Genomic DNA, 112,166 nt, shown 5'->3' on the forward strand with positions numbered 1-112,166 from the left:
AAACAGGGCATGAAGATCCTGCTCGAGGCCAAGGTCGCCAAGGTCGAGAAGGGCGCCAATTCGATCACGGCCCATGTCGAGCTGAAGGATGGCAAGGTCGAGAAGATCGCCGCCGACCGGATGATATCCGCCGTCGGCGTGCAGGGCAACATCGAAAATCTGGGCCTGGAGGCGCTCGGCGTGAAAACCGACCGTGGCGTCGTCGTCACCGATGGTTACGGCCGCACGAACGTACCCGGCATCTATGCGATCGGCGACGTGGCCGGCCCGCCGATGCTCGCCCACAAGGCCGAGCACGAGGGAGTCATCTGCGTCGAGAAGATCGCCAATGTGCCGGGCGTCCATGCGCTCGACAAGTCGCGCATCCCCGGCTGCACCTATTGCAACCCTCAGGTTGCTTCCGTCGGGTTGACCGAACAGAAGGCAAAAGCGGAAGGGCGGGATATCCGGGTCGGCCGCTTCCAGTTCGGCGCCAATGGCAAGGCAATCGCGCTCGGCGAGGATCAAGGTTTCGTCAAGACGATCTTCGACAAGAAAACGGGCGAGCTGCTCGGAGCTCATATGATAGGCGCCGAGGTCACTGAACTGATCCAGGGTTTCGTCGTGGCCATGAATCTCGAAACCACCGAGGAAGAGCTCATGCACACGGTCTTCCCGCACCCGACCTTGTCGGAAATGATGAAGGAGAGCGTGCTCGATGCCTATGGACGCGTGCTGAATGCATGACAGAGGCGCGTTTGCAGGCCTGTTTCGCCAGCGAGTTCTGAACTATATGCGAGTGGGACGCGGCACAGGAGGCTCGCGATGGAACAAAGTTATGGCATCCTCGCCATGCCGGGCGTCGGTTTCTTCGGCATGCTCGTGATCGGTTTCCTGGCGGGCTGGGTCGCCGAACGCACGATGAACCGCGACCATGGGATATTCACCAACATCCTGGTGGGCATTGCCGGCTCGTTCGTCGGCGGCACGCTGGCCGGGCTCGTGGGAGTCCAGTTCTATGGATTTCTCGGCAGCCTCATCGTGGCGATCGTCGGCGCGATCATCATTCTCTGGATTTTCGGGCGCTCGCAGGCAGGGCGCCCGCAATAGGAACGACATGGTTACGCTTCTCGACACGCTGAATCGACCGCGACCGCGGCACCCGGAAAAGGCGCACCGGCCGGACCAGGAGGTGTTGCGCAAGCCGGAATGGATCCGGGTTAAGGCACCGGTCTCCCGCGGCTACCTGGAAACGCGCGACATCGTGAAATCGCACGGCCTCGTCACCGTCTGCGAAGAAGCGGGTTGTCCCAATATCGGCGAGTGCTGGGATAAAAAGCACGCGACCTTCATGATCATGGGCGAGATCTGCACGCGCGCCTGCGCCTTCTGCAATGTCGCAACCGGCATTCCGACCGCGCTCGATCCGAACGAGCCGGAAAGCGTCGCCAAGGCGGTGGCGAAGATGGGCCTTTCCCATGTTGTCGTCACCTCGGTCGACCGTGACGATCTGGCGGACGGCGGCGCACAGCACTTCGCCGACGTGATCCATGCCATTCGCAAGGAAGCGCCAGGCACGACGATCGAGATCCTGACCCCCGACTTCCTGCGCAAGGAGGGGGCGCTCGAAATCGTCGTCGCGGCCAAGCCTGACGTCTTCAACCATAATCTGGAAACCGTGCCGTCGAACTATCTGACGGTGCGGCCGGGGGCCCGCTATTTCCACTCCATCCGGCTGCTGCAGCGCGTGAAGGAACTCGACCCCTCGATCTTCACCAAGTCTGGCATCATGGTGGGCCTGGGCGAGGAGCGCAACGAGGTGCTGCAGCTCATGGACGATCTGCGTACCGCGAACGTCGATTTCATGACCATCGGCCAGTATCTGCAGCCGACGAAGAAGCACCATCCGGTCAAGAAGTTCGTCACGCCCGAAGAATTCAAGTCCTATGAGACGATCGCTTATACCAAGGGCTTTCTTGTCGTGGCGTCCAGCCCCCTGACGCGTTCTTCCCATCACGCTGGCGAGGATTTCGCCAAGCTGAAAGCAGCGCGCGAGTCGCAGTTGAAGAAGGCCGTGTAAGGTTTTCTTTTCATGCCGCAATTCGAAACTGTTCGGCGTACAGCACACAACGCGGACGAGATGTTCGCGCTGGTCGCGGACATCGAAAAATACCCGGAATTCGTCCCGTTATGCGAGGCGTTGGCCGTGCGCTCACGCCGCGAGCGGGATGGGCGAACCATGCTGGTGGCCGACATGACGGTGGGCTACAAGGCGATCCGCGAGACCTTCTCGACACAGGTGTTGCTGAAGCCCGACGAGAAGGCGATCGACGTGAGATATCTGGAAGGTCCGTTCAAATACCTGACCAACAGATGGGCCTTCACGCCGGCCGAGCCAAACGGCTGCGACGTGCACTTCTACATAGAATACGAGTTCAAGAGCCGTGTCCTCGGCGCCGTGATGGGGACGATGTTCGACCGCGCGTTCCGAATGTTCACCGATGCTTTCGAGAAACGCGCAAACGCGATCTACGGTCCAGCGGCCTGATCGTCCAACATCGCAAGGGCTAGAGCGAGCGCTGTCTCTACCGCTTCGCGCCGGATGGAATCGCGGCCCTTGTCATCGAATTGACGGAATTCCGCTCGGACAGGCCGACCGGCCATGGCAAGGCCGAACCATACGAGGCCGACCGGCTTTTGCGGCGAGCCGCCCCCAGGACCGGCAATCCCGGTCACCGAAAGGGCAATGCTCGCTTTGGAGTGCGAAAGAGCACCAGCCACCATCTCCAGCGCCGTCTCGCGTGACACCGCTCCATAAGCCTCGAGCGTGGCCGGCAAGACACCGAGCATCTCCATCTTGGCTTCATTCGAATAGGTCACGAAGCCTCTGTCGACGACATCGGAAGAACCGGCAATGTCGGTAAGCGCGCCGACGATGAGGCCTCCCGTGCAGGATTCGGCTGTTGCAAGTAAGATGCCGCGGGCTCGGCAGGCCGCCAGCAACTTTTGTGCCAATGTACGCCGCCCGCTCATGCCGGCAAGCTGCCCGGATAGACGACGCTTGCCGTCGCGATCGCCGCTATGCCTTCCTCGCGCCCGACAAAGCCCAGTCTCTCGTTGGTCGTCGCCTTCACGGAGACGCGCTCTGGGGCGATGCCGAGCATATCGGCGAGGGCCGCTGTCATGGCCGATCTGTGCTGACCGATTTTAGGTGCCTCGCAGATTAGAGTTATGTCCGCATTGGCGATGCGGCCCCCGCGCTCGCGCACGATCCTGGCCGCATGTTCCACGAAGAGGCGCGATGCTACGCCGCGCCAGCGCGGATCGGAGGGCGGGAAATGGGTGCCTATGTCGCCAGCGCCGCACGTGGCGAGAAGCGCGTCCGTGAGCGCGTGCAGCCCCACGTCGGCGTCGGAATGGCCGGAGAGGCGCTTGCCGTGGGGGATCGCGACGCCGCAAAGCATGACGTGGTCGCCCGGCTCGAAAGAATGGACGTCATAGCCGTTGCCCGTCCGAACGTCGGGAAAAAGGAGTTGCGAAGCAAGAAACCGTTGGTCTGCCAAGGCGATATCCTCTGCCCAGGTAAGTTTGACGTTGTCGGGGGAGCCGGGAACCAGCTTCACCGGAATGCCCGCCCATTCGGCGATAGCGGCGTCGTCGGTGAAATCGGCCTTGCCGGACCGACAGGCCCTTTCGTGGGCAGCCAAGATCGGCGCGAAGGGGAATCCTTGCGGAGTCTGAGCAGCGTGAAGGCCGGCGCGGGCCACGGTTTCCGACACGGTTCCGTCGACAGCCTCGCGCTTCAGCGTGTCCGCGACAGGCAGCGCGGGCAGCGCGCCTCGATTGTCGTCGATTGCGTCGATCGTCCGGTCGATCAGCCCGGCATCGATGAAAGGGCGCACTCCATCATGGACAAGCACCACCCGCGGTGGGGCCCCGGCAAGGGCAAGAAGGGCAAGACGCGTGGATTCCTGCCGCGTCGCGCCCCCAGGGACGACGGTCACCCTGTCGGCGAGCGGGCCGACCGCATCGGCGAAAAGCTTCCCGTCATCGGCATGGATCGCAACGACAATCCTGCCGATCGCCGGATGCCCGGCAAAAGCCTCGACCGTGCGGGCGATGACCGGCTTCCCGCCGATCCGGCGATATTGTTTGGGCCCTTCGATGGACTGTCCTGCACGCTCGCCGCGCCCGGCGGCGACGATCACCACCGCGACTTCATCCATGTCGGGAACTGTCGTCTTGCTCATGGCAGACGCATAGTCGCGACGCACGGCAAAGGCCAGCGAGAAAAACCTGGCCCATCGGCGATCGGCCGTCGAAATGCCGGGAGATGACGCTCTTCGCGGTTGCACAAATCGGCAAATCTGTCTAGGAAATGAGCAGGAACCATCATTGCTTTGTTTTTGTGCATGTATGAGACTTTCTGAACTGGCTGCTCCCCTCGATGTCGGCGGGGTCGCGATACGCAACCGGGTCTTCCTCGCGCCAATGTCGGGCGTGACGGATGCCCCGTTCCGTTCGCGCGCCCACGCCCATGGCGCGGGCCTCGTCGTGTCGGAAATGATTGCCAGCGGCGAACTCGCCAAGGGCAGGGCGGGTGCGGCTCAGCGCCTGCGTCACTCGGGTCTGCCGGTTCACATGGTCCAGCTCGCCGGCCGAGAAGCGGGTCACATGGGCGAGGCAGCCCGCATAGCCGTCTCCGAAGGTGCCGACATCATAGACATCAATATGGGTTGCCCCGCGAAGAAGGTGACCGGCGGATATGCAGGCTCGGCCCTGATGCGGGATCTCGACCATGCACTTGCGTTGATCGAGTCCGTCATCGCGGCCGTCGACGTTCCCGTGACCGTCAAGATGCGCCTGGGCTGGGACGAGACCGCCCTTAACGCTCCTCTATTGGCAAGACGAGCCGAGGAAGCCGGCGTGCGCATGATCACGGTCCATGGGCGCACCCGTTGCCAATTCTATCAGGGAAAGGCCGACTGGCGAGCGATCGCCAGGGTCAAGGAGGCGATATCGATCCCCGTCGTCGCCAATGGCGACGTGGCCACGCCGGAAGACGCGGTGGCCGTGCTGGAGCAGTCGGGCGCTGATGCCGTCATGGTGGGGCGCGCCCATTATGGCGCCCCATGGATAGCCGGCCTGATCGCCGGGGCGGCGGCTGGATCCCACACGCCGAACGTGCCTGAACCCCATGACATGGCTGCCTACATCATCGCCCATTACGAGGACATGCTGTCGCTTTACGGGCTCGAAAGCGGGCTGCGCCAGGCTCGCAAGCATCTTGGCTGGTATCTCGGCCGTCACCTCGAGCAGGTTTCCGACGAATTGCGCAGGGTCATCATGACCGGTACGACGCCGGCAGTGGTCATCGGAGCATTACGGGATGTCTTTGACCGTGCCCCCGACCAGAACGGGATCAGACAAGTCGCATGAACCTCTCAGCCCAACACCCTCGGACGGACGATCCGGCGCAGATCGTGCTCAACACCATTCGACACCCGGTGATCATGGTCGGGCCGGATGACGCGATCACCTACGCCAATGCCGAGGCCGAGGACTTCTTCAGACTGAGCGCCGCGATGCTGGCGCGCAACACGCTGGCCCGCTTCGTGCCTTTCGGCAGCCCGCTGCTCACATTGGTCGAGCAGGTGCGGGAGCGGCACGCGCCCGTCAATGAATACCGGGTCGACATCTCGTCGCCGAGACTGGGGATGGACAAGGTCGTCGACATCTACGTCGCGCCGGTTCCGGAGCTGCCGGGCTCGGTCGTGGTGATGTTCCAGGAACGCTCGATGGCCGACAAGATCGACCGGCAGATGACGCACCGCGGCGCAGCGCGCTCCGTCACCGGACTTGCGGCCATGTTGGCGCATGAGATCAAGAATCCGCTGTCCGGGATACGGGGTGCGGCGCAGCTTCTGGAGAGCGTCGTCTCCGACGACGATCGTGCCCTGACACGCCTCATCACCGACGAGACCGACCGCATCGTCTCCCTGGTCGACCGCATGGAAGTCTTTTCGGACGAGCGTCCGATAGATCGCCATCCCGTCAATATTCACGTCGTTCTCGATCACGTGAAGGCAGTCGCCAAGAACGGTTTCGCCCGCAACGTCCGCTTCATCGAAGACTACGACCCATCGCTGCCCCCCGTGCATGCCAACCGGGACCAGCTCATCCAGGTGTTCCTCAATCTCGTGAAGAATGCCGCCGAGGCCACCGGAGGCGCTGGCGAGATCTCGCTCTCGACCGCTTTTCGTCCTGGAATCCGCGTTTCCGTACCGGGCACGACAGATCGGGTATCGCTGCCGCTGGAATTCTGCGTGCATGACAACGGGCCGGGGGTCCCGGACGACCTTCTGCCGATCCTTTTCGATCCCTTCATCACCACGAAACCGAACGGCTCCGGTCTGGGATTGGCGCTGGTGGCGAAAATCGTCGGCGAACATGGCGGCGTCATCGAATGCGATTCCTCGCCGCGCGGCACGACCTTCCGGATTCTCATGCCGGCCTGGAAAGAAGCAGCGACTCAGAACGAGAGCGATGAGGTTAGTGCATGATGAGCGCCCGAGGGAACATCCTTGTCGCCGATGACGACGCCGCTATCCGTACCGTGCTCAACCAGGCATTGTCGCGAGTCGGCCATGATGTCCGGGTGACGTCGAACGCCGCGACCTTGTGGCGATGGGTGGCGGCCGGCGAGGGCGATCTCGTCATCACCGATGTCGTCATGCCGGACGAGAACGCCTTCGACATGCTGCCGCGCATCAAGAAAGCCCGGCCCGAACTGCCGGTGATCGTGATGAGCGCCCAGAATACGTTCATGACGGCGATCCGCGCGTCCGAGACTGGCGCCTACGAATATCTGCCGAAGCCGTTCGACCTGACTGAGCTCATCAACATCGTCAATCGGGCTCTGTCGGAACCGCGCCGGCCGCTGGCCGAACAACGGAGCGAAGAGCAGCTCGAAGCGATGCCGCTGGTGGGCCGCAGTGCCGCCATGCAGGACATCTACCGCATGCTGGCCCGCATGATGCAGACCGACCTCACGGTCATGATCACGGGGGAATCAGGTACCGGCAAGGAACTTGTGGCGCGCGCGCTCCACGAATACGGCCGCCGTCGCAACGGGCCTTTCGTTGCCATCAACATGGCTGCCATTCCGCGCGACTTGATCGAATCCGAGCTTTTCGGCCATGAGAAGGGCGCCTTCACCGGCGCGCAGAACCGCTCCACCGGACGCTTCGAACAGGCGGATGGTGGCACCCTCTTCCTCGACGAGATCGGCGACATGCCCATGGAAGCGCAGACCCGGCTGCTGCGCGTCCTTCAGCAGGGCGAATATACCACGGTCGGCGGCCGCACGCCGATCAAGACCGACGTACGAATCGTGGCGGCCACCAACAAGGATCTCCGCACGCTGATCAACCAGGGCCTGTTCCGGGAAGACCTGTTCTATCGCCTGAACGTCGTGCCGCTGCGGCTGCCGGCTTTGCGCGAGCGTTCCGAAGACATTCCCGACCTTGTTCGCCATTTCTTCAAGCAGGCCGAAGAGGAGGGCTTGCAGAAGAAACGCATCTCTCCGGGCGGCATCGAGCTGATGAAGCGCTATCCCTGGCCGGGCAATGTGCGCGAGCTGGAAAACCTCACGCGCAGGCTTGCCGCTCTCTACCCGCAGGATGAGATATCGGCGGAGATCATCGAGTCGGAACTCAAGACGGTCAATGCCCCCGCGGTGCCCGGAGGCAACCTGCTGCCGGAAGACCTTTCGATCGGGCAGGCGGCAGAGCATTATCTCCAGCGTTATTTCGCCATGTTTGCCGGCGACCTGCCGCCCCCGGGCCTTTATCATCGGATCCTGGCGGAAGTCGAATATCCGCTTGTGCTCGCCGCGATGACGGCGACGCGAGGAAACCAGATCAAGGCAGCCGAACTGCTTGGCCTCAACCGTAATACACTGCGCAAGAAGATTCGCGAGCTGGGCGTAAACGTCTATCGAGCCTCGAAGTCCATCTGAGCAGTCGGGCTCCCGGCTGGACCAATAATCGTGAAGTTATTGGCCGTATGGCACCTTTCAGGGTCTACGCGTCAGGATCTCGCCTGAGGCGCGTCCGAGCGGCTCGGCTTCTCGGCCGCAAGCAAAAGATGGGCGAGCGACCAGGAATGTTGCATAATCGCCACAATGCGTTGCATAGATCGATGCAATGAGGGCGTGATCGGCAGAATGAAGACTGAACGGACGATTCCCGGACCGGGCTTCCCGGGATCTGTTGCGACGGAGGGGCGCCGCCTGCTTGCATTGCCGGGCGTCGTGACCGTTGTCGCCGCCCTGCTGACGGCAGCATTGTCGTTTGCGATCCTCGTCGGCGCTACACCCATCACACCGAACGAAACCACGACCCTCGCCCTGATCGGCATCAACGCGATCTTCATTCTCCTTCTGGTCGCGCTGATCGTCAGGGAAGTTCATCGCATCGTGATGGCGCGCAGGCGCGGCAAGGCCGCCTCTCGTCTTCATGTTCGAATCGTCGCGATGTTTTCGCTGGTGGCAGCAATCCCCGCCCTCATGGTGGCGATCGTTGCCTCGATAACCCTGGATATCGGTCTCGATCGTTGGTTCGAGCTCCGCACAAAGGCCATCATCACCTCGTCGCTGTCGATCGCCGAGGCGTATGTGCAGGAGAACGCGCGCAACCTCCAGGGCACGACCCTGTCGATGGCGAACGATCTCGACCGCGCGCGGACCCTGTTCAATCTCGACCGGACCGGATTTCGAGAGGTGCTGACCCAGCAGGCCATGGGCAGGGCTCTCGCCCATGCCGCGCTGGTGAAGGATGACGGCTCCCTGGTCATGGCTGCGCAGACCAACGCCGAATTTCCCTTGCCGGAGCCCCCACCGGGCGCGGTGCAGCAGGCGCGCGACGGCCAGACCGTGCTGATCGAGCCGCGCACTCGCAACATTGTCGGGGCGATCGTCAAGCTGCGCGAAATCCCCGACATTTATCTCTTCACCATCCGGCTCGTCGACCCGGAGGTCATCCGGGCGCGCCAGATCGTGCGCGCGAACACCGATGAATATCGCGGCCTGGAAGCCAACCGCCGGACAACGCAAGTCGCTTTCGCCCTGCTTTATCTCGGCCTTACGCTGATCGTCGTGCTTTCGGCGATCTGGACCGGCATCGCCGTGGCCGATCGGCTGGTCCGGCCCATACGACAGTTGATCAGCGCGGCGGACGAAGTGGCAACCGGCAATCTCGACGTTTCCGTGCCTGTGCGGGCAAGTGACGGGGACGTCGCCTCGCTGGGCGATACGTTCAACAAGATGCTGCTCCAGCTCAAAACCCAACGCAACGAGCTTCTTGATGCAAAGGATCTTGTCGATGAAAGGCGCCGTTTTTCCGAAGCCGTGCTGGCGGGCGTGACGGCCGGAGTGATCGGCGTCGACCCGGAAGGTATCGTCACCATCGTCAACCGTTCCGCCGAGAACATGCTTGCCATCTCGGCCGAAGCGTCGGTCGGCAAGAATCTGTCGGTGATCTTGCCCCATGTCGGCCGCGTACTCGAAGTCGGTCGCAAATCCGGCAAGCCGGTCTATCGCGAGCAGGTGACTTTCTACAGGGCTGGAGCCGAGCGCACCTTCAACGTGCAGGTCACCATCGAGGAAAGCGAAACCGATCCGGAGGAGAGGTCGCATGTCGTGACGATCGACGACATCACGGATCTGCTGCAGGCGCAGCGCACCTCGGCCTGGGCGGATGTCGCACGCCGGATTGCCCACGAGATCAAGAACCCATTGACCCCTATCCAGCTCTCGGCGGAGCGCATCCGGCGGCGCTACGGCAAGGTCATCACCGAGGATCGAGAGGTGTTCGACCAATGCACCGATACGATTATCCGCCAGGTCGAGGATATCGGCCGCATGGTCGACGAGTTCTCGGCCTTCGCCCGCATGCCCAAGCCGGACATGAAGGTTCTGGATTTGCGCGAGCCTTTGCGCGAAGCGTCCTTCCTCGTCGAGGTAAGCCGATCCGACATCGCTTTCGAGCGCGCCTTTGGCTCGGAGCCGCTGATGGGCACCTTCGACAACCGGCTGATGAGCCAGGCTTTCGGCAACATCATCAAGAACGCCGCCGAGGCGATCGAAGGTGCGGAGTTCCAGGATGGCGAAAAAGGCGTGATCCGCATCCAGGCTTCCCGCGAAGGGAACATGATTCGTGTCGATGTCGTCGACAATGGCAAAGGCCTGCCGCGCGAGAACAGGCAGCGGCTGCTCGAGCCCTATATGACGACGCGCGAAAAAGGCACTGGGCTCGGCCTCGCTATCGTCAAGAAGATCGTCGAGGACCATGGTGGGCGACTTGAACTGCATGATGCGCCCCAGGATTTCCATCAGGGGCGGGGGGCCATGATCACCATGGTCTTGCCGGCGGCCAATGCGCCCGAGACCGGCCCCGTCAGCCAGAAAGAAACTGAAAAGGTCGGCAATGGCGTCTGACATTCTTATCGTCGATGATGAAGAAGACATCCGCGAACTCGTCGCCGGTATCCTGAGTGACGAAGGGCATGAAACCCGCACCGCCCACGACAGCGACAGCGCGCTTGCCGCGATCGCCGACCGCGTCCCACGGCTGGTCTTCCTCGACATCTGGCTGCAGGGATCCAAGCTCGATGGCCTTGCGTTGCTCGACCAGATCAAGGCAATCCATCCCGGCCTGCCGGTCGTGATGATTTCCGGCCATGGCACGATCGAGACGGCGGTCTCGGCGATCCGGCGCGGTGCCTATGATTTCATCGAAAAGCCGTTCAAGGCGGATCGGCTGATCTTGATCGCCGAGCGTGCGCTGGAGACCTCCAAGCTGAAACGCGAGGTATCCGATCTCAAGCAGCGCAGCGGCGAGAGTTTCGATCTTATCGGCACGTCCGTGGCGATGAGCCAATTGCGTCAGGCGATCGAGCGCGTGGCGCCGACGAACAGCCGTATCATGATCATCGGGCCGTCGGGCTCCGGCAAGGAAATGGTGGCCCGCGCAATCCATGCGGCGTCTGTGCGGCGGGGCGGCCCGTTCGTCATGGTCAACGCCGCGACGATCACGCCCGAACGGATGGAGATCGAACTGTTCGGCACGGAATCCAATGGCGGCGAACGCAAGGTGGGCGCGCTCGAAGAGGCACATGGCGGCATTCTCTACATAGACGAAGTCGCCGACATGCCCCGCGAGACCCAGAGCAAGATCCTTCGCGTCCTGGTCGACCAGCAGTTCGAGCGCGTCGGCGGCACAAAGCGCGTCAAGGTGGACGTCCGCATCATCTCTTCCACCGCGCAAAATCTGGAAGCCATGATCGCGGAAGGTCGCTTCCGCGAGGATCTCTATCATCGCCTCGCCGTCGTGCCTGTAATCGTGCCGGGCCTGTCCGAGCGGCGCGAGGATATTCCATTCCTCGTCGACCACTTCATTCGGCAGATCGCGCGCCAGGCAGGTATCAAGCCCCGCCGCATCGGCGACGATGCCCTTGCCGTCCTGCAGGCCCACAATTGGCCAGGCAACATCCGCCAGCTCCGCAACAACATCGAACGCCTGCTGATCCTTGTCCGCGGCAACGATGCCGATACCCCCATCACGGCCGACTTGCTGCCGTCGGAGATCGGCGACGTGATGCCCCGCGCGCCGAGCCAGTCCGATCAGCACATCATGGCGCTGCCGCTGCGCGAGGCGCGCGAATTGTTCGAGAAGGAATACCTGATCGCGCAGATCAACCGTTTCGGCGGCAACATCTCCCGGACCGCGGAATTCATCGGCATGGAGCGCTCGGCCTTACACCGTAAACTGAAGTCGCTCGGGGTTTGAGACGTGAAAGTCATCATTTGCGGTGCTGGCCAAGTGGGCTACGGCATCGCCGAACGTCTGGCGGCGGAAAAGAACGACGTATCGGTCATCGATACGTCGCCCGACCTCATCCGCGCGATCCGTGATTCGCTCGACGTGCGCGGTTTCGTGGGACACGGCGCGCACCCCGATGTGCTTGAGCTCGCGGGTGCCCAGCAGGCGGACATGCTGATCGCGGTGACGCTCTTCGACGAGGTCAACATCGTTGCCTGCGAAGTGGCGCACGCTTTGTTCAACGTGCCGACCAAGATCGCTCGTATCCGGGCCCAATCGTATCTGAGGCCTCACTACCGCGACCTCTTCTCGCGTGAACACCTGCCCATCGACGTCATCATTTCGCCGGAGCTGGAAGTGGGCGAGATGGTGCTTCGGCGGATCGCCCTGCCAGGGGCGACGGATGTCGTGGGCTTCGCGGAAAACAAGATCGCGATGGTGGCAATCGAATGCCAGGAGGATTGTCCGGTCATAAACACGCCGCTGGCCCAATTGAGCCAGCTCTTCCCGGACCTTCCGTCGACAGTTGTGGGTATAACGCGTCAGGGCAAGCTTTTCATTCCGCATTCGTCGGATCAGCTAGTCGCTGGAGATCTGGCTTACGTGGTGACGACCAAGGACCAGGTTCGCCGCACGCTCGGTCTGTTCGGCCACGAGGAGCAGGAGGCCACGCGCATCGTCGTGGCCGGCGGCGGCAATATCGGCCTTCATGTCGCCCGCACTCTGGAACAGCGCCAGAGCCGCGCACGCCTGAAAATCATCGAGAGCGGGAAAGAGCGGGCCGTGGCGATCGCCGACGAATTGCGCCGAACGGTCGTGCTTCAGGGCAGCGCCCTCGATCAGAAACTCCTTCTCGAAGCCGACATACAGGACGCCGACCTGATGGTGGCGCTTACCAACAACGACCAAATCAACATCCTCGCAAGCGCCATGGCGAAGCGGCTGGGGTGCAAGTCGAACCTTGCCCTGCTCAACAATCCCGCTTTCCACGATCTCACTGGCACGATGGGAATCGATGCCTATGTCAATCCGCGCGCCGTCACCATTTCGCGCGTGCTGCAACATGTGAGGCGCGGCAGGATCCGCGCGGTTCATACCATTCAGCAGGGGGCGGCGGAAATCATCGAAGCTGAGGCGCTGGAGACCTCTCCGCTGGTCGGAGCGGAATTGCGGGAGATCGATCTACCGCACGACATGCGCATCGGGGCGATCTACCGGAACGGCGAAGTCATCAAGCCAGGCGGCGCGGTGCGGATAAAGCCGAGGGATCGTGTCGTGATCTTCGCGCTGGCCGGGGCTGTCAAGCAAGTCGAGCAGATGTTCCGGGTCAGCCTCGAGTTTTTCTGAGAGCCGCTGCTCGAATCACGCTAGCAAAGCTGGCGACAAGCCGATTCACTGCAAGGGAAGCCAACATGCCGCGCGTTGCCTATGTCAATGGCCGCTATCTCCGCCATGCGGACGCAGCGATCCATATCGAAGACCGAGGCTATCAGTTCGCCGATGGCGTCTACGAAGTCTGCGAGGTCGCGCGCGGCTATATCATGGACATGACGCGCCACCTCGATCGCTTGGACCGTTCGCTGCGGGAGCTTGAGATCGCATGGCCGATGGCGCGGCCGGCGCTGACTGCCGTGATGCGCGAGGTGATCCGGCGCAACCGCGTTGTCAACGGGATGGTGTATCTCCAGGTGACGCGCGGCGTTGCGCCGCGTGATCACGTTTTTCCAGCTCCAGGCGTAAAACCGGCCCTGGTGATCACGGCTAAGCGGACAGACCCCGCGGCGGCCGCAAAGAAGGCCGAGACAGGCTTGAAGGTCATCACCGTCCCCGAGAACCGCTGGGATCGCGTCGACATCAAGAGCGTCGGCCTGCTTCCCAATGTCCTGGCCCGCCAGAAGGCGAAGGCGGCCGGCGCCCAAGAGGCCTGGTTCATCGATCCGGATGGCACGGTGAAGGAAGGCGCCGCCACCAATGCCTGGATCGTCACGAAGGACGGCCGCCTGGTCACGCGGCCCGCCGATCATGGCATCTTGCGCGGTATCACGCGCGCCACCGTCATCGACGTAGCCGCCAAGCTCGGGTTGAAGGTCGAAGAACGCGGCTTTACCGTGGAAGAGGCCAAGCAGGCACGCGAGGCCTTCCTGACGGCGGCTACGACCGTGGTCATGCCAGTCGTCGAGATCGACGGTGCGACCGTCGCCAATGGTCATCCGGGCTCGGTTGCACTTTCCCTACGTCAATCGTTTTTTGACGTTGCGGAAAAAATCAAGGCCTGATAACGGCTTAAACTGCAGGGACACATATCCATCACGTTTTGCTCGTCACGCCCCCATGGCACGCAAGACATGCGTGTCTTGACATGGGCGGACCAATGGGGCGCTACTAGCCACAAGACGTTTGGGGACGGTGAAAGAAAAGAACAATGGCGGAAAGATCGCAAAATCTACAAGACCTCTTCCTCAACTCGGTTCGCAAAAGCAAGAACCCGCTTACAATATTTCTTATCAACGGCGTAAAATTGACGGGCGTTGTAACCTCGTTCGATAATTTCTGTGTGCTTCTGCGCCGCGACGGGCATTCTCAACTCGTCTACAAACACGCCATTTCTACCATCATGCCGAGCCAGCCGGTTCAGATGTTCGATGGTGAGGAAAACGGCCGGGAAGCTTGATTGACGAATGAGCAAGACGCGAGTCGGCGCAATCGCGCCGGCGACGCGATGCAGGTTTTCGAAGCCCAGACGACGGCACGGGCCGTCATCATAGTGCCTGTGCTGACCAGGCCGGGACGTTTCGACGACGGCCCGGCCCAGAACAGGCCGCGTTTGTCACGCTCACCAGAGGCTCGCCACGACGAAGCAGTCGGCCTAGCGCGCGCGATAGATCTCGATCCCGTTCATACGGCAATCGTCCCGATCGCCGATCCACGCCCTTCCACCCTGCTGGGAAGCGGCAAGGTCGACGAGTTTGCCGCCCTCGTGAAGGACACCGAAGCCGAGCTGGTCATCGTCGATCATCCGCTGACCCCGGTGCAGCAGCGTAATCTCGAAAAAGCGCTGAATGCCAAGGTCCTCGACCGGACTGGACTCATCCTCGAGATCTTTGGGCGCAGGGCCCGCACCAGGGAAGGCACCCTGCAGGTGGATCTGGCCCACCTCAATTACCAGAAGGGCCGGCTCGTCCGGAGCTGGACCCACCTGGAAAGGCAGCGCGGCGGCGCCGGCTTCCTGGGCGGCCCCGGCGAAACCCAAATCGAGGCGGATCGTCGGATCCTGCAAGAGAAAATCCTGCGACTGAAGCGCGAACTCGAAACGGTCCGCCGCACGCGCGACCTGCACCGCGCCAAGCGCAAGAAGGTCCCATTCCCGGTCGTCGCCATTGTCGGGTACACGAATGCCGGCAAGTCGACCTTGTTCAATCGGCTGACCGGCGCCGGCGTTCTGGCCGAGGACATGCTTTTCGCCACGCTCGACCCAACGCTTCGACGCCTGCGCCTCCCGCACGGTACGACGGTAATCCTGTCCGATACGGTGGGCTTCATTTCGGACCTGCCGACCCATCTGGTCGCGGCATTTCGTGCAACGCTGGAAGAGGTGGTGGAAGCCGACCTCGTCGTGCACTTGCGCGATATTTCCGATCCCGACGCGGCGGCCCAGGCCGAGGATGTCGAGCAGATCCTCGGCGATCTCGGTGTCGACGCCTCGGACAGCAGGCGTGTCATCGAGGTCTGGAACAAGATCGACCGTTTGGACGAAGGCAGCCGCGCGCGCCTTCTGGCGGAGACAGCGGTCGGCCGTCAGGGGCCGCCGATCGCCGTCTCGGCGGCGACAGGCGAGGGGATCGATGCTCTCGTCGCAGCGATCGAGGAACGTGTCGCGGGAGCGCTGGAGCCGCTGACGATAACGCTGGCGCCCGATCAGCTCGGCCTGGTCGATTGGCTCTATCGGAACGGTGACGTGGTGGCCCGCAAGGACAGAAACGATGGCAGTGTAACTTTGTCGATCAACGCCACGGCTTCGGCAAAAAACGAGATCGAGAACCGTTTGCGTAACAAAAACAAGAAGTAAAAGGCACTACTTCGAGTCTTTGGCCTCCTGCCACAACTCTTCCATCTCTTCGAGAGTCGCGTCTTCCAGGCTGCTCCCTCGCTTCTCGAGAGCCTGCTCCACGTAATGGAGGCGCGTGCGGAATTTCTCGTTGGTGCCCCGCAGAGCAGTCTCCGCGTCGATGCTGAGGTGTCTGCCGAAATTGACCAGGGCGAACAGCACGTCGCCGAACTCGTCGGCAACAGCAGCGGCTTTTCCCTGCTCCATCGCTTCGCGCAACTCTCTTATCTCTTCCTCGATCTTTTCGAGGATCGGCTTGGCTTCCTTCCAGTCGAATCCAACGCGGGCCGCTTTCTCCTGAAGCTTCAAAGCGCGGGTGAGGGCGGGAAGCGCGACCGGCACGCCGTCCAGGTAACCCTTGCCATGGTCTTCCGGATCGAGCCCCCGGGCGAGGCGTGCGCTGCGTTTTTCCGCCTTCTCCTCGGCCTTGATCCGATCCCACATGCCCTTGGCAGAACCGGCGGCACGGGCTTCCGCATCCCCGAAGACATGCGGGTGGCGGCGGATCATCTTCTTCGTGATCGCCTCGACGACGTCGCCGAAGCTGAACTCGCCGGCTTCTTCGGCCATGCGCGAATGAAAGACGACCTGCAGCAGGAGGTCGCCGAGTTCCTCGCGCAGATCCTGGAGATCCCCACGCGCGATCGCATCAGCGACCTCGTAAGCTTCTTCGAGCGTGTAGGGCACTATGGTCTCGAAGGTCTGCTCGACATCCCAGGGGCAACCGGTCACCGGTGTCCTGAGCGCGGCCATGATCTCGATGAGCCGGTCGATATCCTTGGATGGTTGCATGGCAGGAATGCACTCTCGCGTTTCAGTCGACCGAACTGGCCTTGGTTCGGGCATCAACATCGTCCACAATCTGGCAGGGACGCCTTCGCGATCCTATGACAAGAGTAGGCGCTTGGAGCAACCATGTCGGCAACGATCCATGTCTGTCCAATGACCCAGGTCGAGGCGACGGTCTCGCTTGCGGGCGCGCGGCATCTCGTCTCCTTGCTCTCGGCCGGCATCGAATTCGCTCGTCCCACGACAATCACTCAGGAAAATCACCTCCTTTTGACAATGAATGACATATTGGCGGCACAAGACGGTATGACACCGCCCGGACGGGAACATGTCGAGAGATTGCTGGCCTACGCGGCGTGTTGGGACCGAACGACGCCGCTTGTGATCAATTGTTTCGCCGGCATAAGCCGATCGACGGCGGCTGCCTATATCGTGGCGGCGGCGCTGATGCCCGGGCGAAGCGAAGAGGAACTGGCCCGGACGCTTCGCGGGCTTTCGCCTTCGGCAACACCCAATCTCCTGCTCGTCGGCATTGCCGACGGGATGCTCGGCCGGGAAGGGCGGATGGTGGCGGCGATCACTGGCATCGGCCGGGGTGCTGAAGCCTACGAGGGCGCGCCCTTTGCTTTGGCCATCGAGTGAATGTTGGAATCTCCGTCGAACAAAATGGCGCCATCCGAAAAGGTATCTTGAATTGGTCGGGCGAAGATGGGATGCGGATCTCCTCGCGATCCAAGTGGCATCATGAATCTTCGCACAGCATTTTCCCGCCAGGGCAGCAACCTCGTGCTCGCCGGTATCCTACTCATGTTGTTGGGAGATTTCCTGTTCGCGCTCAACGACGCGATGGGCAAATGGCTGGTCGCCAGCTTTTCGGTCGGACAGGTGTTGCTGATCCGCTCGATTGGCGCCTTCGCCATTCTGGGGCCTATGATCGCGCGGCAGGGCACCGGGTCGCTGTTCCGGCTCGAGCGTCCCGGCCTCCAGGGGCTTCGCGTCCTGATGGCGACGGCCGATACGGCCCTTTTCTACGCAGCGGTTGCCTACCTTCCGCTTGCCGATGTGATGACCTTCTACATGGCTGGCCCCATCTATGTGGCCGCCCTGTCTCATCTGTTCCTCGGCGAGAAGGTCGGCTGGCGCCGCTGGATGGCAATTGTCCTCGGCTTCGGCGGCGTTGTCATAGCGCTGCGCCCGTCGTCGGCTTCGCTGTCGCTGCCATCTCTCTTCGCGCTTGTCGGAAGCATCTCCTTCGCGCTGAATCTCATTCTGAACCGCGTCTTGCGAACGACCAGCGACACCTCATTGGTGACTTGGCAAACCTTGGGTGCGCTGGTTGTCGGAGGGTTGCTCAGTCTGCAAGGCTGGACCACACCCACCACGCTCGACCTTTTCGCGATGTTGCTGCTCGGCATCGTTTCCTGCGCGGCGCATCTTATGATCACACGCGCCCTCAAACTCGCTCCGGCATCGACCCTTGCGCCTCTGCAATATAGTCTGCTTCTGTGGGCAGTCGTCTTCGGTCTGGTTTTCTTCGGCGACGTACCGGACGCGCAGATCCTGCTCGGTTCAGCAGTGATCGTCTTTGCCGGCCTCTTCATCTTCCATCGGCAGAAGGTGGTCGATAACGCCGTGCCGGTCGAAACCGTGGCCCGCGACGGTCATTAACGTCCGAGCACGGCGGACCCGTGCTAGGGTTGAACCCGCAATCCGGGACTGTTGAAAGGGCGAATGGTGCATCGTTCCGTGAACAATTCTGCCCGCGTTTTGATCGCTGCGTTGTTTTCGACATGCCTGATTCCGGCATTCGCCACGGCGAAGGACGACGGCACGTCGCCAGTCGGAACCTATCTCTGGTATCCCGAACCCGGCGGGCCGAAATCCGATCAGGATTGCCGTGACCTCGTCGCGCGTATCCGGCCCACCAAGGAAAAGGCGGAAATGTCGCTTTGGGGGAGTATTCCCCAAAGTGATCCGGCTGCCGGCTCCTTTTACCTTCTGCTCTCGAAGACACGCATGGAGCCGACTTATGCGGCGGAGGGAGACTATGATTTCGGCAATGTCCGACTAGGTGCCACGCAAAATGGGGAGACCCCTTTCGAACTGATCCCGGACGACCACCCCGACGTCACGATCAAAGGGATAGTGAGCGCACCACAAGGCGGCGATATCGTCACGGTCATCCTGCGAGGCATACCGCTCGATGGGACAACGACCGACCGGACGGTTTACTACTGCCGTTTCGACGATCTCGGCACCGAGACGTGATTGGGACGATGTGGGGCCATAACCGGATCAGTGTCTCAACGAGCGCTCGTGGGACCGGACTGGCTGTCCAGCGCCGTCAGTATCTGATGGGCGGCCTTCACGCGTGCCGGTATGGGATAGTTTTTGTTCGCCAGAATCACGATGCCGATGCCCTTGGCGGGAACGAAGGCGGCATAGGCGCCGAAACCGTTGGTGGAACCAGTTTTATTGATCAGCACATCCGCCCCAGCCGGTAGCGGCGGGACGAGCCTGCTTGCTTTCTGCGCCTCGAGAGCCATCTCGGAGGAGTTCCCCGTAAGCAGTCGATCGAGCTCCACGGGATAGGCATACATCTCCCATCCCAGACCCTGCGTCATGGGCCCGACCTTGTAATATCCGGTATGCGTTGCGATGACCGCACTTCGGAGCGCCTCGTCGTCGATCTTGGAGGGATCCATGTTCGCCTCGACGAACCGGATGAGATCGGCGGCGGTCGTCTTCACACCATAGGCTTCCGAGTCCAGAACGCCGGGCGACACTCGAATTGGTTTGCCGTCCTTCGACGTGCCGTAGGCATATTCGCTCATCTGGTCCTCGGGAACCCTGATATAGGTACGGGCCAGGCCAAGCGCCGGGAAGAGCTTCTGCTCCATCAACTCGTCGAAGGATTTGCCCATGCTTGCAGCGGCGAGATGGCCGAACAGCCCGATGCTCGGATTCGAATATCGGCGATGAGTGCCGGAGGCATAGGTCGGACGCCAGCTTCTATAGAAGGCGAGCATCTTTTCCCGGTCGGTCACGTCGTTGGGAAACTGCAGGGGCAGGCCGCCCGCCGTGTAGGTGCCGAGATCGAGAAGGCTGATCTTGTCGAAGCTGCTGCCAGCCAGCGCTGGCAAGTATTTGCTCGCATTGTCGGACAGCGACAGGTTTGCGCGGACTTGCGCGTAGGAGGCGAGGGTTGCCGTAAAGGTCTTGCTGATCGATCCGATCTCGAAAATCGTGTCCTCGGTAACCTTTTGCCCGCTCTCCTTGGAAGCGGTGCCGTAGTTGAAGAAATACTGCTTGCCCTGGACTGTGACCGCGACGGCTATGCCGGGAATGTTGTTCGCCTTCATGACCGGCTTGATCGCCTCGCCGACAACACGGTCCAACTGGCCCCGACTGTCGGCAGCATAGGTGGAGGTGCCGAAGGACAAGGAGGCGGCTGCGAGAATTCCAAGCGTGGGAACTGAAATGCGTCTCATGACAGATATGACGTCCTCGTCTGCGCGCGACTGGTCAGGCCGAGGCAGACCGCGGTCCATGGCCAATCCGGATATATGTCGAAACTTCGCTACCGGCGCTCCTTTGATCCATGCAGCGGAAAGCGCCTCAAGCGGGTGAAGCGGATATACGTGGTTCGAACACGTTGAACAAACGACGATATCTTGCGCCAGCCATTAGAAAAACTTAGGTGTCTCTTGCTTGCGCCGAGCGGAAGGGCAGGGACCGCCGGTCGCGGCGGCCCATGATTGCCAGAACCTTGGATGATCGAACGGTCCCGCCGCATGTGGCCTTATCCGAAGATCAACGACCGATGGACGCCGGCGCCGGCAAGCGCACCATCCCCCACCGCCAGAGACACCGTTCCTGTCGCTCTCGCCACGTCGCCACAGGCGAAGACACCGGGAATCGTCGTCTCCTTCATCGCGTCCGTACGGAGAAACGGTCCGAGGGGTCCGTCATCCAGAGCGCAGCCCAGATCTTCCCCCAGCGAAGTGGAGGGTCGGGTACGGCTGGCGGTGAACAGCCCGGCGAGCGTGACCACCCGTCCGTCGGCGAGTTCCACGTCGGCTTCGCCCGCAATTCGAGATACCGCCGTGTGCTCCACCGTCACGGCGCGAGCTTCGAGTTGTGCGAGTTGCTCCGGATCCGGCACAAAGGTCTGGTTGATAAAAAACGTCGTCGGTCCCCACTCCGGAAGGAGCATGGCCTGATGCATCGAAGCGGCTCCCACCGCCAGCACGCCAACCGGGCCGCCGCCCAGCTCATATCCGTGGCAGTAGGGACAATGGAAAACGGTCTTGCCCCAGCGATCCTGCACTCCCGGCACCTCTGGCAAGGTGTCTGTGACGCCGAGAGCCAGCACCAGACGAGCGGCGCGATGTTCGCTACCGTCACTCATCGAGACGGTGAAACCGTTATCATCCTTCGCGGCCCGATCGGCTCGCCCCTCCGTCCAGACGAGATTCGGATAGGCACATAGCTGCTCCCGGGCCACAGCGGCGATTTGCGCCGGATCGACGCCATCTTGCACGAGAAAGCCATGAGACCGCGCAGCAAAACGGTTACGGCGGATGCCGGCGTCGATCACCATAACCTTGCGCCGGGCGCGTGCTATCTGCAGCGCGGCCGCCATACCGGCATAGCTGCCGCCAATCACGACGACGTCAAACACCATTGCGAACTTCCTTCCTGGTTCGATGCACTGCAAGCCTGCGCGTGAAGTCCTCGGCCAGGGCGGCAAGCGTCACACATCCGAAACGCTGCATCAGCAACTCTTCCGCTGCGTTGAAAGCACTATCCAGCACGGCGTTGACCGACTGCTCGACAAGGCATTCCGGTGTCTCGTTTCGATTGCCGATAGCGAAGATCGCTGGTTCGCCGAGCGCCACATGGACATCGCGCAGCGTGACCTCCCGGAGATCGCAGGCGATCGACCAGCCACCATTGTGTCCCTTCTCGGACTTCACGAAGCCGGCCTCTCGAAGTCCGGCCATGGTGCGGCGAACGACGACCGGGTTCGTGCCCAGGCACGTAGCGAGCGCCTCGGAGGTCATGGGGCCTTCATTGGCGGCCATGTGGAGGAGGGTGTGCAGGACCGAGGAAAGACGGCTGTCTCTTTTCATGTAACTTCGTTTATTACAAAACCGGACAACGGACAAGTCCCAATGCTCACGCAACTAGACAGCCGAGCGCATGGGGTTTCAACTTGGATGAAGCAGATCGGGCCGCGTGCCTGGCCTGGCGCGGCTCGCAAGCGCTAAAGCTGGTTGCTCACTTCGACGAGATTACCGTCCGGATCCTTGAAGTAGATGGACAGGATCTTGCCCACCGCCCCGGCCCGCTTGCCTGGCCCGTCGACGATCTCTATGCCCTGGCGCTTGAGGTGCTCGATGACCGCATCGAGCGGCGTGTCCGTAAGCAGGCAGAAATTACCGCTGCCCGGAACCGTCTCACGAGCGATGCTCGGCGATGCAACGGCATCCTGAAGACTGATCTTGTTAGCGCCGAAATGCAGCGACCATTTGCCGGGCCGTTCCTCTCGCGGCTCCATATTCAGCACACGCTCGTAAAAACGGCGAGTGGCTGTGACGTCGGTGACACAAAGCACGATGTGGTCGAGCGCACGCATCTTCATGCCGCAATTCTACGCTTCTCCGAAGCTGGTCGCGAGCTTAGCGCGAGGTTGGCATGCCTTTTTGAGTACTTGACCACGCGGGGAGGGAAGTTCTGCTGCCCAGGCAATTGCCACCCGTTGACGGGCGGTATTGCCACTCTAGTTCCGACCGGGAGTTCCCAACCCGGAGGAGCAGTTCATAGCCCCCGAACTTTGGATAGCATTTGTCGGAACGGTTGTCGTTCTGCAGATGCCCCCGGGACCAGACAGCGTGCTTGTGATGGCGCGTGGAATTGGGCAGGGGCGCGGAGTCGCGCTGTTCACCGTGTTGGGAATGACGGTCGGCGCGGGGTTGGTCCAACTTCCTTTGATCGCACTTGGCGTCTCCTCTCTCGTACGAGCTTCCCCGCTCGCATTCTCGATGCTCCAATGGACCGGAGCGGCCTATCTCGTTTGGCTGGGTCTAAAGCTGATCTTCAAGTCGCCAGATGTTCCGGCCCTGGCGAAAACAAACCCGGTCAAGCCGCTTGCGGCAGCGCGCGAAGGCATGATCGCCAATCTGCTCAATCCGTGGCCAATAACCTTCATGGTTGCGTTCCTGCCTCAGTTTGTTGATCCGAGTGGCAGCTCCGTCACGTTGCAAATGTTACTGCTCGGCGCAACTCAGAAAATGACGGGCGTTCTTGTGTTGGGAACCTATGCCTTGGCATCGGGCAGCATCGGTGCCTGGATGAAGACGCGCCCCCGCGTCCAGCTTTGGCAGCAGCGGGTGGCTGGTTGTTTCATTGTCTGCCTTGGCATCCAACTGGCCTTTGGCAATAGGATCAGCCGCTAACGAAACGCGCCGCATGTTTGGTAAAGTAGAAATTGGACAGGTGCTGGAAACAGGCACGGCCTTTCGAATTGTGAAATCTTCGACAATCATACGGGCTCCATTTTGGTGGCACCCGGCATGACGTCGACGTGGCACGAGGCAAGTGCCGCGGTCAGACCCGCCGGCGCTCCGCCATCAGAAACACCGCCAGTGCACAGCACAGCAGGCCAAGGGACAATGGCAATCCCTGATGTCCGATCAGTTGCATCGCCAAGCCTGTCGCGGGCGAGCCCACGATGCCGCCGATCCCCCATGCGAACGCGAAAGCCGCGTTACCGGCAATCAAGGCTTGACCGGTGAAACGCTCGCCGAGTTGGATCAGCGACATGGTGTAGATCCCGAACGAGACCCCGCCCCAGGCGAAAAGCAGTGGCCAGATGAGCCATGAGTTGAACGCCAACGGCAGCAGCAGGCAGCCGGCCAATGAGGCCAGGACACAGAACAACATGGTCTGGGCCGAGCCAAGCCGTTCGGCCAAGCGCCCGAGCCAAATCTGCAACACGGCATCGCCCGCGATGAAACAGCCGATGAGCGAAGCGATGCGCCCTTCAGCGCTGTCGAACGCGGCTCCATAGACCGCGAACAAGGAAATCAGTGTCTGTTCGAAGGCGGCTGCGGCGAAAACCGCGAACATCAGCAGCGGCGCCAGTGCGAAGAAGCCGCCAACCGATACTGCCTTGCCTTCATGGGCCCTTTTCGGCAGGCGCGGCACGACCGCAAGCACGAACAGGGCGCAGAGAAGGAAGGCCACGATGCCTATCATGAAGGGCGCCCAACCTTGCGTGCCGACCAGGCCGAGCGACAGCGGGCCGATGGCGAAGCCACCCGAAACGATCGATGAATAGAGACCCATGATGCGGCCCCGGCGCGATGGCGGCGTGATCGAGATCAGCCAGGTTTCGCAGATCACGTAAGGCGGCTTCGAGAAGAAGCCGAGCAGGAACCGCAGCGGCATCCACGCCCAGACGTCCTGCGTCCAGGCAATAGCGGCGAGGGTAAGCGCGGTCAGGATCGAACATAGGATCGCAAGCCTGGCCCCACCCACCCGCCGCGCCAGTGCCGGCGTGAACGCTGCGGATACAATGAAACCCAGCGGCGTCATCGCCGCCGACAAGCCGATCAGGCCCGGCGACGTCCCCTGCCGCTCCAGGATGAAGCTTAGCAGGGGATAGAGCACCCCTTGTGCCAAGGCGCCCATCGTGACGGTCGCAATGATGCCCGCCATTGCGGCCCATGGGATCCGATCCTCTCGCGGTGATGTGGTGCTTTCTTGCCAGAAGGGCTTGGCGATCTCTGCCTCGACCTGCTGTCTCGTCAGGCCGATATCGTCGATCAAATGGGGATTGGCCTTCGACATTTGCTCAAGGTCCCAGCGAAAGCGTATCCGTTCGTTCCAGGTCGCTACAACGCTTCGCAGGGTCGGACTGCAGCTCCGACGCGACACTTCCGCCGGCTTGACGCGGGACGTATCGTTCATCGCAGCCTCCATACGGGTTTGAGGGCTCTGGCCCTCGACCTGAAAGAGGATGACTACTGCAGGATGCGAACAGCGCCGTAATTAAGCTCTCCCAAATAGTTCCAAAAACTTCCAAACGGGCTATAGATGCGCCCCATGCAGGCATCGCGCTTTGCCTTTGGTCCGTTCGTGCTCGATCCGGGTGCGGGAACGCTCCTTCGGAACGATGTTCCCGTCGCCGTTAGCTACCGCGGGCTAAAGTTGCTTGCGGCGCTGGTCGGACGGCCCGGCGAAATCCTGGGCAAGGCCGAGTTGATGGACACGGCGTGGCCGGGCATGGCAGTCGAGGAAGGCAACCTCACCGTCCAGATCGCGCAACTGCGGAAGCTGCTCGGCCCCGCCGCCAACGGCGGTGAATGGATCATCACGGTTCCGCGCGTCGGCTACCGCTTCACCGGGGCCGTTGAACAAGCCGGTGGCGCAATGCGAGAACCTTTGCCGCCGCCCGACAAACCGTCGATAGCCATTCTGCCTTTCGTCAATGTCAGCAACGAGCCCGAGCAGGAATTCTTCGCGGATGGATTAACCGAAGATCTGATCACCGATTTGTCCAGGCACTCCGGCCTATTCGTCATCGCGCGCAACTCGGCCTTTGCCTACAAGGGAAAGGCGATGGACGTGCGCGGGATCGCCGAGGACCTTGGCGTGCGCTACCTGCTGGAGGGGAGCGCACGGCGCGCCGGCGGGCGGGTGCGCATCAACGCACAGCTCGTCGACGCGACAAGTGGCGATCATCTATGGGCGGAACGCTTCGATCGCAGCCTGGACGATATCTTTGCCGTCCAGGACGAAATCACAGGCAAGATCGTGGAAGCGTTGCTCGGGCGGCTGCGCGCCCAGCCGCCGCGGCGCAATCGGCCCAGAAATATCGAGGCCCACGATCTTTGTGTGCGGGCGCGCAAGCTCATGGATGATTCACCGCAGGCGGCGCGGGAAGCGCATCTGATGCTCACGCGCGCGGTTTCGCTCGATCCGCATTACGCCGAGGCTTATCGCTGGCTTGCCGTAAACCACTGGATGGGATGGATACATAGCGGCGGGCCAGCCGAACCTATCCGTAGTGCGGCTTTGGAACTGGCGCGCAAGGCTGTAGCGATCGATCCCAACGACGCTGGCTGTCGCTGGATCCTGGCGTACCTGCTTGCATACGAGCGTAGCTTCGCCGAGGCGGATGCGGAATTCGCCAAGGCGATCGAGCTCGATCCCAACGAGGCCGATACCTGGGCGGCGCTATCCGACATCGCGGTTCTTGCCGGGCGGGTCGAGGAAGGCCTCGAGCACATCCGCAAGGCATTCCGATTGAACCCGTTTCCGGCAAGTTGGTACTACCTGACTCTCGGCCAGGCGCAATATGCAGCCGGTGACTACGAAGCCGCTGTCGAGACGCTGAGCAGAGAGGAGACCTATCGTACAAGCTCACGCCGTTTCCTGGCGGCAAGCCTTGCCCAGTTGCGCCGGCTCGACGAGGCGCGCGCGGAGGTCGAGCTGTTCCTCGTCGGCAACCCGAATTTCTCAATCCGTCATTGGGCCGCGACGGAGCCATTCCGCGACGATGCGACGCTCGAGCATTTCGTCGACGGCTATCGCAAGGCCGGTCTTCCGGATTGACGCGCCGGCGTGACCTCCCAAACGGCCAGTCACCTGCGTGTGACAAAACCTGGCGAGAACCTCACCGGGGTTTTGCACAGCGCCTGGGAAACACCGACCTCTTTGTGGCATGGAACGCCGCGCAGGTCCTCATGGTGGTTGCAGAACCCGGTCGGGACGATCCAGCCTGGTTCCCCTGGATTAGCTTTAACAACCTGATCACGACAGGCTGGGCAAGGGCAGGGCGCGCCCTTGCAGTCGCCGTGGACAACACGACGAACGGCTCGGTTGAGGCGGTTGCGGACATTGCCAGCCAACGTTTGGCGCCTAAAGCCGGGCATTCGTTCCGATGGGGCCTCATCGGCCGGTCGATGCTGCAGCGGTGAAAGCCGCCAATTGAGCATCGAAAGCACGCTTGAAGGCCGGCCGTGCTTCGCCGCGAGCGACATAGGCGGAGAGATTCGGATATTCCGCAAGTATCCCCGATCCGTTCAACCTCCGCAGCACCGCCACCATCAGAAGATCACCGGCGCTGAACGCACCGTCGAGCCAGTCGGCATCGCCCAGGCGGCGGGAAAGTTCGCCCAGCCGGCCACGGATGCGATCTTCGACGACAGGCAGGCGCTGCTCGTACCAGGTCTCGCCGCGCTCCAGGAGCGTAGCGATTTCCCGATCAACGATCGGCGGCTCCAGCGTGCTAAGCGCAGCAAACATCCATGTGATGGCGCGCGCCCGGGCGTTCGCGTTGTCCGGCAGCAAGCCGCGATGCCGCTCCGCGATATGGAACACGATTGCTCCCGACTCGAATAGGGCGAGATCGCCTTCTTCATAGGTCGGAATCTGCCCGAAAGGATGGAGCGCACGATGCGCGGGTTCCTTCATCGCGCTGAACGAAACAAGACGCACGTCGTAAGGTTGGCCCACTTCTTCAAGCGCCCAACGGACACGCATGTCACGTGCCTGTCCCTTGCCGCGGTCGGGCGATCGTTCAAAGGCTGTGATGGTTGGGGTCATTGGATGGCTCTGGATCATTGCCTGGCACTGCCGAGAATGATGTACGAAGTGAAACGATCTTTCTCATGGTTGGCTACCCGGTTCTTACGTTTTGCATCCAGAGGACGAACAAGCGGCGCGGCTCCCCTTCAGGGCTTTATGAAAGAGAACTGATTTCGAACACTCTCCGCCAGGTACTTCAATCTTGGCGCAACCTCTTCCTCGATCTGGTTGCCGCTGAGCCGGAAGATCGGGACGCGGCAGTTCATCGCGAAGCATTCGCCGTTCTTGTCTCGCAGGAGAGGCACTCCTGCGGAATGCGTACCGGGAATCCAGGTTCCCCGCACCACCGAAAAACCGCGGGTGCGACAGGATTCGACGCCCTCGGCAAAGGCATCACCATACTTCGCCCAGAGTTCGGGCGATGACACCCGCATTTCTTCGAGCTTCGCCGCGTACTCGGCCTCCGTCAGCTGCGCGCACAGCGCGTGGCCGATAGTGGCCGGCAGCAGCGGGCCGATCGTGCCCAGGTCTTGCGAAGTCCATACGTTCTCGTTGACGCGCGACGTCTCGATGTAGACGAAGTTGGCGCGATCGATGACCCCGATGGAAACTGTGCCGCCCAGGTCCTGGGCCAGCTTCTGCATTGACGGGCGGGCTATCTGCAGGATTTTTGCGTCCGCGAGAAGCGGGTTGACCAACATGAGCGCTCCCCAGCTCAGCCGAAATTTTGACCTGTCCTGCTTGAGGTATCCGAGCTTCACAAGGGTGTAGGTCAGCCGCGCAACAGTGGCCCTATTGATCCCGGTCTGCGCCGCGATTTCCATGTTGCTCATCGAGATGCGGTTCGGGCGAAAAGCCCTCAGGACCTCAAGCCCCTTGGCAAGCGTGGTAGCAAATCCTGTGTCGCGCCCGATCTCGCCCCCGACCTCGTCGTCCACCAATGCGCCTCCCGAACCTTCCGCAACGGAGCGTGTGTTGCGCCGCATCATCCATACAAGTGCTGGCTTTTCAACCACATACGCCAGCATCAATGCCGTGTTGCACAATATATTTGTATAGCAATGCCAGAAATGTCAACATAATGAACATATTTGATTGGCTTTGACAAACATATTGACACAACGCTTTGAGTGCAGGAACCTACATCCATCCAGCTGGAGGCATTTCAGTGGTGGGAATATGGGAGGAAGGCCAAATGACACGTGTGATCGATATGGAGATTGGGCTTCCACGCTCGGAGGCAAACCCCGAGCTAGACCGGATCGCCCATGGCCGACCGGGCACGCCATTTGCGCAGCCGCTACCACGCCCCCAGGGCTATGGGTTCGACAATTACGCCCGGGTTTTTCGCGCAAGAGAGCGCGGTGATGCGGAGGCAGCGCCCGAGCCCGATGGCGGAATCAAGCAACTGGTAGAAGACATGGATCGCGCCAACATCCAGTGCGGTCTGCTCGTGGGCGCCGAGAACAGCGCAACCGGCAAGATCCACGCTCAGTATCCCGGGCGCTTCTTCACTTTCGTGACTTTCGATCCCACCGACGGAATGCGTGCGGTGAGGGAGTTCGAGAGGCTCGTCAAGGACGAGGGCGCCAACGGCCTGCGTCTGTCGGCGCTCTATAATGGTGTCACAGCAAACGACCGCCGCTACTATCCGCTCTACGCCAAGGCTGCGGAGCTCGACGTTCCGGTACGTATCTACACGGCGATGAACTACGCCAACGATCGGCCCTATGATCTCGGACACCCGCGCTATCTGGACGACGTTGCAGTCGATTTCCCCGAGCTGCGGATCGTGGCCGGTCTCGCCGGGTGGCCCTGGGTCAACGAGATGGTAGCGCTGCTGCGTCGGCATCCGAACCTCTACGTCGACACAGCAGCCCATCACCCGCGCTACTTCGCCCAACCCGGCTCAGGCTGGGAGCAGTTCATGCAGTTCGGCAACACGCTGCTTCAGGACAAGGTCATGGTCGGCCTTTCTCGATACCTCTTCGGCGCGTCCTTCGAGTCTCTCATCGAGGACTACAAGAACCTGCCATTGAAGGAGAAGGTCATCGAGAAGTGGCTGTACGGAAACGCCGCCAACTTCCACCGCCTCTGAGCCCCGGGAGGCGAAGATGCTTCGCTTCATGCTCCAGCGTGCCCTCTATGCGCTGCCGCTGATCCCAGTGGTTATCATCGTAATGTTCGTATTGCTGCACCTGATCCCTGGCGATCCGGTGCAGTCCCTGGTGGGTGACTACCCGGTCCCGCCTGCGTTCAGGGAGGCGATCGAGGAGAAATACAGGCTTAACGAGCCGCTTACAGTGCAGGTCGGCAGTTATCTGATCTCGGTCCTGCAAGGAGATTTCGGCTTCTCCTACCAGCATCAGCGGCCCGTGCTCGATCTCGTCCTCGAGCGGGCACCGCGGACCATCCTGCTTGCGTCGGTCGGTTTCGCAGTGGCGATCCCGCTCGGCATGCTGGTAGGCGTGCTCAGCGGAACATCGCGGAACCCGCGCACCGATAACGTGCTGACCACGACAGCTCTCGTCGCCTACGCAATTCCGACCTTCTGGTTGGGACAGTTGCTCATCATGTTCTTCGCACTGCGGCTCGGCTGGCTGCCTACCCAGGGAATCGGGCCGCTCGTCTCGCGCGCCCACGGCTTCGATTGGATCATGGAACGTGCACGCTATCTCGCGCTTCCCGCTCTCGCTTTCGCCATTCACGAGGGCATGCGCTTCGCCCGGATCATGCGTGCCAGCGTCATCGACACGCTCGCGCAGGGCTATGTCATCACAGCGCGCGCCAAGGGCCTCAGCCGCAACCAGATCGTCAGGCGACATGTGCTGCGTAATTCCAGCCTGCCGCTGGTCACGATCGCCGGCTACGCTTTCGGCTCGGCACTCGGCGGCGCGGTGCTACTCGAAACGGTCTTTACCTGGCCGGGGCTCGGCCTGCTGCTGGTCGATTCCATCCGCCTTCGCGACAACCTCACGGTCGTCGGCGTGGTCATCTTCTCGGCGATTGCCGTGATTGTGATGAACCTCGTGGTCGACATTCTCTACGCGCTGCTCGATCCGCGCATCCGGACGGCGAGGTGACGGTGTCATGAGCGCATCCTTCCAAGCACCCGCAGCCCCCGTTAAACATACGGCCCGCTGGCGCCAGATGACCGGCAATCTGATGGGCACGCGCCACGGCGCAATTGGCGCGGTCATTCTTGGAACGTTGGCGCTGATCGCGATCCTGGCACCTGTCCTGGCACCGTTCACGCCGCTCCAGCAGACTTCCGGGAGTCTCGCTCCGCCATCTGCCCAGTTTCTGTTCGGCACCGACAACATCGGGCGCGATCTGTTCTCGCTGATCCTGTATGGCGCACGCTCGTCGCTGCTGGTGGGCATCGGTGCGGCGCTCGCCGCGCTGCTGGTAGGCGGCACGATAGGCATCCTCGCCGGCTACTTCCGAGGACCGGTGGAAGCCGTGATGATGCGCGTCATCGAGCTGTTCCAGACGCTTCCGGTCATCATGCTGGTGCTGTGTGCCGTGGCATTGTTCGGTTCCAACTTCTGGCTTCTGATCACAGCAGTCGCTCTGGCCATCTGGCCGTTGGAGGCGCGCCTTATCTACGGCCAGTTCATCAAACTGCGCGAGCGCGATTTCGTTGCGGCTGCGCGCGTCGCGGGCCTGTCTACCCGCCACATCATCTTTCGCGAGATCCTACCCAATGCTGCGCAGCCGGTGATCGTGCAGATCGCGTTGGATGCCAGCGTGGCGATCCTCATCGAGGCTGGTCTCGGGTTCCTCGGCCTTTCCGATCCTTCGATGGTAAGCTGGGGCCAACTGCTCTTCGTGGCGCAGGACTACATGGACAGCGCCTGGTGGATGAGCGTTTTCCCCGGTGCTGCAATCTGCATCACCGTGGTTGGGCTCAACTTGTTCGCCGACGGGCTCAATGAGGTGTTCGATCCGCGCAGCACGCGTGGTGTGGGAGGACTTCAATGAAGGTTTCCCTTAGCCCTGCCGTGCCGCCGCCGTTGCTCCAGGTGCGCAATCTCAAAGTGCATTTCCGCGTCGGGGATCGGCTTGTCCGTGCCGTCGACGATGTCGACTTTGACGTGAATGCGGGTGAATGCGTTGGCGTGGTGGGCGAATCGGGGTCGGGCAAGAGCACCCTGATCCGCGCGATCTCCCGCTTGATGCTGAACCTGCGCGTCGATCAGATCGCGGGCGATGTACGTTTCGAAGGTCGCGACTTGCTCGCCATGCCGGATCGCGAGCTGCGCCTTCTGCGGCGTTCCCGCGGCTTCTCGATGATCTTCCAGGATCCACTCGGCTATTTGAACCCAACGCAACGCGTGGGGCGACAGATCGCCGAAGCGCTTTCTCCAGATGCTCGCAGTCGCTCGGAGAGCAGTCGCGTCAACGACCTGCTCGATGAAGTCGGGTTCCCGGATCCAAAGTCGGTCGCGCGGCGGTATCCGCACGAACTATCAGGAGGCATGCGCCAGCGGGTCATGATCGCCATGGCGCTTGCCAGCGACCCAAAGCTTCTGTTCGCCGACGAACCCACGACCGCTCTGGACGCGACGGTCCAGTTGCAGGTGCTCCAGATGCTCTACCGGCTGCACAAGAACCGGAACATGGCCGTTGCGATCATCACCCATGACCTCGGCGTGGTCGCCGAGATGTGCGATCGCGTCTACGTGATGCAGACCGGCAAGGTGCTGGAATCGGCTTCCACGGTCGATCTGTTCGAGCGTCCTCAGCATCCCTATTCGGCTCGGCTGGTCGACCTCAGCGCCCATCGCACTGACGAGACGAGGGCTCGCGCATGACTCAGCCCATCCTCAGTCTCTGTGGCATCGCCCGCAGCTACAGGAGCCGCAAGACCAGCGGGTGGGGCTGGACAACTGTTCATGCGGCGGTGGACGTGAACCTGGAGGTGCGCGAAGGCGAGACGCTGGCAATCGTCGGAGAATCCGGCTCTGGCAAGAGCACGCTGGCCAAGCTGTTGCTGATGCTGCAGCCGCCGTCAGGCGGGGACGTCAAGTTCCACGGCGTTTCACTGGCTCGCCTCGACAAGCGACAGCGCGAGGAATACCGGCGGCAGGTCCAGGCGGTATTCCAGGATCCGGCATCCTCGCTCAACCCCATGATGACGGTCGAACGGACCCTCGGCTACATCGTCCGCCGCTACGAACTGGCAAGCCGGGCAAACGAACGAACTTTCATCCAGAAGCAACTCGCCTCCGTCGGCCTGACCCCGGCCGAGCAGTACCTCGACCGGTTTCCGCATCAGCTTTCGGGGGGCCAGCAACAGCGTATCGCAATTGCACGGGCCATGATGCTGGAGCCGAAGGTGATCATTGCAGACGAGCCCCTGTCGAGCCTCGACATGTCGATCCAGGCCCAAGTCCTGCGGCTTATGATGGACCTGCGGAAGCGCACGAATGTGGGTTTCGTGGTGATCAGCCACGACCTCGGCGCGATGCAGTCGATCGCCGACCGCACGGCGGTGATGTATCGCGGCCGCATCGTGGAGATCGGCGCGGATGTCTACACGCGTCCCGTCCATCCCTATACGAGGCTTCTGCTCGACGCGCGGCTGGCGCCCGACCCGCGGGCAGGGCGCATCAGATCGCTCGCGGCCGAGCGCCCGGTTCCACCCCGCGCTCTTAAGGGTGCCGGAGGCTGCCGCTTCAGGAATCGCTGCCCTTCCGCCATCGAAAGATGCGCAGCCGAGGAACCTGCCCTGCGCCCCGTCGCTGGCGGGGCGACGCAGGTTGCCTGCCATCGCGCCGAAGAACTCATGGGATTGGTTGCGGCGTCCGCATCCAAAAAGCCGTCCCCGTCGAGGGAAGGAACAGTGCCTACACTGGTCAACAAGGGAGAGAGACAGTGAAGCAGTGGTATCCAGGGAAGACCGCAATCCGAGTGTCTGCAGCGGTGCTCGCTGCCGGCATCAGCGTATTTGCGATGACGGCTCGTGCGGAGGAGGGGACGCCCGAAAAGGGGGGCACCGTCATTGCGGCGTTGAACTCGACGACCATTCCGACCCTCAACACCCAGCTCACCTCTTCGGTGCCGGCACTGTTCGCGGCCGACGTGTGGGCCGATGGCCTGATGACCTACGACCGGGAAGGTAACCGACTGCCGCGCCTGGCGACATCGTGGGAGGCTTCGGAGGACGGCAAGACCTATACGTTCAAGCTACGCGAAGGCGTAAAGTGGTCGGATGGCCAGCCTTTCACGGCCGAAGACGTCGTGTTCACCCTGAAGGCATTCGGCAAGTACAATACCTATCTCACGAAGCTCATCCCGCTTGTCGAGGATGCCTCCGCACCCGACGCCACGACTTTCGTTCTCAAGCTTAAGCAGCCGCTGACGGCGACGCTCGATCTCTTCGACAAGGAGGTCTTCCCGCTGATGCCGAAGCACATTTATGACGGCCAGGACGTGGCCACCCATCCGGCCAACCTGGCACCCGTCGGGCTCGGACCCTTCAAGTTCGACAGCTGGCAAAGCGGACAGTCGATCACCTTCGTGCGTAACGAGAACTATTGGGATCAGGGCAAGCCCTATCTCGACTCGGTCATCTTCGCGCTGATTCCGAATCCGCAGCAGCGGCTGAACGCCATCATCAATGGGGAAGTGAACTGGTTCCGGCCGGAGGTGTCGCAGGTGAAGGCTACGCAGGAGGCTGCCGAGAACGGCAAGTTCAAGGTCGTCCAGATCGTCAACAACGCACCCGAGACGGCCGTCGTCGACCTCAACTTGACGCGAGAGCCTCTCACGAACGCCAAGGTGCGTCAGGCGCTCTTCCATGCCATCGACCGCGAGCGTATCGCGCAGGACGTCTATCAGGGGCTTGCCAGCCCGGCGAAGAACGCCATTCCGACCCAGTTCAAGGAGCTCCACGATCCGTCCGTCGATTACGACAAGCTATATCCCTTCGACCCGGAGAAGGCCGGCAAGCTGCTCGATGAGGCAGGGTACCCGCTGAAGGACGGCAAGCGCTTCAGCCTCGAGCTCGCCGTCATCTCGGTCCAGCCTTACAATTCCGTCGCCCAGGTGGTGCAGTCGCAATGGTCGGCGATCGGCATCGACGTGAAGCTGGCCGCGCTCGACCAGCAGATCTGGACCAACAAGGTCTATAAGAAACGCGACTTCGACGCATCGGTTATCTCGCTCACCGGGCGTACCAATCCCGTCCTCGGCGTAGACCGCAGCTTCGTGTGCAACGAGGGCAGCGTGCCCTATGCCAACCCGACCGGCTATTGCAACCCTGAGTTCGATGCCGCTGCACTGGCCGCCTCGGCCGCGCCTCTCGGCAAGCAACGCGAACCCTACCGCAAATACGCCGAGATCGTCGCCCGCGACCTGAACCAACTGCAGCTCACCAACGCGCAGGTCTACGAGGCGGTGACGACGAACCTGAAGGGGCTCGATGCCCAGTTCAACTTCTCGTTCAACACCCATCCCAACTGGGCGGAAGCGTGGCTTCCGGCCAGCGAGCAGTAACCACCACCACTTTCCCCAGATGGGCGAGCCATGCAGCCATTCCGGCTGCATGCGGCCTCCTTGCGACCAAAGGACACGACATTGCATATAGACGTCTCTTCCATGGTGCGGCCTCGTTCGGTCGCAATTATCGGCGCGTCCGCGAAGCGGATGACGCAAGGCAATGTGGTCATCAGCAATCTCAAGGACTGGGGTTACAAGGGCGCGGTACTCCCGGTCCATCCGCAGGCGAAGGAGATCGACGGTCTGTCTGCAGTGAACAGCGTGGCCGAACTGCCGTCCGAGACCGATCTAGCCATCGTCGCCATTCCGGCGGCACAGGTGAAGCCGATCCTGGACGAGCTCGAGGATAGTCCCGTCCGCTCCGCAATCGTCTTCACCAACGGCTTCTCCGGCGAGGAAGAGCGCTCCATCCGCGAGATGAGCGGCAGGAGCCGCCTCATCGTCCACGGCCCCAACTGCATGGGCCTGGTGAACTTTACCGATTCCATCCCGCTTTACCCGTCGCGACCTTCCTTGCGACTGCGTCCCGGCAAGGTCGCGCTGGTGGCTCAGTCGGGCTCGGCCGCGATCTCTGTCATGAACTCCACCGTGGCTGGATTGTCCAAGGTCGTGACCATGGGCAGCGAGTTTCATGTCGGTGCCGCAGACTACATCCGTTGGCTGGCCGACGACGATTCCACGACCACGATCGGCGTCGTCGCCGAGTCGATCAAGGACCCAGTCGCACTTGCCCTCGCAGCGGAGGCGGTCCACGCGGCCGGCAAGTCGTTAGTCGTACTGAAGGTGGGGCGCACGGCTTCCGGCTTGGCAGCAACGCAGGCTCACACCGGAGCGCTCGTCAGCGACAGCGACGCCTACAACGACTTCTTCCACTCCACCAATATCGCCACTGTGGCCGATTATGACGAACTGATCGCGTCCCTGGAATGCGCGGCCATTGCCCGGAAAATGGTCGGCGGTACGGATCTCGGCATCATCGGCATCTCCGGCGGACAGACCGCGCTTGCGTGCGACGTTGCCGAACTGAACGGCATTGGCGTAGCAACCTTCGGCGAGGCAACGAAGCAGCGGCTGCTGAAAGCGTTGCCCGGCGGTTCCGGCAGCAATCCGATCGATTTCGGCGCAACCGTCAATGTCGACGACCGCGATACACCAGAGGCTATCGCCGCCGTGTTCGATGACCGGAATGTCGGAGCGGTCGTTGCCTTTCAAGACACCCAGGAGAGCCTGAACCCGGCAACGCTGGCGAACTACATGGGCATCCTGAACGTCTATGCCGAAACTGGCAGCGCCGCTCCGAAACCAATGGTCGTCGTGTCGCCGACGTCGGAGAATGTAGATCCGGGTGTGCGCGACCTGCTTGCAAGGCACAACGTGCCGCTGATCCGTGGCTTGACGCCCGGCCTTCGGGCTGTTGGTAATCTGCGGCTTGGCCGCAAGGACATAGCTGGCGCCTGGGCGAAGGAGCGAAGCCCAGGCCGCGAGCCATTTCATCCTCGGGCCAGTGAGATCCGCGCCGAGCTATCACGTCTTTCAGGTCCGCTTAGCCCGAAGCGCAGTTTCCGTATTTTGCATGAGTACGGGCTGCCGGTCGTGAGGTCGATTATTGTCGGCGAGGCGGATGAGGCCGCAGAACGCTGTGGCGAGATCGGTTTTCCGATGGTGGTGAAGGTCGCGGCGCGGGACATCCAGCATCGCTCGGATGTCGGCGGCGTGGTCGTGGGAGTTGGGGATGTGGAGAGCCTGCGCGAAGCGATCGCTCGGATCGGTAGGAACGTCGCGAAGGCCAGACCTGGCGTCGTGATCGACGGCTACGAATTACAGGAGCAAATCGTCGGCGGTGTCGAGGCCATGGCCGGATTTACCGCCGCCGAGCCGTTCGGCCCGTTGGTGGTGGTCGGGAGCGGTGGGACTCTGGTCGAGGTGATGGCCGACCGTGCCGTCAAGCTCGCGCCGTTCGACGAGGCCACCGCGACGGAGATGCTGGCAAAAACAAAACTGGCCAAGGTGCTTAGCGGACATCGAAACCTGATCCCCGTGACCGACCTCTCCCATCTGGCGGATGCTGCGGTGAAGCTGTCGCAACTCGCCAGCGACCTGCGTGGCATCATGATTGCCTGTGACATCAACCCGATTGTGGTTCGCAAGGGGACCGGTGACGTACGCATCGTCGACGCGCTTTGCATCTGCGCTTGAGGCTTGGATACTCCCTCTGATTATGCCCCGAAGCGGCCAGTAACTGGAGAAGTGTAATGAGAGCCGTCATCTGCAAGGAATTCGGCTCGTTCGAGTCGCTGGCCGTCGAACACTTCGACCTGCCTCCACCCCAATCAGGTCAGGCCCGCATCCGGGTTGAGGCGGCCGGGGTCAACTTTCCCGACACGCTGATGGTGCAGGGGAAGTACCAGGTGCGGCCGGATCGGCCCTTCGTGCCGGGAGCCGAGCTTGCTGGCGTCGTCGAAGTGGTCGGGGAGGGGGCCGGTGATTTCAGGCCTGGCATGAAGGTCATTGGCATGGTCGGCCTGGGCGCTTTCGCCGAAGCTGCAAATGTACGAACGTCGCGCCTGCTGAGACGGCCCGAGGGCATGGACGCCGTGACAGCCGCCGGCTTCTCCATGACCTACGGCACCAGTATGCATGCACTGAAGCAACGTGCCCGCTTGAAATCTGGCGAGACGCTTCTTGTGCTTGGCGCGAGCGGCGGTGTCGGTCTTGCTGCGGTCGAAATCGGCAAGGCAATGGGCGCAACCGTTATCGCTGCCGCGAGCAGCCAGGAGAAGCTGAAGGTCGCCGCTGACGCCGGCGCCGACCACCTGATCGATTATCAGAGCGAATCCGTGAAGGACCGTGTCAAGGAAATCACCGGCGGTAAAGGAGCCGATGTCGCATATGATCCCGTCGGTGGAGACTTCCTCGAGGAAGCTGTGCGAGCCAGCGCGTGGGAGGGACGCGTGCTCGTTGTCGGCTTCGCTTCCGGAACGATCCCGCGCGTGCCCGCCAATCTGCTGCTGCTCAAGGGCTGCGCTCTTGTCGGGGTGTTCTTCGGTACGTTCCGCGACAAGGATCCGGAGGCAAACCGGCAGAACTTCGAGGAGTTGTTCGAGTGGTTCGAACAGGGCAAGCTGAAACCGCTGGTGAGCCGCACAATGGACATTTCCGAAGTCGTGAGCGCCTTCGAAGTGCTGGTGAGCCGACAGGCCATCGGCAAGATCGTCCTGACGACATGAGCGAGCATCTTTCAGCCAGCTATAGCGGGATTGGGATCTTCGCCCATATCGGCTTGCGTCTCACCCACTCCGAAGAAGGCAGAGTCGTAGGCGGACTCGATGTGGGACCGGAGCATCGCAATCGCGCCGGTTACGTGCATGGCGGCGTGTTGTGCACGATGCTTGACTTCGCAGCCTGCGCGGCCGGGCTGCATTCCGAGGCCGGTGAGCGCCGCCGTCTCGCTGTGACACTGTCCCTGTCGACGCAGTTCACAAAGGCCGTGGACGGGGGACACCTTCGCGTCGAAGGTCAGCTTCTCTCCGCCGGGCGCAAGACCTATACCGCCGATGCTCGGGTCTACGATGACAGCGGCGACCTGGTCGCTCACGCGATCGGCACCTTTCAGTGGCGGCCGGGCAGCGAGCCAGCTGCCGCTGCCTTCTAAATGGAAGGCAAAACCAGGAAAAGGAGACCCGACATGTGGCAGAGACAGGGCAGGGGGTTTCCCATCCCTGCAAAGTAGAAATGTCGTCTCAAGCCGTGGCCTGTTCCTCCAGGCACGACGAGAGCGTCCGATCGGGGGCTAGCCGGTCGCCGTCCGGGCAATTGGGTTGTCAGCTTCACCGCCGTTAGGCTATCCGGTGGAAATGGGGCCTGACGCTCGCATATACATCACAGGAGCCTCTTGCGCAGGCGTAACGACTTTGGGCGAAAGGCTGGCACATCAGCTCAATGTCCAACATTTGGACGTCGACGATTTCTATTGGATATCTACGAGCCCTCCTTTCACCACGAAGCGCCCGCCTGAAGAGCGCGTCAGCCTTATCCGACAAGAACAAGAAAATGGTGGCGGCTGGGTGCTGACGGGTTCCTTTGATGGTTGGGGAGACACGCTCATCAATGATGTAGATCTGATCGTGTTTATTTACACGCCGACGTCTGTTCGGCTGAAGCGTCTGCTGGCGCGCGAAAAGGAGCGTTACGGCGACCGGATCATGCCTGGTGGCGACATGCACGACATTCATGTTGCATTCCGGCAGTGGGCATCACGGTATGATGATCCAGAATTCTCGGGCCGCAATCACGTGCGGCATGAGGCTTGGCTTTCGGACCAAACTGTCCCGGTCATTAGACTTGATGGGACGCATGACGTCGAGGATCTGGCTAAAACAGTAATTGCCGCTCTGAGCAAAGAGAGAGATGTCCCTTGAACAAGCGAATTAGGGAGCGTGGGCTATCCAGCTCTCTAAGATCTGCGAGTAGGTGCATCTCGCACTTCAAGATAGAACGCACCCGCCTACAGCCATTGTTGCAACCGTTCTGAAATGTGCCGGCTCTGCAAAATAGAAATGTCGTATCGGAACGCTCAGAGGGCAGGGCGCAGCAAGTTTGAAACGCGACAGCGATGCGCGAGAAGGGCACGACGGGAGCGCCCGATCGGGCGTCAGCTGGTCGGGGTTGCGCAGCCCGATCGGGCGCGTTCCAGTTGAACTCCTCGGCTTTAGCTTTTTCAGTTCAATATCGCGACCCTGGAGAATGATTCCCGGCGGCTTTATGCTCCAGCGTCGGAAACCAGGATGACGTCATGCTTCCAAAAATCGAACTGCTTGCTGACATTGACGTCGCCGCGATGTCGCCGCTGCTTCGCGGCATGATCATGACGGTATCCTATGCCGACACCAAAGGTGGCATCGGGTTGACCGCGACGGGCGCGATGAACCGCAAGTTCGTGCACTGGGCCGCTGTTCACTTCAAGTGGCCCGACTACACCTGCGAGGAGCTGTACAGTGTCAGCAAAGTTCTCAATGAATCTGACATGCCGCCGCTTTGGGCGGTCCGTGACATGCTCAACCACCTAAGGCTTCTCCGGCGAAAGAAAGACACTCTGCTTCCTACCAAACGGGGCAGGGACTTTTTGGCGAGACCGCAGGCCTTCTTCGATCTGATCGCGACGGATTATCTTTATGCTTATATCCACGACGGACAGACGCAGGAGTCTGTCCGGGAACGGATGCACTGGTGGCACGTCTTTCTCAACCTAATCAATATCAAGGCAGGAGCGGGCTGTTCGCTGAACGACCTAGTGCATGAGTTATATCCGCCCGAGTCATATCCGGCTGCGGAAGCACAAATGACGGTCGAAGCCTGGAGGGAAAAATCTGAGTTCCGCAACAACATCCTTCGCCCGCTGTGCTGGCTGGGATTGCTGCATGAAGATCGCGAGGGACTAACTATTCTGCAGGACGGGACGTACCACAAGACACCGTTGTGGGCTGCCTGCTTAAAGCTGGAATCCGACGCGCAATCCGCAATCACCCTTCATTGAACTGTGCCGAGCGAGATTGCTCCTGTTCCGCCGCACCGTGCCGGGAAAGCGCCTGCCGACGTCGGGCAACAACTGCCGGATCGTTCATGAAATCGGTTCGGCGGCCCGGCTTCGTCCCGCGCTTCTTATACCCAGTCTGCTCACTGTTGGTCTTGATCTTCGGCACCGGCCGCACCTCGTCCTGCTGGGCCTTGATCCAGGATAGCACCTCGCCCAACCGCTTGTTCTCGGTGATTGCAGCATGCGAACGCGAACCTCTTCAGCAGCCGCTGAACCTGTCGAGGCGTCAGGCCAAGAACATGCGCCGCCGTCACGGTTCGCAGTCGACCCTCCATGACCTTCGACAACACCTCGATACGCTGCAGTTCGCGCTCGCTCATCAAAACCAGTCCCAACTCGCAATCTCCCACGTCATTCAAGACGGGGAGACTGGCACTACGTCCGCAGAAACGACATTCCTGCTTTGCAGAATCGCGACATTTTAGCTTTGCGCCTACAGCCATAAGTCGGATAAGAAAGATTATGGAACCTAAAGCGGGGCACTATTGCCTGTTCAGGTTCAACCGCCGCCTACGCCGAGGCGCATATCGACCGTCAGAAGGTTCTTGCGCTGTGGTGCGATCCTGTGATCGGCGCGCACTTGAGCGTGAGTCAATGCTTTCCAACTTATGGGTTATGCGTGAAAGTCACGCGGCTTCACTATCTGATTGTTGTTCAGAAAGCGGAAGATGAGAGGAAAACCTTACTCGTCGCGCCAGAGGGCAAAATGGAGCATGTCGCGCTAAAGGGACCTCGGCCGCTTTTTGGGCGGGCCTCTCCCGCGCGGCTTCTAAATCAGGTGTGGGGCGCGGCTTTGATGTAACCCAGACACCTACGCTCGCGTCGGGACGCTCCAAATGCCTTTGGCTTCAATGGCGGTTTCCGGCCCGACCCATGATTGAGCCATGGCTCCCGCCCCCTCCCCGTCCTAAGACAGCATAAGCTCAAGCAGATGCCCGCACGGCTGCTCGGGTCCCGCCCATCCAGCGCTCGATGCGGGCTGATGCAAGCTGCAGCAGGATCACTAGCACCACATACAGGAGTGCTGCAAGCACATAAGCCTCGAGGTTTCGGAATGTCGCGGATGCCACCATCTGGGCGTTGCGCATCAATTCTGTGACGCCGATCACCGACGCCAGTGACGTGCCCTTCAGGATGATGATGAATTCGTTGCAAAGCGTGGGAAACGCTGTCCGGAACGCCTGCGGCAAGATAATCCGGCGCATGGCTTTCGGGTAGGTCATACCAATCGAACGGGCCGCCTCCATCTGTTCTTCGGGGATCGACAGGATAGAAGCACGCACGATCTCCGCTACGTAGGCACCAGCGTTGACAGAAAAGGCCAGAGTGGCGGCCAGCAACCGATTATCGAGCGGTGAAAAAATCGCGATCAGCACGTCGCTGTTCGTTGCCATAGCCCATGCAGGCAAGCCGAAATAGACGATGTAGAGCAGAACCAATGGCGGGACGGCCCTGAAAACTGCGACGTAGCTGATCGTCAAGTACCTAAGGAGCGGGATCTGCGACAACCGTCCCATAGCCACGGCCACGCCGATGATCAGCGCCCCAGTCATGGCGGCCGCCGTCAGCGCAAGTCCCACTAGCGCGCCTTTAAGATACAAGGGCAGATATGCAATGGCAAAATCGATCATTTTCCCAGGCTCGCCGCGATGAATGCCGCGATCCTTGGAGTAGGCGGCTCTTCGAAGAAAACGGATGTCGGAAGATCGGCGACAATCCTGCCGGCTTCCATAAACACGATGCGATCAGCTGCCTCGCGCGCAAACCTCAACTCATGCGTGACCACCAGCATCGTCCTCTTTTCATCCGACAGCCGCCGCATCACAGCCAGCACTTCGCCGACCAGTTCGGGGTCCAGCGCCGAGGTCGCCTCATCAAACAGCAACAGCAGCGGTTCCATGCAGAGTGCCCGCGCAATGCCCACCCGTTGTTGCTGCCCTCCTGAAAGCTCGGCCGGATAGGCGTCCGCCTTGTCGCTCATGCCGACGGAAGCGAGAATCGCCATGGCGCGCTCGGCCGCGGCCTGCCGCGGCTGGCGTAGCACCTGCACGGGACCCTCGATCAGATTTTCCAGCACAGACTTGTGCGGAAACAAGGCAAAGCGTTGAAAGACCATTCCGATCTTCTGACGCTTGAGACTGATTTCCGCATCGCTTTGCAGCTTCAGTCCCGCCGCCGTTCTGCGATAGCCAATGACATCATCGTCGACGACGACCTCGCCCCGGTCATACGGAACGAGGAAGTTGACACAGCGTAGCAGCGTGGTCTTTCCCGAACCACTGGGACCGATGATGGCGAGGGTCTGCCCGCGATCCACATCGAGATCGATGTCCCTCAGCACCTCCACATTGCCGTAGGACTTGCCCAGCCCTTGAATGCGCAGCACCGGACGGTTTTCACGGGTGTCGTGCAATGGGAAGACCTTTCTTCACCTGAAAGAGCCTTGCAGGCTATACGCGTTATTGCGGTATGCTCGAGGCGTTTCCGAACCATTTGACGGCAATGGCTTGCAAGGAGCCGTCCGCCTTCATGTCGGCAATCGCATCATTGATCTGGCGCAGCCCCTCCACATCATCCTTTCGCAATGCGATACCATTCAGCTTCACGTCGTCGCTCAGTGGCTTTTCAACGATATGAAGCTTGTCCTTGAACTGGTGCGAAGCGATGAAGGAGCCGTTGACACTCTCAACCACCACTACGTCCAGCCTACCAAGCATCAGGTCGTTATAGGCATCGACTACCGTGTTGTAGGTAACCGGCTCGACGCTTTCAGCCTTCGCCAGAAGTGCGGCCGCAGCTGTGCTGACCATCACGCCGGTACGCAGGTTTTTGAGATCATTGAGAGTAACCGGCTTTTTGTCGGACTCGGATTTCACCACAGCGATGATGGATTGCTGCATGATGGGATCGGAAAAGTTGACGATCTGCTGCCGCTCCTCGGTGATCACCATGTTGGTAATGGCATCAATCTTCCTGGCTTGGAGCGCCGGGATAATGCCATCCCAGGCCATGCCCTCATATTTGACAGGAATGCCCAGGTGCTTTCCAAGAGCATTGGCGAAGTCGACATCGAAACCGACGATGTCGCCGCTTTCGTTGACGAACGAGATCGGTCGGAAATGGGGATCTGCCCCTACGGTCAGTGACGTGAACTTTTCCTGCGCCTGTGCAGGAGCAAACGAGAGGGCGGCGAGCAGGCACGCGCCTGCAATTCCCGCAAGATTACGAAGTCGAAAGCTCATTTTCCTTCATCCCCTTGGTTGTCGTTGTTTTCCTGTTTTCGAAGGCGACCGAAACCATCATGGCCATTGAACCTGGCAACACCTCGATCCTGTCGCCGCGACCGATCACGGTTGCGGAATCGAACTGTTCGATGACCAGAGGCCCCACGCCTTGCCATCCCGAAGGAAGGTCCTGGCGGCGGTAGACCGGGCACTCGACCTCTTCGTTCTCGTCCAGCCAAATCGTCCGAAATCCGATCGGCCCTATTTCGACCCCAACCGAAACCTGATCATTGCTCTCGAAAGAAGCTCGCGGCCTGCTGATCTTCAGGCGCAGATTGACGAGCTCCACAGGCGCGCTATCGGAAGCGTGGCCATAACGTTTCAAATGTTCCGCAATGAAAAGCTTGCGGCTGGCTTCGAGCCCCGAAAGGTCGGGGCTGGACATGGATACAGGCAGGGCATGAGATTGCCCCACATAGCGAAGATCGACCAGCCAGCGTGTATCCAGATCGTCATCTTCAAAGCCGTCCTCGGCAACACGTGACATCAGTTGGCCGCTAAGCCTATGGGTTATGTCTGCCAGGTCGTCCGCATTGACCTGGTCCAGCGGCTTCAGCCAAGTACGCTGCGCATCATAGGCGATATCGACCGTGGCAATGCCATGAGCGGAAAATACGCCGCAATAATAGGGGATCAGGACCCTGGGTATCTCCAGCGAGCGAGCCACCTCGATCGCGTGCAGCGGGCCCGCTCCGCCGAACGCCACGAGCAGCATCTTGCGCGGATCATCCCCTCTTTCCGTGGAAATGGCTCGTACCGCCCTGACGATATTGGCTGTAGTAACCCTCAAGATGCCATGCGCAGCGCGTTGCCAGCTGATCGCAAGCGACTTTGCGATTTCCTTCTCAATCGCGTTGATGGCTGCAGCACGGTCCAGCCGGAACTCACCGCCCAGCATGCTGCGCTCGCCCAAACGGTTAAGCGCGACGTGAGCATCTGTGACGGTGGGCTGCGTACCGCCCTGGCCATAAGATACCGGGCCGGGATCGGAGCTTGCGCTGCGAGGGCCAACCTTTAGCAATCCAGTTGCATCTATATGCGCGATCGAGCCGCCCCCGGCGCCGATCGTCTCGATCTCCGCCGAAGCAATCGCCACCGGATAGCCGCCGATCACCCGCTCATCGGTGACGGTGATTTCGCCGTCATGCAGCACCGCGAGATCCGAGCTGGTACCACCAACATCAAGGGTCAGGACGGATTCGAACCCGTGCTGCCGCGCCAGATCGCGCGTGCCGACGACACCACCTGCAGGGCCGGACATGGCGCATTTGATAGGGAAGCGGGCGGCCTCGGAAAATGTAAGACACCCCCCTGCCGATCCCATAATGTAGGTCTTGGCTATGCCGCCGCCATTGACCTTGCCCAAACCATCGAGAAAGCGGGACATCACGGGAATGGAAGCGGCATTGAGCACCGTTGCCGCGGTGCGCTCATATTCACGGAAGACAGGCAACACCTCGGATGAGATAGAGACCGGAACATCGAGTTCCGCCAACCGCTCGCGTGCTGCAGCCTCATGTTGGGAATCGACATAGGAATAGAGGAAGCTGACAGCAATCGCCTCCACTCCGGCTCCTCGTACCTTCTCTAGGCAGCGTTCCAGTTGCTCCATATCGAGAGGCTTGAGCACCGCTCCAGTATGATCCAGCCGTTCAGGGATGTCGAAGCGCAGATCGCGCGGCGCAACGACAGGGGCCCTGCGCTTGTGAAGGTCGTAGGATGAGGGGCGGGTCATGCGTGCGATTTCGATCACGTCACGAAAACCCTCGGTGGTGAAAAGGGCGGTCTTCGCCAGTTGTCCCTCAAGCAGGGCATTGGTGACGACCGTCGTTCCGATTACCAGCGAAGCGATGTCGGAAAGCTGCCGATCCATCTCCTGCACGAGTTGCCGCAGAGCCGCGAAAATATCTTCGCCCTGCATACCTTTTCTGTGCAGAACCTTGCCGATCCGCGTCCGGCCCGTTTCAGGATCGGCAAGCACGACATCGATGAACGTTCCGCCCACATCCGCGGCTGCCAGAAGATGCGGCATACTCAGCTCCGTTCTTCCATGACCGTGGAAAGACGTTCGGTCGCCGCCTTCATGCGGTAACCCAAGACTTCATCCAGCGCCCTTTCGTTGTCCGGGCGCGACGCCGGTTTGCCATATCCGCCGCCACCGGCTGTCTCGATGACGATGAGCGTTTCTGCTGGAACCGAAGCTTCCATGAAGCGCGAAACCGTCTGACGCTGTCCATCCGCATAGCTGATCGTTGCCACCGTCGGTTTTCCACTGCGTCCGCCATAAAGGCCGTTCGGACCATTCGCCGGCATGCTGATCTGGAAAGAGCAACGCACCGGTGAAAGCATCCGGAAGGCACGGCGCAAACCGAAACCACCCCGGTAACGGCCTTCGCCCGCCGAGCCCTCGACCAGTTCGTAGCGTTCGATGCGAACGGGAAGGCTCGTTTCCAGCACCTCGACCGGTGTATCGTGCAGATTGGCGACGGGCGGGATCATACCGCTTTCGCCATCAGCAACCGAACTAGCACCCGAGCCACCACCGAGAGCTTCGCCATAGGCGAACAGTCTGTGAGTTGCCGGATGGATACCGCCGAAAGAAAACACGCCGCCGCCGCCCGTCCCAGCGAGAACCTTTTCCGGCACGATGTCGGCCAACGCGGACATGAGCGCATCGAAGGTATGGTAGGAGACCTGCGTTGCGGCAGAAATGGCGCAAGGAAAGCGCGGATTCAGGATGCTGCCTTCGGGCATGACGACATCGATGCCACGATACATGCCCGCATTTGCTGCAATGCCCTCGGCGATCGTAATGCGCACCGCCATGTAGACACAGGCAAGAGTGTTGGAGAGGCATGAGTTGAACGGACTGAGGGTTTGCCCTCCGGTACCCGTAAAATCTACCACCAGCCTGCCGTCGCGCTTGCCAACAGTCACGCGGATCGGAACACCTTCGTCGCCGAAATCCGCGAGCGCCTCACCTTTCCACAAACGTTCGGGAAGAGCCTCGACACGCTTTCTAAAGGCAATTTCCGAAAGCTCGACGATCTGGGAAATCGCAAAGTTCAGGTCGCCCGCGCTGTATTTCCCGGAAAGCTCGTCGAATCGATTCTGGGCGACGACGACGGACGCTATCTGCGCGCCGAGGTCTGCTTGTCTCTCCTCTGGAAGTCGAGAGTTCGCACGGATGATCCGCTCGACGCCAGATTGCAGGACACCAAAATCCACCAACTTGACCGGGGGGATGCGCAACCCTTCATGGAATATCTCGGTTGCGCCTGCCGGCATGCTGCGCGGTGACATGCCCCCGACATCTGTGTGATGAGCCATGCTGGCTGCGAATCCGACAAGCTCGTCACCGACGAAAAGCGGCCCGGCCACAATAAAATCCGGAAGATGGTTGGCGCCATGATAGGGGTCATTGACCAGAAAGACGTCTCCGGGACGCGCATCTCGCGCCGGGAAGTCGCGCAGTATATGAGCGAGCGCATTCGCCATGACCCCGAGGTGAATGGGAATATGCTCCGCCTGAACGGCGATTTCTCCTTCACGGCTGTAAAGGCAACACGAACAGTCCCGCCGCTCCTTGATGTTGGGCGAGTGGCTCGAACGCACCAGCGCCTCGGCCATTTCCTCGCAGATCGACTGCAGGCTGCTGCGGATCAGCTCGATTTCGATCCCGTCCAGCAGGCTGGACGCTGGATGTGCGTGATGGCTGTGTTCTGAAGCTGGAATTTGCATGGACTTGAATTTGTCTCGAACGCGTTGCCGAGCATTATGAGCGATGCTACAGGTCCATCAACATGAAACTGGTTCACATACATGGACGCTCAAGTCAAAAGCGCAGCCAGGGTTCTGGAACTGCTTGAACTGTTGGGGCGGGCGACCAAACCCGTTTCGCTCAAGAACGTCATCGACGAGCTTGGCTATCCCAAGAGCAGTGCCCATCTGCTTATGGGAACGCTCGTGGCGCGCGGTTATGCGATACGCGACGAGAACGACAGGTTCCAGCTCAATCCGGCTCACCGGAACGGTCCCGGCTGGGTGACGGGACCGCATGCACACCTTATCGAGGTGGCAACCCCAGTCCTCGGCATGCTCCGCGACCGCAGCGGCGAGACGGTCATGCTTGGCGTGCTCAATCGCGATCTTCGGCTGCGCACAATAGCGACCTGCGTCGGCACGCAAGCCGTCCGATATGACTCTCCTCTTTCCGGCAGCGTGCCTTCCTATTGCACCGCCATGGGAAGGGTGATGCTGGCCACGCGACCGCCAAGGGAGGTCGATCGCTATCTAGCGGGCGAACGTATTATCGCCCATACCCCTTACACTGTGATCGACAGGGGAATCCTAAAACAGATGATCGTGCAAGCAGGCCGTGACGGCTATGCCGTGTCGGATCAGGAAATGGACATTGGCGGCTCTGGCGTCGCGGCACCGGTTTCCGATGCCTCGGGCAAGATCATCGCCGCTCTCGACGTCGCCGCTGTCTCCAGTCGGTTTCACATCGACCGCGACAGGATCATTGCCGAGGTCTGCAAGCACGCGCGCATCCTGAGCAAAAATCTCGGTTTCCACGGATGAATGGAAGAAACGGCCACTCTCCTGTCCTCGGAAAATCAAAGTCTTGGCGATCTGACCTACAGTACAGCCGCAGTGACTGCGGTCTCTTCCGCTATCCGCGTCGATGCCCCATCCGTCGGATTTCCACGGCGAGCCCCGCCTGCTCCGCGGCCTGGATCACCCGCTGGATGCTCCCGTTCGGCTGCTTTTGTTCAGTTGTAGGGAATCTCCAGGACCATCCCGTCAAAGGCCGGTTCGACGTGATCGGGCGTTTCGGCGCGAACCGTCTCGTAATCGAGCGGTATGTGCATATGGGTCAGCACCGCTCTTTCCGGAGCCAGTCGCTCGATCCACGCAAGGGTCTCGGAGAGCGAGAGATGGCTGGGATGTGGCCTGTATTGGAGGGCATCGATGACCAGGAGATCCAGCCCTTTCAGACGGTCGGCCGTCGTCGGGGGGAAGTTGCTCACGTCCGAACAATAGGCAAGCCCGCCGATCCGGAACCCTAGCGATATGATGTCGCCATGGATTTGCGGAAGAGGCTCGAAGGAAACGGGTCCGCCTTCGCCGTCGATGACCACCGGTTCATCATGGTCGATCGCATTGGCTCGTACGATGGGCGGATAGGAGCTGCCGGCGGGCGTCTCGAAACAATAGCCGAAGGCTTCATGAAGGCGTTGCAGCGTTGGCCCGTCGGCATAGATGTCGATCAGGCGACGTTGCTCCAGCACGTAGCCGCGCAGATCGTCGATTCCGTGGATGTGATCGGCATGCGCGTGCGTGTAGATCGCGGCATCGAGCCGCCTCACGCCTGCTATCAACATCTGCTCGCGGAAATCCGGCCCGGTGTCTATGACGATGCGCGTGACGCCGCCGGAAGCCGACATGCGCTCCACCAGCGCAGCGGTGCGCCTGCGCCTGTTTCTGGGATTCGATGGATCACAGCGCCCCCAATCCCCGGTGATTCGCGGCACGCCTGGCGAGGAGCCGCAACCGAGGATCGTAAGACGCAGGCGGTCGCTCACGCCGCCGCGCTCCCGCCTGTCGGACGAGGCATCTTACTGAACAGGCGGAAGAAGTTGCCGGACGTGATGTCGGCCACTTCCTCGGCGCTCAGTCCGATCGTCTCGGCAAGAACGCTGGCCGTGTGAGCTACATAGGCCGGCTCGTTCCTCTTCCCCCGGAAAGGCATGGGCGCGAGATAAGGCGCATCCGTTTCGACCAGCAATCGGTCACGGGGCACGTTTCCGGCGATCGCCCGCAATTCCTCGGACTTGCGGAAGGTCAGGATACCCGAGAAGGAAATGTAGCCACCAAGTCGCACGCCGGCATCGGCGAGTTTCTGGCTGGACGAAAAACAATGGAGGATGAAGGGGAAAGCCCCCTTCCCCATTTCGTCCTCCAAGATCGCGATCATGTCGTCATCCGCGTCGCGAGAGTGGATCACCAGCGGCAGGTCTGTCTCACGCGCGGCCGCGATGTGCGTACGGAAGCTCCTGGCCTGGGCGTCGCGGGGCGCGTGGTCGTAGAAATAATCGAGACCGGCCTCGCCGATGGCCACGACCTTTGGATGTCGCGACAGCTGGGCAAGTTCCTCCGTCGTCACATCCGATTCTTCTGCGGCATTGTGGGGGTGCGTCCCGACGGAGCAATAAACTTCATGATACCGCTCCGCGATCGCAAGAAGCGACGGGAAGCGGCGGACCCGGGTAGAGATCGTTACCATTCGCCCGACCCCGGCCGCGACGGCGCGCGCGACGATGGCGTCACGCTCGCTGTCGAAGTCCGGGAAATCCAGGTGGCAATGACTGTCGACGAGCATTTGCTTTGTCAGGCCTGTTCGGGCTGTTCCACGTAACGCGGGAAGACCCCGGTCGGTGCGGGCAACGGCGTGCCGGGAACCAGCGCATGCGCTTCCACGATGTGTGCGAAGTCGCGTTCTGTCGCCGGAACGGCAAGCAGATCCAGGAGTTTGCCGGCGGAACCCGGAATGAAGGGCTGGCACAGGATCGCGATCCGGCGGACGAGTTCGGCCGTGGTATAGAGCACCGCCTCCATGCGCGCGGGGTCGGTCTTGCGCAAGGCCCAGGGTTCCTGGCTTGCGAAATACCGGTCCCCCTCGGCGACGACCGAGAAGATCGCGGCGAGGGCCAGGTGGATGCCCTGCTCACCCATGGCCTTGCGGGCCGAAACCAGCGCCGCTTCGGCTTGCGCGAGGATCGCGCCGTCGACTTCGGAAATCGCCCCGCTCTGCGGCACGCCCCCCCCGCAATTCTTGGCGATCATCGACAACGAACGCTGCGCCAGATTGCCGAGCCCGTTGGCCAGATCGGCATTGGTCCGGTTGACGATCGCCTCATGACTGTAATTGCCGTCCTGTCCGAAGGGCACTTCCCGGAGCAGGAAGTAGCGAACCTGGTCCAGCCCGTAATGGTCGACAAGCGCGAAGGGGTCGATCACGTTGCCGACCGACTTCGACATCTTTTCCCCGCGATTGAAGACGAAGCCATGGCCGAAGACGCGCTTCGGGAGCTCGATGCCAGACGACATCAGGAATGCCGGCCAGTAGATCGCGTGGAACCGGACAATATCCTTGCCGATCACATGAAGATCGGCCGGCCAATAGCGCCAGCGCTCATCCCGCTCATCGGGATAGCCGACCCCGGTGATGTAGTTGGTCAGGGCGTCAACCCATACATACATCACGTGATTCTCGTCGCCGGGCACCGGCACGCCCCAATCGAAGGTCGTGCGGGAAATGGACAAGTCCTTCAGCCCGGATTTGACGAAGCTCACGACCTCGTTGCGTCGTTCCGCCGGCCGGATGAAGCCTGGATTTTTCTCGTAGAAATCGAGCAGACGATCGCCATAGGCCGAAAGCCGGAAGAAATAGCTTTCCTCCTCCACCCATTCCACCGGCGTGCACTGCGGGCCGTAACGCACCCCGTCGTCGCGTAGCTCGGTTTCCTCCTCGCCGTAATAGGCCTCGTCGCGCACCGAATACCAGCCGGCGTAGCCACCCTTGTAGATGTCTCCATTGGCAGCCATCGCTGTCCAGATCGCCTGGCTGGCGGCGTAGTGACGTTCTTCGGTTGTACGGATGAAGTCGTCGTTCGAAATGTTGAGCACGTCGGCCATGCGGCGAAACTCGGCGGCGTTGCGGTCCGCCAGCTCGCGCGCCGATATGCCTTCCTTCCGCGCGGTCTGCAGCATCTTGATGCCGTGCTCGTCCGTGCCTGTCAGGAAGAAGACATCCTTCCCGTCATGGCGCTGGAAACGCGCCAGCGCGTCGGTGGCGATCACCTCGTAGGCGTGCCCGATATGGGGCTTGCCGTTCGGGTATGAGATTGCGGTGGTGATGTAGAATTTTTCGCGTGCCATGTGTGTAGCCGTTCGCAAGGCTGAAATGTCGGGTGGGGAAATAGCGCATCAGGACGGCCGTAACCATCCCGCGCCGGGAACGGCGTCACATTCGAAGCGTGTCGTGCAGACGAAAGATCATGTTCAGCGCGTGTTGTTTGCGGTCCAGATTGTAAGTGTCCGCCTCGCTTATCGCAATGCGCAAATCCTGCCAGGCCTGCGAAAATCTCTCCGCCCGCTCGATGTCCCCGCGATAAGCGGCGTCATTGGCAGCAGTGGCAAGCGTTTCCAGCGCATGATCGTTGAACAGGCCGAACGCTATCGCTTGGTCGCGCCCTGCCACCACATCGGCCAATCGGTGAGCGTCCGAGATAGGGATCCTGGCCTCCCGCAGTAATTGATCGAGCGCACCGGCGATCTCCAGTCCGCCATACTGGGTCAGCAAAATCGCGGTGCGCGGGCTCCCCGCCGCATTCGCGACAAGCGCCGCGCGTTCGACTTCGCTCGCAGGCAGGCCCGTATCGAAGCCATTGAGGACGGTCAGCACGTCGTCGTCGCTAAGCGGGCCGAAACGCACGATCTGGCAGCGCGATCGGATGGTCGGCAAGAGCCGGCCCAGGGAATGGGCGATCAGAACGAAAAGTGTGCGGGCCGGCGGCTCCTCGAGATTCTTCAGCAATGCGTTGGCGGCGTTGACATTCATGTCGTCGGCCGGATCGACGATAACGACGCGGTAGCCGCCGTCATGCGAGGTCAACGACAGGAAGCGACTTACTTTGCGGATCTCGTCGACCGTGACCGCACCCTTGTAGCTCTTCGTCCTGTCGTTCATCGGTCGCGTCAGGTGCAACACGGAAGGATGCGCGCCGTTGGCGATCTGCCGGAACAGGGCGGAGGTGGGATTGGGTGTCGCGAGGTAGTCCGGCGCTTGTTCGTGGTCGACGTGGCAGAGCAGGTGATTGACGAGGTGGAAGGCAAGTGTCGCCTTGCCTATTCCCTGGGGACCGACGAAGAGCAAGGCGTGCGGCAGCTTGCCGGCGCGGTAAGCCGCGACGAGCGCGTCGCCTGCTTCGCGATGCCCGACAAGAACGGGGTTCTCAGCCGGCTCGGGGATGCCGTCCAGCGTGTCATGCTGTTCCGGCGCGATACGCTCGAACATCATGCCTCCGCTCTTGTCGCGGCACGTTCAAGTCCGGCAAAAACCGCCTCGGCTATGCTGGCCTCGACCTCTTCCTCTCTTCTTCCAGAATCGATCACGACACACCGGTCTGGCTCCTTCCGGGCGATCGCAAGATATGCCTCGCGCCGCCGGCGGTGAATCTCCAGCGTCTCCTTTTCATAGCGGTCGGCGACCTGCTCTTCGCCCCTGCGCGCCGTGGCGCGCCTCAACCCTTCCTCGGGATCGATGTCGAGGATCAATGTCAGGTCCGGCATCATGCCGTTGATCGCCACTTCTTCCAGTCGCGCCATGAAAGACGCGTCCAGCCCGCTGCCCACCCCTTGATAAACCCGAGAGGAATCGAGGAACCGGTCGCAAAGAACAATCGCGCCTCGTTCGACTGCGGGACGGATGACCTGCTCCACATGGTCCGAACGCGCCGCGGCAAAAAGGATGGCTTCCATCACGGGGCCATAAGGTTCCGCGGCGCCCGACAGCAGCACGTGCCGCACGGCTTCCGCACCTGGCGAGCCGCCGGGTTCTCGGGTGACGACGACCGAACGGCCCCGCTCGCGCAGCTTTTCGGCCAGCCGCGTGATCTGGGTGGATTTGCCCGCCCCTTCGCCGCCCTCGAAAGTGATGAAGAAACCTCGCGCCAATATGGCCTTCCGTTCCAGCTTTTGTTCGGTCCGCCAACCGGACAACCGCCGCTGTATTAGTTTGACAGGACGAAAAGGTCCACGGTGTTCGACCAGTCTCTATCGCATCCAGCCGACCAGCAACTCGCCTATGGCGTCAAGAGCCCGGCTGTGCAGCGGCCCGACACCGACTGCTTCGGCGGTGTAGAGCGGCGTTTCCTGGCTCAGCGAATCCCCCATCCAGACCTTCAGGGATCCAACCTTTGTGCCCGGCGCGACAGGGGCAACGAGGGGCCCTTCGTAGACGATTCGGGCGATCACCTTGTCACGATTGGCGCTTGGAACCAGCAGCGCGACAGGCCCTTCAGCCTTCAAAGCCACACTCGGCTTTTCACCGCCATAGACCTGCGCGTGGCCGACGATCTCGTCCTTGGCGAAAATCTCGCTGCGCTGGAATCCGGTGATGCCCCAGTCGAGCAACTTGCGCGCTTCCTCAGCCCGCTCGCGTTCACTTGCCATGCCGCTCAAGGTGGCGAAGACGCGCCGCCCGTTGCGGTTGACTGCTCCGACGATCGCATAGCCGGATTCTTCAGTGAAACCGGTCTTCATCCCGTCCGCACCGATGTCCAGGGCGAGCAAGGGATTGCGGTTCCGCTGGGTGATCTTGTTCCAGGTGAATTCGCGCTGCGAGTAGTATTTGTAGAACTCGGGATATTCGCGCCAGATATGGACCGCAAGCTGTGTAAGCTCCCGCGCGGTCATCACCTGGCCCTCCGCGGGCAAGCCGGTCGCATTCTTGAGAACCGACGTCTTGAGGCCGAGCGCGCGCGCGCGCTCGGTCATCTGGGCGGCGAAATTCTCCTCCGATCCCGCCATTCCCTCGGCGATAACGATACAGCCGTCGTTGGCGGACTGAACGACGACGCCTTGGATCAGGTCTTCGAGCCTGATCGTGGATTTGACGGCAGCGAACATCGTCGACCCTCGTGAAGGCGCGCCGCCCTTGCGCCAAGCGTTTTCGCTGACCACGAATGTGTCGTCCATCGTGTAGCGGCCCGACTTGATGGCTTGGAAGGTGAGTTCCATGGTCATCAGCTTGGCGAGCGACGCCGGCGGGAACGGTTTGTCCGCGTCCTTGGAGAACAGGATCGTCCCGGTTTCCGCGTCGACCATGAAGGCCTGCGGCGCGCGCGTCTCGAAAATCTCGGCGCCGGCCGGGATGACGGTCGAGAAAGCCAGGAAGATCGCGGCCGCGACGCGCGTGGCCATCCCGGGAAATATCATGCGAATGTTGCCCTATGATCCGAACCGGCTCATGCCCCGATCGTCAGGGTACCAGCGCTGGGAGAAGGATCAAGTGCGCTCTATCTATTTGATCTGGCTACAATCGCGCTAAACCAGACGACCGGCTCGGCAACTGGTCAGTCGCGGACGGTGATAGCGTCCGCCGCCCCATTCCGCCAGGCGGCTTCCAGCAGCCCATCGAGAGACGTTCGGCCGTCGTCATAGAGATTCACGGTGTACCAATCCCGACCTTGCAGCTCTGACGTCTCCAATGAGGTACGGCCGAAACTGGATAAAGCCTCGACGAGCCGTTCCGCTTTCTCGCGCGAATCGAAGGTACCCGCCGCGATATAGGCTGCATCCCTGCCCTCCCCGGCCGCGGAACCGCCTTGCGCTTTCCAGGATGCGATGATCCGATCCTGCGACAGGCTGCCATCCAGAGCGGCAAAGGGATTGGCGGCGCGCTTCACCCGTCCGTCGGCATAGGACATGATCGCGAATGCGATCTGCGTCCCTCCCGTAGCACCACCCTGGGCGGGGCGTTCCGGTGCGATCGGGCCGAGTTCCGGCAGCGGCACGACGCCATAGGCTGCTGGCTCGGCCATGCCAGGCTGCAGCGCGGCGATCGTGGGCGAGGCGTCGGTAAGCGTTCCAGGGAACGCCGCCGCTTGACCGCCGCCGCCCGGCGTCGAGCCATTCATCGCTACCATCACGCCCGTGGGCAAGCCGTCCGAAGGATCGGGAGCACGATTACCGGGTCGATAGGAGGCGAGCAGGTACTGCTCATCCTGTCCGTCCAACGGTGCGCGGCCGACATATTCGACCTTCACCTCGGCAACACCGGCATGGGTATAGTCGAGCATTTCGGCGGCGCGTCGGGACAAATCGATGATGCGTCCCGGCGCATATGGGCCGCGGTCGTTAACGCGCACGACGACCGAACTCCCGTTCTTGACGTTGGTTACGCGCGCGTAGCTCGGCAGCGGCATGGTCGGATGCGCTGCGGTCAGGTGTGTCTGATCATAAATCTCGCCATTGGCAGTCAGGCGCCCATGGAAGGCGTCGCCATACCAGGATGCGGCACCGACCTTGCGGTAGCCCTTGTCCTCCTTGGGATAATACCAGACGCCGCGCACCTTGTAGGGTTTGCCGGTCTGGTCACGACCGCCGCCGCGAGGCAGTCGCGAGCGCTTGTCGGTGACGCGCGGGCTGGCCTTCACGCCATACTCCGATTCGGAGAAATACTCCTTGGAACGCTTCTTGGGCGCCATGTTCTTGGTCGAGCTTGCGCAACCCGCGAGTACGGCTGCCGATACGGCAAAGGTTATAAAAACCGATGTGCGCAAGAGACGCGTGCGCGCCGAAACAAGCATGCTGTCTGTGTCCCCGGGCATTCCTGAAAAAAGACGCCGCTTCCCAAATACCAATGCGGGCCCTCGAGCATGCGCTCCTGCGGCCGCACGCTCACCCCTTCTCCTCATGCGCAGGAATTCATTAGCAAGCTATTAACCGTTTGTGTTTGAAAGCTGTCGAGAATGTGGCAACCCTGCCATAATTAGCCGGACGGCGCATCGACCACCGTGAACGCATCGAGAGGTGCCCAGGCTATTTCGCGATAGCTCCGATGTGGACCGCCAGGCTTGCAAGCTTGCGTGCCGCCTCCTCTAATTCCCCCAGCGCGCGCCTTGAATTGCCCTGCTTTATGGCCCGCTCGCAATTGCCCAGTTCCCTCTCGATTACGCTTTTTATCTGGCTTGCTAGGAACGCTCCGTCCAAGACCAACCCTTTCAGAATGATATATATTTTTACTGAAATCCCGATTGAGCCTAGGCTCGGCCGGAAAGGCTGTCCATTAACCATTGGTGTAGTGGCCCCTACCCTGCAACCGGATTCGTCGGCGCCCGCCGCGGGCATTTCACCTTCTTGGAGGCCCCGCGGGCAAAGTGTTGACGCGGTCCAGCGGGCAGCTATAAGGCCCAGACAAAGAGCTGGCTTGTCAGAAAGCGGATTGGCGATAGCCGCGCTCTCGTGGGAAGGGTGGCCGAGCGGTTTAAGGCACTGGTCTTGAAAACCAGCGATGGGCAACCATCCGTGGGTTCGAATCCCACCCCTTCCGCCAAACGCCACCATGTACGGCCCGGAGACATAGGTAACAGTTTGTACCTAAGACATGGGTGACAACTTCGTGCCGAACGGGTTGTCGATAGTCCGCAAGGTTTTTTGTTCCAGGGCGATATATCCAAGATCATAGTGCATGAAGCTGACGAGCCAAATTCCGTCATCGACTTCCTTGATTCCGAGCCTCTGGCCGGCGAGCACGGTCGAGACGTTGATCAAACATCAAGCAGGAATATCGACTTTCCATTCACACGCAATGCGCATGTTCCGAGATCCGGCTTTGCTGGCCTGAAGAACCGTTTGCCTGGCGAACTGGTTCGGTGCGTCGGCCGGCCTCAAGAAGACCGCCGTGCGGTGCGCTCCGATGTAGTAGCCGAGCGCGCGACGAATGGCTTTTCCGTGCCGAGTTCGTCGTCGGAAACGGCCATGGCGCGAGGCGGGCCGCTCGTCTCATCAGAGCCTGAGGCCATCAGAGCCGCGCCCGAGTCTCGATTTGGTGTCGTTTCTGATAAGACGGATCAGCATCATAATGTATCCGGATGCACAACGACGCTCCGAGTAGGTGCGAACTGATGCGCAAGCTCATGACCGGCCCGGCCGGCTCGCAAGCCGCCTCTTCCGTCAGGCTCGGCCTGAGAGAGAACTGGCGGCAATTCTCGCTGCTCGTCCTGATCAACGCCTTTGTCGGCGGTATGGTTGGGATCGAACGGACCGTCGTGCCGCTGATCGGTTCGGAAGAGTTTCATATCGAATCCGCCACGCTGATCACCGCGTTCATCATCAGCTTCGGCGTGGTCAAGGCATTCGCCAATCTGGTCTCCGGCCAGCTCGCCGATAGATGGGGGCGCAAGCGCGTCCTGGTGGTCGGCTGGCTGCTCGGCCTGCCCGTGCCCTTCATGATCATCGCCGCGCCCAACTGGGAATGGGTGATCGCCGCCAACGTCCTGCTCGGCCTCAGCCAGGGTTTTGCCTGGTCGATGACCGTCATCATGAAAGTCGATCTCGTTGGACCGAAAGGCCGCGGCCTGGCCGTCGGCTTGAACGAGTTCGCGGGTTATCTGGCGGTCGGCCTCACCGCCTTCTTCACCGGCTATCTCGCGAGCCGATACGGCCTTCGGCCGGTGCCGATCTATCTCGGTGTCTTCTACGCCGTTGCAGGAACGATCCTGTCGATCCTCGTCGTTCGCGACACCCGCGATCACGTCCGCCTGGAGGCGGGCGGCGTGGCTCGAGAAGCTTCCCCTCTCTCTTTCCGGGAAGTGTTCATGCTCGCCTCCTTCAGGGATCGCAACCTTTTTGCAGCGTCGCAGGCCGGGCTGATCAACAACCTCAACGACGGGATGAGCTGGGGCATTTTCCCGCTCTTTTTCACGACACTCGGCTTGGGGATCGAGCGGATCGGCGTGCTGAAGGCCGTCTATCCCGGCGTCTGGGGCATCTGCCAGATCATTACCGGACCGCTGAGCGATCGATGGGGCCGCAAGGGGCTGATCGTCGCGGGAATGTGGGTGCAGGCGACAGCTCTGTTCATGACTGCGTTGACCGGCCAGTTCACATGGTGGCTCCTGGCGAGCGTGCTTCTCGGCCTTGGGACGGCGATGGTCTATCCGTGCCTGATCGCGGCCGTGTCCGATGCCTCCCATCCGAGCTGGCGCGCTCGCTCGCTGAGTGTCTATCGCTTCTGGCGCGATCTCGGCTACGCCATCGGCGCACTTTCCGCCGGATTGATCGCGGACCGCTTCGGCTTCGGTGCCGCGATCATTGCCATCGGAGCGATGACATTCATCTCAGGCGCCGTCGTTGCCGTCGCTATGCGCGAGCATCGATGACGATCTCCGTGCGTCCCATGAAACTGCCGGTCAATTCGCGGGGTAAAGCGTATCGACGATCATCCGTGCGTCATGGCGGGCGTCGAGCATGCCATAGGTGCCGCGCCACTGTCCGGCGAGCCTCGTCTCGATGAAGGCGTCGGCGATCCGGCCGGCCCCGAGCCGACGCAGCTCCGCGGCTGCGGCTGCAAGGGCCAATTGCTCAGTGAGAAGGCGAGCCGATCCCTCGTCGGAGGCGGCCACCTGCATGGCGGCCCGCAACACGCCTGCCGTCCCTACCCCGCTTTGGCCGCCGAGATCCCTTTCGATGCCGGCCAGAACATCGTCGAACAATCCCCGCCCGCGGCCCAGTACCCGCAGCACGTCGAGCGCCATCACATTGCCGGATCCTTCCCAGATCGCATTGACCGGGGCCTCGCGATAATAGCGGGCGAGCGGCGCCTCCTCGACATAGCCGTTCCCGCCCAGGCACTCCATGGCCTCGTAGAGCAACGGCGGCGCGATCTTGCAAACCCAGTATTTGACCACCGGCGTCATCGCCCGGGCGAAGGCAGCCTCGCCACGGTTGGAAGCCGCTTCGTCGAAGGAGCGGGCGAGCCGGAACGACAGCGCGGTGGCAGCCGCCACGTCGAGCGCCATGTCCGCCAAGACGCGCTGCATCAGCGGCTGATCGATCAGCGGCTTGCCGAATACGCTGCGATGGCGAGCATGATGGACCGCTTCGGCCAGCCCGGCCCGCATGATGCCCGAAGAGGCGACCGCGCAATCCAGCCGGGTCAGCGTCACCATGTCCATGATGGTCTTCACCCCGGCGCCGGGCTCGCCCACCATCTCGCCGATCGCATTGTTGATCTCGACCTCGCAGGACGCGTTGGAGCGATTGCCGAGCTTGTCTTTCAGGCGCTGGAAATTCAGCCCGTTACCGGTCCCGTCGCCCAGAAGGCGCGGCATAAGAAAACAGGAGAGCCCTTCCCGCGCCTGCGCCAAGATCAGGAAAGCGTCCGACATTGGCGCCGACATGAACCATTTGTGGCCGGTGATGCGATAGAAGCCGCCGGCGGTGCGTTCAGCCTTCGTGGTGTTGGCGCGCACATCCGTGCCGCCCTGCTTTTCCGTCATTCCCATGCCGAGGGTAAGGCCGGTCTTCTGTACCGGTGGCTTCTGGCTCTGATCGTATTTGCGGGTGGTCACGCGCGGCGCCCATTCCCGGAACAACTTCGGGCTGGCCATGAGCGCGGCAAGCGAGGCACTGGTCATCGTGACCGGGCAGAGATGCCCGCATTCCAGCTCGGCGGTCATATAGAAGCGCGCGGCTCGTACCTGGTGACGCCGCCCTGTCTCTGCGTCGCCATTCTCCCACACCGAGGAGTGCAGGCCGACGGCGATGGAGCGACGCATCAACGCGTGGTAGGCCGGATGAAATTCGACGAGGTCGAGGCGGCGACCTTGACGGTCATGCGTTCTGAGCTTGGGTGTTTCCGTATTTGCGAGCCGAGCGAGATCCTGGGCCTCCTGGCTGAGGACGAATCGGCCATGGGCGTCCAGGTCCTTGCGAACGGCCGCCGAGAAATTCTCGGCAAGCTGCACGAGGAGAGGGTCGCCCCGCCAGGCATTGGCTCCAGTGAGCGGCGGCGGCTGGTTCGTGACGTCGTGGTTCACCCGAAATCCTTAACCCCCTGGAGCGAGACGAGGTCGGAACAATGTTCTCAGTATTGGATGCGCTCCGCTTTTCCCCCGACACTTGCCGGACTTACAACGGAAGCGCAATGCGATGCGAGCAAAATCCCTTTGGACAAAGGCGCGTTGCGCCGGCAGCCGCTTGCAGGCGCAAGCTCACCCGCCTATAGCAGCCGCTTGAGATGACCGACGCTTCGTCCCTGCCTCTTTTCCCGCACCGGCACCTGCTGGGCATACGCGATCTTTCCTCCGCCGATATCGGCCTTTTGCTCGACCGCGCCGACGCCGCGGTGGCGATCTCGCGCCAATCCGAGAAGAAGACCACGACACTGAGGGGGCGCACCCAGATCAACCTTTTCTACGAAGCCTCCACCCGGACGCAATCGTCGTTCGAGCTGGCAGGCAAGCGGCTCGGCGCCGACGTCATGAACATGTCGGTGGCCAGCTCCTCGGTGAAGAAGGGCGAAACGCTGATCGATACGGCCATGACTCTCAACGCCATGCGCCCGGACATTTTGATCATCCGCCACCAATCGGCTGGGGCCGCGGCGCTGCTGGCCCAGAAAGTCGGCTGTTCCGTGGTGAATGCCGGCGACGGCGCGCACGAGCACCCGACGCAGGCCCTGCTCGATGCACTCACGATCCGCCGCGCCAAGGGTGACATAGCCAGACTGACTGTCGCCATCTGCGGCGACATCCTCCATTCGCGTGTCGCCCGTTCCAACATACTGCTGCTCAATGCGCTCGGCGCGCGTGTGCGCGTTGTCGCCCCTTCGACGCTATTGCCCTCCGGCATCGGGCAGATGGGTGTCGAGGTGGCCCGTTCGATGGCCGAGGGGCTGAAGAACGCAGACGTCGTGATGATGCTGCGCCTGCAGCGCGAGCGCATGGCGGGTGCCTTCGTTCCGTCGGTGCGCGAGTATTTCCGCTACTGGGGCCTCGACACCGAGAAGCTGAAGGCAGCCAAGGATGATGCGCTGGTCATGCATCCCGGCCCGATGAACCGGGGCGTCGAGATCGCCTCCGCCATCGCCGACGGTCCGCAGAGCGTGATCCAGGAACAGGTCGAGATGGGGGTCGCGGTGCGCATGGCGGTCATGGAAGCGCTGCTCGATCCGCGCCGGAACAAGGACGGGCGGGCGGCATGACGATCACGGTCTTCCAGAACGCTCGCGTGGTCGATCCATCACGCGGTCTCGACGAAACCGGCGCGGTCATCGTGGATGGCAGGAAGATCGTCGCGTCAGGCGCTTCCGCGCATAATCAGGGCGTCCCGGACGGTGCATCCGTCGTCGATTGCCTGGGCAAGGCGATCATTCCCGGCCTCGTCGACGGGCGGGTTTTCATTGGCGAGCCGGGGGCGGAGCACCGCGAGACGATCGCCTCCGCGAGCCTGGCGGCGGCGGCTGGCGGCGTCACCTCGATCGTCATGATGCCTGACACGGATCCGGTGATCGACGATATCGCGCTGGTCGAATTCGTGCTCCGCACCGCGCGCGACACGGCCAGCGTCAACGTTTTCCCGGCGGCGGCGATCACCAAGGCGCTGGATGGGCGAGAGATGACGGAGTTCGGCCTGCTGCGCCAGGCCGGCGCGGTCGCCTTCACCGATGGCCGCCACACAATCGCGAGTTCCCTGGTCATGCGCCGCGCGCTGACTTACGCGCGCGATTTCGGCGCGGTTATAGCACATGAGACTCAGGACCCCGACCTCGCTTCGTCGGGCGTCATGAACGAAGGGCTCTATGCAAGCTGGCTGGGACTTTCCGGTATTCCGCGCGAGGCCGAGCTGATCCCCCTCGAGCGCGACCTCGCGTTGGCGCGTCTCACAGGCGGGACCTACCACGCGGCCAAGATCTCGACCGCGATGGCGGCCGCCGCTGTCTCCCGCGCCAAAGCCGATGGTGCCGCGGTCACGGCCGGGGTATCCATCAACAACCTGTCGCTCAACGAGAACGACATCGGTGAATACAGGACCTTTTTCCGGCTGGCGCCGCCGCTGCGTAACGAAGATGACCGCCTGGCGATGATCGAGGCGATCAAGGATGGCACCATCGATATCATCGTGTCGTCACACGACCCGCAGGACGTCGACACCAAGCGGCTGCCCTTTGCCGACGCGGCGGCCGGCGCCATCGGGCTGGAGACCCTCCTTGCGGTCGCGCTGCGCCTCCACCACAATGGCGAGGTCTCGCTCCTGCGGCTGATCGAGGTGCTTTCCACGGCGCCGGCGCGTCTTTTCGGTCTGCCCGGCGGCACGTTGAAACCCGGGGCGCAGGCCGACCTCGCGGTCGTCGATCTCGGCGAGCCTTGGATCGTGGCCGAGGCGGACATCCGGTCGCGCTCGAAGAACACATGCTTCGAAGGCGCGCGATTGCAGGGCAAGGTCTTGCAAACGATGGTGGCGGGTCGCACAGTATTTTCGGTTTGAGATCCGGGAGGGGACGGTGGCTGATGCAACATGGCAGGCTGCCCTGCCCTATCTCTTCGTCGCTTTGGCGTTCGGCTATCTGCTTGGCTCGATCCCATTCGGCCTGCTCATCACGCGTGCGGCCGGACTGGGCGACGTCCGCAAGATCGGCTCCGGCAATATCGGCGCGACCAACGTGCTGCGCACCGGCAACAAGGGCCTGGCGGCTCTGACATTGTTGCTCGATGCCGTGAAGGGCACCGCCGCCGTCTTGATCGCTGGCCGCTGGGGCGGCGATTTCGCCATAGCGGCTGGCTTCGGTGCCTTTCTCGGCCATCTCTTCCCGGTCTGGCTAGGCTTCAAGGGCGGCAAAGGCGTCGCCACCTATCTGGGCGTTCTGCTCGGCCTCGCCTGGGCCGGCGCGCTGGCCTTCGCGCTCGTGTGGCTGGCCGTCGCCTTCGCTAGCCGCTATTCGTCGCTCGCCGCCCTCGTCGCAGCGATCGCCGTTCCCATCGCGCTTTATTTGCTTGGCCACGACCAAGCCGCGGCCCTGTTCACCGTGATGAGCCTCATCGTCATCGTCAAGCATCGCGCGAACATATCGCGCCTCATGGCCGGTACCGAATCGAAGATCGGGGCTAAGGGATGACCGAAGCCCCGGCCGTTGAGCCTCGACGCCTCAGCGACCGGCAGCGTATCGCTTGGCTGCGGCTGATCCGAACGGAGAACGTCGGTCCGGTCACCTTTCGGGAGTTGATCAATCGCTTCGGCTCGGCCGAGGCCGCGCTGGAGTTTCTGCCGGAGCTGCTGGCTTCGGGAGGCGCCAGGCGACCTCCCCGGATACCTTCCGTCGCCGTGATCGAAACCGAACTCGAGACGGCGCGGCGTGCTGGGGCATCGCTGGTTGCCATCGGCGAGCCAGACTACCCGCTGATGCTGAAGCGCATGGATCAGCCACCGCCCGTGGTCGCCATCAAAGGTGAAGTGGCGGTTTTCCGCCAGACGCCGGTGGCGATCGTGGGCGCGCGCAACGCATCACTCGTCGGCATGAAGATGGCCCGCATGCTTGCCATGGATCTCGGCCGGGAAGGCTATGCCGTGATATCCGGCCTGGCGCGTGGCATCGACACGGCCGCGCATCAGGGCAGTCTCGCAACCGGCACAGTCGCGGTGCTTGCTGGTGGTCTCGACCGCCCCTACCCGCCGGAGAACGTTAGGCTCTGCGACGAAATTGCGGACAAGGGCGGCGCCCTCATCTCCGAGATGCCGTTCGGTTGGGAACCGCGCGCCATGGACTTCCCCAGGCGCAACCGCATCATCGCGGGGCTGTCGCTTGGGCTTGTCGTGGTCGAGGCGGCGAAGCGCTCGGGCTCGCTGATCAGTGCCCGACTCGCCGGCGAGATGGGCCGGTTGGTCTTCGCCGTGCCGGGTTCGCCGCTCGACCCGCGTGCCGCCGGCACGAACAGCTTGCTGAGGGAAGGCGTCACGCTGGTGACCGAAGCGCGCGATATCGTCGAGCACATCGTTCCCCTCACCGGGGCAACTCCAACGAGGCCGGCCGCTTCCGAGGAATCTCGGGATCTTTTCACGGCTCCACAGCCCGGTGATGACGATCGGGAGCGCGTGCTCCAGGCGCTCGGTCCGACACCGGTCTCGATCGACGAAGTCATCCGCCATACCGGGCTTCAACCAGCCCAGCTTTCGATGATCCTGCTCGAGCTCGACCTGGCGGGTCGGATCGAGCGTCATACGGGCGGCGGCGTCTCGCTACTTCCCGCCCAATCGCGTGGATAGAAAGGCGCACGACTTCGACCAGAAAGGAAATCCAATCGGGCTTTTGCAAAATTCTGTCTTCGACAGCGGCGCCCAATTTCCACCGCTGCCCTTGACCGGACGGAAAAGCACAGCCATGTGACGAGCCAATTGAAAGCAATTTGGGCTCACGTATCGTTCGTTCCGCACAAAGCGGGGGAAATCGGGAATTCATGGAAGTCGTCGTCGTCGAGTCGCCGAACAAGGTAAAAACGATCAACAAGTATCTCGGCCGGAACTACAAGGTTCTGGCCTCGTTCGGCCATGTCCGTGACCTGCCGGCGAAAGACGGCTCCGTGCAACCGGACAACGACTTCTCCATGTCATGGGAAGTGGACGGTCCCTCCTCCAAGCGGCTGACCGACATTGCCAAGGCTGTGAAGGAATCCGACGGGCTCATCCTGGCTACTGACCCCGACCGCGAAGGCGAAGCGATCTCCTGGCACGTTCTCGAAGTGCTGAAGCAGAAGCGCGCCTTGAAGGACAAGCCGGTCAAGCGTGTGGTCTTCAATTCGATCACCAAGCAGGCCGTGCTCGACGCCATGGCCAATCCGCGGGACATCGATCCGCCGCTGGTCGACGCCTACCTTGCCCGGCGGGCGCTCGATTATCTCGTCGGTTTCTCGTTGTCGCCGGTCCTTTGGCGCAAGCTTCCAGGCGCCCGTTCGGCGGGTCGCGTCCAATCGGTGGCGCTGCGTTTTGTCTGTGACCGCGAGTCGGAGATCGAACGCTTCATCCGCGAGGATTATTGGCAGGTTGCCGCGATCCTGGGGACACCGCGCAACGAGAGCTTCGAGGCTCGGCTCACGGCCTTCGAAGGCAAGAAGCTGCAGAAGCTCGACATTTCGAGCCAGGAACAGGCCGACGACATCAAATCCATGCTGGACGGCGCTACTTTCAAGGCGCTTTCCGTCGAAGCCAAGCCGACCAAACGCAACCCTGCACCGCCCTTCACCACCTCGACCCTGCAGCAGGCAGCTTCCTCGCGGCTCGGCTTCTCCGCGGCGCGCACCATGCAGGTCGCGCAGCGCCTTTATGAGGGCGTCGACATCGGTGGCGAAACCACGGGACTCATCACCTACATGCGTACCGATGGTGTCCAGATGGCGCCCGAGGCGATCAACGCGGCGCGCTCGGCGATCCTGAAGGACTTCGGCGACAGGTACCTGCCGGAAAAGCCTCGCTTTTATTCGACCAAGGCCAAGAATGCCCAGGAAGCGCACGAGGCGATCCGCCCCGCCGACTTTTCGCGCACACCGGCCTCCATCCGCCAGTATGTCGACGCCGACCAGTTCAAGCTCTACGACATGATCTGGAAGCGCGCCATCGCGAGCCAGATGCAGCCGGCCGAAATCGAGCGCACCACCGTAGAGGTCGAGGCCGTCAATGGAGCGCGCGCCGCCAATCTGCGGGCCGTCGGCTCGGTGATCCGCTTCGACGGCTTCATCGCCGCCTATACGGAACAGAAGGACGACGACGCGGAAGATGAGGAGAATCGGCGCCTGCCCGAAATCCGCACCGGCGAATCCCTCTCCCGCCAGGCGATCAACGTCACCCGCCATACGACCGAGCCGCCGCCGCGCTACACCGAAGCCTCTTTCATCAAGAAGATGGAAGAGCTCGGCATCGGCCGTCCGTCGACTTACGTGGCGACGCTGAAGACGCTCGAGGACCGCGACTATGTAAAGATCGAGCAGCGGCGCCTGATCCCCCAGGCCAAGGGGCGTCTGGTGACGGCCTTCCTGGAATCGTTCTTCGAGCATTATGTCGAATATGATTTCACCGCTTCCCTGGAGGAGAAGCTCGACGAAATCTCGGACGGGAGACTTGCCTGGAAGGAGGTGCTGCGCGACTTCTGGAGGGACTTCTCCAAGGCGATCGAAGACATCAAGGAACTGCGTATCACGGATGTTCTCGAGGCGCTCAACGAGGACCTCGCGCCGTTGATCTTCCCGGAACGGGAAGACGGGTCCAACCCGCGCGTTTGTCCGAAATGCGGCACCGGAACGCTGTCGCTGCGCCTCGGACGCAATGGCGCATTCATCGGCTGCTCGAACTATCCGGAATGCAACTACACGCGCCAGTTCGGAGCGGCCGGCATCAACGGAGACGGCACGGCGGTCGAGGAGGGCGACAAGGCCCTGGGCAAGGATCCCTACACCGGCGAGGAGATCACGCTGAAGAGCGGACGCTTTGGCCCATACGTTCAGCGCGGGGAAGGCAAGGAGGCCAAGCGCGCGAGCCTGCCGAAGGGCTGGAGCCCGGACACGATCGACCATGAAAAGGCGCTGGCGCTTCTTTCACTCCCGCGCGACGTGGGCAAGCACCCGGAAACCGGCAAGATGATCTCGGCCGGCATCGGGCGGTACGGCCCGTTCGTGCTGCATGACGGTGCCTACGCCAACCTTGAAAGCATCGAGGACGTTTTCACCGTCGGCCTCAACCGCGCCGTCTCCGTCATCGCCGAGAAACAGTCGAAGGGCAAAGGCGGGCGGAACGGGGGGACACCGGCCGCGTTGAAAGATCTGGGCCCTCACCCCGACGGCGACGGCAACGTGACCGTTCGCGACGGCCGGTACGGGCCCTATGTGAACTACGGCAAAGTCAACGCAACATTGCCTAGGGGCAAGGATCCTCAATCGGTGACGATGGACGAGGCATTGACTCTGATCGCGGAAAAGGCCGCCAAGGGCGGCAACGGAAAGAAACCGGCCCGCAAGGCCGCGGCGAAGAAGCCCGCCGCCAGGAAGAAGGCGTAGCCCGTTGGCCCGCAGCATCTCGGGGCGAAAGGCGGGCGGAAAAGGTGGCGCATCGCGCGTGGATGCGCCCACCAATTTCCGCCCGTCGCGCGAAGACATCCTGCACTTCGTTACCGAGAATCCCGATCGCGCCGGCAAGCGCGATATTGCCAAGGCATTCTCGCTCAAGGGCGGCGATCGTATCTGGCTGAAGGATATGCTGCGCCAATTGCAGGACGACGGCCTGCTGCAGAAGAACCGTAAGCGGCTGGTCCGTCCGGGTGCCCTGCCCCATGTGGTGGTGCTGGAAATTTTCGGCCGCGACCCTGACGGAAGCCTTCTGGCGCGAGCGGTCGAGCGGGCGGGCGAAGATGACGAGAACAATCCTCTTGTAGCGATCCGCTTGCCGCGGCAGCCTAAGGGACCAGTGCCCGGCATAGGCGATCGCGTGCTCGCCAAGGTCTTCCCGACGGACGATCCGAGTGGACCAGCCTACTCGGCGCGCGTCATGAAGCTGATCGACCGGCAGCGCGAGGCGGTGCTCGGCGTGCTCCGCGTTTCTCCGGAAGGGACGTTCCGTATCGAGCCGACCGAAAGGCGGCAGCCCGAATTGGTGGTCGAGTCCGAATTCCTGAACGGGGCCAAGGCGGGTGACCTCGTCGAGGTCGAACCTCTCCGAACAGGCCGATACGGTCTGCCCCGCGCGAGGATATTGTCGGTCATCGGGTCGCTCACCAGCGAAAAGGCGGTCTCGATGATCGCCATCCATGCCCACGACATCCCTCACATATTCCCGGCCGAAGTGGTCGCTGAAGCGGAGGCCATGCGACCGGCGACGCTCGACGCTCGCGACGATTGGCGTGACGTTCCACTCGTCACCATCGACCCCGCCGACGCCAAGGACCATGATGACGCTGTTTTCGCCGAGCCTGACGCGGACGAGAAGAACCCGGGCGGCGTCATTGTCACCGTTGCGATCGCCGATGTCGCGGCCTATGTGCGGCCAGGTTCACCTCTCGATCGGGAAGCTCTGAGACGCGGCAACTCTGTCTATTTCCCGGACCGTGTCGTTCCGATGCTGCCCGAGCGAATCTCCAACGATCTCTGCTCGTTGCGGGAAGATGAAGAACGCCCGGCACTGGCCGTGCGCATGACATTCGCCGCCGATGGGCGCAAGATCCGTCATTCCTTCCATCGCGTCATGATGAAATCGACCGCACGGCTTGCCTATCCGCAGGCCCAGGCGGCGATCGACGGGCGTCCCGACGAGAAGACCGGTCCGATCCTTGAAACGGTCCTGAAGCCATTGTGGCAAGCCTATGCGGTACTCAAACGCGGTCGCGATTCCCGTCAGCCGCTGGAACTCGACCTGCCTGAGCGCAAGATTCTGCTCACGCCCGATGGCACGGTCGATCGGGTCATCGTTCCCGAGCGCCTCGACGCCCACAAGCTCATCGAGGAGTTCATGATACAGGCGAACGTCGCGGCTGCCGAGACGCTGGAAGCGAAGCAGCAAAGGCTCGTCTACCGTATCCATGACGGCCCCTCCCTCGCCAAGCAGGAATCGCTGCGCGAATTCCTGGCGACGCTCGATCTTTCGCTGGCCCGCGGCGCGCAATTGCGGCCATCCCAGTTCAACGCGATCTTGGAGCGCGTGCGAGGCGCCGATAACGAAGTGCTCGTCAACGAGGTGGTTCTCCGTTCGCAGAGCCAGGCCGAATACTCGCCGGCCAATATCGGGCATTTCGGACTCAATCTCCGTCGATATGCGCATTTCACCTCGCCGATCCGGCGTTACGCCGATCTGGTTGTGCATCGTGCCTTGATTTCCGCGCTCGGCCTCGGGAAAGACGGCCTGACGCGCGGCGAAGAAGAGCGGCTGGAGGAGACATCGGCCCTCATCTCTGCGTCGGAACGACGCGCCATGGCCGCGGAGCGGGAGACGATAGACCGGCTGATCGCTGCTTATCTGGCTGAAAAAGTTGATGAAACCTTTGATGCCCGCATCTCGGGCGTCGCCAAGGCGGGGCTTTTTGTCCAGTTGCCAATCTATGGGGCGGACGGCTTCATACCGGTGTCATCTCTCGGAGGCGACTACTATATCTACGACGAGGCGGCCCATACGCTGTTCGGCGAGCGTACCCGCAAAGGCTATCAGCTCGGCGACAGCGTCGCGGTGCGGCTCGTGGAGGTCGCCCCACTCGCCGGTGCGATGCGCTTCGAGATGCTGACCGATCCCAAGCCCCTTTCCGGCTCCCGGCGATCGTTCCACAAGACAAAAGGCAAGGCGCGGCGGCGCGCGACCCAACCGCGCAGAGCGCCCCACGGCAGGAGTTAGAAACTTTGGAGGAACAGGTTTTCGGCGGCGAGAGCCAGCCTCGACGGCCCGTGCGGCCGATCTGGACAGCGATAAAGCGCGGCGCGCTGGGCCGATGCCCGAGTTGCGGCCAGGGCAGGCTCTTCTCCTCCTTTCTGAAGACCGTTCGCGAATGCGAATATTGCGGCGAGGAAATACATCATCATCGCGCGGACGATCTTCCGGCCTATCTGGTGGTCGTCATTCTTGGCCATGTGGTCGTCGGAGCCTTCATGGCGGTCGAGGCGGCTAGCACGCTTTCGACATGGCAGCACCTTGCCATTTGGATCCCCTTGACGATCCTCTCCGCGCTGGTCCTCATACGCCCCACAAAGGGAGCTGTCGTCGGCCTGCAATGGGCACTCTATATGCATGGCTTCGGCGGCGAGGACGATCAGATCGAGGCTCATCCCGAAGCCTGACGAGGGAAGGTGGTTTGATGGAAGGACTAACGAGGGCCGAGGTAGACAAGGCCGAATCGAAGGACTTCGCCTTGGGCGGAAAGCCCATGCGGCCCCGCGATGCAGCGACCCTGATCCTGCTCGACAGGCGCGGGCACCAGACCTTTGTGTTGATGGGCCGGCGGCATGCGAGCCACGCTTTCATGCCCGGCAAATTCGTCTTTCCCGGTGGCCGGACCGACCCTGGGGACAGCCGCATCCCTGTTGCCGCACAGTTGCATCCTGCGGAAGAGGTCAAGCTTGCCGGCACCGGCAACCGCGCCTCCGCGGCCCGCGCCCGAGCGATCGCGCTATCCGCGATTCGCGAGACCTATGAAGAAGCCGGCCTGCTGATCGGCCGCAAGGGTGCCTTTGCAACCGAAAAGCCGGAATGGCAGGAGTTCGCCCGGCAGAGCGTCTGTCCCTCGCTTGAAACCTTGCGCTTTGTCGCCCGGGCGATCACGCCGCCGGGGCGTGTGCGCCGCTTCGACACGCGTTTTCTCGCCGCCTGGAGGGATGATGTGGCCGTTGCGCTGCCCGGAGGCGGCCCGACGAACGAACTCGAAGAACTCGTCTGGCTGCCATTGGCGGAAGCCAGACAGGCGGATATCCCCACGATCACGCGGACGATCCTCGACGAACTCGAGCGACGCCTCTCCGATGACCCGCAATTGCAACCGGGTGGAACGGTGCCGTTCTATCGCATGCTGCATAACCGCTTCCGTCGCGAAGTCATTTAGAGCTGCATGACCGGCATGCTTCAGCAGAACAGCGCCGTCACGGCGCAAACGCGCTGGTTGTCGATTACGGCCGCGATTGCCTCCATCAGTGTCGTCGGCATCGCCATTGGGCTCGGTATTCCCCTTCTCAGCGTAATATTGGAGGGCCGGGGCCATTCGGCCTCGATGATCGGCCTCAACACGGCGGTTGCGGGCATAGCCTCCATCGCCGCCGCCCCGGTCGCGATTCCGCTTGCCGTGCGCCTGGGCGTCGTGCCCACCATGCTCGGGATGATCGTGTCCGGTGCGCTGGCCTTTATCGGTTTCTACTTCGCGCCGCATTTCTGGCTGTGGTTCCCGCTGCGGGTCATCCTGCATGTGGCACTCACCGTTCTGTTCATCCTGTCGGAATTCTGGATCAGCGTTTCCGCACCGCCCCACAAACGTGGTTTGGTGCTTGGCCTTTACGCGACGGTTTTGTCGCTCGGTTTCGCGCTCGGACCTTGGCTTTTCGCCCAGATCGGCAGCAGGGGCTTTCTGCCCTTCGGCATCACCTTCGCCGTCACCATGATCGCGGCCATCCCGGTGGCGGCAGCCTGGAGACAGAGCCCGGCGATCAAACGTTCCGACGACGAATCACGCAGCTTCATCAGCTACATCTGGCTCGTCCCGACCGCCACGGCGGCGGTGTTGGTATTCGGCGCGGTCGAAACGGGCGGCTTCGCGCTGTTTCCCGTCTATGGGGCGCGCGTGGGTTTTCCGGAAAGCGACGCCGCCCTGCTGCTCAGCATGATCGGACTGGGGAACGTCGTCATGCAGATCCCGCTCGGCATGATCAGCGATCGCATCCGAGACCGACGTTATCTCCTCCTTGCATGTGCCGCCACCGGCCTCGCGGGCATGCTCGCGCTGCCACATCTGACCGGCAACTGGTACGTGCTGGCCGTGCTCCTGTTCTTCTGGGGCGGTGTGGTGGCGGCTCTTTATACGATCGGCCTGGCTCATCTCGGCTCGCGACTGACCGGCCACGAGCTTGCCTCCGCCAACGCGGCATTCGTGTTCTGCTACGGCCTCGGCATGGTGCTCGGGCCACAGGCGATCGGTATCGGCATGGATCTGCTCGGCGACCAGGGCTTCGCCTGGTCCCTGGCGCTTTTCTTCGCCGCCTACATCGTTCTGGCGGTCAACCGTCTAGCGGTGTCCTACCGCCGGTCTTGACTTTTCAGGTGCCTTCTATATCAGTCGCGGCACGTTTTCCGCGTCCGGGTTTCGCTCCCGTGCTCAGGCGGTACGAAAACCCAGAAATAACGGACGAGAATCATGGCCAAAGCTGCAAATATCAAGATCAAGCTTCTGTCGACCGCCGATACCGGCTACTTCTACGTGACGAGCAAGAACAGCCGCACCAAGACGGACAAGCTGTCGTTCCGCAAGTACGATCCGATCGCCAAGAAGCACGTCGAGTTCAAGGAAACCAAGATCAAGTAATCCGGTTCCCGGTCTCGGCCAGATTGATGCGCCGCCCTCAGGGCGGCGTTTTTGCTTCAATTTCCCAGTAAGATCGTTCAGGCAAGCCCCTCACCCGCCTGCGGGATATCTCTCCCCTCGGAAGTCACGCATCTCACGTATCGTCGGCGTTCTCTGGAGCACCCCACGGATGTGCGAATCTCATAACCAATTCGCGAGAGAGAGCGGTCCGGCAGGAGAGTGAGGAGCAACTCGCGACCGGTCAAAGACCAACGCCCATGCTGTTAGGAGGCAGATCTCGAAATCGTAGCGATTAGACCAAGCTACGCGGACAGGCTCAAGTCGTTCGGAAGAAAGCAAAGGGGGCCGGTCGGCTTGCTGGCAGCGGTACGAGGAGGCCACTATGTGCCAGGGCCGGCCGGCCGACCCCACGACCCAGGAGATGCGGCGGACCTGAGCATCATGGGGTATCGGAGCACGGAACCGGAATTCCCTCGCCCGGTACCGTTCGCCTTGCTTGAAATGACATTCGCGCAAGAGCACTTGAAAATCAACTATTTCTTAACCAAGGCTCGCGAATCGCCGAAGTTAAGGTAAACAAGCATGGATTCTCGCTTGAGCCCTCCGCCCCCGAGATAGCGAACCGCATCTCAGGCGGCGTTGGCGACGACACGATTACGCCCTGATGCCTTCGCTTCGTAGAGCGCGATATCGGCGCGCTTCACCAACGCCTCGACCGTATCGGCTGGCTGTTGGATGGAGGAAACTCCGACGCTGATGGTCACATCGATCGTCGTTCCATCCTTGCCGATCGCGAAGGGAATACGCGCGATTTCGGCACGAATGCGCTCGGCGACTTTTTCGGCCACGGGTCCATCCGTATCCGGCATGACCACGACGAATTCCTCGCCGCCGTAGCGGCAGACAAGGTCGATGCCACGAATATTCTTGCGAAGCCGCTGCGCAAACTCGCGCAGCACGTCGTCGCCGCCATCGTGCCCATGGGTATCGTTGATAGACTTGAAGCGATCGAGATCGGTTATCATCAGCGAGAGCGGCCGGCGGCGCGCCATAGCACGATCGAAGAGCGTGCGGAGATGGCTGTCGAGATAGCGGCGATTGTGGATTCCGGTCAGGCCGTCCGTCACCGCCATCTCGATGGTTTGCGTCAGGCTTGCCCTTAGCTGGTCGTTATACTGCTTGCGGCGCACCTGCGTGCGCAGCCGCGCCGTCAGTTCCTGCTTGTCGACGGGCCGCACCACATAGTCGTTGATGCCGAGTTCGAGGCCACGGATAATCAATTCTTCCTCACCATCCTCGGCGATGAGCACGATCGGCACGACCCGAGTGCGGTCGAGCGAACGTAATTGCGAGCAAAGCCGCAGCGGATCGAAATCGGTGAAGCCGGTGGATACGATCACGCATTCGTAGTCTTTTCCAGCTGCCTGGAACACTCCCATGCCGGGTTCGCGGACCACGTCGAGCTCCACTGCGCCTCGGAGCATCTTCTCGATGCCGCTGCACGACGTCTCGCGTTCATCGATCAGAAGGATCTTGGGGGGCGCCAGTTCGGCAGGCTTTCGCCGGTTCAGCAACTCCTCCAGACCGATGTTGCGCGTGGTGGAGGCTCGCAGGCGCAGCTCGTCGGTCAGCATCTTGAGCCGAACGAGGCTTTTGACACGCGTCATCAATTGCAGGTCGTTGACGGGTTTGGTCAGGAAATCGTCGGCGCCCGCCTCCAAGCCCCGGACGCGATCGGCAACCTGGTCGAGGGCAGTGATCATCACCACCGGTATATGCGCGGTCGCCGGATCGCTCTTCAAGCGTCGGCAGACCTCGAAACCGTCCATGTCGGGCATCATCACGTCGAGCAGGACGACGTCTACCTTGCCGTTCTCGCAGGTCTCGATCGCTTCCGGGCCGCTGCTCGCGGTGAGCACGTCGAAATATTCCGCGAGCAGTCGAACCTCCAGCAGTTTCACATTGGCCGGAATGTCGTCGACGACAAGGATGCGCGCGGTCATGGGCGGTTCCGAACGAAACTGATGGAGGGGGACGGCAGCGGCATCAGGCGTCGCCCAGATAAGATTTGATGGTTTCGATAAAGCGCGGCACCGAAATCGGTTTCGAAATATACGCTTCACATCCACCTTGCCGGATGCGTTCCTCGTCGCCTTTCATGGCAAAAGCCGTAACGGCGATCACCGGGATGGTGTGCAGTTCACTGTCTTCTTTCAGCCATTTGGTGACGTCGAGGCCGGACACTTCAGGCAACTGTATGTCCATGAGAATGAGGTCGGGCCGATGCGTCCGGGCAAGATCCAGCACTTCCAGACCATTGCGCGTGCGCACGGTCTCGTAGCCGTTGGCCTCGATCAGATCGCGGAAGAGCTTCATGTTGAGCTCGTTGTCTTCGACGATCATAACTTTTTTTGGCATATGACCCGCCCTGCCCGGCCATGGCGCCCGGCACCATCGCCATGCGCGCCCTCATGGAGCGCGATTCCCTATTTCGACACTAGCGCGAGATGATTGACGAACCGTAATCCTCGGCAACGGATAGTTGCCGGACGAATCCGGCATGAACGCGGCGACAAGCTTGCAGCGAGGCGAACTAATCGTTACTTCCCTTTAGTGCCGTGGTCCGTTCGGACGCAAAGACACGCCAGCATTTTGAAATTACTTGTCGCGCGTGCCGATCCCAATTTTCGGGCGGCGCGATAGGAGCAACCAAGCACCCGAGCGGACGATGACCAGCGAACAAGCGACGCGAGACGATGCCGAGGCAGTGGCAATCGCCGCTCTTGGTTTCGTCGCCTCGGATCCGGAGTTGATGTCCCGGTTTCTTGCCATCAGCGGTATCGATCCCTCCATGATCCGCAAGGCGGCAGGTGAGCCGGGCTTCCTGGCCGGTGTCCTCGATTTCGTGCTGGCACACGAGCCGACGTTGCTGCGCTTCGCGGACGAGAGCGGACGCAATCCGGCATCCGTGCTGGCTGCGCGGCGCAAGCTGCCCAACGGCGACGATAGATATGAGGTATCGACATGAGCGACGATCCCGAAACAGCGCGGCAGATCGCCGAGCTTGCACGCGACGATCGCCCTCTGCTCGTTCTTGACGTCGACGACGTGCTGCTGGAATTCGTCCGGCCATTCCCGCGCTATCTAGAAACCCGCGGCTTTGAGCTGAAGCTCGCTTCCTTTCGGCTGACCGGCAACATCTCGGAACGGGCAAGCGGCAGGATCCCCGAGCAAACCGAGGTATCCATGCTGATCGATGCCTTTTTCCAGGCGCAGTCCGAGTGGCAGACCGTCATCGAAGGCGCAGCCGAAGCAGTCGAGGGACTTTCCGCCGGAGCCGAGATCGTGCTCCTGACCGCGATGCCGCATCGCCACCGCGCGACCCGGCGCGCCCATCTCGACGCGCTTGGGCTGCCCTACCCGCTCTTGACCACCGAGATGGCGAAGGGACCGGCGATCGCCGCGCTGCGCGGTCGGGCCAGGCGTCCCGTTGCCTTCGTAGACGATCAGCCGCGCAACCTCTTGTCCGCACAGGAATCGGTCGCGGACGCGCATCTCTTCCATTTGATGGGCGACAATTCGCTACGATCGCTGCTTCCGCCACCGCCGAAGGGCGCCGTCGTCGTGGACACATGGAACGAAGCGAAGCCCAGGATTGCCGGGGCGCTCGGCCTTTAGAACGGCCAAGCGGGATGGCCTGGCGTAGCACGAATGCGGCTGAAGCAGAGCCATGCTGCGTTGGAAGGATGCTTCCCGCTTTTGACCTCACAGTCGGAATTGCATCAGCGGGCGACCCGTTTTGCGACTGGCGGCCAGGCAAAAACCGGCCTTTTCAAACACTCGCGTCGAGCCGACGAATAAGCCGACCGAGCGCGAATCCTTGGAGTGATCCATAGGGCAGGCCTCCAGAAACCTCGCCCCGTTGTCACGTGCGAAGTCGATGCCTGCAGCAACGAGGCGATGCGTCAGCCCCTGCCCTCGCGCCTTCGAGCGAACGAAGAAGCAGGAAATAGCCCACACTGCAGGATCGCTTTCGTCTCCCTGCTGCAATGGTGCGGAAACCCTCCCGGCATTGTTCCATTCGGGAACGTCCGCACGTGGGCCGATCTGCATCCAACCGACAGCGCGCTCGCCATCGAAGGCCAGCAGCCCTGGCGGCGGACCGGTTTCGATTCGAGCCTTCATGAATTCCTTGTTGCTGGCATGGCTGTTGCCCCGTCGCACTGCCGGCGGCAGCCGGAAATGCGTGCACCAGCAGCCGTAGCAAGCTCCTTGCCTGCCAAAGAGATCCTCGAAAGCCGGCCACAAATCCGGCGTCAGTGGCTTAACGGTCATGACCTATCTCCCGGCAAGCAGTTGCTGGCCTTCGTCCGGTCGCGTATCATTTGCAATGTTCTCTTTATGTTCTCAAACATGGCGCTTTCTGTCAACGATCCGACGCACGGTTTCTGCCGCGACTGCCTGGCCTTGCAGCAAGGCGAGGCGCGCCGCTGCCGCCTTTGTGGCAGCCCACGGCTCATGCGTCATCCCGAGCTCTACAAACTCAACGTCGCCCATATCGACTGCGATGCCTTCTACGCGGCCGTCGAGAAGCGCGACAATCCCGCGCTCAAGGACAAGCCTCTGATCATCGGAGGCGGCAAGCGCGGCGTCGTTTCCACGGCCTGCTACCTCGCACGGATCAAAGGCGTCCGTTCCGCCATGCCGATGTTCAAGGCCCTCGAGGCTTGCCCCGAGGCGGTGGTGCTCAAGCCGGACATGGAAAAATATGCGCGCGTCGGGCGCGAAGTCCGCGCCATGATGCAAGCTCTCACGCCCCTGGTCGAGCCCCTGTCGATCGACGAGGCCTTCCTCGATCTCTCCGGTACCGAGCGTCTGCACGGCCGCCCGCCCGCCCTGGTGCTCGGTAAATTCGCGCTCGATGTGGAACGCGAGATCGGGATTACCGCCTCGGTGGGACTGTCTTACTGCAAGTTCCTCGCCAAGGTCGCCTCAGATCTTCGCAAGCCGCGCGGCTTCGCCGTCATCGGAGAGGTCGAGGCACAGAGCTTTCTCGCCGAGCAGCCGGTGACGCTGATCTGGGGTGTCGGCAAGGTGTTGGCCGCGACGCTCGAACGCGACGGCATCCGCATCATCGGGCAATTGCAGAGAATGGATCGGGACGAGCTGATGCGCCGTTATGGCACCATGGGCGATCGGCTCTATCATTTGTCTCGCGGCAAGGATCGTCGCGCCGTCCATGCCGACCAGGAGGCCAAGAGCGTCTCCGCGGAGACCACCTTCGATTCGGATCTGGCCTTGCCCGCGGATCTCGTCCCGGTGCTGCGGGCCCTGTCGGAGAAGGTGTCGACCCGGCTGAAGAAGGCGGGCATCGCCGGTCGCACCGTTGTCCTGAAACTCAAGACGCAAGACTTCAAGATCCGGACCCGCAACCGGCAGCTTGCCGACCCGACCCGCTTGGCCGACCGAATCTTCCAGACCGGCTTGCAGCTTCTGGAGAAGGAGATGGACGGCACGAAATATCGCCTGCTCGGCATTGGCGTCAGCGATCTTTCCGACGCCGACAGGGCCGATCCGCCGGATCTCGTGGACGTCCAGTCGCGCAAACGCGCGCTGGCGGAGGGGGCCATGGACAATCTCAGGGCCAAATTCGGCAGGGCCGCGGTCGAGACCGGTTACACTTTCGGCAAGAAACGCGACACGCAATCGCCCGAGCAGCCGGACGAGTAAAGCAATTCCCTTAACACCGGTGCCAGTGCCAAGGGGAGATCCTCGGCGATCAGGCCCGGACCAAACCGACGCGCCGCCTCTGCATGGAGCCACACCCCCGCGCAGGCCGCATGAAAGGGCGGCATGTGCTGGGCCAGCAGCGCAGCGACGAGCCCCGAAAGCACATCGCCGGATCCCGCGGTAGCCAGCAATGGCGTGCCGTTGCTGTTGATCACGGCGCGCCCATCCGGTGCGGCGATAACCGTGTCCGCCCCCTTCAGTATGACGACGCCGCCGGCCCGCATCGCCGCGGCATTGGCCCGCTCCAGCTTGGACAAGGCTTTGTCCGCGGCGAGATCGGGAAACAGCCGCCCGAACTCGCCTTCATGCGGCGTGAGCACGATCGAGGGAGCGCCTTCGCGCGTCGAAACGACAAAGAAGGCATCGGCTTGCCGCGCCAGCGACGTCAGGGCGCTTGCATCGAGCACAATGGCCTGGAGATAGTCCCGCGCCTCCGTGAGCATGTCGATCAACAGCGCGCCGGTTTCCGGCCCGCCCCCCAATCCCGGGCCATAAACCAACGCATCGGGACGGCGCTCCCGCAGAAAATCTCCGATCTCCTGGAGCGTCTCGGCAGGGCGCAGCATGATCGAGGTGAGATGGGCGGCATTGGCGACAAGGGCGTCGACCGGGGAAAGCACGGTGACGGCCCCGGCCCCCGCCCGGGCGGCCGCCATTGCCGACAGCCGAGCCGCGCCCGTCGCAGTCGGCCCGCCCGAAAAGACGCCGACATGTCCTCGCCGGTATTTATGCGTATCGAGTTCAAGAAACGGAAATTCCGCCATCCAGAGCGCCGGCCCGTTTTCGAAGCGACGGGGGCCCGCCTCGGTGACGATATCGTCCGGGATGCCGATATCGGCCACAATGACCTCGCCACACAGCGAACGGCCGGGCAGCAAGAGATGCCCCGGCTTTTTCCGCACGAAGGTCACCGTCACATCCGCCTGGAAGGCAGCGCCAAGCACCTTGCCGCTTTTGCCGGAAACACCGGAGGGAAGGTCGACGGCAACGATGGGCACTTTCGCTTCGGCACAGCGGGAGATCGCTTGAGCGTCATTTCCCTCGACCTGTTTCGAAAGACCTGCGCCGAACAACGCATCGATCACGATCGAGCCGGATTCCGGCGCGAAGCCGGCCAAGGCCTGGACAGGCTCCGGGCAATCCGCCGCCGCGAGCGCGGCATCGCTTCCCGCGCGCGGGGGATGGTCAGCCCAGACCGAGACGGACATTCCTGCCTCCTTGAGCAGCTTCGCCACGACATAGCCGTCTCCGCCGTTATTGCCGGGCCCGCACAAAATGTGAGCACGCGAAGCCTGGGGATAGCGTTCAAGCGCCACCTGCGCCACGGCCGACCCTGCATTGCCCATCAGGCCGATGCCTGGAAGCGGGCCGCGTGCGATCGCCTTGCGGTCGACCTCGGCCATTTCCTCAGGTGTCAGGACCTCATTCGTCATCCGGGCTCTCCCTCCGCCTGACAATAGCGGGCGCGGCACAAAGGGAAAGCCTGCCCGACACACAGGCAACATGCCTAGGATTTAAGCAGTTGTGCCCTGCCGCTTTTTCCGTCACGCTGTGTTTGCGCGCGCCACTGCCGCAAAAACCGGCAGCACAACAGCGCTTCCGTGGCGTTGCCGCAAAAATCGGCATCTCGCTACCCGACGCCTTCGACTTGGCATGGTTTGTGCTTGAGAGAGGCGGACACGGGTTTCAAACCCATTCTGGAGGCCAATTCCGTATGAAAAAGATCGAAGCGATCATCAAGCCGTTCAAGCTCGACGAAGTGAAGGAAGCGCTCCAGGAAGTCGGACTCCAAGGCATCACCGTTACCGAAGCGAAGGGTTTCGGCCGTCAGAAGGGCCACACCGAGCTTTACCGCGGGGCGGAATATGTCGTCGACTTCCTGCCCAAGGTGAAGATCGAGGTCGTTCTCGGCGACGATTCCGTCGAGGCCGCCATCGAGGCTATCCGCAAGGCGGCGCAGACCGGACGCATCGGCGACGGCAAGATTTTCGTCTCGAACATCGAGGAAGTGGTCCGTATCCGAACCGGAGAGACCGGGCTGGACGCGATCTGATCGCGCCTAGCCGGTCGAGGGATTTTTTCAGTCAAAACGTCATAACGATAGGGAAAATGACATGACGACAGCCAAAGACATCATGAAGCAGATAAAGGATAACGACGTTAAATTCGTCGACCTGCGCTTCACAGATCCGAAGGGCAAGCTTCAGCACGTCACCATGGATGTCGCCGAAGTCGAGGAAGACATGTTCGCCGATGGCGTCATGTTCGACGGTTCGTCGATCGCCGGCTGGAAGGCCATCAACGAGTCCGACATGGTGCTGATGCCTGATACGGACACCGTTCACATGGATCCGTTCTTCGCCCAGTCCACCATGGTCATCCTTTGCGACATCCTCGACCCCGTCTCGGGCGAGGCTTACAATCGCGACCCGCGTGGCACGGCCAAGAAGGCCGAAGCCTACATGAAGGCCGAAGGCATCGGCGATACTATCTATGTCGGCCCCGAGGCCGAGTTCTTCGTCTTCGACGACGTCAAGTACAAGGCCGATCCCTACAACACCGGCTTCAAGCTGGACTCGACCGAGCTGCCCTCGAACGACGATACCGACTACGAGACCGGCAACATGGGCCACCGTCCGCGCATCAAGGGCGGATATTTCCCGGTCCCTCCGATCGACTCCTGCCAGGACATGCGTTCCGAGATGCTGACCGTGCTCGCCGAGATGGGCGTCAGGGTCGAGAAGCACCACCACGAGGTGGCCGCGGCCCAGCACGAGCTCGGCATCAAGTTCGACGCCTTGGTTCGCAACGCCGACAAGATGCTGATCTACAAGTATGTCGTGCATCAGGTGGCCAACGCTTACGGCAAGACCGCAACCTTCATGCCGAAGCCGGTCTTCGGCGACAACGGGTCCGGCATGCACGTGCACATGTCGATCTGGAAGGAAGGCAGGCCGACCTTCGCAGGCAATGAATATGCGGGCCTCTCCGAGACCTGCCTGTACTACATCGGCGGCATCATCAAGCACGCCAAGGCCATCAACGCCTTCACCAACCCGCTGACCAACTCCTACAAGCGGCTTGTCCCGGGCTATGAGGCGCCTGTGCTGCTCGCCTATTCGGCGCGGAACCGTTCAGCGTCTTGCCGCATCCCGTTCGGCTCGTCGCCGAAGTCGAAGCGCGTCGAGATCCGTTTCCCCGATCCGGGCGCCAACCCCTACCTCGCCTTCGCCGCAATGCTCATGGCAGGCATCGACGGCATCAAGAACAAGATTCACCCCGGCCAGCCGATGGACAAGGATCTCTACGACTTGCCGCCGAAGGAACTGAAGAAGATCCCGACCGTCTGCGGTTCGCTGCGGGAAGCCCTTCAGAGCCTCGACAAGGATCGCGGCTTCCTGAAGGCCGGCGGCGTGTTCGACGACGATCAGATCGACGCCTTCATCGAGTTGAAGATGGCCGAGGTCATGCGCTTCGAAATGACCCCGCACCCGGTCGAGTACGACATGTACTACTCGATCTAAGGATCGACCTGCGGCTACGAGAACCCCGGCCTTCGTGCCGGGGTTTCTATTTAGGGATGCTTGCGCTTCGCCTTAGGTGGTCGGCCTAGCCACCTATGATATATATAGAATCTCGCTCAGGAACCCGGTTTCTCATGCCGCTGCCGGGCCAACTTTCTTGGCCATATACACGCGGCGGAATCCGTTCTCCTCGCCTCGGTGGGTCTCGGCAAACCCGATGCGCAGGTAAAGTGCGATGTTCTCGACCATCGCCTCGTTCGTGTAGAGCCGGACAGTCCGGTATCCGGCGGCTGCCGTCTGCTGTTCCGCAAACTCAAGCAGCTTCCGGCCCAATCCCAGGCCTTGAGTTTCCGGGGCAACGGCGATGTTGTCGAGCAGCATCGCGTCCGTTTCGGGGATCAGAACGACAATGCCGCAAACCTCACCCCGATGTTCGATAACGTGCACGCGCTCTTTGCCGATCAGCGCGGCATAGTCGTCGAGCATCGGACCCGGCTCTCTGCCCATCCGCGACACGTAGTGGGAGTAGGCGGCCCTTACGATTCTCTCGATCGCAGGGCAATCGACAGTCTCGGCGATGCGGATTTTCTGACACATCGCAATCAGCATTGCCTTAGCGAGGGGGATGAGACAAGGCCGGCGGAAAACTCAGCCGCACCAGAAATTTGCGCCGGCCTTGGATATCGCGCGCCCAATTGGACGCGCAAAGTCGCTCTGTCCTGCGTCGGATAGATCGCCGAGGCGGAATTCTCTCCCCGATCAATCTCCGTCCCCTGGCTCGCGCCGACCCGACAGAATCTCACGCTTTCCGACATGGTTGGGCGCACCGACAAGCCCTTCCTTCTCCATGCGTTCGACCAGCGAAGCGGCGCGGTTGTAGCCGATGCCGAGACGCCGTTGGATATACGAGGTCGAGCACTTCTTGTCGCGCAGCACAACCTTCACGGCCTGTTCGTAGATGGCGTCTCCATCATCCGCGGCAACGGCGCCTTTATCGAAAACAGGCCCCTGATCGGCTTCGGCTTCTTCTTCCTCTTCGTCAGCGGTCACGGTCTCCAGATATTCGGGCCGGCCCTGCATCTTCAGATGCGCTACGACCTGCTCGACTTCCTCGTCCGAAACAAAGGGGCCGTGGACGCGCACGATGCGGCCGCCGCCCGCCATATGGAGCATGTCCCCCTGGCCGAGCAACTGCTCTGCCCCCTGCTCGCCGAGAATGGTCCGGCTGTCGATCTTCGACGTCACCTGGAAGGAGATGCGGGTCGGGAAATTCGCCTTGATCGTGCCGGTGATCACATCGACCGAAGGTCTCTGCGTCGCCATGATGAGGTGGATGCCGGCCGCGCGAGCCATCTGGGCGAGGCGCTGGATCGCCCCTTCGATTTCCTTGCCGGCGACCATCATCAGGTCGGCCATCTCGTCGACGATGACGACGATGTAGGGCATCGGCGCGAGGTCGACTTCCTGCTCCTCGAACAGCGGCTCGCCGGTCCCCTGTTCGAAGCCTGTCTGCACCGTCATCAGGACCGGCTCGCCCTTGTCACGTGCGGCGGCGGCGCGCTGGTTGTAGCCGTCGATGTTCCTCACACCGAGGCGTGCCATCTTGCGATAGCGATCCTCCATTTCGCGCACCGCCCATTTGAGCGCCGTCACGGCCTTCTTCGGATCGGTCACGACAGGAGTAAGCAGATGCGGGATCCCGTCATAGACGGAAAGCTCGAGCATCTTGGGATCGACCATGATCAGCCGGCACTCTTCCGGCTTCAACCGGTAGAGGAGCGACAGGATCATGGTGTTGATGGCAACCGATTTGCCCGAGCCGGTGGTTCCGGCGACCAGCAAATGAGGCATCTTGGCAAGCTCGGCGATGACCGGCTCGCCGCCGATCGTCTTGCCCAGGCAGAGCGCCAGCTTGCAGCTCGTCTTGCGGAAACCGTCAGATTCGATCAGCTCGCGGAAATACACCGTTTCGCGCGTCTCATTGGGAAGCTCGATACCGATGACGTTGCGGCCCGGCACCACCGCGACGCGCGCCGAAATGGCCGACATGGAACGTGCGATATCGTCGGCGAGGCCGATGACGCGCGAGGATTTGACGCCAGGCGCCGGCTCGAATTCATAAAGCGTGACGACGGGTCCCGGACGCACGTGGATGATCTCGCCGCGCACACCGAAATCCTCGAGCACGCTTTCCAAGAGATCGGCATTCTGCTCCAGCCGCTCCTGCGACATGTAGAACCCCTGCCCTTCCGGCGGCTGCTGGAGGAGCTCTTCGGAGGGAAGCTCGTAGCCACCAACCGCGCCGGGTTGCACGACGACGCCGACCTTGCGCAATGTCGTCGAAGGCGGGCGCGCGGCCGGAACCGGCAGGTTCATATCGACGACTCTTCTGCTCTCCGGCTCTCGGGTCGCAATGTCCTTCAGCGCGGGCGCGGGCTGGGCCACCGGTTCATCTTCAGCCTGCGCTTCCTGGAGCGCGTCAGGCACCGTCACCTCTGCTGCCGGCTCTGAACTTTCGCTGACGACGGACTGGGAAACGGCTTCGGCTTGAGGGAGGAAGCCCCCTGCCCCCGAGTGGCATTCGATGACACGGTAGAGCGAGGTGATTTCGTTCGCCTCACCTGAAGGGGGTTCGACAGGTTTTACACTGACTGGTGCAATCGGCTCCGCGACGGTTGCTACAGCAGGAACCGCTGCAGGCATGACCGTTGTCTCAGTCACGGGGATGGGCGAAACGGATTCGATAGCGTCGAGCGAGACACCCTCGAAGAATGCAAAATCCGAGAGGTAGGACCAGCGCTTGTTCTCGGTCACGACCGGCGCGGGAGCCTTGTCTTCGCGCTGCCGCTCGACCTGTGGCGCTGCACGAGCGGTCAAGGGCGCGGATGCCGGCAGATCGGTCGCCGGCCCCGCGGACACGGGCGACGACGCCCTGGCGACGAGAGGGGTCTCGACCAGCCGGTTCGCAGCAAGGGAGGACCGCAAAGTCTCCAGAAGCCCGGTTGGAGAAGTAGGCGCTGGAGCGGGCCTCGGTGTTGGCGAAGCTTCCGGCGTTGGCGGTGTCCTCGCCGCGCGATCCGTCCGGCTCTCGCCTTGTATCGTGCCGGCATCGCCAGGCTCCTTCTTGAGCTCACGATCAGGCGTGCGTGTGAAACGGACATTCGGTGCCAGGAAGAAGTAGTCCTGCCAGGTATCGCGGCTGAAATGGCCGTTGGCGCGGTTCGGCAGAGCTTCGCCGGTGGAGGTGTTTCCCTTGGGCTTCATGAAAGGCGATCCATTCCCGTGTAGATTGACGACCCGTCCGGCATAGCCGTTCGCGTCCGTTTGCGGCTCCCATCCGATGGCTGCTCTCGGTACTCGCCTGGTGGACCTCGGTCGGCCAATTCCGTAGGCCACGGCTGTCCGCCACCAGCTTCGTCACCGGGCGTCTCCTGGACATGGTCCGTCCGGGCGTCAACTTGCGAGACGAAGTCCAGGAAATTGGATCTAGGAAACTGCATGGACCCTACACTCAAGACTCGCGAACACGACCTCTCTGACCAATAGGAGCCGGATGGTTAATTGTTCCTTGCCGAAGCCGAGCCGGAGGGTTGGCGAGAGACCGAGTTCGGGGTCGAAAGGTCCGCACGCGGCAGGACCGAGTTGCGAAAATTCGCGGCGGCGTAAAATCCTGTCATATACCGGAGATCGATTCGAAATCCGGGTCGAACTCGGATTCTTAAAAAGGCGTGGTAATGACAGTTTCCGACCACGATGCTCGGAGCAGGAAGCAAGGAGGACTTGCGCTCGCCCTGGCCGGCCTTACCGTCGCGGCTGCGCTCGTCTCTGCGGCATTCGCGCCCTACCTGGACCGCTCGACGGTTCTGGGCTTTCCCTTCGGCTATTTCCTGGCCGCGCAAGGAGTACCCTTAGTTCTCCTGATCCTGCTCGCCTGGTTCGCAGGTTGCCAGAACGAGATCGACGACAGATACGGGGACTGATCGGAGAAGCACCATGGCCAGAACGGCAAACGCAAATGGGCCATCTCCCCGACCGGGCTTCTTCAATGCCCTCTTTGGCCTGGGTTTCGTCGCGTTCATGGCGCTGATGGCGATCCTCAGCTCCATCGGCGTCCCGCATTCCGTGATCGGCCCGATCGTGATCGGTGCCATGATGATGACCTTCGGCGCCATTGGCTTCACCAGTGGCACGATGCAGGTCGACGAGTTCTACCTCGCCGGACGCCGGACCTCGCCCGCCTATAACGGCATGGTTGCCGGCGCCAATTTCTTGTCCACTGTTTCCTTCATCGGCCTGACGGGCCTGCTCTATCTATTGGGACATGATGGTCTCGCCTTCGTGCTGGGCTGCGCGGGTGGCTTTGTCCTGGCCGGCACCCTGATAGCGCCCTATCTGCCCCGGACCGGCGCTTATTCCATCCCGGATTTTCTCGCGGCACGTTACGGAAGCAACCTGGTGCGCCTGATCGGCGTCGTCGTGCTGTTCGTTTCCTGCTTCATCTTCGGCACGGCGCAGATCTATGGTGCCGCCATCATCTCCGCCCATATGCTGGGCATCGCCTTTCAGCCGGCCATCTATCTTGCCCTCGCCTGCCTCCTCGCCGCTTCGGTGCTCGGCGGCATGCGTTCGGTCATCAGGGTGCAGGCGGCGCAGTATGTCGTGCTCGTCATCGCCTACCTCGTCCCGGTCATCTGGATGTCGGTCGTCAGCACCGGAGTACCCTTCCCGCAACTCACCTACGGCCAGGCGCTCCAGGAAATCCGGGCACTCGAGGCCGCACAGGCCATTTCTCCCGGTTACCTCACGCCGTTCAGCCATCACGGCTTCCGCGCCGGGGATTATCTTCTGCTGTCGCTGTGCCTGATGGCCGGCACAGCCTCGTTGCCGCATGTGCTTGCGCGCTATCTCGCGACGCCGTCGGCGCGTGCCGCACGGATCTCGGTCGCCTGGTCGCTCTTTTTTGTGCTGGCTTTCCTCTTGGCCGTGCCGGCCTATGCGGCCTTCGCAAGATGGGCGATGCTCGATCTCATAGGTTCAGGCCTCACGCCCGACAACATCGCGCAAAAAGCCGGATGGCTGCTTCGCCGGGCAGCGACGGAAGGGGCTTCGGTCACCGTCTGCGGCAAACCCGCCGTCGATGCAGCCGCAATCGCTGCCGCCTGCGCCGAACGCGGCGTCAGCGAGATCCGCTTAACGGATATCGGTCTCGCTCCTGAGACGATTACCCTGGCCGCGCCGGAAATGTTCGGAATGCCCTATGTCGTCAGCGTGCTTGTCGCGGCCGGCGCGATCGCTGCGGCACTGGCAAGCGCCCAAGGCCTGCTTCTGGCCTGCTCGAACGCTGTCAGCCACGACCTATATTTCCGCATGCTTGATCGCCACGCACCGACGGCTCGCCGCCTCGCCATGTCCCGCGTGCTGCTGGTGCTGATTATCGGGTGTGCCGCATATGCCGCCGCCATAAAACCTGCCGATATGTTGTCGGTCGTCCTGTGGCCGTTCTCGCTCGCCGCGGCCGGCCTCTTCCCTGCGCTGGTGCTTGGTATCTGGTGGAGGCCTGCCAATGCCACCGGAGCGGCTGCCGGCATGATCGCGGGCTTCGGCCTCTGTCTTTACTACATGCTGGGGACGCGCTACGGCGCGGTGGATTTCTATCAGACCTGGAGTGCGCTCTCCTCGGCGACGCCGGCCGAGGCAGCGAGATTCGCAAACCTCGTCGCGGCCTGGAAGGCCGCAAGCGGCGAAGCCAGGGAAACGGCATGGGCGGCGCTCGATGCGCATGCGAGGATCATCGCCAACTGGTGGGGCGTCAGCGGCGTCTCGGCGGCCGCCTTTGGCCTTCCGCTTGGCTTGCTCGTCACAATCGCGGTCTCGGGCCTGACGCGCCGGCGTAGCGACAAACATGCGCCGACGACCGCCGAGCCGATCAGCGACGGGACGCCTGGTTAGCCAAGCGCACGGATAAGATCGGAGGCCGCCATGAAATCGCGCTTGCGGGCGTTGCGGCGGGCGACCGCCTCCGAATCATCGCCCCAATGTTCGATGTTCCAGTCCTCGTCGACGTGGGCTGCTGTCCAGGCGGCTTCCGGTTCCAACTCACCCGACTCGACGGCCAGCGCCAGCAGCGCAGAGCCGGTGATCGATGTCATGACATGGAGCGCCGCGAGCCGTAAAGGCTCGTCGCGCTGCCGCAGATGAAAGCCGATCGCAGCGATGCTCTCGCGCGGTTGCTCGACATGCATGACACCCTCGGCAAGGAAAAAATGGACGCCAAGGCGGCCGCGCATCCAATCGATCACCGGGTCCCAGGCCTCCGCCTGCCGCGCCACCAAGCGTTCGGGCGCGTCGGCGCGATAATAGAGGAGGTCGGACGAGGCAAAGCGCAAGATATCCTCCAGCACCGCCTGGGTATCGCTCGCCACCCCGTCGATCGCGGTGTTGACGAGCCGGGTCACGGGCATAGAGGTCAGGTCCATCTTTTCGCCCTGCCCGGCGAATTCGTCCGAGACCAGCTTCGCTGCCCTTTCGGTAGGCAGGGACAGCAGCACCTTGCCGGGGGTGCGTACCGGCTTGCCGTCGAGATGGACCGCAAACCCTTCCGGCGCCTTCGCCGTCTCCACCTTTTCATAGAATCGCTTCGCCAGCGGCACCTTCATCTGGTTCTGGGCGCGCTTCACTGGATCTGGATCGGAGAGGTGGTTGCCTGCTTCGAGGTCGTTCAGAAGGTCTCGCATCTCATGCTTCTTTCGCGCGGGCCGGGCGATTGACGATGATGAGTCCCGCCGCGATCAGCCCGAGAGCCAGGAACAGCCTGGCGGTCAGGGGCTCATCCAGCAGCAGCCCGCCCAGGAGAACACCGAAAACGGGCGTCAGAAAGGCGAAGCTCGACAGGCCTGCAGCCGGATAGCGACGCATCATCCAGAACCACAATATATAGGTGAAGGCGACGACATAGACAGCCTGGAACACTAGCGCGCCTGTTGCCAGTGATGACACATCCCGCAGGACCGGGCCGGCCAGCGGAATAAGCGGCAGAATGACAACAGCCGAGACGACGAGCTGATAGAGCAGCATCTTCTCGGCGCTTGCCCGGCTCAGCTTCGACGCCTTGATGACGATGGTCGTCGCCGCCCAGAAGACGCCAGCGCAAAGGCTCATAAGGTCGCCCTTGATCGCCTCCGGGCCGGGCAGGCTCAGACCGTCTGAGAACACGACCACGACACCGGCGAAGGCCAGGACAAGCCCGCCGAGCTTCGCCAGCGACATTCGCTCGCCCAGCAGGAAATGAGCGCCAAGCAGCACCCAGAAGGGCATGGTATTGACCATCAACGCGCTCCGCGCCACAGAAGTGTAGTCGAGCCCGATGAAGATCAGTACGAACTCAGCGCCGAAGAGCAGCCCGGCCAATATGCCCGGCCATAGCGTCCCATCGCGTTCGAAGAGCGCGACGCCCCGGAAACGGCACCAGGCAAACACCAGCACCGCCGCGATCCCCGAGCGCGCAACTGTCAGGAAGATCGGATTGTAGCCGGTATTGGCGACCTTACCGGCGACACCATTGAGGCCCCACGAGAAGGTGAGCAGGAGAAGCAGCGCGACCGCGGCCGCGTCGATATTGTCACGACGGTCTAGCGTTGCCGCACTGCTCAAGCGCTACCCTCCCCCGACGCCTCGTCGAAGCCGAGCAGGTTCCAGCTCTGCCGCATATGCGGCGGAAGCGGCGCGGTGACATCGATGACGCCCCTCTCCGGATGGGGGATCACGATACGCCGCGCATGGAGATGCAGCCGGTTCTGGATGCCCCCGGGGAATTCCCAATTCGTGTCGGCCTCGAAATATTTGGGATCCCCGATGATCGGGCAATCGATATAGACCGCGTGGACACGCAGCTGGTGGGTACGACCCGTATAGGGCTCCATTTCGAGCCAGGAGAGCGACTGACCGGCCTGTTCGACGACACGGTAATAGGAAACGGCGTGATCGGCTCCCTCTTCACCGTGGCGCGCCACACGCATGCGATCGCCATCTCTGGTCTGCTCCTTGACCAGCCAGGTCGAGATCTTGTCCTCGCGCTTCTTCGGCACGCCTTTCACCAGCGCCCAGTAGGTCTTCTTGGTCTCGCGTTCACGGAACGCTTCCGCCAGCCGCATCGCCGCGAGCCGCGTCCGCGCGACCACCAGCACGCCCGAGGTGTCGCGATCGAGCCGGTGGACAAGGCGCGGCTTCTCGCCTTTCTGGTTGCGCCAGGCTTCCAGCATGTGATCGACCGAGCGCGACACGCCGGAGCCACCCTGCACAGCAAGTCCCGCCGGCTTGTTGAAGACGAAAACCTTGGGGTCTTCATAAAGCAGCATCTTCGACAGCAGATCCGCATCCGTGCGGCCGCGGATGGTGCGCGCCGTCAAAGGCACTTCGCCTTTCCGGTCGACGTCGAGCGGCGGCACGCGCACAGATTGGCCGGGCTGAAGACGCGTATCCGCCTTCGCGCGCCCGCCGTCGACGCGAATCTGTCCCGAACGCAGCAGCTTCTGCAGGTGGCCGAAGCCCAAGCCCGGATAATGCGTCTTGAACCAGCGATCCAGGCGCATGCCTGATTCGCCGGCTTCTACTGCTATTTGTTCGACGCCTGCCATCGCTTCCCGGTGCTTCCTTTCGAAACAGCGCTGATAGCATCAGCAACTGCCATGCGCGACCCACAATTCCACGAATGGCGGCGGCAGCGAACCGGCAAGGCTGACAAGCGCATGGGCCAGCGGCGCGGAGCGCCGCCAGAGCCCAAGCCGAACGACCGGCACGAACGCCCGGAGGGCCTACTTGACGGCAGCGGCCTTGGCCTTGCTCCCGTCGATCATTTTCCAATTCTTGTAGAAGATGGCCTTCACGCGGTCGACGCTGATCGAGATGAACGACAGAAGCGCCGACAGCACGCCGGGGACCGGAGACGGCCTGATGACATCCATGAATACGCAATAACGGCGGCCGTCATGCTCGTTCACGGAGCGGTGCAGCAGCGTGTCATCGAAGATGAACAGCGGGTTCTCGTACCAATAGCTCTTCACATCGCCACACTCGATGAAGATCTTGTCGGTCTTGACGGGCTTCAGGTTCAGGAGCACGCGCAGCGTAAGCCGCAGCGGGCCGAAGTGGAACGAGGTCGATTCACGGCCGCTGAAAACGGAAACGGCGATCGTGCGGATATACTTGAACTGCCGAGTGAATTCGGGGATGTTGTCGATGTGCGGCTTGCCGTACCACTGGTAGACATACATGCCGCGCCGGCCGCTTTCGAAATTGGCGTCGATGTCGGCGATGATTTCGTCCTGCCGGGTGCGGAAGATGTTCAGCACCTCGTCGATCTCGCGGCGATAGTCGTTCGGGAACTGTTCCAGCTTCCAGACGCCCCAGTTGCGATAGGACAACAGGTCGACAAGGAGATTGAACGGCGACAGCAGCCACGTGAACATGCCGTTGCCCATGAAATAGAGACTGAACAGCTGCCAGTCCTTGCGATCGTTGCGCAGCACGTCGATCAGCCCGCAGACCAAGAACACGGCGGTGATGATCGGGATGAAGTAGAGCCCGAGCGCCAGAACCACGATGGCAATGGCGATCTTGCGGACTGCCTTGAGAGACTTCTTGTCCATGGGACCTCACGAGAAACCTTAGCGGCAACTCATAGGGGAGTTGCCTGGTGAAAACCAGCATCCGTTGGGAAATGTCGGAGATCGCCGAGCTTCGGCGCCTTCCTACTCTCCTCCCCTTTCCCTCCTGAGCTTGGCCCAGTAGTCGAGCCGCTTCCGGATTTCCCTTTCAAATCCCCGGTCGGGCGGATCGTAGAACGTATGACGACCCATCTTCTCGGGGAAATAGTCTTGCCCGGAAAAGGCATCCGGTTCGTCATGATCGTAGCGGTAGCCGGCGCCGTAGCTCTCCTCCTTCATCAGCTTGGTCGGCGCGTTGAGGATATGCTTCGGCGGAAGCAGCGAGCCATGCTCCTTGGCTGCCCTGGTCGCCGCCTTGAACGCGGTGTAGACGGCATTCGACTTCGGCGCGGTCGCCAGATAGACGGCGGCCTGTGCGAAGGCTAGCTCTCCCTCGGGCGAACCAAGATAGTCAAAGGCGTCCTTGGCCGCATTGGCCACGACAAGCGCCTGCGGATCCGCAAGGCCGATATCCTCCACCGCCATGCGCACCAGCCTGCGCCCAAGGTAGAGCGGGTCCTCGCCGGCATCGAACATGCGAGCAAGATAATAAAGTGCTGCGTCGGGATCGGACCCCCTCACGGATTTGTGCAATGCGGAGATGAGATTGTAATGGCCGTCCTGCCCCTTGTCGTAGATCGGAGCGCGGCGCTGGACCACACGCTGCAAGGCGGCCGCGTCGAAAACCTCGCTGGGCCTAGCGGCTCGCCAGACCTCCTCGGCAAGAGTGAGCGCGGCGCGCCCGTCGCCGTCGGCCATGCGCAGCAGCATGGCCCTCGCCTGTTCGTCCAGCGGGAGCTTCTTGCCCTCCGTCTCCTCGGCTCGCGCCAGCAGCTTCTCCAGGCTTTCTTCGTCCAGGGTCTTGAAGACCAGCACGCGTGCGCGGGAGAGCAGCGCGGCATTGAGCTCGAAGGAAGGATTCTCTGTGGTCGCACCGACCAGGACGATGGTGCCGTCTTCCATGACAGGCAGGAAACTGTCCTGCTGGGCGCGGTTGAAGCGGTGGATCTCGTCGACGAAGAGCAATGTCTGGCGCCCTTTGCGGCTGCGCAGACGCGCCGTTTCGAACACCTTCTTAAGGTCCGCCACACCGGAGAAAATCGCCGAGATCTGCTCGAAGACAAGGTCGGTCTCGTTGGCGAGCAGACGCGCCACAGTGGTCTTGCCCGTTCCCGGCGGCCCCCAGAAGATCATGGAGCCGAGCGAGCCCGACCGGATAAGTCGGGTCAGGGCGCCGTCCTCATCGGTAAGATGCTCCTGGCCCACCACCTCGGCAAGGCTCTTCGGACGTAGCCGATCCGCCAGCGGCCGCCCCGCGGGGGTCCGTTCCGGTTCGTCGGCGTTGAACAGGTCAGCCATCAGAGCATGATCAGTAACGCAGCATCTGCCGCATTATCCGTCCGTCGCGCTCGATCGTAAACCGCCACCAGCGCGTGTTCTCGGACGCGATCTGCCGAAGCCTCTCGGCGGAATCGATGGTCGTGCCATTGACCTCGCGTACAATGTCGCGCGGCATGAAGCCGAAGCCGGCGGCGGGCGAATTGGGCGCCACATCCAGCACGGCCACTCCACTGGTCTCGGTGCTCAAGCCGAGCCGCTGCGCCAGTCGCGGCGACAGAGCTGCAACCTTGGTGCCCGCGAAGGGACTCCGGCCGTTGATCTGCAGTTCGGTAGAAGACGCACCTTCAGGAGCGCGTTCAAGTGTGACTTCTATGGTCTTGTGTTCGCCCTGCGAAAGCACCTCGAGGTTGGCGACGTTGCCGATCGCCTGGGTCGCAAGTCGATAGCCGAGAGCATCGACATGTTCGATCTGGACCCCGTTCATGGACAGAATGACGTCGCCCGGCTTCAGACCGCCCCGCGCCGCTGGCCCCTCGGGCGTGACCGAGGCGACAAGCGCTCCGGACGGACGATCCATGCCGAGCGATTCCGCAACCTGCGCATCGACGCCCTGGAAGGCCGCGCCAATGTAGGGCCGCTCGAAGAAATCGCTCCCGTTTTTGGCCGATTCGACGACGGCCCGCACCATGTTGGAAGGAATCGCGAAGCCTATGCCGATCGAGCCGCCGCTGCGGCTGAAGATCGCCGTATTGATTCCGATGAGCTGGCCGGCCATGTTGATGAGCGCGCCACCCGAATTGCCGGGATTGATGGCGGCATCCGTCTGGATGAAGAAGCCGAAATCCGAAACGCCGATATGTGTGCGGGCGAGCGCCGACACGATGCCGCTGGTGGTGGTCTGCCCGACCCCGAACGGATTGCCCATCGCAAGAACGAGATCGCCCACCTCCAAAGCGTCGGAATCGCCGAGCGGAACCACCGGGAACGGGTCCTTGGCTTCGATCTTGAGCACGGCGAGATCGAGCTGCTCGTCTTTCAGCAGGAGCTTGCTTTCGAACTCCCGCCCGTCTGATGTCGCGACCTTGACCTTATCGGCGTCGCGGATGACGTGGAAATTCGTGACGACGATGCCGCTGGGGTCGACGAGCACACCCGAGCCAAGCGACGATTGCACGCGCGGCGGCATCTGGGCGCCGAAGAAACGCTCGAAGAAGGGATCTCCTTCGAATGGCGAGCGCGAGCGTACCTGGCTCGACGCATAGACGTTGACCACCGCAGGCGCCGTGTTCTTGACCAGCGGAGCGAAGGAGAGCTGCATCTCCTCCTGCCCGAAAGGAACGCGCTTCTTGAGCCCCTCGACGGCAGGGTTGGGCGCATTCTTGGCCCCCCGCAGCATATCGGTCAGGACTTCGCTCAGGCCCTCGCCTTTCGGCTCTTCCTGCGCCCATGCATGAATTGTGGTGGCCGTGGCGGCCAACCAGATCCCGATAGCGACAAACGCCAGTCTTCCCGCGCGCATGCGAATCCTCTCGCCCAATCAACAGGCTTCATGTCAAAGGATTGTGCAAATTGAAAGGCGTCCGACGCGGGCGACGTCCGCGAGGGGTGCTGCGCGCCCGGCTATGCCTCTCACGAAAAAGGGGCCGCGGAGGCCCCTTGAACTCGTTCCATGACACCCGTGCGGCTTACGCCGCCTCGGCCTCTGCCGCGCCCTCGGCCTCGATACGCGCGCGATCGGCGGCGCCCTTGGCCGAAACGTCGCGATCGACGAACTCGATCACGGCAAGCGGAGCGTTGTCACCCTGGCGGAAGCCTGCCTTCATGATGCGCAGATAGCCGCCATTCCGCTGCGCATAGCGCGGCGCGATCGTGTCGAACAAGCGCTTCACCAGCGGCTCGTTGCCGATTTGGGCAATCGCCTGGCGGCGAGCATGCAGATCGCCGCGCTTTCCGAGGGTGACCAGCTTCTCGACGATCGGACGCAGATCCTTCGCCTTCGGCAGGGTGGTGACGATCTGCTCATGCTCGATGAGCGAGGCAGCGAGGTTGGCGAACATCGCCTTGCGATGGCTTGCACTGCGGGCGAACCGGCGGCCGGCAAATCCGTGGCGCATAGCTCTTCTCCTTCAATTCCTGGTTCGGAGGCCGGGGCCTCGAATTTGATCGGGAGCATTCCCCGAGGCCTGGGCTTGCGCCGCCCCCGGGGTTCACGCTCAGTATTGGTCTTCGTAGCGCTTGGCTAGATCTTCGATGTTCTCCGGCGGCCAGTCCGGCACTTCCATGCCGAGATGGAGGCCCATCGCCGCCAGCACTTCCTTGATCTCGTTCAGCGACTTGCGTCCGAAGTTTGGCGTGCGAAGCATCTCCGCCTCCGTCTTCTGGATGAGGTCGCCGATATAGACGATATTGTCGTTCTTCAGGCAGTTGGCCGAACGCACCGACAGCTCCAGCTCGTCGACCTTCTTCAGCAGAGCCGGGTTGAAGGCGAGCTCCGTGACGGCTTCCGCCGCGACTTCCTTCTGAGGCTCGTCGAAATTGACGAACAGGCCGAGCTGGTCCTGCAGGATGCGTGCCGCGAAGGCAACCGCGTCCTCGCCCGACACCGAGCCGTTGGTCTCGATCGTCATGGTCAGCTTGTCGTAGTCGAGAACCTGTCCCTCGCGGGTGTTCTCGACCTTGTAGGAGACCTTCTTGACCGGCGAATAGAGGCTGTCGACCGGGATGAGGCCGATCGGCGCATCTTCAGCACGGTTGCGCTCGGCCGGCACATAACCCTTGCCGGTGTCGACCGTGAACTCCATGCGGATTTCCGCGCCCTCGTCGAGGGTGCAGATGACATGGTCGGGGTTGAGGATCTCGACATCGCCAACGGTCTGGATGTCGCCGGCGACGACCGCGCCCGGGCCCTGCTTGCGCACGACCATGCGCTTCGGCCCATCGCCTTCCATCCGAATGGCGATTTCCTTGATGTTGAGAACGATGTCGGTCACGTCCTCGCGAACGCCGGCAATCGAGGAGAACTCATGCAGCACGCCGTCGATTTGAACGGCCGTCACCGCCGCGCCCCGCAACGAGGAGAGCAGCACGCGCCGCAGAGCATTGCCCAGCGTAAGGCCGAAGCCGCGCTCCAGCGGCTCGGCGACGAGCGTCGTCAGGGTGCGGCCCTTCGACGTGAAGTCGATCTTGTTGGGCTTGATCAGTTCCTGCCAGTTTTTCTGGATCATTCTGATGTCCTTCCGTTTCCCCGCACCATCCAATCGTGACGGGTGATCTGGAAACATGAAGGAGCGCCCTGGCGGCGCTCCTTCAGTTGGATGTCTTCCTAGACGCGGCGCTTCTTGCGCGGGCGGCAACCATTGTGCGGAATCGGGGTCACGTCACGAATGGAAGTAATGGTGAAGCCGGCAGCCTGCAAGGCGCGGAGCGCCGACTCACGGCCGGAGCCCGGACCGCAGACCTCGACCTCGAGCATGCGCATGCCGTGCTCCTGGGCCTTCTTGGCGACATCTTCCGCCGCAACCTGCGCCGCGAACGGCGTCGACTTGCGCGAACCCTTGAAACCCTGCGCGCCTGCCGACGACCAGGCAATCGCATTGCCCTGCGCGTCGGTGATGGTGATCATGGTGTTGTTGAAGGTCGAGTTGACGTGAGCGACACCCGACGAGATGTTCTTACGTTCGCGACGGCGAACGCGTGTGGCTTCCTTGGCCATTGCAATCCTTCCTGTTGATCTCGACACCGCCGTAATGCCAGCGGCTACACCTGTGAATGGTCAATAGTGAATGGCAAGATGGCCTGGACCATTCACCACTCACTATTCTTCCATTCACCAAATTACTTCTTCTTGCCGGCAATCGCCTTGGCAGGACCCTTGCGGGTGCGAGCATTGGTATGCGTGCGCTGACCGCGGACCGGCAGGGAGCGGCGATGACGCAGACCGCGATAGCAGCCGAGGTCCATCAGGCGCTTGATGTTCATCGACACTTCGCGGCGCAGGTCGCCCTCGACCTGATAGTCGCGATCGATCGCTTCGCGGATCTGCAGGACTTCGGCATCGGTCAACTGGTTGACGCGACGCTCGGCCGGAATACCGACCTTCTCCACGATCTCCTGGGCGAACTTCGGCCCGATGCCGTGAATATACTGCAGCGCGATGACGACGCGCTTGTTTGTCGGGATATTGACACCTGCTATACGAGCCATTCTCGTCTCCATGTAGGCCGGTCGTGCCGGCGAGTTGTTGTCGACCCGCGTCCGGTGGAGGCCGGCCCATGCGGGGTACTCGTCTCATGCGCTAAAAGGGTCCCCGATGGACCCTTGGAGTCATGCCTGAGTGGAAAGCGGCCCCTATAGTCTAGACGCGGACTATAGTCAACCGCCGACTTCACATTTTATCGGCAGCCGCAGCGACGATCTGCTCGATCTCCGCCGTGACGACATCGATATCGGCCATGCCATCGACCGTTTTCAACTGTCCGGTCCCTGCATAATAAGCCGACAGCGGTGCAGTCTTCTCCCGGTATTCGTTCAGCCGCTTCTTGAAGGATTCCGGATTGTCGTCGGCCCGAACTTGTCCGCCAGAAGCGAGCGTCTCGGCGACACGCCTTTCCATGCGCTTCAGCAAAGCCGACTCATCGACCTTGAGCTCGATCACCGCGTCAAGCTCCTGGCCCTTGCCGGCCAGGATACGCGTCAGCGCCTCGGCCTGGGGGACTGTCCGGGGATAGCCATCCAGGATGAAGCCCTTTGCTGCATCCGGTTCATCGATCCGGTCCGAAACGATCTGGTTCACGATCTCGTCCGAGACGAGTTGGCCGGCATCCATCACCTCTTTGGCGCGCTTTCCGACCTCGGTGCCAGCCTTCACGGCAGCCCGCAACATGTCTCCAGTGGAGAGTTGCGGAATGCCGTGCCTGTCGACCAGTCTCTGTGCTTGCGTCCCCTTACCCGCCCCAGGCGGCCCAAGCAGAATTAATCTCATCGTCCCCTCTTGCCCCCCCGGAGCTTCGACTTCTTGATCAGCCCTTCATACTGGTGGGCAATCAGATGACCCTGGATCTGCGCAACCGTGTCGAGCGTCACGCTGACCACGATGAGCAGCGACGTACCGCCCAGATAGAAAGGCACACCCGTCGCGGAGATCAGGAACTCCGGTATCATGCAGATGAGGACGAGGTAAATTGCACCAACGACGGTAATGCGGGTAAGCACATAGTCAATATATTCGGCCGTTCGCTCGCCGGGACGATAGCCCGGGATGAAGCCGGAATGCTTCTTCAACTGATCGGCAGTGTCCTTCGGATTGAACACGATCGCCGTGTAGAAGAAGGCGAAAAAGGCGATCATAGCGGCATAAAGCGCCATATAGAGCGGCTGGCCATGCCCGAGCGCCGCCAGCACTGTATTGGCCCAGGCCGGCAACGTCGTCGTATTGGCGAAGCCCGCAACCGTCGCCGGCAGGAGAAGCAGGGACGAGGCGAAGATCGGAGGGATGACACCGGCGGTGTTAAGCTTCAGTGGCAGGTGCGACGTATCGCCCTGGAACATACGGTTCCCCACCTGGCGCTTGGGATACTGGATAAGCAGCCGGCGCTGGGCGCGCTCGAAGAACACGATAACGGCGATGACTACGACGGCCAGGACGATAATGGCAAGGATAAGGCCAGTCGAAAGCGCGCCGGTACGGCCGAGTTCCAGCGTATGGCTGATTGCCGAAGGCAGACCGGCGACGATGCCGGAGAAGATGATCAGCGAAATTCCGTTGCCGATGCCGCGCGCGGTGATCTGCTCGCCGAGCCACATCAGGAACATGGTGCCCCCGACCAGGGTGATCACAGCGGAGACGCGGAAGAACCAGCCCGGATCCATGACGATGCCGCTGCCGCTCTCGAGCCCGACCGAAATGCCATAGGCCTGGACAAGTGCGAGCAGGACGGTGCCATAGCGCGTATACTGGTTGATGATCTTGCGGCCCTGCTCGCCTTCCTTCTTCAGCGCTTCCAGCGTCGGCACGACCGACGTCATGAGCTGCATGATGATGGAGGCGGAAATGTAGGGCATGATGCCCAGCGCGAAGATCGCCATGCGCTCGACGGCACCGCCGGCGAACATGTTGAACATGCCGAGCACGCCGCCGCTCTGCTGCTGGAATGCCTGGGCAAAGGCATCCGGATTGATTCCCGGCATCGGGATGTAGGTACCGAGCCGATAGACGAGAAGCGCGCCGAGGGTGAACCAGATGCGTTTCTTGAGGTCTTCAGCCTTGGCGAAAGCTGCAAAATTGAGATTGGAGGCGAGTTGCTCAGCAGCCGATGCCATCAAAAATTCTCCGCTAGGTCACGCGAGGCGCACCCCTCCCGGGATGGCGCGTGTCACCGAAGCCCACGAGATAGGCTTCGGACGGCAAACATGCAAGCGGCGGTATCTCTACCGCCGCTTGGACATGAGCCTCTTATTCAGCGGCCGCCTTTTCCGGCAGCTTCACCGATCCGCCGGCCTTCTCGATCTTCTCGAGAGCAGCCTTGGAGGCGCCAGCGACGTCGAAGGAAAGCTTCGACTTCAGTTCGCCATCGGCCAGCAACCTTACGCCATCCTTGACGCGGCGGATCACGCCGGCCTTGACAAGCGCGTCGGCATTGACGGTCTCCTTCGCGTCGAGCTTCTTGGCATCGACCGCGGCCTGGATGCGGGCCAGCGACACGATGTTGAAGTCCTTGGCGAAGATATTCTTGAAGCCGCGCTTGGGCAGGCGGCGATAAAGCGGCATCTGGCCGCCCTCGAAGCCATTGATGGCGACGCCGGAACGCGCCTTCTGGCCTTTCACACCGCGGCCGGCGGTCTTGCCGCTGCCCGAGCCGATGCCCCGCCCGAGGCGCTTGCGCGCCTTCGTTGCACCTTCCTTGTCACGCAGTTCGTTCAATTTCATGGTCGTTCTCCTGCGCTTACGTTCACGCCTCGTCCACGACGCGGACGAGATGCTGCACGGAAGCGATCATGCCGCGCACGGAGGGGGTGTCTTCGAGCGTGCTCTTGCGATGCATCTTGTTGAGGCCGAGCCCGATAAGCGTCGCGCGCTGTTCCTTGGGCCGGCGGATCGGGCTACCGATCTGCTCGACGGTGATCGTCTTGGTCTGCTTCTTTGCCATGGTCGTATTCCCTGATCAGCCGCAGACTATTCCTCGGCCACCGCAGCGCCGCGACGGGCCTGGAGCGTCGAGTACTTGATGCCGCGCTGAGCGGCAACGTCCTTGGGATGCAGCTGGCTCTTCAGCGCGTCGAACGTGGCCCGAACCATGTTGTAGGGGTTCGAGGAGCCCATCGACTTGGCGACGACGTCGTGCATGCCGAGCGTTTCGAAGACGGCGCGCATCGGGCCGCCCGCGATGATGCCGGTACCGGGCTTGGCGGCGCGCAGAAGCACCTTGCCCGCGCCCCAGCGGCCTTCGACGTCGTGATGCAGGGTACGGCCCGAACGCAGCGGCACGAAGATCATGTCGCGCTTGGCCGATTCGGTCGCCTTGCGGATCGCTTCCGGCACTTCGCGCGCCTTGCCGTGACCGAAACCGACGCGGCCCTTCTGATCGCCGACGACGACGAGCGCGGCAAAGCCGAAGCGCCGGCCGCCCTTCACCACCTTGGCGACCCGGTTGATGTGAACGAGCTTATCGACGAACTCGCTGTCGCGCTCTTCACGGTCGCGGCCGCGATCGCGACCACCGTCCCTACGTTCCTGTGCCATATCCTAGTCCTTGTTCTTTTCCGGAAGCACGGTTGGTTGAAATGCGGAGACCTCGTTCGGGGTCCCCGCGGTGAAAATCAGAAACTCAGGCCGGCTTCGCGAGCGGCTTCAGCGAGCGCCTTGACGCGGCCGTGATAGATATACGGCCCACGATCAAAGATGACCTCCTTGATGCCGGCCTTGACGGCGCGCTCGGCCAACAGCTTGCCGATGGCGGAAGCCGCCGCAGAGTCGGCGCCGGTCTTGAGCGAGCCCTTGAGATCCTTCTCGAGAGTCGAGGCGGCGACCAGCGTATGCCCCTTCGAATCGTCGATGATCTGAGCGTAGATGTTCTTCGACGAACGGTAGACCGAAAGGCGCGGGCGATCGCCGGCAACTTTCTTGAGCTGGCGCCGGACGCGCTGGGCGCGGCGCTGGGTGGATTCTTTCGAAGCCATTGTTCTTTCCTTGCCTGACAATCCGGGATGGCCATGTGCGGTAAGCCGGTCGGCTTCCCGCGACCATGCACCGCGGCGTTACTTCTTCTTGCCTTCCTTGCGGACGATCTTCTCGCCGGCATACCGCACGCCCTTGCCCTTGTAGGGCTCGGGACCGCGATATTTGCGGATCTCGGCAGCGACCTGCCCGACCTGCTGCTTGTCGATGCCGCTGACGACGATTTCCGTCGGCTTCGGCACGGCGATCGTGATGCCTTGCGGCGTCTCGTAGACGACGTCGTGGCTAAAGCCAAGCGCCAGCTGCAGATTTTTTCCCTGCATGGCGGCACGGTAACCGACGCCGGTGATCTCGAGGCGCCTCTCGAAGCCGTTCTGCACGCCCTCGAGGATGTTGACGATCTGCGTGCGCGACATGCCCCATTTGGAGCGGGCGTCCTTGGACTCGTCGCGCGGCTCGACGGAGATCTCGCCGTTGTCGAGCTTGACCAGAACCTCGTCGTTGACGACGAACTTCAACTCGCCCTTCGGGCCCTTCGCCGTCACGGTCTGGCCGGAGACGTTCGCGGTGACACCCTGCGGCACCGCCACGGGTTTTTTGCCAATACGAGACATGGTCTGTCCTCGTTCCTTCTTTTCTAGCCCGGCCGATCAGAAGATCTGGCAGAGGACTTCCCCGCCGACATTCTGCTCACGCGCTTCGTGATCCGTCATCACCCCCTTCGGCGTCGACAGGATGGAAATGCCGAGGCCATTGGCGACCTGGGGAATCGACTTGACCGACACATAAACGCGACGGCCCGGCTTGGAAACACGGGCGATCTCGCGGATCACCGGCTGGCCTTCGTAATACTTCAGCTCGATCTCGATTTCGGACTTGCCGTTCTCGAAATCGACCTGGCTGTAGTCACGGATGTAGCCTTCGGCCTTCATCACGTCGAGGACGCGGGCGCGCAGACGCGAGGCCGGCGTCGAGACCTTGGTCTTGCGACGGCCATAGGCGTTGCGGATACGGGTCAGCATATCGCCGAGAGGATCATTCATGGACATCTTCGGTCCTCCTTACCAGCTCGACTTCACCAGGCCCGGGATCAGGCCGTTGTTGCCCAGTTCACGCAATGCGACGCGCGACATCTTGAGCTTCCGGTAATAGGCGCGCGGACGGCCCGTCACCTCGCAGCGGTTGCGGATGCGCACCTTCGCAGAATTGCGCGGCAGAGCGGCAAGCTTAAGCTGAGCGCGGAAACGCTCCTCGATCGGCTTGCTCTGATCCATCACCGTTTCCTTGAGGGCCTTACGCTTCGCGGCGTAGCGGTCCACGAGCTTGCGGCGCCGGTTGTTCTTCTCGACTGAGCTGGTCTTTGCCATTTCAGATTCTTCCTTTTTCGCTGCCGTTACTGCCGGAAGGGGAAGTTGAAGGCCTTGAGCAGAGCCCGGGCCTCATCATCCGTCTTCGCAGTCGTACAAACGACGATGTCCATTCCCCAGATCTGGTCGACCTTGTCGTAGTTGATCTCGGGGAACACGATATGTTCCTTGATGCCCATGGCGTAGTTGCCACGGCCATCGAAGCTCTTCGGGTTCAGGCCGCGGAAGTCGCGAACGCGCGGCAGCGCGATGTTCACGAGGCGGTCGAGGAACTCGTACATGCGCTCCTTGCGAAGCGTCACCTTGGCGCCGATCGGCATGTTCTCGCGAACCTTGAAGCCGGCGATCGAGTTGCGCGCGCGGGTCACGACGGCCTTCTGGCCGGCGATCAGCGACAGGTCCTCGGCGGCGATGGTCGGCTTCTTGGAATCGCCCGTAGCCTCGCCCACGCCCATGTTGAGAACGATCTTGTCGATGCGGGGCACCTGCATCTCGTTCTGGTAGTTGAACTGCTCGAGAAGCGCCTTGCGGATAACCTCGTCGTACTGCTTCTTCAAGCGCGGCTGATACTGTGCCTTAGCCATTGATGACTTCTCCCGAGCGCTTCGCGACTCGAACCTTGGTGCCGTCCTGCTGGAGCTTGAAGCCGACGCGGGTCGGCTTGCCGTCCTTCGGGTCCACCAGCGCGATGTTCGACAGGTGGATCGGCGCTTCCTTCGTGATGATCCCGCCCTCTTGGGACTGGGTCTGCCTCTGGTGGCGGCGCACCTGGTTGACACCGCGGACAACCGCCTTGTCGTCCTTCGGAAGAACGCGCAGCACCTCGCCGGTGCGGCCCTTGTCCTTGCCGGTCAGCACGACGACTTTGTCGCCTTTGCGAATCTTCTGCATTTCTCCGGCTCCTTACAGCACTTCAGGCGCGAGCGAGATGATCTTCATGTGGTTCTTGGCGCGAAGCTCGCGCGGAACCGGCCCGAAGATACGGGTGCCGATCGGCTCTTTCTTGTTGTCGACGAGCACGGCGGCGTTGTTGTCGAAACGGATCACGCTGCCGTCGGCGCGGCGGATGTCCTTTGCCGTGCGCACCACAACCGCCTTCATCACGTCGCCCTTCTTCACGCGGCCGCGCGGAATAGCTTCCTTGATCGACACGACGATGATGTCGCCGACCGAGGCGTATTTGCGCTTCGAACCGCCGAGCACCTTGATGCACATGACACGACGCGCGCCGGAATTATCCGCCACGTCGAGGTTTGTTTGCATCTGAATCATGACTGGCCGCCTTCTTCTTCACGGGGAGTAGTCATCTCCCCGGCTTGTCCGAAAATTTCGTTACTGCGACGGGGCGTCGGTGATGACGACCCAGCGCTTGTCCCTCGAGATCGGCTTCGATTCCTGAATGGAAACCTGGTCGCCCACCTTGAAGGTGTTGTTCTCGTCATGCGCCTTATACTTTTTGGTCTGGCGCACGACCTTCTTCATCACGGGATGCATGAAGCGCCGTTCGATCTTGACGACGACCGTCTTCTCGTTCTTGTCGCTGACGACGACGCCCTGCAGAATGCGCTTTGGCATGGTCCTGTCCCTTAAGCCTTCTTGCCCGCCGACTTCTCGGCAGCGATGGTCTTGATGCGCGCGATGTCCCTGCGGACCTGCTTCACGCGTGCGGTCTTTTCGAGCTGGCCGGTCGCCTTCTGGAAGCGCAGGTTGAACTGCTCCTTCTTGAGGCTGGCCAGTTCGTCATTCAACTGGTCGGGGGTCTTCGCCCGGACGTCAGAGGCCTTCATGATCAGCCCTTCCCTATTCTGCGATGCGCTGGATGAAGCGCGTCTTGACCGAGAGCTTGGCCGCGCCGAGGCGCAGAGCCTCACGGGCGATCTCTTCCGAAACGCCGTCGATCTCGAACATGATGCGACCCGGCTTGACACGGCAGGCCCAATAGTCGATCGCGCCCTTGCCCTTACCCATACGAACTTCGGTCGGCTTCGAGGTCACCGGAACGTCCGGGAACACGCGAATCCAGACCCGGCCCTGACGCTTCATCTCGCGGGTGATCGCGCGGCGGGCCGCTTCGATCTCGCGCGCGGTGACCCGGTTCGGCTCCATCGCCTTCAGTCCAAAGCCGCCGAAATCCAGGTTGGTGCCGCCCTTGGCGGCGCCATGGATGCGTCCCTTGAACTGTTTGCGGAACTTTGTGCGCTTTGGCTGCAGCATCTTGCTTACTCCAAATTCTTAAGTTGCCGCTCAGGCGTTTTCGCGACGGCGGCTGCGTTCGCTGCGCTCGCCGGCATGGCTGTGGTCGCCTTCGGCCGCGCGGCGTTCCGAAGCCATCGGATCGTGCTCGAGGATCTCGCCCTTGAACACCCAAACCTTGACGCCGCAGATGCCGTAGGCGGTCTGCGCCTCGGCAGTTCCGTAGTCGACGTCGGCGCGCAACGTGTGCAGCGGCACGCGGCCTTCACGGTACCACTCCATACGGGCAATTTCGGCGCCGCCGAGACGACCCGAACAGTTGATGCGGATGCCCTCGGCCCCAAGACGCATTGCCGACTGAACGGCACGCTTCATGGCGCGGCGGAAGGCGATGCGGCGCTCGAGCTGCTGCGCGATCGACTGGGCGATGAGCGTCGCGTCGATCTCCGGCTTGCGCACCTCGACGATATTGAGATGCGTCTCGGACTTCGTCATCTCGGTCAGCTTCCTGCGAAGCTTCTCGATGTCGGCGCCCTTCTTGCCGATGATCAGACCCGGACGCGCCGCATGGATCGTTACGCGGCACTTCTTGTGCGGGCGCTCGATCACGATCTTGGAGATCGCAGCCTGCTTGAGCTCCTTCTTCAGGTACTCGCGGATCTTGATGTCTTCGTGCAGCAACTGGCCGTACTCGCCGGTGTTCGCGTACCAGCGCGAATCCCAGGTGCGGTTGATGCCGAGGCGGAGACCGATCGGATTGATTTTCTGGCCCATTATGCGGCCTCCCCTTTCTCTTCGACTTCGCGGACGACGATCGTCAAATTCGAGAACGGCTTCTCGATACGGCTCGCACGACCGCGGCCGCGGGCATGGAAGCGCTTCATGACGATCGACTTTCCGACAAAGGCCTCCGCGACAACCAGCGCGTCGACATCGAGGTCGTGGTTGTTTTCCGCGTTGGCGATCGCCGATTCCAGCGTCTTCCTTACCGTTCCGGCGATCCGCTTGCGCGAGAACTCCAGATCGGCGAGCGCGGTCGAAACCTTCTTGCCGCGGATCAGCGCCGCGACCAGGTTCAGCTTCTGCGGGCTGACGCGGATCGTGCGCAGGACGGCGCGCGCCTCGTTGTCAGCAAGCCTGCGCGGAGCTTTGGCCTTGCCCATCGTTACTTCCTCTTCGCCTTCTTGTCCGCCCCGTGACCGTAATAGGTGCGGGTGGGAGCGAATTCACCGAACTTGTGGCCGACCATGTCCTCGTTCACCGAGACCGGGACATGCTTCTGGCCGTTGTAGACACCAAAGGTGAGGCCGACGAACTGCGGCAGGATGGTGGAGCGGCGGCTCCACATCTTGATCACCTCATTGCGGCCACCCTCGCGAACCTTGTCTGCCTTCTTCAGAAGGTAGCCGTCGACAAAGGGGCCTTTCCAAATTGAACGAGTCACTTGGCGTTACCTCTTCTTAGCTCTTGCGCTGGTGGCGCGAGCGCACGATGAACTTGTCGGTCGCCTTGTTGGACCGCGTCTTCTTGCCCTTGGTCGGCTTGCCCCACGGAGTGACCGGATGGCGACCGCCGGAGGTGCGGCCTTCACCACCGCCATGCGGATGGTCGACCGGGTTCATGGTGACACCACGGTTGTGGGGGCGCTTGCCGCGCCAGCGGCTGCGGCCGGCCTTGCCGTCATTGATGTTGCCGTGGTCCGGATTGGACACGGCACCGACGGTGGCCAGGCATGATCCGTGAACCACGCGCTGCTCGCCGGAGTTCAGGCGCAGAATGGCCATGCCCTGGTCGCGACCGACGAGCTGGGCATAAGCACCGGCGGACCGGGCGATCTGCCCGCCCTTGCCGGGCTTCAGCTCGATATTGTGGATGATCGTGCCGACCGGCATGGAAGCCAGCGGCATGGCGTTGCCGGGCTTCACGTCGACCGCCTCGCCCGCCACCACCTGATCGCCGGCAGCGAGGCGCTGCGGCGCAAGGATGTAGCTCAGCTCGCCATCGGCATACTTGATCAGCGCGATGAACGCGGTCCGGTTCGGATCGTATTCGAGGCGCTCGACCGTGGCAGCCACGTCGAACTTGCGGCGCTTGAAGTCGATGATGCGATAGGCGCGCTTGTGACCACCGCCCTGGAAGCGGGCGGTGACGCGACCGTAGTTGTTGCGGCCGCCCGACGAGGTGAGCCCCTCGGTCAGCCCCTTGACCGGCTTGCCCTTGTAGAGGCCCGAGCGGTCGACGATGACCAACTGGCGGGTGCTCGGGGTGACCGGCTTGAATTTCTTGAGTGCCATGGTTCTATCCTCGCGCCTTCGATCAGAGGCCCGTGGCGACGTCGATCGACTGGCCATCGGCCAGCGTCACAATCGCCTTCTTCACGTCGCTCTGCTTGCCGATGGTGCCGCGGAAACGCTTCACCTTGCCCTTGCGGACGAGCGTATTGACGGCCGTCACCTTGACGCCGAACAGCGCCTCGACAGCGGCCTTGATTTCCGGCTTCGACGCCTTCTTGGCGACGTTGAAGACGACCTGGTTCTGCTCGGAAGCCATGGTCGACTTTTCGGTGATGGCCGGGCTGACGATCACGTCGTAATGCCGAAGGTCCGTCATTTGAAGCGCTCCTCGAGTGCCTCGACGGCGGCCTTGGAAAGGACCAGCGTGCCGCGGCGCAGAATGTCGTAGACGTTGATGCCCTGGATCGGCAGCACGTCGATATTGGGGATGTTGGTCGCCGCGAGCTTGAAGTTCTGGTCGAGCTCGGCACCGCCGATGACCAGGGCGTTGGTCAGGCCAAGCGTCGCGAAATTCGCGACGAGCGCCTTGGTCTTGGCTTCGCCGAGCTTCAGCTCGTCGATGATGATCAGGTTCGAGGCCTTCGCCTTGGCCGACAGCGCATGCTTCAAGCCCAGGGCACGGACCTTCTTGGGCAGGTCATGCTCGTGGCTGCGCGCCACCGGGCCATGAGCCTTGCCGCCGCCACGGAACTGCGGAGCACGAGCCGAAGAGTGACGAGCGCGGCCCGTCCCCTTCTGCTTGTACATCTTGGCGCCGGTGCGGGCGATATCCGCGCGGCCCTTCGACTGATGCGTGCCCTGCTGCTTCTTGGCGAGCTGCCAGCGGACGACGCGCTGCAGGATGTCTTCGCGCGGCTCGAGGCCGAAGATCTCTTCCGAGAGCTTCACCTTGCCGGCGTCCTGGCCGCCGAGAGTGGTGATCTTGATGTCCATTTATTCCGCTCCCTCTTTGGCCGGAGCTTCGCTCTTCTGTGCGGCGCGGAAGGCGGCCGGCTTCGGCGCATTTTCCGGCAGCTTCGCCTTGACTGCGTCACGGACGAGGATCCAGGCGCCCTTGGTGCCCGGAACCGCGCCGCGGATCAGGATGAGGCCGCGGTCAGTGTCGGTCGACACGACCTCGACATTCTGCGTGGTCACCCGGGTCGCACCCATGTGGCCAGCCATCTTCTTGCCCTTGAAGACCTTCCCCGGATCCTGGCGCTGACCGGTCGAGCCATGCACGCGATGCGATAGCGAGTTGCCGTGCGTCGCGCGGCCGCCACCGAAATTGTGGCGCTTCATGACACCCTGAAAGCCCTTACCCGTCGAAGTGCCCGTCACGTCGACCTTCTGACCGGCCACGAAGTGGTCGGCCGTGATCTCGGCGCCGACATCCAGCAGGTTGTCGGGGGAAACGCGGAATTCCGCGAGCTTGGCCTTCGGCTCGACCGAGGCCGTCGCAAAGTGGCCGCGCATGGCCTTCGACGTGTTCTTGACCTTGGCGAGGCCGACGCCCAGCTGAACGGCCGTGTAGCCGTTCTTCTCCTGGGTGCGCTGCGCCACGACCTGGCAGTTCTCCATGCGGAGAACGGTGACCGGGATATGTTCGCCGGCGTCGTTGTAGACGCGCGTCATCCCGACTTTCTGTGCGATTACACCTGAACGCATGGGTTCATCCTTCCCGCGCCTTAGAGCTTGATCTCGACGTCCACACCCGCGGCGAGGTCGAGCTTCATCAGAGCATCGACGGTCTGCGGCGTGGGGTCGACGATGTCGAGCAAGCGCTTGTGCGTGCGCATTTCGAACTGTTCGCGGCTCTTCTTGTCGATGTGCGGCGAGCGGTTGACCGTGAACTTTTCAATCCGCGTCGGCAGCGGAATGGGGCCGCGGACGTTCGCGCCCGTGCGCTTGGCGGTCGACACGATTTCCCGCGTCGAGGCATCGAGCACCCGGTGATCGAACGCTTTGAGGCGAATGCGGATATTCTGTCCGTTCATGCGTCTATTCCTTGTTCTGCCGCGGCGCGGGCCTTGCCGCGCCCGCGTCAGATCGTTTCTTCGATTATTCCGTGATGCTGACGACGATGCCTGCGCCGACGGTGCGACCGCCTTCGCGGATGGCGAAGCGGAGCTTCTCCTCCATGGCGATCGGCACGATCAGCTCGACATCGACGGTGATGTTGTCGCCCGGCATCACCATCTCGGTGCCTTCCGGCAGCTTGACCACGCCGGTCACGTCCGTCGTGCGGAAGTAGAACTGCGGACGGTAGTTGGTGAAGAACGGCGTGTGACGGCCGCCCTCGTCCTTGGTCAGGATGTAGGCCTCGGCCTTGAACTTGGTGTGCGGCGTCACCGAGCCGGGCTTGCACAGCACCTGGCCGCGCTCGACGCCCTCGCGGTCGATGCCGCGCAGCAGCGCGCCGATGTTGTCGCCCGCCTGGCCCTGGTCGAGCAGCTTGCGGAACATCTCCACGCCCGTCACCGTCGTCGACGTCGTCGGACGGATGCCGACGATCTCAACCGTCTCGCCGACCTTGACGATGCCACGCTCGACGCGGCCCGTCACCACCGTGCCGCGGCCCGAGATCGAGAACACGTCCTCGATCGGCATCAGGAACGGCTGGTTGACCGGACGCTCCGGCGTCGGGATGTAGCGGTCGACCTCTTCCATCAGCTTGCGGATCGCGTCCTCGCCGATCTCCTTGTTGGAGTCTTCCAGCGCGGCAAGCGCCGAGCCCTTGACGATCGGAATGTCGTCGCCCGGGAACTCGTTCTTCGACAGAAGCTCGCGCACCTCGAGCTCGACAAGCTCGAGAAGCTCGGCGTCGTCGACCTGGTCGACCTTGTTCAGGAACACCACGATCGAGGGAACACCAACCTGGCGCGCCAGAAGAATGTGCTCGCGCGTCTGCGGCATCGGACCGTCGGCCGCCGAAACCACCAGGATCGCGCCGTCCATCTGCGCCGCTCCCGTGATCATGTTCTTCACATAGTCGGCGTGGCCGGGGCAGTCGACATGCGCATAGTGACGGTTCGGCGTCTCGTATTCGACATGCGCCGTCGAAATCGTGATGCCACGCGCCTTCTCTTCCGGCGCCGCGTCAATCTGGTCATACGGCTTGAACTCGCCGAAGAACTTCGTGATCGCCGCCGTCAGCGACGTCTTCCCGTGGTCGACGTGACCGATCGTCCCGATGTTCACATGAGGCTTCGTACGCTCGAATTTACCTTTGGCCATGTGAGGTCTCCATTCCTGTCAGCCCGTTGGGGCGTTAATTAATGTTACAGCGTAAACAGCAGCTTACGCGTATTTCTTCTGGACTTCCTGAGCGACCGCGGTCGGAACCGGCTCGTAGTGGTCGAACTGCATCGTGTACTGGGCGCGACCCTGCGACATCGAGCGGAGGCTATCCACGTACTTGAACATGTTGGCCAGCGGGACCATGGCGTTGACCACGACGGCGACGCCGCGGGCTTCCTGGCCCTGGATCTGGCCGCGACGGCTGTTCAGGTCGCCGATGACGTTGCCGACATAATCCTCAGGCGTGACGACCTCGACCTTCATGATCGGCTCGAGCAACTGCACGCCAAGCTTCGGAGCGGCTTCGCGGATACAGGCGCGGGCAGCGATTTCGAAGGCCAGCACGGAGGAGTCCACGTCGTGGTAGGCACCGTCGACAAGCGTCGCCTTCACGCCAATCATCGGGAAGCCGGCGAACGGACCGGACGACAGAACGCTGCGCAGCCCCTTTTCGACACCGGGAATGTATTCCTTCGGGACGGCACCACCGACGATCTTGGATTCGAAAATGAAATCCTCGCCCTCGGGGTTCGGCTCGAAAACGATCTTGACGCGGGCGAACTGACCCGTGCCACCCGTCTGCTTCTTGTGCGTGTAGTCCTGCTCGTGGGTGCGCGTGATCGTCTCACGATACGCGACCTGCGGCGCGCCCACATTCGCCTCGACCTTGAACTCACGCTTCATGCGGTCGACGATAATGTCGAGGTGCAGTTCGCCCATGCCGGCGATGATGGTCTGACCGGTTTCCTCATCCGACTTGACGCGGAAGGACGGATCCTCGGCCGCCAAGCGGTTGAGCGCGAGGCCCATCTTTTCCTGGTCGCCCTTGGTCTTCGGCTCGATGGCGATCTGGATGACCGGCTCCGGGAATTCCATGCGCTCGAGGATGACGGGCTTCGCCGGATCGCAGAGCGTGTCGCCGGTGGTCGTCTCCTTGAGGCCGGCCAGCGCGACGATGTCGCCCGCGAAAGCCTCTTCGATGTCGGCACGCGAGTTCGAGTGCATCTGCAGCATGCGGCCGATGCGCTCTTTCTTGCCCTTCACCGTGTTCTCGAGCGCAACACCCTTGGCGAGCTTGCCGGAATAGATGCGGCAGAAAGTAAGCGAACCGACGAACGGATCGTTCATGATCTTGAAGGCCAGCATCGACAGCGGCTCGTCGTCAGACGAGTGACGCTCGACCTCGGCTTCCGTCTTGGGATCGATGCCCTTGATCGCCGGAACTTCGACGGGCGATGGCAGGAAGTCCACGACGGCGTCAAGAAGCGGCTGCACGCCCTTGTTCTTGAACGCAGTGCCGCAATAGACCGGGTGGAACTTCACCTCGATCGTGCCCTTGCGGATCAGTTCGCGTATCTTGTCGTTGTCCGGCAGGTTGCCTTCGAGATAGGCTTCCATGGCGGCTTCGTCCATCTCGACAGCCGTCTCGATGAGCTTCTCGCGATACTCTTCCGCTTTCGCCTTCAGGTCCGCCGGAATTTCGACGACGTCCCATTGCGCGCCGAGCGACTCGTCGCGCCAGATAAGGGCCTTCATCTCGATAAGATCGACAACGCCCTTGAAATCGCTCTCAGCACCGATCGGCAACTGCATGGCGACCGGAATCGCACCGAGTCGCGACTTGATCATCTCGAGACAGCGGTAGAAGTCGGCGCCGATCTTGTCCATCTTGTTGCAGAAGACCATGCGCGGAACATGATACTTCTCAGCCTGACGCCAGACGGTCTCCGTCTGCGGCTCGACGCCTGCATTTGAATCGAGCAGCGCGATAGCACCATCCAGCACGCGCAAAGAACGCTCGACTTCGATGGTGAAGTCGACGTGGCCGGGAGTATCGATGATGTTGAAGCGACGCCGCTTTCCGTCACGCCCCTGCCAGAACGTCGTCGTAGCGGCAGACGTAATCGTAATCCCGCGTTCTTGCTCCTGCTCCATCCAGTCCATGGTCGAGGCGCCATCGTGCGTCTCACCCATCTTGTGGCTCTTGCCCGTGTAATAGAGGATACGCTCGGTCGTCGTCGTCTTGCCGGCATCGATGTGAGCCATGATGCCGAAATTACGGTAGTCTTCGATCTTATATTCGCGGGCCATGGGAGGTGCCTTTCGCTTTCTGCTGCTCGCGCTGACTACCAGCGATAGTGCGCGAATGCGCGGTTGGCTTCCGCCATCTTATGAG

The 112,166-nt window shown here is 62.0% G+C and carries 115 protein-coding genes, 1 tRNA gene and 1 pseudogene (2 of these 117 only partly in view); 49 read left to right on the forward strand and 68 right to left on the reverse strand.

Annotation, left to right across the window (positions count from 1 at the left end):
- The 4 genes from lpdA to ACCO56_RS13115 all read left to right on the forward strand — a co-directional run.
- Positions 1–726, forward strand: the 3' portion of a protein-coding gene (lpdA, locus tag ACCO56_RS13100; protein ID WP_433641197.1) for a dihydrolipoyl dehydrogenase. The gene continues 720 nt to the left of window position 1, outside the view; 726 of the gene's 1,446 nt are visible here — the last part of the coding sequence; the start codon falls outside the window, past its left edge; the stop codon is at positions 724–726.
- A gap of 78 nt (positions 727–804) precedes the next feature.
- Positions 805–1,089, forward strand: coding sequence for a GlsB/YeaQ/YmgE family stress response membrane protein (locus ACCO56_RS13105; protein ID WP_433641198.1), 285 nt, complete (start codon positions 805–807; stop codon positions 1,087–1,089).
- 7 nt (positions 1,090–1,096) lie between these two features.
- Entirely contained in the window at positions 1,097–2,059 is a 963-nt protein-coding gene (gene lipA, locus ACCO56_RS13110) for a lipoyl synthase (RefSeq protein ID WP_433641199.1), read from the forward strand.
- Between the two features lie 12 nt (positions 2,060–2,071).
- Positions 2,072–2,527: a type II toxin-antitoxin system RatA family toxin gene (locus ACCO56_RS13115; protein WP_433641200.1), complete on the forward strand. Its 456-nt coding sequence runs from the start codon at positions 2,072–2,074 to the stop codon at positions 2,525–2,527.
- Here the strand turns inward: ACCO56_RS13115 and ACCO56_RS13120 are convergent.
- Positions 2,509–3,012 (reverse strand): CinA family protein, encoded by a 504-nt coding sequence (locus ACCO56_RS13120; RefSeq protein ID WP_433641201.1) that lies wholly within the window; start codon positions 3,010–3,012, stop codon positions 2,509–2,511. The two genes, ACCO56_RS13115 and ACCO56_RS13120, sit on opposite strands and share 19 nt — an antisense overlap.
- On the reverse strand, positions 3,009–4,229 hold the full coding sequence (locus ACCO56_RS13125; protein ID WP_433641202.1) for a bifunctional 2-C-methyl-D-erythritol 4-phosphate cytidylyltransferase/2-C-methyl-D-erythritol 2,4-cyclodiphosphate synthase: 1,221 nt from the start codon (positions 4,227–4,229) through the stop codon (positions 3,009–3,011). The genes ACCO56_RS13120 and ACCO56_RS13125 overlap by 4 nt, the downstream gene beginning before the upstream one ends.
- A gap of 166 nt (positions 4,230–4,395) precedes the next feature.
- Between ACCO56_RS13125 and dusB the strand changes: the two genes are divergently transcribed.
- The 9 genes from dusB to hflX all read left to right on the forward strand — a co-directional run bounded on the left by dusB (position 4,396) and on the right by hflX (position 15,927).
- A complete protein-coding gene (dusB, locus tag ACCO56_RS13130) occupies positions 4,396–5,418 on the forward strand; it encodes a tRNA dihydrouridine synthase DusB (protein ID WP_433641203.1) in 1,023 nt (340 codons plus the stop codon).
- Positions 5,415–6,542 carry a two-component system sensor histidine kinase NtrB gene (locus ACCO56_RS13135; protein WP_433641204.1) on the forward strand — a complete coding sequence of 376 codons (1,128 nt, stop codon included), beginning with the start codon at positions 5,415–5,417 and terminating at the stop codon, positions 6,540–6,542. The genes dusB and ACCO56_RS13135 overlap by 4 nt, the downstream gene beginning before the upstream one ends.
- The gene (gene ntrC / locus ACCO56_RS13140) at positions 6,542–7,999 is read left to right on the forward strand and encodes a nitrogen regulation protein NR(I) (RefSeq protein WP_433641514.1); all 1,458 of its coding nucleotides are present in this window, start codon (positions 6,542–6,544) and stop codon (positions 7,997–7,999) included. Before ACCO56_RS13135 ends, ntrC begins: the two co-directional genes overlap by 1 nt.
- A gap of 207 nt (positions 8,000–8,206) precedes the next feature.
- Entirely contained in the window at positions 8,207–10,477 is a 2,271-nt protein-coding gene (locus ACCO56_RS13145) for an ATP-binding protein (protein WP_433641205.1), read from the forward strand.
- Positions 10,467–11,828, forward strand: coding sequence for a sigma-54-dependent transcriptional regulator (locus ACCO56_RS13150; RefSeq protein WP_433641206.1), 1,362 nt, complete (start codon positions 10,467–10,469; stop codon positions 11,826–11,828). Before ACCO56_RS13145 ends, ACCO56_RS13150 begins: the two co-directional genes overlap by 11 nt.
- A gap of 3 nt (positions 11,829–11,831) precedes the next feature.
- Positions 11,832–13,208, forward strand: coding sequence for a Trk system potassium transporter TrkA (gene trkA / locus ACCO56_RS13155; protein WP_433641207.1), 1,377 nt, complete (start codon positions 11,832–11,834; stop codon positions 13,206–13,208).
- A 65-nt stretch (positions 13,209–13,273) separates the two neighbouring features.
- On the forward strand, positions 13,274–14,137 hold the full coding sequence (locus ACCO56_RS13160; protein ID WP_433641208.1) for a D-amino-acid transaminase: 864 nt from the start codon (positions 13,274–13,276) through the stop codon (positions 14,135–14,137).
- 146 nt (positions 14,138–14,283) lie between these two features.
- On the forward strand, positions 14,284–14,532 hold the full coding sequence (gene hfq / locus ACCO56_RS13165) for an RNA chaperone Hfq (RefSeq protein WP_433641209.1): 249 nt from the start codon (positions 14,284–14,286) through the stop codon (positions 14,530–14,532).
- A complete protein-coding gene (gene hflX / locus ACCO56_RS13170; RefSeq protein WP_433641210.1) occupies positions 14,533–15,927 on the forward strand; it encodes a GTPase HflX in 1,395 nt (464 codons plus the stop codon).
- A 6-nt stretch (positions 15,928–15,933) separates the two neighbouring features.
- On the opposite strand, the gene mazG is transcribed toward hflX, so the two are convergent.
- Positions 15,934–16,758 (reverse strand): nucleoside triphosphate pyrophosphohydrolase, encoded by an 825-nt coding sequence (gene mazG / locus ACCO56_RS13175; protein WP_433641211.1) that lies wholly within the window; start codon positions 16,756–16,758, stop codon positions 15,934–15,936.
- Between the two features lie 123 nt (positions 16,759–16,881).
- Here mazG and ACCO56_RS13180 point away from each other — a divergent pair, with 123 nt between their 5' ends.
- The 3 genes from ACCO56_RS13180 to ACCO56_RS13190 all read left to right on the forward strand — a co-directional run bounded on the left by ACCO56_RS13180 (position 16,882) and on the right by ACCO56_RS13190 (position 19,023).
- A complete protein-coding gene (locus ACCO56_RS13180) occupies positions 16,882–17,397 on the forward strand; it encodes a tyrosine phosphatase family protein (protein ID WP_433641212.1) in 516 nt (171 codons plus the stop codon).
- A 102-nt stretch (positions 17,398–17,499) separates the two neighbouring features.
- Positions 17,500–18,423 carry a DMT family transporter gene (locus tag ACCO56_RS13185; RefSeq protein ID WP_433641213.1) on the forward strand — a complete coding sequence of 308 codons (924 nt, stop codon included), beginning with the start codon at positions 17,500–17,502 and terminating at the stop codon, positions 18,421–18,423.
- A 63-nt stretch (positions 18,424–18,486) separates the two neighbouring features.
- Complete coding sequence (locus ACCO56_RS13190) at positions 18,487–19,023, forward strand: hypothetical protein (RefSeq protein ID WP_433641214.1); 537 nt, start codon at positions 18,487–18,489, stop codon at positions 19,021–19,023.
- Positions 19,024–19,058: 35 nt separating this feature from the next.
- On the opposite strand, the gene ampC is transcribed toward ACCO56_RS13190, so the two are convergent.
- The 4 genes from ampC to ACCO56_RS13210 all read right to left on the reverse strand — a co-directional run bounded on the left by ampC (position 19,059) and on the right by ACCO56_RS13210 (position 22,402).
- Positions 19,059–20,246 carry a class C beta-lactamase gene (ampC, locus tag ACCO56_RS13195; protein WP_433641215.1) on the reverse strand — a complete coding sequence of 396 codons (1,188 nt, stop codon included), beginning with the start codon at positions 20,244–20,246 and terminating at the stop codon, positions 19,059–19,061.
- A gap of 311 nt (positions 20,247–20,557) precedes the next feature.
- Positions 20,558–21,442, reverse strand: a complete 885-nt coding sequence (locus ACCO56_RS13200) for an NAD(P)/FAD-dependent oxidoreductase (RefSeq protein ID WP_433641216.1) — start codon at positions 21,440–21,442, stop codon at positions 20,558–20,560.
- Entirely contained in the window at positions 21,432–21,890 is a 459-nt protein-coding gene (locus tag ACCO56_RS13205) for an Rrf2 family transcriptional regulator (protein WP_433641217.1), read from the reverse strand. The genes ACCO56_RS13200 and ACCO56_RS13205 overlap by 11 nt, the downstream gene beginning before the upstream one ends.
- Before the next feature lie 134 nt (positions 21,891–22,024).
- Positions 22,025–22,402, reverse strand: coding sequence for a VOC family protein (locus ACCO56_RS13210; RefSeq protein ID WP_433641218.1), 378 nt, complete (start codon positions 22,400–22,402; stop codon positions 22,025–22,027).
- A 229-nt stretch (positions 22,403–22,631) separates the two neighbouring features.
- Between ACCO56_RS13210 and ACCO56_RS13215 the strand changes: the two genes are divergently transcribed.
- Positions 22,632–23,216: a LysE family translocator gene (locus ACCO56_RS13215; RefSeq protein WP_433641219.1), complete on the forward strand. Its 585-nt coding sequence runs from the start codon at positions 22,632–22,634 to the stop codon at positions 23,214–23,216.
- 151 nt (positions 23,217–23,367) lie between these two features.
- Here ACCO56_RS13215 and ACCO56_RS13220 read toward each other — a convergent pair whose 3' ends face one another.
- Positions 23,368–24,480 carry an MFS transporter gene (locus tag ACCO56_RS13220; RefSeq protein WP_433641515.1) on the reverse strand — a complete coding sequence of 371 codons (1,113 nt, stop codon included), beginning with the start codon at positions 24,478–24,480 and terminating at the stop codon, positions 23,368–23,370.
- A 387-nt stretch (positions 24,481–24,867) separates the two neighbouring features.
- Here ACCO56_RS13220 and ACCO56_RS13225 point away from each other — a divergent pair, with 387 nt between their 5' ends.
- Positions 24,868–26,379, forward strand: a complete 1,512-nt coding sequence (locus tag ACCO56_RS13225; protein WP_433641220.1) for a winged helix-turn-helix domain-containing tetratricopeptide repeat protein — start codon at positions 24,868–24,870, stop codon at positions 26,377–26,379.
- Between the two features lie 336 nt (positions 26,380–26,715).
- On the opposite strand, the gene ACCO56_RS13230 is transcribed toward ACCO56_RS13225, so the two are convergent.
- Entirely contained in the window at positions 26,716–27,372 is a 657-nt protein-coding gene (locus tag ACCO56_RS13230; protein ID WP_433641221.1) for a glutathione S-transferase family protein, read from the reverse strand.
- A 128-nt stretch (positions 27,373–27,500) separates the two neighbouring features.
- Entirely contained in the window at positions 27,501–28,292 is a 792-nt protein-coding gene (locus ACCO56_RS13235; protein WP_433641222.1) for an IclR family transcriptional regulator, read from the reverse strand.
- Positions 28,293–28,549: 257 nt separating this feature from the next.
- Between ACCO56_RS13235 and ACCO56_RS13240 the strand changes: the two genes are divergently transcribed.
- The 11 genes from ACCO56_RS13240 (at position 28,550) to ACCO56_RS13290 (ending at position 40,393) form a co-directional block, all read left to right on the forward strand.
- Positions 28,550–29,452 (forward strand): amidohydrolase family protein, encoded by a 903-nt coding sequence (locus tag ACCO56_RS13240; RefSeq protein WP_433641223.1) that lies wholly within the window; start codon positions 28,550–28,552, stop codon positions 29,450–29,452.
- 16 nt (positions 29,453–29,468) lie between these two features.
- Positions 29,469–30,437, forward strand: a complete 969-nt coding sequence (locus tag ACCO56_RS13245; protein WP_433641224.1) for an ABC transporter permease — start codon at positions 29,469–29,471, stop codon at positions 30,435–30,437.
- 7 nt (positions 30,438–30,444) lie between these two features.
- Complete coding sequence (locus ACCO56_RS13250; RefSeq protein ID WP_433641225.1) at positions 30,445–31,338, forward strand: ABC transporter permease; 894 nt, start codon at positions 30,445–30,447, stop codon at positions 31,336–31,338.
- Positions 31,335–32,171 (forward strand): ABC transporter ATP-binding protein, encoded by an 837-nt coding sequence (locus ACCO56_RS13255; RefSeq protein ID WP_433641226.1) that lies wholly within the window; start codon positions 31,335–31,337, stop codon positions 32,169–32,171. Before ACCO56_RS13250 ends, ACCO56_RS13255 begins: the two co-directional genes overlap by 4 nt.
- Positions 32,168–33,238: an oligopeptide/dipeptide ABC transporter ATP-binding protein gene (locus tag ACCO56_RS13260; protein ID WP_433641227.1), complete on the forward strand. Its 1,071-nt coding sequence runs from the start codon at positions 32,168–32,170 to the stop codon at positions 33,236–33,238. Before ACCO56_RS13255 ends, ACCO56_RS13260 begins: the two co-directional genes overlap by 4 nt.
- 32 nt (positions 33,239–33,270) lie before the next feature.
- Complete coding sequence (locus ACCO56_RS13265; protein ID WP_433641228.1) at positions 33,271–34,857, forward strand: ABC transporter substrate-binding protein; 1,587 nt, start codon at positions 33,271–33,273, stop codon at positions 34,855–34,857.
- 81 nt (positions 34,858–34,938) lie between these two features.
- Positions 34,939–37,056: an acetate--CoA ligase family protein gene (locus ACCO56_RS13270; protein WP_433641229.1), complete on the forward strand. Its 2,118-nt coding sequence runs from the start codon at positions 34,939–34,941 to the stop codon at positions 37,054–37,056.
- Positions 37,057–37,112: 56 nt separating this feature from the next.
- A complete protein-coding gene (locus tag ACCO56_RS13275) occupies positions 37,113–38,087 on the forward strand; it encodes an NADPH:quinone oxidoreductase family protein (protein WP_433641230.1) in 975 nt (324 codons plus the stop codon).
- Positions 38,084–38,512, forward strand: coding sequence for a PaaI family thioesterase (locus ACCO56_RS13280; RefSeq protein ID WP_433641231.1), 429 nt, complete (start codon positions 38,084–38,086; stop codon positions 38,510–38,512). The genes ACCO56_RS13275 and ACCO56_RS13280 overlap by 4 nt, the downstream gene beginning before the upstream one ends.
- A gap of 202 nt (positions 38,513–38,714) precedes the next feature.
- The gene (locus ACCO56_RS13285; RefSeq protein WP_433641516.1) at positions 38,715–39,278 is read left to right on the forward strand and encodes an ATP-binding protein; all 564 of its coding nucleotides are present in this window, start codon (positions 38,715–38,717) and stop codon (positions 39,276–39,278) included.
- A gap of 374 nt (positions 39,279–39,652) precedes the next feature.
- Positions 39,653–40,393, forward strand: a complete 741-nt coding sequence (locus tag ACCO56_RS13290) for a hypothetical protein (RefSeq protein WP_433641232.1) — start codon at positions 39,653–39,655, stop codon at positions 40,391–40,393.
- Here ACCO56_RS13290 and ACCO56_RS13295 read toward each other — a convergent pair.
- The 7 genes from ACCO56_RS13295 to ACCO56_RS13325 form a co-directional block, all read right to left on the reverse strand.
- Entirely contained in the window at positions 40,380–40,610 is a 231-nt protein-coding gene (locus ACCO56_RS13295) for a hypothetical protein (RefSeq protein ID WP_433641525.1), read from the reverse strand. The two genes, ACCO56_RS13290 and ACCO56_RS13295, sit on opposite strands and share 14 nt — an antisense overlap.
- Positions 40,534–40,896, reverse strand: coding sequence for a helix-turn-helix domain-containing protein (locus ACCO56_RS13300; protein ID WP_433641233.1), 363 nt, complete (start codon positions 40,894–40,896; stop codon positions 40,534–40,536). Before ACCO56_RS13300 ends, ACCO56_RS13295 begins: the two co-directional genes overlap by 77 nt.
- A 480-nt stretch (positions 40,897–41,376) precedes the next feature.
- Positions 41,377–42,084, reverse strand: coding sequence for an amino acid ABC transporter permease (locus tag ACCO56_RS13305; protein ID WP_433641234.1), 708 nt, complete (start codon positions 42,082–42,084; stop codon positions 41,377–41,379).
- A complete protein-coding gene (locus ACCO56_RS13310; protein WP_433641235.1) occupies positions 42,081–42,866 on the reverse strand; it encodes an amino acid ABC transporter ATP-binding protein in 786 nt (261 codons plus the stop codon). The genes ACCO56_RS13305 and ACCO56_RS13310 overlap by 4 nt, the downstream gene beginning before the upstream one ends.
- A gap of 46 nt (positions 42,867–42,912) precedes the next feature.
- Positions 42,913–43,695 carry a substrate-binding periplasmic protein gene (locus ACCO56_RS13315; RefSeq protein ID WP_433641236.1) on the reverse strand — a complete coding sequence of 261 codons (783 nt, stop codon included), beginning with the start codon at positions 43,693–43,695 and terminating at the stop codon, positions 42,913–42,915.
- Positions 43,676–45,769 carry a hydantoinase/oxoprolinase family protein gene (locus tag ACCO56_RS13320; RefSeq protein ID WP_433641237.1) on the reverse strand — a complete coding sequence of 698 codons (2,094 nt, stop codon included), beginning with the start codon at positions 45,767–45,769 and terminating at the stop codon, positions 43,676–43,678. Before ACCO56_RS13320 ends, ACCO56_RS13315 begins: the two co-directional genes overlap by 20 nt.
- 2 nt (positions 45,770–45,771) lie before the next feature.
- Positions 45,772–47,478 carry a hydantoinase B/oxoprolinase family protein gene (locus ACCO56_RS13325; protein WP_433641238.1) on the reverse strand — a complete coding sequence of 569 codons (1,707 nt, stop codon included), beginning with the start codon at positions 47,476–47,478 and terminating at the stop codon, positions 45,772–45,774.
- A gap of 81 nt (positions 47,479–47,559) precedes the next feature.
- Here ACCO56_RS13325 and ACCO56_RS13330 point away from each other — a divergent pair, with 81 nt between their 5' ends.
- A complete protein-coding gene (locus tag ACCO56_RS13330) occupies positions 47,560–48,321 on the forward strand; it encodes an IclR family transcriptional regulator (protein WP_433641239.1) in 762 nt (253 codons plus the stop codon).
- A gap of 191 nt (positions 48,322–48,512) precedes the next feature.
- Here ACCO56_RS13330 and ACCO56_RS13335 read toward each other — a convergent pair whose 3' ends face one another.
- The 7 genes from ACCO56_RS13335 to ACCO56_RS13365 form a co-directional block, all read right to left on the reverse strand.
- Positions 48,513–49,325 carry an MBL fold metallo-hydrolase gene (locus tag ACCO56_RS13335; protein WP_433641240.1) on the reverse strand — a complete coding sequence of 271 codons (813 nt, stop codon included), beginning with the start codon at positions 49,323–49,325 and terminating at the stop codon, positions 48,513–48,515.
- On the reverse strand, positions 49,322–50,122 hold the full coding sequence (locus ACCO56_RS13340; RefSeq protein WP_433641241.1) for a TatD family hydrolase: 801 nt from the start codon (positions 50,120–50,122) through the stop codon (positions 49,322–49,324). Before ACCO56_RS13340 ends, ACCO56_RS13335 begins: the two co-directional genes overlap by 4 nt.
- 8 nt (positions 50,123–50,130) lie before the next feature.
- A complete protein-coding gene (metG, locus tag ACCO56_RS13345; protein ID WP_433641242.1) occupies positions 50,131–51,681 on the reverse strand; it encodes a methionine--tRNA ligase in 1,551 nt (516 codons plus the stop codon).
- An 85-nt stretch (positions 51,682–51,766) separates the two neighbouring features.
- On the reverse strand, positions 51,767–52,822 hold the full coding sequence (locus ACCO56_RS13350) for a DNA polymerase III subunit delta' (RefSeq protein WP_433641243.1): 1,056 nt from the start codon (positions 52,820–52,822) through the stop codon (positions 51,767–51,769).
- Complete coding sequence (tmk, locus tag ACCO56_RS13355; RefSeq protein ID WP_433641244.1) at positions 52,819–53,478, reverse strand: dTMP kinase; 660 nt, start codon at positions 53,476–53,478, stop codon at positions 52,819–52,821. The genes ACCO56_RS13350 and tmk overlap by 4 nt, the downstream gene beginning before the upstream one ends.
- Before the next feature lie 99 nt (positions 53,479–53,577).
- Entirely contained in the window at positions 53,578–54,726 is a 1,149-nt protein-coding gene (locus ACCO56_RS13360; RefSeq protein WP_433641245.1) for a D-alanyl-D-alanine carboxypeptidase family protein, read from the reverse strand.
- Between the two features lie 152 nt (positions 54,727–54,878).
- Positions 54,879–56,114, reverse strand: coding sequence for a septal ring lytic transglycosylase RlpA family protein (locus ACCO56_RS13365; RefSeq protein ID WP_433641246.1), 1,236 nt, complete (start codon positions 56,112–56,114; stop codon positions 54,879–54,881).
- A gap of 658 nt (positions 56,115–56,772) precedes the next feature.
- Here ACCO56_RS13365 and ACCO56_RS13370 point away from each other — a divergent pair.
- Positions 56,773–56,860: transfer RNA gene (locus ACCO56_RS13370), tRNA-Ser, on the forward strand.
- Positions 56,861–56,904: 44 nt separating this feature from the next.
- Here the strand turns inward: ACCO56_RS13370 and ACCO56_RS13375 are convergent.
- A pseudogene (locus ACCO56_RS13375) lies at positions 56,905–57,075 on the reverse strand (transposase); the annotation flags it as partial.
- 356 nt (positions 57,076–57,431) lie between these two features.
- Between ACCO56_RS13375 and ACCO56_RS13380 the strand changes: the two are divergent.
- Complete coding sequence (locus ACCO56_RS13380) at positions 57,432–58,688, forward strand: MFS transporter (protein ID WP_433641247.1); 1,257 nt, start codon at positions 57,432–57,434, stop codon at positions 58,686–58,688.
- Positions 58,689–58,718: 30 nt separating this feature from the next.
- On the opposite strand, the gene ACCO56_RS13385 is transcribed toward ACCO56_RS13380, so the two are convergent.
- Positions 58,719–60,347 (reverse strand): acyl-CoA dehydrogenase family protein, encoded by a 1,629-nt coding sequence (locus tag ACCO56_RS13385; protein WP_433641248.1) that lies wholly within the window; start codon positions 60,345–60,347, stop codon positions 58,719–58,721.
- Positions 60,348–60,547: 200 nt separating this feature from the next.
- On the opposite strand from ACCO56_RS13385, the gene ACCO56_RS13390 reads away from it, so the two are divergent.
- The 10 genes from ACCO56_RS13390 to rpmG all read left to right on the forward strand — a co-directional run bounded on the left by ACCO56_RS13390 (position 60,548) and on the right by rpmG (position 72,328).
- On the forward strand, positions 60,548–61,513 hold the full coding sequence (locus ACCO56_RS13390) for an aspartate carbamoyltransferase catalytic subunit (protein ID WP_433641249.1): 966 nt from the start codon (positions 60,548–60,550) through the stop codon (positions 61,511–61,513).
- Entirely contained in the window at positions 61,510–62,796 is a 1,287-nt protein-coding gene (locus ACCO56_RS13395; protein WP_433641250.1) for a dihydroorotase, read from the forward strand. The genes ACCO56_RS13390 and ACCO56_RS13395 overlap by 4 nt, the downstream gene beginning before the upstream one ends.
- Positions 62,797–62,812: 16 nt before the next feature.
- Positions 62,813–63,424, forward strand: coding sequence for a glycerol-3-phosphate 1-O-acyltransferase PlsY (gene plsY / locus ACCO56_RS13400; RefSeq protein ID WP_433641251.1), 612 nt, complete (start codon positions 62,813–62,815; stop codon positions 63,422–63,424).
- Positions 63,421–64,569 carry a DNA-processing protein DprA gene (gene dprA, locus ACCO56_RS13405; RefSeq protein ID WP_433641252.1) on the forward strand — a complete coding sequence of 383 codons (1,149 nt, stop codon included), beginning with the start codon at positions 63,421–63,423 and terminating at the stop codon, positions 64,567–64,569. Before plsY ends, dprA begins: the two co-directional genes overlap by 4 nt.
- Before the next feature lie 191 nt (positions 64,570–64,760).
- Complete coding sequence (topA, locus tag ACCO56_RS13410; protein WP_433641253.1) at positions 64,761–67,346, forward strand: type I DNA topoisomerase; 2,586 nt, start codon at positions 64,761–64,763, stop codon at positions 67,344–67,346.
- 4 nt (positions 67,347–67,350) lie between these two features.
- Positions 67,351–69,663, forward strand: coding sequence for a ribonuclease R (rnr, locus tag ACCO56_RS13415; RefSeq protein ID WP_433641254.1), 2,313 nt, complete (start codon positions 67,351–67,353; stop codon positions 69,661–69,663).
- Between the two features lie 5 nt (positions 69,664–69,668).
- A complete protein-coding gene (locus ACCO56_RS13420) occupies positions 69,669–70,103 on the forward strand; it encodes a DUF983 domain-containing protein (RefSeq protein ID WP_433641255.1) in 435 nt (144 codons plus the stop codon).
- Positions 70,104–70,120: 17 nt separating this feature from the next.
- Positions 70,121–70,861 carry an NUDIX hydrolase gene (locus ACCO56_RS13425; protein ID WP_433641256.1) on the forward strand — a complete coding sequence of 247 codons (741 nt, stop codon included), beginning with the start codon at positions 70,121–70,123 and terminating at the stop codon, positions 70,859–70,861.
- A 15-nt stretch (positions 70,862–70,876) separates the two neighbouring features.
- Entirely contained in the window at positions 70,877–72,058 is a 1,182-nt protein-coding gene (locus ACCO56_RS13430; RefSeq protein WP_433641517.1) for an MFS transporter, read from the forward strand.
- A 102-nt stretch (positions 72,059–72,160) separates the two neighbouring features.
- Positions 72,161–72,328, forward strand: coding sequence for a 50S ribosomal protein L33 (gene rpmG, locus ACCO56_RS13435; RefSeq protein ID WP_433641257.1), 168 nt, complete (start codon positions 72,161–72,163; stop codon positions 72,326–72,328).
- Positions 72,329–72,957: 629 nt separating this feature from the next.
- Here rpmG and ACCO56_RS13440 read toward each other — a convergent pair.
- The gene (locus tag ACCO56_RS13440) at positions 72,958–74,331 is read right to left on the reverse strand and encodes a PleD family two-component system response regulator (RefSeq protein WP_433641258.1); all 1,374 of its coding nucleotides are present in this window, start codon (positions 74,329–74,331) and stop codon (positions 72,958–72,960) included.
- Positions 74,332–74,374: 43 nt separating this feature from the next.
- Positions 74,375–74,731 carry a response regulator gene (locus ACCO56_RS13445; RefSeq protein ID WP_433641259.1) on the reverse strand — a complete coding sequence of 119 codons (357 nt, stop codon included), beginning with the start codon at positions 74,729–74,731 and terminating at the stop codon, positions 74,375–74,377.
- 325 nt (positions 74,732–75,056) lie between these two features.
- Between ACCO56_RS13445 and ACCO56_RS13450 the strand changes: the two genes are divergently transcribed.
- On the forward strand, positions 75,057–75,356 hold the full coding sequence (locus ACCO56_RS13450; RefSeq protein WP_433641260.1) for a DUF3572 domain-containing protein: 300 nt from the start codon (positions 75,057–75,059) through the stop codon (positions 75,354–75,356).
- Positions 75,353–76,006, forward strand: a complete 654-nt coding sequence (locus tag ACCO56_RS13455) for a hypothetical protein (RefSeq protein ID WP_433641261.1) — start codon at positions 75,353–75,355, stop codon at positions 76,004–76,006. Before ACCO56_RS13450 ends, ACCO56_RS13455 begins: the two co-directional genes overlap by 4 nt.
- A gap of 87 nt (positions 76,007–76,093) precedes the next feature.
- On the opposite strand, the gene ACCO56_RS13460 is transcribed toward ACCO56_RS13455, so the two are convergent.
- On the reverse strand, positions 76,094–76,663 hold the full coding sequence (locus tag ACCO56_RS13460; RefSeq protein WP_433641262.1) for an N-acetyltransferase family protein: 570 nt from the start codon (positions 76,661–76,663) through the stop codon (positions 76,094–76,096).
- Positions 76,664–76,729: 66 nt separating this feature from the next.
- Here ACCO56_RS13460 and ACCO56_RS13465 point away from each other — a divergent pair, with 66 nt between their 5' ends.
- Positions 76,730–78,058, forward strand: a complete 1,329-nt coding sequence (locus tag ACCO56_RS13465) for a DNA polymerase IV (protein ID WP_433641263.1) — start codon at positions 76,730–76,732, stop codon at positions 78,056–78,058.
- On the opposite strand, the gene ACCO56_RS13470 is transcribed toward ACCO56_RS13465, so the two are convergent.
- Entirely contained in the window at positions 78,004–79,551 is a 1,548-nt protein-coding gene (locus ACCO56_RS13470) for an NAD(P)H-hydrate dehydratase (protein WP_433641264.1), read from the reverse strand. The genes ACCO56_RS13465 and ACCO56_RS13470 overlap by 55 nt on opposite strands.
- A gap of 281 nt (positions 79,552–79,832) precedes the next feature.
- Here ACCO56_RS13470 and ACCO56_RS13475 point away from each other — a divergent pair, with 281 nt between their 5' ends.
- Together ACCO56_RS13475 and glnA are read left to right on the forward strand one after the other, a co-directional pair.
- Positions 79,833–80,171 (forward strand): P-II family nitrogen regulator, encoded by a 339-nt coding sequence (locus tag ACCO56_RS13475; RefSeq protein ID WP_433641265.1) that lies wholly within the window; start codon positions 79,833–79,835, stop codon positions 80,169–80,171.
- A 61-nt stretch (positions 80,172–80,232) separates the two neighbouring features.
- On the forward strand, positions 80,233–81,642 hold the full coding sequence (gene glnA, locus ACCO56_RS13480) for a type I glutamate--ammonia ligase (protein ID WP_433641266.1): 1,410 nt from the start codon (positions 80,233–80,235) through the stop codon (positions 81,640–81,642).
- A 132-nt stretch (positions 81,643–81,774) separates the two neighbouring features.
- Here glnA and ACCO56_RS13485 read toward each other — a convergent pair whose 3' ends face one another.
- Positions 81,775–82,251 carry a GNAT family N-acetyltransferase gene (locus ACCO56_RS13485; protein WP_433641267.1) on the reverse strand — a complete coding sequence of 159 codons (477 nt, stop codon included), beginning with the start codon at positions 82,249–82,251 and terminating at the stop codon, positions 81,775–81,777.
- A gap of 150 nt (positions 82,252–82,401) precedes the next feature.
- Complete coding sequence (locus ACCO56_RS13490; protein ID WP_433641268.1) at positions 82,402–84,906, reverse strand: DNA translocase FtsK; 2,505 nt, start codon at positions 84,904–84,906, stop codon at positions 82,402–82,404.
- A gap of 470 nt (positions 84,907–85,376) precedes the next feature.
- Here ACCO56_RS13490 and ACCO56_RS13495 point away from each other — a divergent pair, with 470 nt between their 5' ends.
- Together ACCO56_RS13495 and ACCO56_RS13500 are read left to right on the forward strand one after the other, a co-directional pair.
- Entirely contained in the window at positions 85,377–85,622 is a 246-nt protein-coding gene (locus ACCO56_RS13495) for a DUF4212 domain-containing protein (protein ID WP_433641269.1), read from the forward strand.
- A gap of 13 nt (positions 85,623–85,635) precedes the next feature.
- A complete protein-coding gene (locus tag ACCO56_RS13500; protein WP_433641270.1) occupies positions 85,636–87,591 on the forward strand; it encodes a VC_2705 family sodium/solute symporter in 1,956 nt (651 codons plus the stop codon).
- On the opposite strand, the gene ACCO56_RS13505 is transcribed toward ACCO56_RS13500, so the two are convergent.
- The 36 genes from ACCO56_RS13505 to rpsG all read right to left on the reverse strand — a co-directional run.
- Entirely contained in the window at positions 87,588–88,376 is a 789-nt protein-coding gene (locus ACCO56_RS13505) for an ATP12 family chaperone protein (protein ID WP_433641271.1), read from the reverse strand. The two genes, ACCO56_RS13500 and ACCO56_RS13505, sit on opposite strands and share 4 nt — an antisense overlap.
- A 1-nt stretch (position 88,377) precedes the next feature.
- Entirely contained in the window at positions 88,378–89,292 is a 915-nt protein-coding gene (locus tag ACCO56_RS13510; RefSeq protein WP_433641272.1) for a DMT family transporter, read from the reverse strand.
- Positions 89,289–90,275, reverse strand: a complete 987-nt coding sequence (locus ACCO56_RS13515; protein WP_433641273.1) for an RluA family pseudouridine synthase — start codon at positions 90,273–90,275, stop codon at positions 89,289–89,291. The genes ACCO56_RS13510 and ACCO56_RS13515 overlap by 4 nt, the downstream gene beginning before the upstream one ends.
- 177 nt (positions 90,276–90,452) lie before the next feature.
- The gene (locus ACCO56_RS13520; RefSeq protein WP_433641274.1) at positions 90,453–91,286 is read right to left on the reverse strand and encodes an aspartyl/asparaginyl beta-hydroxylase domain-containing protein; all 834 of its coding nucleotides are present in this window, start codon (positions 91,284–91,286) and stop codon (positions 90,453–90,455) included.
- Between the two features lie 102 nt (positions 91,287–91,388).
- Positions 91,389–92,702, reverse strand: a complete 1,314-nt coding sequence (locus ACCO56_RS13525) for a replication-associated recombination protein A (RefSeq protein ID WP_433641275.1) — start codon at positions 92,700–92,702, stop codon at positions 91,389–91,391.
- A 10-nt stretch (positions 92,703–92,712) separates the two neighbouring features.
- A complete protein-coding gene (locus tag ACCO56_RS13530; protein ID WP_433641276.1) occupies positions 92,713–94,203 on the reverse strand; it encodes a DegQ family serine endoprotease in 1,491 nt (496 codons plus the stop codon).
- A 166-nt stretch (positions 94,204–94,369) separates the two neighbouring features.
- Positions 94,370–94,798: a 50S ribosomal protein L17 gene (gene rplQ, locus ACCO56_RS13535; RefSeq protein ID WP_433641277.1), complete on the reverse strand. Its 429-nt coding sequence runs from the start codon at positions 94,796–94,798 to the stop codon at positions 94,370–94,372.
- A gap of 99 nt (positions 94,799–94,897) precedes the next feature.
- Positions 94,898–95,908, reverse strand: coding sequence for a DNA-directed RNA polymerase subunit alpha (locus tag ACCO56_RS13540; protein WP_433641278.1), 1,011 nt, complete (start codon positions 95,906–95,908; stop codon positions 94,898–94,900).
- Positions 95,909–96,006: 98 nt separating this feature from the next.
- Positions 96,007–96,396, reverse strand: coding sequence for a 30S ribosomal protein S11 (rpsK, locus tag ACCO56_RS13545; RefSeq protein WP_202305431.1), 390 nt, complete (start codon positions 96,394–96,396; stop codon positions 96,007–96,009).
- Positions 96,397–96,518: 122 nt separating this feature from the next.
- A complete protein-coding gene (gene rpsM / locus ACCO56_RS13550) occupies positions 96,519–96,887 on the reverse strand; it encodes a 30S ribosomal protein S13 (RefSeq protein ID WP_433641279.1) in 369 nt (122 codons plus the stop codon).
- 181 nt (positions 96,888–97,068) lie between these two features.
- Positions 97,069–97,665, reverse strand: a complete 597-nt coding sequence (locus tag ACCO56_RS13555; protein ID WP_433641280.1) for an adenylate kinase — start codon at positions 97,663–97,665, stop codon at positions 97,069–97,071.
- Positions 97,662–99,002, reverse strand: a complete 1,341-nt coding sequence (gene secY / locus ACCO56_RS13560; RefSeq protein ID WP_433641281.1) for a preprotein translocase subunit SecY — start codon at positions 99,000–99,002, stop codon at positions 97,662–97,664. The genes ACCO56_RS13555 and secY overlap by 4 nt, the downstream gene beginning before the upstream one ends.
- A 133-nt stretch (positions 99,003–99,135) precedes the next feature.
- Entirely contained in the window at positions 99,136–99,609 is a 474-nt protein-coding gene (gene rplO / locus ACCO56_RS13565) for a 50S ribosomal protein L15 (protein WP_433641282.1), read from the reverse strand.
- A gap of 22 nt (positions 99,610–99,631) precedes the next feature.
- On the reverse strand, positions 99,632–99,829 hold the full coding sequence (gene rpmD / locus ACCO56_RS13570; RefSeq protein WP_433641283.1) for a 50S ribosomal protein L30: 198 nt from the start codon (positions 99,827–99,829) through the stop codon (positions 99,632–99,634).
- A gap of 26 nt (positions 99,830–99,855) precedes the next feature.
- Complete coding sequence (gene rpsE / locus ACCO56_RS13575) at positions 99,856–100,422, reverse strand: 30S ribosomal protein S5 (RefSeq protein WP_433641284.1); 567 nt, start codon at positions 100,420–100,422, stop codon at positions 99,856–99,858.
- 77 nt (positions 100,423–100,499) lie between these two features.
- Entirely contained in the window at positions 100,500–100,859 is a 360-nt protein-coding gene (gene rplR / locus ACCO56_RS13580; protein WP_433641285.1) for a 50S ribosomal protein L18, read from the reverse strand.
- A gap of 78 nt (positions 100,860–100,937) precedes the next feature.
- Positions 100,938–101,471, reverse strand: a complete 534-nt coding sequence (gene rplF / locus ACCO56_RS13585; protein WP_433641286.1) for a 50S ribosomal protein L6 — start codon at positions 101,469–101,471, stop codon at positions 100,938–100,940.
- A 36-nt stretch (positions 101,472–101,507) separates the two neighbouring features.
- A complete protein-coding gene (rpsH, locus tag ACCO56_RS13590) occupies positions 101,508–101,906 on the reverse strand; it encodes a 30S ribosomal protein S8 (RefSeq protein WP_433641287.1) in 399 nt (132 codons plus the stop codon).
- Between the two features lie 12 nt (positions 101,907–101,918).
- Positions 101,919–102,224 (reverse strand): 30S ribosomal protein S14, encoded by a 306-nt coding sequence (rpsN, locus tag ACCO56_RS13595; RefSeq protein ID WP_433641288.1) that lies wholly within the window; start codon positions 102,222–102,224, stop codon positions 101,919–101,921.
- A gap of 26 nt (positions 102,225–102,250) precedes the next feature.
- Positions 102,251–102,808 (reverse strand): 50S ribosomal protein L5, encoded by a 558-nt coding sequence (gene rplE, locus ACCO56_RS13600; protein ID WP_433641289.1) that lies wholly within the window; start codon positions 102,806–102,808, stop codon positions 102,251–102,253.
- Positions 102,801–103,115: a 50S ribosomal protein L24 gene (rplX, locus tag ACCO56_RS13605; protein WP_433641290.1), complete on the reverse strand. Its 315-nt coding sequence runs from the start codon at positions 103,113–103,115 to the stop codon at positions 102,801–102,803. Before rplX ends, rplE begins: the two co-directional genes overlap by 8 nt.
- 12 nt (positions 103,116–103,127) lie before the next feature.
- Positions 103,128–103,496 carry a 50S ribosomal protein L14 gene (gene rplN, locus ACCO56_RS13610; protein WP_433641291.1) on the reverse strand — a complete coding sequence of 123 codons (369 nt, stop codon included), beginning with the start codon at positions 103,494–103,496 and terminating at the stop codon, positions 103,128–103,130.
- Between the two features lie 60 nt (positions 103,497–103,556).
- Positions 103,557–103,799 carry a 30S ribosomal protein S17 gene (gene rpsQ / locus ACCO56_RS13615; RefSeq protein WP_433641292.1) on the reverse strand — a complete coding sequence of 81 codons (243 nt, stop codon included), beginning with the start codon at positions 103,797–103,799 and terminating at the stop codon, positions 103,557–103,559.
- 11 nt (positions 103,800–103,810) lie between these two features.
- Complete coding sequence (gene rpmC / locus ACCO56_RS13620; RefSeq protein WP_433641293.1) at positions 103,811–104,011, reverse strand: 50S ribosomal protein L29; 201 nt, start codon at positions 104,009–104,011, stop codon at positions 103,811–103,813.
- A 13-nt stretch (positions 104,012–104,024) separates the two neighbouring features.
- Positions 104,025–104,438, reverse strand: coding sequence for a 50S ribosomal protein L16 (gene rplP / locus ACCO56_RS13625; RefSeq protein WP_433641294.1), 414 nt, complete (start codon positions 104,436–104,438; stop codon positions 104,025–104,027).
- A 30-nt stretch (positions 104,439–104,468) separates the two neighbouring features.
- Positions 104,469–105,191, reverse strand: coding sequence for a 30S ribosomal protein S3 (gene rpsC / locus ACCO56_RS13630; RefSeq protein WP_433641295.1), 723 nt, complete (start codon positions 105,189–105,191; stop codon positions 104,469–104,471).
- Complete coding sequence (gene rplV / locus ACCO56_RS13635; protein ID WP_433641296.1) at positions 105,191–105,580, reverse strand: 50S ribosomal protein L22; 390 nt, start codon at positions 105,578–105,580, stop codon at positions 105,191–105,193. The genes rpsC and rplV overlap by 1 nt, the downstream gene beginning before the upstream one ends.
- Positions 105,581–105,582: 2 nt before the next feature.
- Entirely contained in the window at positions 105,583–105,861 is a 279-nt protein-coding gene (gene rpsS / locus ACCO56_RS13640; protein WP_433641297.1) for a 30S ribosomal protein S19, read from the reverse strand.
- Positions 105,862–105,877: 16 nt separating this feature from the next.
- Positions 105,878–106,711, reverse strand: coding sequence for a 50S ribosomal protein L2 (gene rplB / locus ACCO56_RS13645; RefSeq protein ID WP_433641298.1), 834 nt, complete (start codon positions 106,709–106,711; stop codon positions 105,878–105,880).
- A gap of 22 nt (positions 106,712–106,733) precedes the next feature.
- Positions 106,734–107,027, reverse strand: a complete 294-nt coding sequence (locus ACCO56_RS13650) for a 50S ribosomal protein L23 (RefSeq protein WP_433641299.1) — start codon at positions 107,025–107,027, stop codon at positions 106,734–106,736.
- Positions 107,024–107,644 carry a 50S ribosomal protein L4 gene (gene rplD, locus ACCO56_RS13655; RefSeq protein ID WP_433641300.1) on the reverse strand — a complete coding sequence of 207 codons (621 nt, stop codon included), beginning with the start codon at positions 107,642–107,644 and terminating at the stop codon, positions 107,024–107,026. Before rplD ends, ACCO56_RS13650 begins: the two co-directional genes overlap by 4 nt.
- On the reverse strand, positions 107,645–108,358 hold the full coding sequence (gene rplC, locus ACCO56_RS13660; protein WP_433641301.1) for a 50S ribosomal protein L3: 714 nt from the start codon (positions 108,356–108,358) through the stop codon (positions 107,645–107,647).
- A 20-nt stretch (positions 108,359–108,378) separates the two neighbouring features.
- Positions 108,379–108,687: a 30S ribosomal protein S10 gene (rpsJ, locus tag ACCO56_RS13665; RefSeq protein ID WP_007066362.1), complete on the reverse strand. Its 309-nt coding sequence runs from the start codon at positions 108,685–108,687 to the stop codon at positions 108,379–108,381.
- Positions 108,688–108,751: 64 nt separating this feature from the next.
- Positions 108,752–109,927 (reverse strand): elongation factor Tu, encoded by a 1,176-nt coding sequence (gene tuf, locus ACCO56_RS13670; RefSeq protein ID WP_433641302.1) that lies wholly within the window; start codon positions 109,925–109,927, stop codon positions 108,752–108,754.
- Between the two features lie 63 nt (positions 109,928–109,990).
- A complete protein-coding gene (fusA, locus tag ACCO56_RS13675; RefSeq protein WP_433641303.1) occupies positions 109,991–112,081 on the reverse strand; it encodes an elongation factor G in 2,091 nt (696 codons plus the stop codon).
- 35 nt (positions 112,082–112,116) lie between these two features.
- A protein-coding gene (rpsG, locus tag ACCO56_RS13680; RefSeq protein ID WP_433641304.1) for a 30S ribosomal protein S7 crosses the window boundary here: on the reverse strand, positions 112,117–112,166 show its final stretch. The gene runs 421 nt beyond the window's last position; only the last 50 of its 471 coding nucleotides appear in the window; its start codon lies off the right edge, out of view; its stop codon occupies positions 112,117–112,119.

The organism is Mesorhizobium sp. 1B3, from assembly GCF_050958605.1.
GTDB lineage: Bacteria > Pseudomonadota > Alphaproteobacteria > Rhizobiales > Rhizobiaceae.

What these genes read in the sequence shown, in the direction of transcription:
- ACCO56_RS13105 (WP_433641198.1), top strand. Translation starts at nt 805, where the DNA reads ATGGAACAAAGTTATGGCATCCTCGCCATGCCGGGCGTCGGTTTCTTC.
- lipA (WP_433641199.1), top strand. Translation starts at nt 1,097, where the DNA reads ATGGTTACGCTTCTCGACACGCTGAATCGACCGCGACCGCGGCACCCG.
- ACCO56_RS13115 (WP_433641200.1), top strand. Translation starts at nt 2,072, where the DNA reads ATGCCGCAATTCGAAACTGTTCGGCGTACAGCACACAACGCGGACGAG.
- ACCO56_RS13120 (WP_433641201.1), bottom strand. Translation starts at nt 3,012, where the DNA reads ATGAGCGGGCGGCGTACATTGGCACAAAAGTTGCTGGCGGCCTGCCGA.
- ACCO56_RS13125 (WP_433641202.1), bottom strand. Translation starts at nt 4,229, where the DNA reads ATGAGCAAGACGACAGTTCCCGACATGGATGAAGTCGCGGTGGTGATC.
- dusB (WP_433641203.1), top strand. Translation starts at nt 4,396, where the DNA reads ATGAGACTTTCTGAACTGGCTGCTCCCCTCGATGTCGGCGGGGTCGCG.
- ACCO56_RS13135 (WP_433641204.1), top strand. Translation starts at nt 5,415, where the DNA reads ATGAACCTCTCAGCCCAACACCCTCGGACGGACGATCCGGCGCAGATC.
- ntrC (WP_433641514.1), top strand. Translation starts at nt 6,542, where the DNA reads ATGAGCGCCCGAGGGAACATCCTTGTCGCCGATGACGACGCCGCTATC.
- ACCO56_RS13145 (WP_433641205.1), top strand. Translation starts at nt 8,207, where the DNA reads ATGAAGACTGAACGGACGATTCCCGGACCGGGCTTCCCGGGATCTGTT.
- ACCO56_RS13150 (WP_433641206.1), top strand. Translation starts at nt 10,467, where the DNA reads ATGGCGTCTGACATTCTTATCGTCGATGATGAAGAAGACATCCGCGAA.
- ACCO56_RS13160 (WP_433641208.1), top strand. Translation starts at nt 13,274, where the DNA reads ATGCCGCGCGTTGCCTATGTCAATGGCCGCTATCTCCGCCATGCGGAC.
- hfq (WP_433641209.1), top strand. Translation starts at nt 14,284, where the DNA reads ATGGCGGAAAGATCGCAAAATCTACAAGACCTCTTCCTCAACTCGGTT.
- mazG (WP_433641211.1), bottom strand. Translation starts at nt 16,758, where the DNA reads ATGCAACCATCCAAGGATATCGACCGGCTCATCGAGATCATGGCCGCG.
- ACCO56_RS13180 (WP_433641212.1), top strand. Translation starts at nt 16,882, where the DNA reads ATGTCGGCAACGATCCATGTCTGTCCAATGACCCAGGTCGAGGCGACG.
- ACCO56_RS13185 (WP_433641213.1), top strand. Translation starts at nt 17,500, where the DNA reads ATGAATCTTCGCACAGCATTTTCCCGCCAGGGCAGCAACCTCGTGCTC.
- ACCO56_RS13190 (WP_433641214.1), top strand. Translation starts at nt 18,487, where the DNA reads ATGGTGCATCGTTCCGTGAACAATTCTGCCCGCGTTTTGATCGCTGCG.
- ampC (WP_433641215.1), bottom strand. Translation starts at nt 20,246, where the DNA reads ATGAGACGCATTTCAGTTCCCACGCTTGGAATTCTCGCAGCCGCCTCC.
- ACCO56_RS13200 (WP_433641216.1), bottom strand. Translation starts at nt 21,442, where the DNA reads ATGGTGTTTGACGTCGTCGTGATTGGCGGCAGCTATGCCGGTATGGCG.
- ACCO56_RS13205 (WP_433641217.1), bottom strand. Translation starts at nt 21,890, where the DNA reads ATGAAAAGAGACAGCCGTCTTTCCTCGGTCCTGCACACCCTCCTCCAC.
- ACCO56_RS13210 (WP_433641218.1), bottom strand. Translation starts at nt 22,402, where the DNA reads ATGAAGATGCGTGCGCTCGACCACATCGTGCTTTGTGTCACCGACGTC.
- ACCO56_RS13215 (WP_433641219.1), top strand. Translation starts at nt 22,632, where the DNA reads ATGCCCCCGGGACCAGACAGCGTGCTTGTGATGGCGCGTGGAATTGGG.
- ACCO56_RS13220 (WP_433641515.1), bottom strand. Translation starts at nt 24,480, where the DNA reads ATGGCGGGCATCATTGCGACCGTCACGATGGGCGCCTTGGCACAAGGG.
- ACCO56_RS13225 (WP_433641220.1), top strand. Translation starts at nt 24,868, where the DNA reads ATGCAGGCATCGCGCTTTGCCTTTGGTCCGTTCGTGCTCGATCCGGGT.
- ACCO56_RS13230 (WP_433641221.1), bottom strand. Translation starts at nt 27,372, where the DNA reads ATGACCCCAACCATCACAGCCTTTGAACGATCGCCCGACCGCGGCAAG.
- ACCO56_RS13240 (WP_433641223.1), top strand. Translation starts at nt 28,550, where the DNA reads ATGACACGTGTGATCGATATGGAGATTGGGCTTCCACGCTCGGAGGCA.
- ACCO56_RS13245 (WP_433641224.1), top strand. Translation starts at nt 29,469, where the DNA reads ATGCTTCGCTTCATGCTCCAGCGTGCCCTCTATGCGCTGCCGCTGATC.
- ACCO56_RS13250 (WP_433641225.1), top strand. Translation starts at nt 30,445, where the DNA reads ATGAGCGCATCCTTCCAAGCACCCGCAGCCCCCGTTAAACATACGGCC.
- ACCO56_RS13255 (WP_433641226.1), top strand. Translation starts at nt 31,335, where the DNA reads ATGAAGGTTTCCCTTAGCCCTGCCGTGCCGCCGCCGTTGCTCCAGGTG.
- ACCO56_RS13260 (WP_433641227.1), top strand. Translation starts at nt 32,168, where the DNA reads ATGACTCAGCCCATCCTCAGTCTCTGTGGCATCGCCCGCAGCTACAGG.
- ACCO56_RS13275 (WP_433641230.1), top strand. Translation starts at nt 37,113, where the DNA reads ATGAGAGCCGTCATCTGCAAGGAATTCGGCTCGTTCGAGTCGCTGGCC.
- ACCO56_RS13280 (WP_433641231.1), top strand. Translation starts at nt 38,084, where the DNA reads ATGAGCGAGCATCTTTCAGCCAGCTATAGCGGGATTGGGATCTTCGCC.
- ACCO56_RS13285 (WP_433641516.1), top strand. Translation starts at nt 38,715, where the DNA reads ATGGGGCCTGACGCTCGCATATACATCACAGGAGCCTCTTGCGCAGGC.
- ACCO56_RS13290 (WP_433641232.1), top strand. Translation starts at nt 39,653, where the DNA reads ATGCTTCCAAAAATCGAACTGCTTGCTGACATTGACGTCGCCGCGATG.
- ACCO56_RS13300 (WP_433641233.1), bottom strand. Translation starts at nt 40,896, where the DNA reads ATGGCTGTAGGCGCAAAGCTAAAATGTCGCGATTCTGCAAAGCAGGAA.
- ACCO56_RS13305 (WP_433641234.1), bottom strand. Translation starts at nt 42,084, where the DNA reads ATGATCGATTTTGCCATTGCATATCTGCCCTTGTATCTTAAAGGCGCG.
- ACCO56_RS13315 (WP_433641236.1), bottom strand. Translation starts at nt 43,695, where the DNA reads ATGAGCTTTCGACTTCGTAATCTTGCGGGAATTGCAGGCGCGTGCCTG.
- ACCO56_RS13320 (WP_433641237.1), bottom strand. Translation starts at nt 45,769, where the DNA reads ATGCCGCATCTTCTGGCAGCCGCGGATGTGGGCGGAACGTTCATCGAT.
- ACCO56_RS13325 (WP_433641238.1), bottom strand. Translation starts at nt 47,478, where the DNA reads ATGCAAATTCCAGCTTCAGAACACAGCCATCACGCACATCCAGCGTCC.
- ACCO56_RS13330 (WP_433641239.1), top strand. Translation starts at nt 47,560, where the DNA reads ATGGACGCTCAAGTCAAAAGCGCAGCCAGGGTTCTGGAACTGCTTGAA.
- ACCO56_RS13340 (WP_433641241.1), bottom strand. Translation starts at nt 50,122, where the DNA reads ATGCTCGTCGACAGTCATTGCCACCTGGATTTCCCGGACTTCGACAGC.
- metG (WP_433641242.1), bottom strand. Translation starts at nt 51,681, where the DNA reads ATGGCACGCGAAAAATTCTACATCACCACCGCAATCTCATACCCGAAC.
- ACCO56_RS13350 (WP_433641243.1), bottom strand. Translation starts at nt 52,822, where the DNA reads ATGATGTTCGAGCGTATCGCGCCGGAACAGCATGACACGCTGGACGGC.
- ACCO56_RS13360 (WP_433641245.1), bottom strand. Translation starts at nt 54,726, where the DNA reads ATGGCCACGCGCGTCGCGGCCGCGATCTTCCTGGCTTTCTCGACCGTC.
- ACCO56_RS13365 (WP_433641246.1), bottom strand. Translation starts at nt 56,114, where the DNA reads ATGCTTGTTTCGGCGCGCACGCGTCTCTTGCGCACATCGGTTTTTATA.
- ACCO56_RS13380 (WP_433641247.1), top strand. Translation starts at nt 57,432, where the DNA reads ATGCGCAAGCTCATGACCGGCCCGGCCGGCTCGCAAGCCGCCTCTTCC.
- ACCO56_RS13390 (WP_433641249.1), top strand. Translation starts at nt 60,548, where the DNA reads ATGACCGACGCTTCGTCCCTGCCTCTTTTCCCGCACCGGCACCTGCTG.
- ACCO56_RS13395 (WP_433641250.1), top strand. Translation starts at nt 61,510, where the DNA reads ATGACGATCACGGTCTTCCAGAACGCTCGCGTGGTCGATCCATCACGC.
- dprA (WP_433641252.1), top strand. Translation starts at nt 63,421, where the DNA reads ATGACCGAAGCCCCGGCCGTTGAGCCTCGACGCCTCAGCGACCGGCAG.
- topA (WP_433641253.1), top strand. Translation starts at nt 64,761, where the DNA reads ATGGAAGTCGTCGTCGTCGAGTCGCCGAACAAGGTAAAAACGATCAAC.
- ACCO56_RS13425 (WP_433641256.1), top strand. Translation starts at nt 70,121, where the DNA reads ATGGAAGGACTAACGAGGGCCGAGGTAGACAAGGCCGAATCGAAGGAC.
- ACCO56_RS13430 (WP_433641517.1), top strand. Translation starts at nt 70,877, where the DNA reads ATGCTTCAGCAGAACAGCGCCGTCACGGCGCAAACGCGCTGGTTGTCG.
- rpmG (WP_433641257.1), top strand. Translation starts at nt 72,161, where the DNA reads ATGGCCAAAGCTGCAAATATCAAGATCAAGCTTCTGTCGACCGCCGAT.
- ACCO56_RS13440 (WP_433641258.1), bottom strand. Translation starts at nt 74,331, where the DNA reads ATGACCGCGCGCATCCTTGTCGTCGACGACATTCCGGCCAATGTGAAA.
- ACCO56_RS13445 (WP_433641259.1), bottom strand. Translation starts at nt 74,731, where the DNA reads ATGATCGTCGAAGACAACGAGCTCAACATGAAGCTCTTCCGCGATCTG.
- ACCO56_RS13450 (WP_433641260.1), top strand. Translation starts at nt 75,057, where the DNA reads ATGACCAGCGAACAAGCGACGCGAGACGATGCCGAGGCAGTGGCAATC.
- ACCO56_RS13455 (WP_433641261.1), top strand. Translation starts at nt 75,353, where the DNA reads ATGAGCGACGATCCCGAAACAGCGCGGCAGATCGCCGAGCTTGCACGC.
- ACCO56_RS13460 (WP_433641262.1), bottom strand. Translation starts at nt 76,663, where the DNA reads ATGACCGTTAAGCCACTGACGCCGGATTTGTGGCCGGCTTTCGAGGAT.
- ACCO56_RS13465 (WP_433641263.1), top strand. Translation starts at nt 76,730, where the DNA reads ATGTTCTCAAACATGGCGCTTTCTGTCAACGATCCGACGCACGGTTTC.
- ACCO56_RS13470 (WP_433641264.1), bottom strand. Translation starts at nt 79,551, where the DNA reads ATGACGAATGAGGTCCTGACACCTGAGGAAATGGCCGAGGTCGACCGC.
- ACCO56_RS13475 (WP_433641265.1), top strand. Translation starts at nt 79,833, where the DNA reads ATGAAAAAGATCGAAGCGATCATCAAGCCGTTCAAGCTCGACGAAGTG.
- glnA (WP_433641266.1), top strand. Translation starts at nt 80,233, where the DNA reads ATGACGACAGCCAAAGACATCATGAAGCAGATAAAGGATAACGACGTT.
- ACCO56_RS13485 (WP_433641267.1), bottom strand. Translation starts at nt 82,251, where the DNA reads ATGCTGATTGCGATGTGTCAGAAAATCCGCATCGCCGAGACTGTCGAT.
- ACCO56_RS13490 (WP_433641268.1), bottom strand. Translation starts at nt 84,906, where the DNA reads ATGAAGCCCAAGGGAAACACCTCCACCGGCGAAGCTCTGCCGAACCGC.
- ACCO56_RS13495 (WP_433641269.1), top strand. Translation starts at nt 85,377, where the DNA reads ATGACAGTTTCCGACCACGATGCTCGGAGCAGGAAGCAAGGAGGACTT.
- ACCO56_RS13500 (WP_433641270.1), top strand. Translation starts at nt 85,636, where the DNA reads ATGGCCAGAACGGCAAACGCAAATGGGCCATCTCCCCGACCGGGCTTC.
- ACCO56_RS13505 (WP_433641271.1), bottom strand. Translation starts at nt 88,376, where the DNA reads ATGCGAGACCTTCTGAACGACCTCGAAGCAGGCAACCACCTCTCCGAT.
- ACCO56_RS13515 (WP_433641273.1), bottom strand. Translation starts at nt 90,275, where the DNA reads ATGGCAGGCGTCGAACAAATAGCAGTAGAAGCCGGCGAATCAGGCATG.
- ACCO56_RS13520 (WP_433641274.1), bottom strand. Translation starts at nt 91,286, where the DNA reads ATGGACAAGAAGTCTCTCAAGGCAGTCCGCAAGATCGCCATTGCCATC.
- ACCO56_RS13525 (WP_433641275.1), bottom strand. Translation starts at nt 92,702, where the DNA reads ATGGCTGACCTGTTCAACGCCGACGAACCGGAACGGACCCCCGCGGGG.
- ACCO56_RS13530 (WP_433641276.1), bottom strand. Translation starts at nt 94,203, where the DNA reads ATGCGCGCGGGAAGACTGGCGTTTGTCGCTATCGGGATCTGGTTGGCC.
- rplQ (WP_433641277.1), bottom strand. Translation starts at nt 94,798, where the DNA reads ATGCGCCACGGATTTGCCGGCCGCCGGTTCGCCCGCAGTGCAAGCCAT.
- ACCO56_RS13540 (WP_433641278.1), bottom strand. Translation starts at nt 95,908, where the DNA reads ATGATCCAGAAAAACTGGCAGGAACTGATCAAGCCCAACAAGATCGAC.
- rpsK (WP_202305431.1), bottom strand. Translation starts at nt 96,396, where the DNA reads ATGGCCAAGGAAGCCACACGCGTTCGCCGTCGCGAACGTAAGAACATC.
- rpsM (WP_433641279.1), bottom strand. Translation starts at nt 96,887, where the DNA reads ATGGCTCGTATAGCAGGTGTCAATATCCCGACAAACAAGCGCGTCGTC.
- ACCO56_RS13555 (WP_433641280.1), bottom strand. Translation starts at nt 97,665, where the DNA reads ATGAGATTAATTCTGCTTGGGCCGCCTGGGGCGGGTAAGGGGACGCAA.
- secY (WP_433641281.1), bottom strand. Translation starts at nt 99,002, where the DNA reads ATGGCATCGGCTGCTGAGCAACTCGCCTCCAATCTCAATTTTGCAGCT.
- rplO (WP_433641282.1), bottom strand. Translation starts at nt 99,609, where the DNA reads ATGAAATTGAACGAACTGCGTGACAAGGAAGGTGCAACGAAGGCGCGC.
- rpmD (WP_433641283.1), bottom strand. Translation starts at nt 99,829, where the DNA reads ATGGCAAAGAAGCAGACCAAGACGATCACCGTCGAGCAGATCGGTAGC.
- rpsE (WP_433641284.1), bottom strand. Translation starts at nt 100,422, where the DNA reads ATGGCACAGGAACGTAGGGACGGTGGTCGCGATCGCGGCCGCGACCGT.
- rplR (WP_433641285.1), bottom strand. Translation starts at nt 100,859, where the DNA reads ATGGCTTCGAAAGAATCCACCCAGCGCCGCGCCCAGCGCGTCCGGCGC.
- rplF (WP_433641286.1), bottom strand. Translation starts at nt 101,471, where the DNA reads ATGTCTCGTATTGGCAAAAAACCCGTGGCGGTGCCGCAGGGTGTCACC.
- rpsH (WP_433641287.1), bottom strand. Translation starts at nt 101,906, where the DNA reads ATGTCCATGAATGATCCTCTCGGCGATATGCTGACCCGTATCCGCAAC.
- rpsN (WP_433641288.1), bottom strand. Translation starts at nt 102,224, where the DNA reads ATGGCAAAGACCAGCTCAGTCGAGAAGAACAACCGGCGCCGCAAGCTC.
- rplE (WP_433641289.1), bottom strand. Translation starts at nt 102,808, where the DNA reads ATGGCTAAGGCACAGTATCAGCCGCGCTTGAAGAAGCAGTACGACGAG.
- rplX (WP_433641290.1), bottom strand. Translation starts at nt 103,115, where the DNA reads ATGCAGAAGATTCGCAAAGGCGACAAAGTCGTCGTGCTGACCGGCAAG.
- rplN (WP_433641291.1), bottom strand. Translation starts at nt 103,496, where the DNA reads ATGATTCAGATGCAAACAAACCTCGACGTGGCGGATAATTCCGGCGCG.
- rpsQ (WP_433641292.1), bottom strand. Translation starts at nt 103,799, where the DNA reads ATGCCAAAGCGCATTCTGCAGGGCGTCGTCGTCAGCGACAAGAACGAG.
- rpmC (WP_433641293.1), bottom strand. Translation starts at nt 104,011, where the DNA reads ATGAAGGCCTCTGACGTCCGGGCGAAGACCCCCGACCAGTTGAATGAC.
- rplP (WP_433641294.1), bottom strand. Translation starts at nt 104,438, where the DNA reads ATGCTGCAGCCAAAGCGCACAAAGTTCCGCAAACAGTTCAAGGGACGC.
- rpsC (WP_433641295.1), bottom strand. Translation starts at nt 105,191, where the DNA reads ATGGGCCAGAAAATCAATCCGATCGGTCTCCGCCTCGGCATCAACCGC.
- rplV (WP_433641296.1), bottom strand. Translation starts at nt 105,580, where the DNA reads ATGGGCAAGGCCAAAGCTCCGCGCAGGCTTGCTGACAACGAGGCGCGC.
- rplB (WP_433641298.1), bottom strand. Translation starts at nt 106,711, where the DNA reads ATGGCACTCAAGAAATTCAAGCCGGTCACCCCGAGCACCCGCCAGTTG.
- ACCO56_RS13650 (WP_433641299.1), bottom strand. Translation starts at nt 107,027, where the DNA reads ATGACGGACCTTCGGCATTACGACGTGATCGTCAGCCCGGCCATCACC.
- rplD (WP_433641300.1), bottom strand. Translation starts at nt 107,644, where the DNA reads ATGGACATCAAGATCACCACTCTCGGCGGCCAGGACGCCGGCAAGGTG.
- rplC (WP_433641301.1), bottom strand. Translation starts at nt 108,358, where the DNA reads ATGCGTTCAGGTGTAATCGCACAGAAAGTCGGGATGACGCGCGTCTAC.
- rpsJ (WP_007066362.1), bottom strand. Translation starts at nt 108,687, where the DNA reads ATGAACGGACAGAATATCCGCATTCGCCTCAAAGCGTTCGATCACCGG.
- tuf (WP_433641302.1), bottom strand. Translation starts at nt 109,927, where the DNA reads ATGGCCAAAGGTAAATTCGAGCGTACGAAGCCTCATGTGAACATCGGG.
- fusA (WP_433641303.1), bottom strand. Translation starts at nt 112,081, where the DNA reads ATGGCCCGCGAATATAAGATCGAAGACTACCGTAATTTCGGCATCATG.